The sequence below is a fragment of the Kitasatospora sp. NPDC093679 genome (assembly GCF_040683455.1).
Classification (GTDB): domain Bacteria; phylum Actinomycetota; class Actinomycetes; order Streptomycetales; family Streptomycetaceae; genus Kitasatospora; species Kitasatospora arboriphila.
Genome location: NZ_JBFBDW010000004.1, coordinates 113,585 through 228,927, shown reverse-complemented (window position 1 = coordinate 228,927; position 115,343 = coordinate 113,585). Strand labels below are relative to the sequence as shown.

General features: G+C 73.3%; 94 protein-coding genes (2 of these 94 running past the window's edge). 43 read left to right on the top strand and 51 right to left on the bottom strand.

Annotated elements, in window-relative coordinates:
- Positions 1 to 455, top strand: partial view of a helix-turn-helix domain-containing protein gene (locus AB0O09_RS05865; RefSeq protein WP_363540381.1) — the 3' portion only. 196 nt of this gene lie to the left of the window's left edge; only the last 455 of its 651 coding nucleotides appear in the window; its start codon lies off the left edge, out of view; its stop codon occupies positions 453 to 455.
- Between the two features lie 245 nt (positions 456 to 700).
- On the opposite strand, the gene AB0O09_RS05860 is transcribed toward AB0O09_RS05865, so the two are convergent.
- The 3 genes from AB0O09_RS05860 to AB0O09_RS05850 are packed head-to-tail and all read right to left on the bottom strand — an operon-like array spanning position 701 to position 4,297.
- On the bottom strand, positions 701 to 3,034 hold the full coding sequence (locus tag AB0O09_RS05860; protein ID WP_363540380.1) for an FtsX-like permease family protein: 2,334 nt from the start codon (positions 3,032 to 3,034) through the stop codon (positions 701 to 703).
- 4 nt (positions 3,035 to 3,038) lie between these two features.
- A complete protein-coding gene (locus AB0O09_RS05855) occupies positions 3,039 to 3,815 on the bottom strand; it encodes an ABC transporter ATP-binding protein (RefSeq protein WP_363540379.1) in 777 nt (258 codons plus the stop codon).
- Positions 3,794 to 4,297, bottom strand: coding sequence for a PadR family transcriptional regulator (locus AB0O09_RS05850; RefSeq protein ID WP_363540378.1), 504 nt, complete (start codon positions 4,295 to 4,297; stop codon positions 3,794 to 3,796). Before AB0O09_RS05850 ends, AB0O09_RS05855 begins: the two co-directional genes overlap by 22 nt.
- A gap of 199 nt (positions 4,298 to 4,496) precedes the next feature.
- On the opposite strand from AB0O09_RS05850, the gene AB0O09_RS05845 reads away from it, so the two are divergent.
- The 5 genes from AB0O09_RS05845 to AB0O09_RS05825 all read left to right on the top strand — a co-directional run bounded on the left by AB0O09_RS05845 (position 4,497) and on the right by AB0O09_RS05825 (position 11,544).
- Entirely contained in the window at positions 4,497 to 5,705 is a 1,209-nt protein-coding gene (locus AB0O09_RS05845; RefSeq protein WP_363540420.1) for an ABC transporter substrate-binding protein, read from the top strand.
- A gap of 229 nt (positions 5,706 to 5,934) precedes the next feature.
- Positions 5,935 to 7,629, top strand: coding sequence for a glycoside hydrolase family 13 protein (locus AB0O09_RS05840; RefSeq protein WP_363540377.1), 1,695 nt, complete (start codon positions 5,935 to 5,937; stop codon positions 7,627 to 7,629).
- Positions 7,630 to 7,995: 366 nt separating this feature from the next.
- Positions 7,996 to 9,333, top strand: a complete 1,338-nt coding sequence (locus AB0O09_RS05835) for an extracellular solute-binding protein (protein WP_363540376.1) — start codon at positions 7,996 to 7,998, stop codon at positions 9,331 to 9,333.
- A gap of 7 nt (positions 9,334 to 9,340) precedes the next feature.
- Positions 9,341 to 10,639 carry an ABC transporter permease subunit gene (locus tag AB0O09_RS05830; RefSeq protein WP_363540375.1) on the top strand — a complete coding sequence of 433 codons (1,299 nt, stop codon included), beginning with the start codon at positions 9,341 to 9,343 and terminating at the stop codon, positions 10,637 to 10,639.
- The gene (locus AB0O09_RS05825; protein ID WP_363540374.1) at positions 10,636 to 11,544 is read left to right on the top strand and encodes a carbohydrate ABC transporter permease; all 909 of its coding nucleotides are present in this window, start codon (positions 10,636 to 10,638) and stop codon (positions 11,542 to 11,544) included. Before AB0O09_RS05830 ends, AB0O09_RS05825 begins: the two co-directional genes overlap by 4 nt.
- Positions 11,545 to 11,619: 75 nt before the next feature.
- Here AB0O09_RS05825 and AB0O09_RS05820 read toward each other — a convergent pair whose 3' ends face one another.
- The gene (locus tag AB0O09_RS05820; protein WP_363540419.1) at positions 11,620 to 12,435 is read right to left on the bottom strand and encodes an SAM-dependent methyltransferase; all 816 of its coding nucleotides are present in this window, start codon (positions 12,433 to 12,435) and stop codon (positions 11,620 to 11,622) included.
- A gap of 162 nt (positions 12,436 to 12,597) precedes the next feature.
- Complete coding sequence (gene soxR / locus AB0O09_RS05815; protein ID WP_363540373.1) at positions 12,598 to 13,077, bottom strand: redox-sensitive transcriptional activator SoxR; 480 nt, start codon at positions 13,075 to 13,077, stop codon at positions 12,598 to 12,600.
- Positions 13,078 to 13,133: 56 nt separating this feature from the next.
- On the opposite strand from soxR, the gene AB0O09_RS05810 reads away from it, so the two are divergent.
- From AB0O09_RS05810 to AB0O09_RS05800, 3 genes are all read left to right on the top strand, one after another.
- Positions 13,134 to 13,838 carry a transketolase gene (locus tag AB0O09_RS05810; protein ID WP_363540372.1) on the top strand — a complete coding sequence of 235 codons (705 nt, stop codon included), beginning with the start codon at positions 13,134 to 13,136 and terminating at the stop codon, positions 13,836 to 13,838.
- A 69-nt stretch (positions 13,839 to 13,907) separates the two neighbouring features.
- A complete protein-coding gene (locus AB0O09_RS05805) occupies positions 13,908 to 14,801 on the top strand; it encodes a transketolase C-terminal domain-containing protein (RefSeq protein ID WP_363540371.1) in 894 nt (297 codons plus the stop codon).
- 42 nt (positions 14,802 to 14,843) lie between these two features.
- On the top strand, positions 14,844 to 15,662 hold the full coding sequence (locus AB0O09_RS05800; RefSeq protein WP_363540370.1) for an MBL fold metallo-hydrolase: 819 nt from the start codon (positions 14,844 to 14,846) through the stop codon (positions 15,660 to 15,662).
- Between the two features lie 21 nt (positions 15,663 to 15,683).
- On the opposite strand, the gene treZ is transcribed toward AB0O09_RS05800, so the two are convergent.
- The 3 genes from treZ to glgX all read right to left on the bottom strand — a co-directional run bounded on the left by treZ (position 15,684) and on the right by glgX (position 21,992).
- On the bottom strand, positions 15,684 to 17,423 hold the full coding sequence (gene treZ, locus AB0O09_RS05795) for a malto-oligosyltrehalose trehalohydrolase (protein WP_363540369.1): 1,740 nt from the start codon (positions 17,421 to 17,423) through the stop codon (positions 15,684 to 15,686).
- Positions 17,420 to 19,792: a malto-oligosyltrehalose synthase gene (gene treY, locus AB0O09_RS05790; RefSeq protein WP_363540368.1), complete on the bottom strand. Its 2,373-nt coding sequence runs from the start codon at positions 19,790 to 19,792 to the stop codon at positions 17,420 to 17,422. The genes treZ and treY overlap by 4 nt, the downstream gene beginning before the upstream one ends.
- A gap of 85 nt (positions 19,793 to 19,877) precedes the next feature.
- Entirely contained in the window at positions 19,878 to 21,992 is a 2,115-nt protein-coding gene (gene glgX / locus AB0O09_RS05785; RefSeq protein WP_363540367.1) for a glycogen debranching protein GlgX, read from the bottom strand.
- Positions 21,993 to 22,405: 413 nt separating this feature from the next.
- Between glgX and AB0O09_RS05780 the strand changes: the two genes are divergently transcribed.
- From AB0O09_RS05780 to AB0O09_RS05770, 3 genes are all read left to right on the top strand, one after another.
- A complete protein-coding gene (locus tag AB0O09_RS05780; protein ID WP_363540366.1) occupies positions 22,406 to 23,665 on the top strand; it encodes an SAV2148 family HEPN domain-containing protein in 1,260 nt (419 codons plus the stop codon).
- A 170-nt stretch (positions 23,666 to 23,835) separates the two neighbouring features.
- Positions 23,836 to 25,080, top strand: a complete 1,245-nt coding sequence (gene efeB / locus AB0O09_RS05775) for an iron uptake transporter deferrochelatase/peroxidase subunit (RefSeq protein ID WP_363540365.1) — start codon at positions 23,836 to 23,838, stop codon at positions 25,078 to 25,080.
- 215 nt (positions 25,081 to 25,295) lie between these two features.
- On the top strand, positions 25,296 to 26,024 hold the full coding sequence (locus AB0O09_RS05770) for an exonuclease domain-containing protein (RefSeq protein ID WP_363540364.1): 729 nt from the start codon (positions 25,296 to 25,298) through the stop codon (positions 26,022 to 26,024).
- Positions 26,025 to 26,070: 46 nt separating this feature from the next.
- On the opposite strand, the gene AB0O09_RS05765 is transcribed toward AB0O09_RS05770, so the two are convergent.
- The 3 genes from AB0O09_RS05765 to AB0O09_RS05755 form a co-directional block, all read right to left on the bottom strand.
- Positions 26,071 to 27,042 (bottom strand): polysaccharide deacetylase family protein, encoded by a 972-nt coding sequence (locus tag AB0O09_RS05765; RefSeq protein ID WP_363540363.1) that lies wholly within the window; start codon positions 27,040 to 27,042, stop codon positions 26,071 to 26,073.
- Positions 27,043 to 27,158: 116 nt separating this feature from the next.
- On the bottom strand, positions 27,159 to 28,046 hold the full coding sequence (locus AB0O09_RS05760) for an aminoglycoside phosphotransferase family protein (protein ID WP_363540362.1): 888 nt from the start codon (positions 28,044 to 28,046) through the stop codon (positions 27,159 to 27,161).
- Between the two features lie 96 nt (positions 28,047 to 28,142).
- Positions 28,143 to 30,374 (bottom strand): MMPL family transporter, encoded by a 2,232-nt coding sequence (locus AB0O09_RS05755; protein WP_363540418.1) that lies wholly within the window; start codon positions 30,372 to 30,374, stop codon positions 28,143 to 28,145.
- Between the two features lie 491 nt (positions 30,375 to 30,865).
- Between AB0O09_RS05755 and AB0O09_RS05750 the strand changes: the two genes are divergently transcribed.
- The 6 genes from AB0O09_RS05750 to AB0O09_RS05725 all read left to right on the top strand — a co-directional run bounded on the left by AB0O09_RS05750 (position 30,866) and on the right by AB0O09_RS05725 (position 37,538).
- Positions 30,866 to 33,109, top strand: coding sequence for an MMPL family transporter (locus AB0O09_RS05750; protein ID WP_363540361.1), 2,244 nt, complete (start codon positions 30,866 to 30,868; stop codon positions 33,107 to 33,109).
- A gap of 303 nt (positions 33,110 to 33,412) precedes the next feature.
- Complete coding sequence (locus tag AB0O09_RS05745; RefSeq protein WP_263105940.1) at positions 33,413 to 33,616, top strand: cold-shock protein; 204 nt, start codon at positions 33,413 to 33,415, stop codon at positions 33,614 to 33,616.
- Positions 33,617 to 33,801: 185 nt separating this feature from the next.
- Positions 33,802 to 35,466 (top strand): DEAD/DEAH box helicase, encoded by a 1,665-nt coding sequence (locus tag AB0O09_RS05740; protein WP_363540360.1) that lies wholly within the window; start codon positions 33,802 to 33,804, stop codon positions 35,464 to 35,466.
- A gap of 215 nt (positions 35,467 to 35,681) precedes the next feature.
- Positions 35,682 to 36,002: a hypothetical protein gene (locus AB0O09_RS05735; RefSeq protein ID WP_363540359.1), complete on the top strand. Its 321-nt coding sequence runs from the start codon at positions 35,682 to 35,684 to the stop codon at positions 36,000 to 36,002.
- Entirely contained in the window at positions 36,002 to 36,937 is a 936-nt protein-coding gene (locus tag AB0O09_RS05730) for a WXG100 family type VII secretion target (protein ID WP_363540358.1), read from the top strand. Before AB0O09_RS05735 ends, AB0O09_RS05730 begins: the two co-directional genes overlap by 1 nt.
- 13 nt (positions 36,938 to 36,950) lie before the next feature.
- Positions 36,951 to 37,538 carry a hypothetical protein gene (locus AB0O09_RS05725; RefSeq protein WP_363540357.1) on the top strand — a complete coding sequence of 196 codons (588 nt, stop codon included), beginning with the start codon at positions 36,951 to 36,953 and terminating at the stop codon, positions 37,536 to 37,538.
- Positions 37,539 to 37,551: 13 nt separating this feature from the next.
- On the opposite strand, the gene AB0O09_RS05720 is transcribed toward AB0O09_RS05725, so the two are convergent.
- Positions 37,552 to 38,415, bottom strand: a complete 864-nt coding sequence (locus AB0O09_RS05720) for a helix-turn-helix transcriptional regulator (RefSeq protein WP_363540356.1) — start codon at positions 38,413 to 38,415, stop codon at positions 37,552 to 37,554.
- Positions 38,416 to 38,532: 117 nt separating this feature from the next.
- On the opposite strand from AB0O09_RS05720, the gene AB0O09_RS05715 reads away from it, so the two are divergent.
- Entirely contained in the window at positions 38,533 to 39,537 is a 1,005-nt protein-coding gene (locus tag AB0O09_RS05715) for a hypothetical protein (RefSeq protein ID WP_363540355.1), read from the top strand.
- 19 nt (positions 39,538 to 39,556) lie between these two features.
- Here the strand turns inward: AB0O09_RS05715 and AB0O09_RS05710 are convergent, their stop codons facing one another.
- Positions 39,557 to 40,579, bottom strand: coding sequence for an ABC transporter permease (locus AB0O09_RS05710; protein WP_363540354.1), 1,023 nt, complete (start codon positions 40,577 to 40,579; stop codon positions 39,557 to 39,559).
- Between the two features lie 105 nt (positions 40,580 to 40,684).
- On the opposite strand from AB0O09_RS05710, the gene AB0O09_RS05705 reads away from it, so the two are divergent.
- The 4 genes from AB0O09_RS05705 to AB0O09_RS05690 all read left to right on the top strand — a co-directional run bounded on the left by AB0O09_RS05705 (position 40,685) and on the right by AB0O09_RS05690 (position 42,690).
- Complete coding sequence (locus AB0O09_RS05705; protein WP_363540353.1) at positions 40,685 to 41,314, top strand: TetR/AcrR family transcriptional regulator; 630 nt, start codon at positions 40,685 to 40,687, stop codon at positions 41,312 to 41,314.
- The gene (locus AB0O09_RS05700; protein WP_363540352.1) at positions 41,311 to 41,766 is read left to right on the top strand and encodes a hypothetical protein; all 456 of its coding nucleotides are present in this window, start codon (positions 41,311 to 41,313) and stop codon (positions 41,764 to 41,766) included. Before AB0O09_RS05705 ends, AB0O09_RS05700 begins: the two co-directional genes overlap by 4 nt.
- Before the next feature lie 49 nt (positions 41,767 to 41,815).
- Positions 41,816 to 42,409 carry a Uma2 family endonuclease gene (locus AB0O09_RS05695; protein ID WP_363540351.1) on the top strand — a complete coding sequence of 198 codons (594 nt, stop codon included), beginning with the start codon at positions 41,816 to 41,818 and terminating at the stop codon, positions 42,407 to 42,409.
- A gap of 107 nt (positions 42,410 to 42,516) precedes the next feature.
- Positions 42,517 to 42,690 (top strand): hypothetical protein, encoded by a 174-nt coding sequence (locus AB0O09_RS05690; RefSeq protein ID WP_263105949.1) that lies wholly within the window; start codon positions 42,517 to 42,519, stop codon positions 42,688 to 42,690.
- A gap of 13 nt (positions 42,691 to 42,703) precedes the next feature.
- On the opposite strand, the gene AB0O09_RS05685 is transcribed toward AB0O09_RS05690, so the two are convergent.
- The 11 genes from AB0O09_RS05685 to AB0O09_RS05635 form a co-directional block, all read right to left on the bottom strand.
- A complete protein-coding gene (locus tag AB0O09_RS05685) occupies positions 42,704 to 43,486 on the bottom strand; it encodes a CbiX/SirB N-terminal domain-containing protein (RefSeq protein WP_363540350.1) in 783 nt (260 codons plus the stop codon).
- A gap of 11 nt (positions 43,487 to 43,497) precedes the next feature.
- On the bottom strand, positions 43,498 to 44,397 hold the full coding sequence (locus AB0O09_RS05680; RefSeq protein ID WP_363540349.1) for an ABC transporter permease: 900 nt from the start codon (positions 44,395 to 44,397) through the stop codon (positions 43,498 to 43,500).
- Entirely contained in the window at positions 44,384 to 45,193 is an 810-nt protein-coding gene (locus AB0O09_RS05675; protein WP_363540348.1) for an ABC transporter ATP-binding protein, read from the bottom strand. Before AB0O09_RS05675 ends, AB0O09_RS05680 begins: the two co-directional genes overlap by 14 nt.
- Positions 45,194 to 45,326: 133 nt before the next feature.
- Positions 45,327 to 46,475: an aliphatic sulfonate ABC transporter substrate-binding protein gene (locus AB0O09_RS05670; protein WP_363540347.1), complete on the bottom strand. Its 1,149-nt coding sequence runs from the start codon at positions 46,473 to 46,475 to the stop codon at positions 45,327 to 45,329.
- Between the two features lie 251 nt (positions 46,476 to 46,726).
- Complete coding sequence (locus tag AB0O09_RS05665) at positions 46,727 to 48,046, bottom strand: GTP-binding protein (protein ID WP_363540346.1); 1,320 nt, start codon at positions 48,044 to 48,046, stop codon at positions 46,727 to 46,729.
- Between the two features lies 1 nt (position 48,047).
- Positions 48,048 to 48,986, bottom strand: a complete 939-nt coding sequence (gene cysD / locus AB0O09_RS05660) for a sulfate adenylyltransferase subunit CysD (protein ID WP_030262336.1) — start codon at positions 48,984 to 48,986, stop codon at positions 48,048 to 48,050.
- Positions 48,983 to 49,564, bottom strand: a complete 582-nt coding sequence (gene cysC, locus AB0O09_RS05655; RefSeq protein WP_363540417.1) for an adenylyl-sulfate kinase — start codon at positions 49,562 to 49,564, stop codon at positions 48,983 to 48,985. The genes cysD and cysC overlap by 4 nt, the downstream gene beginning before the upstream one ends.
- Before the next feature lie 56 nt (positions 49,565 to 49,620).
- Positions 49,621 to 50,319: a phosphoadenylyl-sulfate reductase gene (locus tag AB0O09_RS05650; RefSeq protein ID WP_363540345.1), complete on the bottom strand. Its 699-nt coding sequence runs from the start codon at positions 50,317 to 50,319 to the stop codon at positions 49,621 to 49,623.
- Complete coding sequence (locus AB0O09_RS05645) at positions 50,316 to 50,522, bottom strand: hypothetical protein (protein WP_363540344.1); 207 nt, start codon at positions 50,520 to 50,522, stop codon at positions 50,316 to 50,318. The genes AB0O09_RS05650 and AB0O09_RS05645 overlap by 4 nt, the downstream gene beginning before the upstream one ends.
- Entirely contained in the window at positions 50,519 to 52,243 is a 1,725-nt protein-coding gene (locus AB0O09_RS05640) for a nitrite/sulfite reductase (RefSeq protein WP_363540343.1), read from the bottom strand. Before AB0O09_RS05640 ends, AB0O09_RS05645 begins: the two co-directional genes overlap by 4 nt.
- Before the next feature lie 190 nt (positions 52,244 to 52,433).
- Positions 52,434 to 52,517 (bottom strand): putative leader peptide, encoded by an 84-nt coding sequence (locus AB0O09_RS05635; RefSeq protein ID WP_317634116.1) that lies wholly within the window; start codon positions 52,515 to 52,517, stop codon positions 52,434 to 52,436.
- Between the two features lie 223 nt (positions 52,518 to 52,740).
- Here AB0O09_RS05635 and AB0O09_RS05630 point away from each other — a divergent pair, with 223 nt between their 5' ends.
- From AB0O09_RS05630 to araA, 6 genes are all read left to right on the top strand, one after another.
- Entirely contained in the window at positions 52,741 to 54,111 is a 1,371-nt protein-coding gene (locus AB0O09_RS05630; protein ID WP_363540342.1) for a YihY/virulence factor BrkB family protein, read from the top strand.
- A gap of 319 nt (positions 54,112 to 54,430) precedes the next feature.
- Positions 54,431 to 54,700 carry a DUF5133 domain-containing protein gene (locus AB0O09_RS05625; protein ID WP_363540341.1) on the top strand — a complete coding sequence of 90 codons (270 nt, stop codon included), beginning with the start codon at positions 54,431 to 54,433 and terminating at the stop codon, positions 54,698 to 54,700.
- A gap of 621 nt (positions 54,701 to 55,321) precedes the next feature.
- Entirely contained in the window at positions 55,322 to 56,356 is a 1,035-nt protein-coding gene (locus AB0O09_RS05620; protein WP_363540340.1) for a LacI family DNA-binding transcriptional regulator, read from the top strand.
- 928 nt (positions 56,357 to 57,284) lie between these two features.
- Positions 57,285 to 59,060: a ribulokinase gene (locus AB0O09_RS05615; protein ID WP_363540339.1), complete on the top strand. Its 1,776-nt coding sequence runs from the start codon at positions 57,285 to 57,287 to the stop codon at positions 59,058 to 59,060.
- Positions 59,057 to 59,734: an L-ribulose-5-phosphate 4-epimerase gene (locus AB0O09_RS05610; protein ID WP_344624499.1), complete on the top strand. Its 678-nt coding sequence runs from the start codon at positions 59,057 to 59,059 to the stop codon at positions 59,732 to 59,734. Before AB0O09_RS05615 ends, AB0O09_RS05610 begins: the two co-directional genes overlap by 4 nt.
- Positions 59,735 to 59,748: 14 nt before the next feature.
- Positions 59,749 to 61,257, top strand: a complete 1,509-nt coding sequence (gene araA / locus AB0O09_RS05605; RefSeq protein WP_363540338.1) for an L-arabinose isomerase — start codon at positions 59,749 to 59,751, stop codon at positions 61,255 to 61,257.
- A 76-nt stretch (positions 61,258 to 61,333) separates the two neighbouring features.
- Here the strand turns inward: araA and AB0O09_RS05600 are convergent, their stop codons facing one another.
- The 5 genes from AB0O09_RS05600 to AB0O09_RS05580 form a co-directional block, all read right to left on the bottom strand.
- Positions 61,334 to 62,533, bottom strand: a complete 1,200-nt coding sequence (locus AB0O09_RS05600; RefSeq protein ID WP_363540337.1) for an MFS transporter — start codon at positions 62,531 to 62,533, stop codon at positions 61,334 to 61,336.
- A gap of 205 nt (positions 62,534 to 62,738) precedes the next feature.
- Positions 62,739 to 63,974: a multiple monosaccharide ABC transporter permease gene (gene mmsB / locus AB0O09_RS05595; protein ID WP_344624495.1), complete on the bottom strand. Its 1,236-nt coding sequence runs from the start codon at positions 63,972 to 63,974 to the stop codon at positions 62,739 to 62,741.
- Between the two features lie 3 nt (positions 63,975 to 63,977).
- Positions 63,978 to 65,585 (bottom strand): multiple monosaccharide ABC transporter ATP-binding protein, encoded by a 1,608-nt coding sequence (gene mmsA / locus AB0O09_RS05590; RefSeq protein WP_363540336.1) that lies wholly within the window; start codon positions 65,583 to 65,585, stop codon positions 63,978 to 63,980.
- 84 nt (positions 65,586 to 65,669) lie between these two features.
- Positions 65,670 to 66,773 (bottom strand): multiple monosaccharide ABC transporter substrate-binding protein, encoded by a 1,104-nt coding sequence (gene chvE / locus AB0O09_RS05585; protein ID WP_363540335.1) that lies wholly within the window; start codon positions 66,771 to 66,773, stop codon positions 65,670 to 65,672.
- A gap of 386 nt (positions 66,774 to 67,159) precedes the next feature.
- On the bottom strand, positions 67,160 to 68,836 hold the full coding sequence (locus AB0O09_RS05580) for a carbohydrate binding domain-containing protein (protein WP_363540334.1): 1,677 nt from the start codon (positions 68,834 to 68,836) through the stop codon (positions 67,160 to 67,162).
- A gap of 463 nt (positions 68,837 to 69,299) precedes the next feature.
- On the opposite strand from AB0O09_RS05580, the gene rsgA reads away from it, so the two are divergent.
- Entirely contained in the window at positions 69,300 to 70,409 is a 1,110-nt protein-coding gene (rsgA, locus tag AB0O09_RS05575; protein WP_363540333.1) for a ribosome small subunit-dependent GTPase A, read from the top strand.
- A gap of 132 nt (positions 70,410 to 70,541) precedes the next feature.
- On the opposite strand, the gene AB0O09_RS05570 is transcribed toward rsgA, so the two are convergent.
- From AB0O09_RS05570 to AB0O09_RS05555, 4 genes are all read right to left on the bottom strand, one after another.
- The gene (locus tag AB0O09_RS05570; protein WP_363540332.1) at positions 70,542 to 71,966 is read right to left on the bottom strand and encodes a GH1 family beta-glucosidase; all 1,425 of its coding nucleotides are present in this window, start codon (positions 71,964 to 71,966) and stop codon (positions 70,542 to 70,544) included.
- A gap of 53 nt (positions 71,967 to 72,019) precedes the next feature.
- On the bottom strand, positions 72,020 to 72,856 hold the full coding sequence (locus AB0O09_RS05565; protein WP_344624533.1) for a carbohydrate ABC transporter permease: 837 nt from the start codon (positions 72,854 to 72,856) through the stop codon (positions 72,020 to 72,022).
- Between the two features lie 5 nt (positions 72,857 to 72,861).
- Positions 72,862 to 73,833: a sugar ABC transporter permease gene (locus AB0O09_RS05560; protein WP_363540331.1), complete on the bottom strand. Its 972-nt coding sequence runs from the start codon at positions 73,831 to 73,833 to the stop codon at positions 72,862 to 72,864.
- Positions 73,834 to 73,907: 74 nt separating this feature from the next.
- Complete coding sequence (locus tag AB0O09_RS05555) at positions 73,908 to 75,149, bottom strand: extracellular solute-binding protein (RefSeq protein WP_363540416.1); 1,242 nt, start codon at positions 75,147 to 75,149, stop codon at positions 73,908 to 73,910.
- A 432-nt stretch (positions 75,150 to 75,581) separates the two neighbouring features.
- Between AB0O09_RS05555 and AB0O09_RS05550 the strand changes: the two genes are divergently transcribed.
- Positions 75,582 to 78,470, top strand: coding sequence for a glycosyl hydrolase (locus tag AB0O09_RS05550; RefSeq protein WP_363540330.1), 2,889 nt, complete (start codon positions 75,582 to 75,584; stop codon positions 78,468 to 78,470).
- Positions 78,471 to 78,592: 122 nt separating this feature from the next.
- Here the strand turns inward: AB0O09_RS05550 and AB0O09_RS05545 are convergent, their stop codons facing one another.
- Both AB0O09_RS05545 and AB0O09_RS05540 read right to left on the bottom strand, forming a co-directional pair.
- Positions 78,593 to 79,291, bottom strand: a complete 699-nt coding sequence (locus AB0O09_RS05545; RefSeq protein WP_363540329.1) for a VOC family protein — start codon at positions 79,289 to 79,291, stop codon at positions 78,593 to 78,595.
- Positions 79,292 to 79,354: 63 nt separating this feature from the next.
- Positions 79,355 to 79,786 (bottom strand): ASCH domain-containing protein, encoded by a 432-nt coding sequence (locus AB0O09_RS05540; RefSeq protein ID WP_363540328.1) that lies wholly within the window; start codon positions 79,784 to 79,786, stop codon positions 79,355 to 79,357.
- A 99-nt stretch (positions 79,787 to 79,885) separates the two neighbouring features.
- On the opposite strand from AB0O09_RS05540, the gene AB0O09_RS05535 reads away from it, so the two are divergent.
- Entirely contained in the window at positions 79,886 to 81,004 is a 1,119-nt protein-coding gene (locus tag AB0O09_RS05535; protein ID WP_363540415.1) for an IS630 family transposase, read from the top strand.
- A gap of 25 nt (positions 81,005 to 81,029) precedes the next feature.
- Here the strand turns inward: AB0O09_RS05535 and AB0O09_RS05530 are convergent, their stop codons facing one another.
- Positions 81,030 to 81,587, bottom strand: coding sequence for a DUF6368 family protein (locus tag AB0O09_RS05530; protein WP_363540327.1), 558 nt, complete (start codon positions 81,585 to 81,587; stop codon positions 81,030 to 81,032).
- A gap of 448 nt (positions 81,588 to 82,035) precedes the next feature.
- Here AB0O09_RS05530 and AB0O09_RS05525 point away from each other — a divergent pair, with 448 nt between their 5' ends.
- Positions 82,036 to 83,298 carry a family 16 glycosylhydrolase gene (locus AB0O09_RS05525; RefSeq protein WP_363540326.1) on the top strand — a complete coding sequence of 421 codons (1,263 nt, stop codon included), beginning with the start codon at positions 82,036 to 82,038 and terminating at the stop codon, positions 83,296 to 83,298.
- A 130-nt stretch (positions 83,299 to 83,428) separates the two neighbouring features.
- Entirely contained in the window at positions 83,429 to 83,983 is a 555-nt protein-coding gene (locus tag AB0O09_RS05520) for a Uma2 family endonuclease (protein WP_363540325.1), read from the top strand.
- A gap of 27 nt (positions 83,984 to 84,010) precedes the next feature.
- Here the strand turns inward: AB0O09_RS05520 and AB0O09_RS05515 are convergent, their stop codons facing one another.
- Positions 84,011 to 85,039, bottom strand: a complete 1,029-nt coding sequence (locus tag AB0O09_RS05515; RefSeq protein ID WP_363540324.1) for an aminoglycoside phosphotransferase family protein — start codon at positions 85,037 to 85,039, stop codon at positions 84,011 to 84,013.
- 410 nt (positions 85,040 to 85,449) lie between these two features.
- Here AB0O09_RS05515 and AB0O09_RS05510 point away from each other — a divergent pair, with 410 nt between their 5' ends.
- The 3 genes from AB0O09_RS05510 to AB0O09_RS05500 all read left to right on the top strand — a co-directional run bounded on the left by AB0O09_RS05510 (position 85,450) and on the right by AB0O09_RS05500 (position 97,659).
- A complete protein-coding gene (locus AB0O09_RS05510) occupies positions 85,450 to 89,895 on the top strand; it encodes a LamG-like jellyroll fold domain-containing protein (protein WP_363540323.1) in 4,446 nt (1,481 codons plus the stop codon).
- Positions 89,896 to 90,257: 362 nt separating this feature from the next.
- A complete protein-coding gene (locus AB0O09_RS05505) occupies positions 90,258 to 97,049 on the top strand; it encodes a polymorphic toxin-type HINT domain-containing protein (protein WP_363540322.1) in 6,792 nt (2,263 codons plus the stop codon).
- 19 nt (positions 97,050 to 97,068) lie between these two features.
- Positions 97,069 to 97,659, top strand: a complete 591-nt coding sequence (locus tag AB0O09_RS05500; protein WP_363540321.1) for a hypothetical protein — start codon at positions 97,069 to 97,071, stop codon at positions 97,657 to 97,659.
- 71 nt (positions 97,660 to 97,730) lie between these two features.
- Here AB0O09_RS05500 and AB0O09_RS05495 read toward each other — a convergent pair whose 3' ends face one another.
- Genes AB0O09_RS05495 through AB0O09_RS05485 form a run of 3 tightly spaced genes read right to left on the bottom strand, consistent with a single transcriptional unit; the run spans position 97,731 to position 100,285 of the window.
- Positions 97,731 to 98,705: a replication initiator gene (locus AB0O09_RS05495; RefSeq protein ID WP_363540414.1), complete on the bottom strand. Its 975-nt coding sequence runs from the start codon at positions 98,703 to 98,705 to the stop codon at positions 97,731 to 97,733.
- Between the two features lie 40 nt (positions 98,706 to 98,745).
- Positions 98,746 to 99,228: a replication initiator gene (locus AB0O09_RS05490; RefSeq protein ID WP_363540320.1), complete on the bottom strand. Its 483-nt coding sequence runs from the start codon at positions 99,226 to 99,228 to the stop codon at positions 98,746 to 98,748.
- A gap of 28 nt (positions 99,229 to 99,256) precedes the next feature.
- Positions 99,257 to 100,285: a LacI family DNA-binding transcriptional regulator gene (locus tag AB0O09_RS05485; protein WP_363540413.1), complete on the bottom strand. Its 1,029-nt coding sequence runs from the start codon at positions 100,283 to 100,285 to the stop codon at positions 99,257 to 99,259.
- A gap of 292 nt (positions 100,286 to 100,577) precedes the next feature.
- Between AB0O09_RS05485 and AB0O09_RS05480 the strand changes: the two genes are divergently transcribed.
- Complete coding sequence (locus AB0O09_RS05480; RefSeq protein ID WP_363540319.1) at positions 100,578 to 102,155, top strand: AlkA N-terminal domain-containing protein; 1,578 nt, start codon at positions 100,578 to 100,580, stop codon at positions 102,153 to 102,155.
- The gene (locus AB0O09_RS05475; RefSeq protein WP_363540318.1) at positions 102,152 to 102,658 is read left to right on the top strand and encodes a methylated-DNA--[protein]-cysteine S-methyltransferase; all 507 of its coding nucleotides are present in this window, start codon (positions 102,152 to 102,154) and stop codon (positions 102,656 to 102,658) included. Before AB0O09_RS05480 ends, AB0O09_RS05475 begins: the two co-directional genes overlap by 4 nt.
- Positions 102,659 to 102,719: 61 nt before the next feature.
- Here the strand turns inward: AB0O09_RS05475 and AB0O09_RS05470 are convergent, their stop codons facing one another.
- On the bottom strand, positions 102,720 to 103,271 hold the full coding sequence (locus tag AB0O09_RS05470; protein ID WP_363540317.1) for a MarR family transcriptional regulator: 552 nt from the start codon (positions 103,269 to 103,271) through the stop codon (positions 102,720 to 102,722).
- A gap of 129 nt (positions 103,272 to 103,400) precedes the next feature.
- Between AB0O09_RS05470 and AB0O09_RS05465 the strand changes: the two genes are divergently transcribed.
- Positions 103,401 to 104,897: an MFS transporter gene (locus AB0O09_RS05465; RefSeq protein ID WP_363540316.1), complete on the top strand. Its 1,497-nt coding sequence runs from the start codon at positions 103,401 to 103,403 to the stop codon at positions 104,895 to 104,897.
- A gap of 137 nt (positions 104,898 to 105,034) precedes the next feature.
- Here the strand turns inward: AB0O09_RS05465 and AB0O09_RS05460 are convergent, their stop codons facing one another.
- The 3 genes from AB0O09_RS05460 to AB0O09_RS05450 all read right to left on the bottom strand — a co-directional run bounded on the left by AB0O09_RS05460 (position 105,035) and on the right by AB0O09_RS05450 (position 107,050).
- Positions 105,035 to 105,733, bottom strand: coding sequence for a DUF305 domain-containing protein (locus AB0O09_RS05460; RefSeq protein WP_363540315.1), 699 nt, complete (start codon positions 105,731 to 105,733; stop codon positions 105,035 to 105,037).
- A complete protein-coding gene (locus tag AB0O09_RS05455) occupies positions 105,733 to 106,434 on the bottom strand; it encodes a DUF3105 domain-containing protein (protein ID WP_344624479.1) in 702 nt (233 codons plus the stop codon). The genes AB0O09_RS05460 and AB0O09_RS05455 overlap by 1 nt, the downstream gene beginning before the upstream one ends.
- 124 nt (positions 106,435 to 106,558) lie before the next feature.
- Complete coding sequence (locus tag AB0O09_RS05450; protein WP_359987651.1) at positions 106,559 to 107,050, bottom strand: hypothetical protein; 492 nt, start codon at positions 107,048 to 107,050, stop codon at positions 106,559 to 106,561.
- A gap of 306 nt (positions 107,051 to 107,356) precedes the next feature.
- On the opposite strand from AB0O09_RS05450, the gene AB0O09_RS05445 reads away from it, so the two are divergent.
- The gene (locus tag AB0O09_RS05445) at positions 107,357 to 109,375 is read left to right on the top strand and encodes a hypothetical protein (RefSeq protein ID WP_363540314.1); all 2,019 of its coding nucleotides are present in this window, start codon (positions 107,357 to 107,359) and stop codon (positions 109,373 to 109,375) included.
- Positions 109,376 to 109,405: 30 nt separating this feature from the next.
- Here the strand turns inward: AB0O09_RS05445 and AB0O09_RS05440 are convergent, their stop codons facing one another.
- The 5 genes from AB0O09_RS05440 to AB0O09_RS05420 all read right to left on the bottom strand — a co-directional run bounded on the left by AB0O09_RS05440 (position 109,406) and on the right by AB0O09_RS05420 (position 112,655).
- The gene (locus tag AB0O09_RS05440) at positions 109,406 to 110,032 is read right to left on the bottom strand and encodes a TetR/AcrR family transcriptional regulator (protein WP_363540313.1); all 627 of its coding nucleotides are present in this window, start codon (positions 110,030 to 110,032) and stop codon (positions 109,406 to 109,408) included.
- A gap of 66 nt (positions 110,033 to 110,098) precedes the next feature.
- Complete coding sequence (locus AB0O09_RS05435; protein ID WP_363540312.1) at positions 110,099 to 110,260, bottom strand: hypothetical protein; 162 nt, start codon at positions 110,258 to 110,260, stop codon at positions 110,099 to 110,101.
- Positions 110,261 to 110,362: 102 nt separating this feature from the next.
- Positions 110,363 to 111,190 carry a tyrosinase family protein gene (locus AB0O09_RS05430; protein WP_363540311.1) on the bottom strand — a complete coding sequence of 276 codons (828 nt, stop codon included), beginning with the start codon at positions 111,188 to 111,190 and terminating at the stop codon, positions 110,363 to 110,365.
- Between the two features lie 51 nt (positions 111,191 to 111,241).
- Positions 111,242 to 111,631 carry a tyrosinase cofactor gene (locus tag AB0O09_RS05425; RefSeq protein WP_363540310.1) on the bottom strand — a complete coding sequence of 130 codons (390 nt, stop codon included), beginning with the start codon at positions 111,629 to 111,631 and terminating at the stop codon, positions 111,242 to 111,244.
- A gap of 232 nt (positions 111,632 to 111,863) precedes the next feature.
- Entirely contained in the window at positions 111,864 to 112,655 is a 792-nt protein-coding gene (locus AB0O09_RS05420) for a GntR family transcriptional regulator (protein WP_363540309.1), read from the bottom strand.
- A 96-nt stretch (positions 112,656 to 112,751) separates the two neighbouring features.
- Here AB0O09_RS05420 and AB0O09_RS05415 point away from each other — a divergent pair, with 96 nt between their 5' ends.
- Both AB0O09_RS05415 and AB0O09_RS05410 read left to right on the top strand, forming a co-directional pair.
- Positions 112,752 to 112,994 (top strand): hypothetical protein, encoded by a 243-nt coding sequence (locus AB0O09_RS05415; protein WP_363540308.1) that lies wholly within the window; start codon positions 112,752 to 112,754, stop codon positions 112,992 to 112,994.
- A complete protein-coding gene (locus AB0O09_RS05410) occupies positions 112,988 to 113,194 on the top strand; it encodes a hypothetical protein (protein ID WP_363540307.1) in 207 nt (68 codons plus the stop codon). The genes AB0O09_RS05415 and AB0O09_RS05410 overlap by 7 nt, the downstream gene beginning before the upstream one ends.
- Before the next feature lie 125 nt (positions 113,195 to 113,319).
- Here the strand turns inward: AB0O09_RS05410 and AB0O09_RS05405 are convergent, their stop codons facing one another.
- Positions 113,320 to 114,357 (bottom strand): agmatine deiminase family protein, encoded by a 1,038-nt coding sequence (locus tag AB0O09_RS05405; protein WP_363540306.1) that lies wholly within the window; start codon positions 114,355 to 114,357, stop codon positions 113,320 to 113,322.
- Positions 114,358 to 114,386: 29 nt separating this feature from the next.
- Positions 114,387 to 115,343: the 3' portion of an urease subunit alpha gene (locus AB0O09_RS05400; protein WP_363540412.1), read on the bottom strand. The gene runs 759 nt beyond the window's last position; the window shows 957 of its 1,716 coding nt (coding positions 760-1,716); its start codon lies beyond the right edge, outside the window — the gene reads right to left on this strand; its stop codon occupies positions 114,387 to 114,389.

Sequence of the window (115,343 nt, the reverse complement as noted above, 5' to 3'; positions counted from 1 at the left end):
TCTTCCGCCCCGCGGCCGCCGTCCTCGCGGAGGCCGGCGAGGAAGCCCTCGCGGCCGAGGACGCCTGGACGGCCGTCGAAGGCTACTTCACCCGGATCTTCGAACTCGTCGCCACCAGCCGCGGCATCAACGACCTGGTGACGATGGCCATTCCGACCGTCCCGGTGCTCGCCGACATGAGCCACCGCAACGCCGCGACCGTCGGGATCCTGGTCGCCCGGGCGCAGGAACAGGGCACGATGCGGGGCGACGTCGTCGCGACGGACCTGCTGTTCCTGCTCGGGCCGCTGTGCCGGGCGGTGCCCACGGCGGACGGCCTGCGGCCGGGGCTGTGGCGGCGCCACCTCGCCCTGCTGCTGGACGGCTTCCGCGCCCCTGCCGCCCACCCGCTCCCCGAACCGCCGATCGGAGACGACCGGCTCGACCAGCTCTTCGCAGACCTCTGGGAAGCCTGACGGGGAGCTCTCACCCGGGGACGCGGGGAGGGCTCATCCCGGGGGCGGGGAACTGCGGAGGATCACCCAGGGGCGCGTGGGGGCACCTCCCGGCCGAAGGCTGGGGGAGAACTGCGCAATCCGAGGGTGGTCACAGCGACTATCAGGGCAGGCCCCTGGTTCGTACGACGGCCCGCATCCGAATTGCGCAGTTCTCCCCCAGCCTTCGGCCGGGAGGTGCCCCCACGCGCCCCTGGGTGCCCCTTTCAGATGCGGTGGAGGACTTCGCCGGCGGGTTCGCGGGCGGCTCGGAGGGCGGGGAGGGCGGCTGCGGCTGCCGCGGTGAGGACGGCTGCGGTGACCAGGGTGGTCAGGGCGGCCGCGGAGGGCGGATGGGCGAGTCCGGCGCCGACGCCGGTCGCGGCGCCCTGGGCGTCGATCAGGGCGAGGGCGAGCGGTACGCCGAGGGCGGCGCCGAGCAGGCCGCCGAGGAGGGCGACGGTGGCACAGCGGGTGACGACGAGGGCCATCGCCTGCCGCGGGGTGAGGCCGATGGTGCGCAGCAGGGCGAGGTCGCGGCGGTGGGCGCGCAGCGCGACCGCGGCGACGGTGAGGAGTTCGGCGAGGGTGATGAGGGCGAGCAGGGCGACCAGGCCGACGACGGCGGCGCGGACGGTGGCGAGTCCGGCGAAGGGTGCGGTGGTGGGCCGGACGTCGAGGCGGCCGGGGAAGGCGGCGGCGAGGGCGGCGGAGACCCGGTCGGCGTCGGCGCCGGGCCGGAGGGTGAGCGTCCAGTAGTCGGGCCGGGGGTCGGTGGTGGTGGCGTCGGCGAGGGTGTCGAGGCCGGTGGAGACGATGCGTCCGCCGCGGTCGGGTTCGACGACGCGGCCGACGACGTGCAGGATCCGCGGGGTGCCGTCGGTGGTGACGCGGGCCCACTGGCCGACCCGGATGCCGAGGAGGTCGAGGGCGCCCTGTCCGGCGACGGCTTCGCCGGTGGCACGGACGGGCCGGCCCTCGACGACGTCGAACGGGTAGGGGCGGTCGGTGGTGCCGAGGGCGCGCAGGGTGACGGTGGCGGACTGGCCGGGGGCGAGGGCCTCGCGGTCGGCGCCGGGGTGGACGCCGGAGACGGCGGGGTCGGCGGCGAGGGCGGCGGGCAGCGGGTCGTCCGGTCCGGCGGCGCGGACGGTGAGGGCGGTGGCCGAGCCGGCGGTGGCGGTGCGGCCGAGTCCGTCGAGGGTGGACCAGGCGGTGAGGGCGAGGGTGCAGGCGAGGACGGGGACGGCGATCCGCAGGGCGGCGGTGGCGGTGCGGCCGCGGCTGCGGACGGCGCCGCGCACCCCGAGGACGAGGGCGGGCGGCAGCCGGCGCAGCAGGACGAGCCGGGCGGGGCGGGGCGGCCGCTCCTGGGCGGGTTCGCCCTCGGCGGGCGGCACGGCGGGGATCCGGGCGGCCCGCAGGGCGGGCAGGGCGGAGGCGGCGGCGACGGTGACCAGGCAGGCGGGGGCGGCGAGCAGGGCGAGCGGTCCGCTGCCGAAGACGGCGCGGGCGAGTGCCCAGGGGGTGGCGGTGACGCCGGGGTCGGGGGCGAGGGCGGGCAGCAGGGCGGCTGCGGCGAGGGCGCCGGCGCCGCCGATCAGCAGTCCGGCGGCGGCGAGCAGCAGGTGCTGGGCGACGAACATCCGGGCGATGCCGGCGGGGGTGAAGCCGAGGGCCTTGAGGGTGGAGATGTCGCCGAGGCGGGAGCTGATCCGGCCGGTGGCGGCGCCGGCGACGGCGAGGGCCGCGGCGGCGAGGGCGGCGAGGCCGCACAGGCCGAGCAGCAGGCCGGCGGGTCGGCTCTCGCGTTCGTGGGAGTCGCGGGCGTCGGTCCAGGTGGCGACGCGGGTGACGTCGCCGCCGAGGGTGGTGACGGCGCGCTGGGCGGTGTAGTCGGCGTCGGCGGGGTGGGCGAGGCGCAGGCCGACGGCGTGGCCGCGCAGGGCGGCGGAGGGCTGCACGGTGTCGAGGGTGCCGGGCAGCACCCAGGCGAGTCCGGGCCGCAGGTCGGGGTAGCGGGCGCGGTCGGGGCTGTCGGCGATGCCGAGGACGGTGAGGGTGTGGCTGCGCCCGTCGGGCCCGCGCAGGGTGAGCCGGTCGCCGGGGCGGGCCCAGGCGGCGGAGGCGAGGGAGTGTTCCAGGACGATGCCGTCGGGGCGGGCGGCGTCGAGCCGGCCGCCGGCGACGGGCAGCGGGGCGGAGACGGGGGGCGGGCCGGGGTCGGTGGCGCGCAGCGAGAGCGGCAGTTCGGGTCCGGTGACGGGCCGCCCGTTGCGGCCGGTGAGGGTGGCGGCGGTGGTGTCGTACGGTCCGCCGACGGCGGTGATGCCGGGCAGCCTGGCGAGGGCGGTGTCGGCGTGGTCGGTGCGGGTTTCGATCCACACGTGGGCGCCGTCGGCGCGGGCGAACTGCCGCTGCCAGGGTCCGGTGACGTTGTTGAGCAGGGCGCCGGCGAGCAGCAGCGCGGCGGAGACGCCGGCGGTGGCGAGCACGACGAGCAGCGCGGGCAGCCGGTGGGAGGCGAGGTCCGCGCGGATCCAGCGGAGGGCGGCGCGCACGGGCTCAGCCGCCGAGGTCGAGGACGTCGCGGACGCCGCGGGCGGGCGGGGCGTCGTCGATCCGGGTGTCGTCGGTGATCAGGCCGTCGAAGAGGCTGACCACGCGGTCGGCGCTGCCGGCGACCCGGGCGTCGTGGGTGACGAGGACGATGGTGCGGCCCTTGGCGTGGTGGCGGGTGAGCAGGGCGAGGACCTCGCGGGCGCTGCGGCTGTCGAGGCTGCCGGTCGGCTCGTCGGCGAAGAGCAGGTCGGGGTCGTTGACGAGGGCGCGGGCGAGAGCGGCGCGCTGGCGTTCGCCGCCGGAGAGGTCGCCGGGGGCGGCGTCGGCGCGGTCGGCGAGGCCGAGGTCGGCGAGGAGTTCCTCGCGGCGTTCGCGGGCGGTGCGGGCGCTGTGGCCGGCGAGCAGGGCGGGCAGTTCGACGTTGTCGGCGACGGTGAGGTCGGAGACCAGGTTGCCGGTCTGGAAGACGATGCCGATCCGGCGGCGGCGCAGCACGGCCCAGTCGGCCTCGCGGAGGGTGTCGACGCGCCGGCCGTCGAGGTGGATCTCGCCGGCGTCGGGGCGGCGAAGTCCGGCGAGCAGGTGCAGCAGGGTGGACTTGCCGGCGCCGGAGGGGCCGGTGACGGCGACGAATTCGCCGCGTCCGACGGTGAGGTCGACGCCCCGGACGGCCTTGACCTCGGCGCCGCCGCGGGCGGCCCGGTGGGTCTTGACGAGTCCGGTGGCGCGCAACACCGGGACGGCGGTGTCCTGGCCTGTCACGTGAGCTCCTCCTGGCATCTCTCCAGCCAGTCGAGGTCGGCCTGCAGGTGCAGGACGGCGCCCTCGATGAGCAACTGGGAGACCTGGTTGCCGCGTTCCTCGGCGGCCATCCGGTTCAGGCCGCGCATGACGTTGAGATAGTGCCGGCGCTGGTTGTTGATCAGCGTCAGCCGGTCGGCCAGCTGCGTCTCGGGGGCCAGCACGAGTTTGAGGAAGAACTCGTCGCGGACCCGCGGTCCCTCGGAGGGCTGGCTGAGCCACGTGGCCACCTCCTGGCGGCCGGTGTCGGTGATGGCGTAGACGCGCTTGTCGGGTTTGCCGTCCTGCGCGACGTCCTGGCCTTCGATGAGGCCGGCCTTCTCCAGACGTCCGAGGGTGACGTAGACCTGGCCGATGTTCGCACGAGGGTACGCCGCGCCGAAGGTCTGCTCAAGGGCCTGCTTCAGCTCGTAGCCGTGCGCCGGCTCCTTGGCGAGCAGCGCGAGCAGCGGTAGCCGCACTCGGACCCTCCCCTCCCTTCGTTCGCCCGGGCATACTCTGTCGTCATTGGCTTGTCGTCCGCGACGCGGCCCGGCTGGTTCGGCCCGGTCACACGGTACGCGAGGCGGGCGGTCCCGCCCATCGGCGGGCGGAGTGGAGGTCGGTACGGTGCGCCGTCGGAGTCTGGGGAAGTTGGCGGGGGCGCTGGCCGGCGTGCTGCTGGCGGGCGGCTGCTCGCTGCCCGAGGACCCCGACGATCCGGACGCGTCCGGCACCGGGCCGGTCACCCTGGTCACCGGCCGGGACCGGGCCGGCTACCTGCAGGGACTGCTGGACAGCTGGAACACCGGGCACCCCGGCGAGCGGGCGACGCTGGTGGAGCTGCCGGACGCGGCGGACGAGGTCCGGGCGCAGCTGGCGGAGGGCCTGGCCCGCGGCAGCGACCGCTTCGACGTGGTCAACCTGGACGTGGTGTGGACGGCCGAGTTCGCCGAGAAGGGCTGGATCGCGCCGCTGGACGCCGGGATGGCACCGGCCGGTCTGCTGCCGTCGGCGGTCGGCACCGGGCGGTGGCGGAACCGGCTGCACGCGGTGCCGTTCACCACCAACGTCGGGCTGCTGTACTACCGCAGTGACGTGCTGGCCGCGGAGGGCGTGCAGCCGCCGCGCACCTGGGCGGAGCTGGAGCGGCTCGCCCGCGAGGTGGCGCCACGGCACGGCCTGGACGGCTACGCGGGTCAGCTGCTGCCGTACGAGGGGCTGACGGTGAACGTCGCGGAGGCGGTCGGCTCGGCGGGCGGGCGGCTGCTGGACGACCGCGGCGCGGTGGCGGTGGACACTCCGCAGGCCCGCGCGGGACTGGAGTTCCTGGCGCGCGGGCTGCGGGAGGGCTGGATCCCGCGGGCGGCGCTCGGCTACCGCGAGGAGGAGTCCCGGCAGGCGTTCCAGGACGGCCGGCTGCTGTTCCTGCGCTGCTGGCCGTACGTGTACCCGCAGGCCCAGGGGCCGGGTTCGGCGGTGGCCGGGAAGTTCGGCGTGGTGCCGCTGCCCGGCCCGGACGGTCCGGGCACCTCGGTGCTCGGCGGCTCCGACCTGGCGGTCAACTCCCGCTCCCGGCACGGGCGGACGGCCCGGGACCTGATCCGCTTCCTGACCGGCCGGGACGTGCAGCGCCGGGTGCTCACCGAGGGCGGTCTGCCGCCGGTGCGGGCGGACCTGTACACCGACCCGGAGCTGGTGCGGCGCCACCCCTACCTGCCGGTGGTGCGGCAGGCCCTGGAGGGCGCGGTGCGCCGGCCGGCCTCGCCGGAGTACCAGCAGGTGAGCCTCGCGGTGAGCGCGGCGGCGTACGAGGCGCTGCTCGGCCGCAGCAGCACGGACGAGGCGGTGGCGCGGATGGCCGCGGACCTGAAGTCGATCTCCGGCTGACCTCCGGGAGTAGCCCGCCAGGGGCTCGGATACTTACTTGTTAAGTATCCGAGCCCCTTCTTTTGTGCGCGTTTGATGAGCTCTGTCCGCATATAGTCAGTGAATCCGCTCTGGACGGCACCTGTCGAGCTACCTAACATGCATGTATCCCCGCGGCCCGGACGGCGCATGCGGGACCCTGTGCGACCTCTGCGGCGCTGCCCCGCCGTGTCCTTCCTGAAGGTGACGAATGCTCACGTCCCCCACCCCGGGCGATCCACCGGCCGTGCCCGCCCGCGCCCTGCTCACCGCCCCGCCGGCGGTCGGCCCCGACCGCCCCTGGTGGCGGGACGCGGTCGTCTACCAGGTCTACCTGCGCAGCTTCCAGGACTCCGACGGTGACGGCATCGGCGACCTGGCCGGCGTCCGCGCCCGACTCCCGTACCTCAAGCGCCTCGGCGTGGACGGCGTCTGGCTCAACCCGTTCTACGCCTCCCCGCAGCACGACCACGGCTACGACGTCGCCGACCACTGCGCCGTCGACCCGCTGTTCGGCACCCTCGACGACTTCGACCTGCTCGCCGAGGACTGCCGGCTGCTGGGCCTGCGGCTGATCCTCGACATCGTGCCCAACCACTGCTCCCGCGAGCACCCGTGGTTCGAGGCCGCGCTGCGCGCCGCACCCGGCAGCCCCGAGCGGGCGTTCTTCCACTTCGCCGACGGCCGCGGCGAGAGCGGCGAACTGCCGCCCAACAACTGGCGGGCGATGTTCGGCGGCCCCGCCTGGACACGGATCCGCGAGGCCGACGGCAGCTGGGGCCAGTGGTACCTGCACCTGTTCACCCCCGAGCAACCCGACCTCAACTGGCGCCGCCCCGAAGTCGCTTCGGAGTTCGAGCGGATCCTGCGCTTCTGGCTCGACCGCGGTGCCGACGGCTTCCGGATCGACGTCGCCGCCGGCCTGTTCAAGCACCCCGACCTGCCCGACTCGCCCGACCCGGAGGCCGACGAGCGCACCCGCGACTCGGTCAACCCGCTCGCCTGGAACCAGCCCGAGGTGCACGGCATCTGGCGCCGCTGGCGCGCCGTCTGCGAGGAGTACACCGCCCGCGACGGCCGGCAGCGCCTGCTCGTCGGCGAGGCCTCCGTACCCACCGCCGCCGAACAGGCCGCCTACCTGCGCCCCGACGAACTCCACCAGGCGTTCTTCTTCCACCTGCTGCACGCCCCCTGGGACGCCGCCCACTGGCACCGGGTCATCGACGCCGCCGTGCACGACATCGCCGCCACCGGATCCACCGTCACCTGGGTGCTCAACAACCACGACCAGGTCCGCACCACCAGCCGCTTCGGCGCCACCGACCCGCTGGCCGGCGCCGCCCGCGCCCGCGCCGCCGCCCTGCTGATGCTCGCCCTGCCCGGCGCCGCCTACCTCTACCAGGGCGAGGAACTCGGCCTCCCCGAGGTCGACGACCTGCCCGACGAGGTGCTCACCGACCCGATCTACCACCGCACCGGCAGCCGCACCGGCATCCGGGACGGCTGCCGCATCCCGATGCCCTGGTCCGGGCACGAGCCGCCGTTCGGCTTCGCCCCCGACGGCGGCAAGGAGCCCTGGCTGCCGCAGCCCGCCCACTTCGCCGCGCACACCGCCGAACGCGCACTCGCCGACACCGGCTCCGCCTGGCACCTCTACCGCGAGGCACTGCACCTGCGGCGCGTCCTGCCGCAGCTCGGCGAGGGCACCCTGCGCTGGATCGACACCCCGCCCGGCGTGCTCGCCTTCGTCCGCGGCGACGGCCTGCTGTGCGCCGTCAACTTCGGCGACGAGCCGGCCCTCGCCCCCGTCGACGGCGAACCGCTGCTCGCCAGCGGCCCCTGCCCGCCCTGCACCCTCCCCGCCGGCACCGCCGCCTGGTGGACGGCCGGCGCGGCCACGCTCTGACGCTCCGTCGAAACCGCTCGTCAACACCGTTCTGCGGTAACCCTGAACCGGCCGCGCGCCCACACCCGCGGCCCGGCCGCCCCGGACGACTCCGGCGCGGCGGCCACCGGCCCGCCCCGCGACACCCTCCCGCCCACGGGGCGGGCCACCCCGAGACGTCCGCGCGACCTGCCTCCCCGCGCGGCACAGGCCGCCCCTCCATCCGCGGCCGCGCCCGCTCCACCGACCACCGCGCCACGCATCCGCGGCCCGGCGGGGCGGGCACCCCACGGCACTCCTCCACCGGCAACCGGCCGCCCACGGCCGGCCCCACCCCCGAACGGCACCCGGCCCCGGCCGGGACCGCCGACCGAGAGGACACCACCCATGCGATCCCTGCGAGCGGCCGTCGCCCTGACGGCCACCCTCGGCCTGGCCGCCACGGCCACCGCCTGCGGCAGCGGCGGCACCGCCGCCGGCACCGCGGCCGACAAGGCCTCCGCCAAGCCCCTCGACGGACAGACCGTCAGCGTCGCCGCCGCCTGGACGGGCGTCGAGCAGAAGAACTTCCAGAAGGTGCTGGACGCCTTCACCGCGAAGACCGGCGCCAGGACCGTCTACATCTCCACCGGCGACAACGTCTCCACCCTGGTCGGCAGCAAGATCGAGGGCGGCGACCCGCCGGACGTCGTGATGATGCCGCAGCTCGGCGTCCTCCAGCAGTTCGCCCGCAAGGGCTGGCTGGAGCCGCTCGCCCCCGCCGTCGCCGACAGCCTGCACCGCGACTTCGCCAAGATCTGGGCCGACTACGGCACCGTCGACGGCAAGCTCTACGGCCTGTACTTCAAGGCCGCCCACAAGTCCACCGTCTGGTACAGCCCCGCCGCCCTGGACACCGCCGGCGTCAAGCCGCCCACCACCTTCGACCAGCTGCTCGCCGCCGGCCACGCCGTCTCCGACAGCGGACTGCCCGCCTTCTCCGTCGCCGGCGAGGCCGGCTGGCCGCTCACCGACTGGTTCGAGAACATCTACCTCTCCCAGGCCGGCCCGGAGAACTACGACAAGCTGGCCAAGCACCGGATCCCCTGGACCGACCCGACCGTGGTCGCCGCCCTCACCACCCTCGGCAAGGTCTTCGGTGACCCGCAGCTCGTCGCCGGCGGCGGCAAGGGCGCCCTGCAGACCGACTTCCCCGAGTCCGTCCAGGCCGTGTTCGGCGACAAGCCGACCGCCGCGATGGTCTACGAGGGCGACTTCGTCGGCGCCGTCGTCTCCGGCGAGCTCAAGAAGAAGGTCGGCGAGGACGCGAAGTTCTTCCCCTTCCCGGCCGTCGGCACCGGCAAGGCGCCGGTGGTCGGCGGCGGCGACGCGGCCGTCGTCCTCAAAGACGCCAAGCACAAGGACGCCGCCCAGCAGCTGCTGCAGTTCCTCGCGGGCCCCGAGGCCGGCGAGGTCTGGGCCGGCGCCGGCGGCTTCCTCTCGCCCAACAAGGCCGTCAAGCCCGCCGCCTACCCCGACGACACCACCCGGCAGACCGCCGAGTCGCTGATCGCCGCCGCCGACGGCTTCCGCTTCGACCTCTCCGACCAGGCCCCCGCCGCCTTCGGCGGCACCCAGGGCAGCGGCGAGTGGAAGCTCCTCCAGGACTTCCTGGCGAACCCGTCCGACGTCAACGGCACCGCCCAGCGGCTGGAAGCCGCCGCGGCCGCCGCGTACAAGGGCTGACGTCCCCATGAGGACGCCCACCCGACCCCGGAGCTCCGGCGCCGCCCTGCGGCGCCGGGGCCCGGCCCCCCTCTTCCTGCTGCCCGCCCTCGCCCTGCTCGGCGCACTGGTGCTGTACCCCATCGGCTGGTCCGTGGTCCGCAGCCTCTACGACGCGCCGGGCACCGGCTTCGTCGGGCTCGGCAACTACCGCACCGCGTTCACCGACGACGCCACCCTCACCGCGCTGCGCAACAGCGCGATCTGGGTCGCCGTCGCGCCCGCGCTGGTCACCGGCCTCGGCCTGGTCTTCGCCGTGCTCACCGAGAAGGTCCGCTGGGGCACCGCCTTCCGGCTGCTGGTGTTCATGCCGATGGCGATCTCCTTCCTCGCCGCCGGCATCACCTTCCGGCTGGTCTACGAGCAGGACCCGGCCCGCGGCGTGCTGAACGCCGCCGCGGTCGCCGTCCACGACACCTTCGACCCCGACCCCTCCTACCCCGGCGCCCGGCCCCGCCCCGGCGGGCCCGCCGCAGCCGCCGACGGCGCGGTGCGCGCCGCCCCGGCCGCACCCGGCAGCGCCGTCGCCGTGCCGCTCGTCGGACTCAAGCCCGCCACCCTGCCCGCCGCGGCGAAGCCCGCGGCCGCACCGGCGGCAGGCGACGGCGTGCACGGCACCGTCTGGCTCGACGTCACCCCCGGCGGCGGCACCCCCGGCACGGTCGACCCCGGCGAGCGCGGCCTGCCCGGCGTCACCGTCCGCCTGCTCGACGGGCAGCGGCAGGTCGCGACCGCGACCACCGCCGCCGACGGCTCCTTCGCCTTCCCCGGGCACCCGGGCGGCACCGTCGAACTGCCCGCGTCGAACTTCGCCGCCCCCTACCGCGGCCTCGCCTGGCTCGGCCCCGGCCTGGTCACCCCGGCGATCGTCGGCGCCTACCTGTGGATCTGGGCCGGTTTCGCGATGGTCGTCATCGCCGGCGGCCTCGCCAACCTGCCGCGGGAGACCCTGGAGGCCGCCCGGATGGACGGCGCGGGGGAGTGGCAGATCTTCCGCCGGATCACCGTGCCGCAGCTCGCCCCCGTGCTCGGTGTCGTCCTGGTGACCATGGTCATCAACGTGATGAAGATCTTCGACCTGGTCTTCGTCGTCGCCCCCGGCCCCGTCCAGCAGGACGCCGGCGTGCTCGCGCTGCGCCTGTGGCTGGTCTCCTTCGGCGGCGGCAACGACCAGGGCCTCGGCAGCGCCCTCGGCGTGCTCCTGCTGCTGCTCGTGGTGCCCGCCATGGTCCTCAACGTCCGCCGCTTCCGCAGGAGCACCCGATGACCCAGCTGCTCACCCGGCCCGCCCCCGGCAGCACCGCCGGGTCCACCCGGCCGCGGCCCCGCCTCGCCGCCCGGATCGCCGCCCGCACCCGCGGCGGCGCCGTCCAGGCGGTGCTGCTCGTCGCCGCCGCGCTCTGGCTGATGCCCACCGTCGGCCTGCTGCTCACCTCGCTGCGGCCCAAGGAGGACAGCGCCGCCTCCGGCTGGTGGACGGTGCTCGCCCACCCCGCCCGGCTCACCCTCGACAACTACACCGCCCTGCTCGGCGGCGGCGAGGTGCTCGGCGCGTTCTGGAACACCGTGCTGATCTCGGTGCCCGCCACCGCGCTCACCGTCGCGCTCGCGGCGCTCGCCGGCTACGCCTTCGCCTGGCTCGATTTCCCCGGCCGGGACTGGCTGTTCCTGGTCGTCGTCTGCCTGCTGGTGGTGCCCGTGCAGATCGGTCTCGTGCCGGTCGCCCGGCTGCTCGGCGCGGTCGGCCTGTTCGGCACCGTCCCCGGTGTGGTGCTGTTCCACGTCGCCTACGGCCTGCCGTTCGCCGTCTTCCTGCTGCGCAACCAGTTCCTGGAGATCCCGCAGGAGATCATGGAGGCCGCCCGGATCGACGGCTGCGGCGAGTGGCGGGTCTTCCGCCGGCTCGCGCTGCCGCTCGCGCTGCCCGCCCTCGCCTCACTGGCGATCTTCCAGTTCCTCTGGGTCTGGAACGACATGCTGGTGGCGCTGGTCTTCGCGGGCAGCGACTCGCAGCCGCTCACCGTCCTGCTGCAGTCCCAGATGCGGCAGTTCGGCAGCAACCTGGACGTGCTCGCCCCCGGCGCCTTCCTGTCGCTGCTGGTGCCGGTCGCCGTCTTCTTCTCCTGCCAGCGCTACTTCGTGCAGGGCGCGATGGCCGGATCCGTCAAGTAGCCGCCGAACGGCGCCCGTTCCCCCGGAACCTTCGGCGGGGGACGGGCGCCGGCGGGCGGCGACGGTGCGGGCGGCTCAGGGCTTGCGGCCCACGCCCGCCCAGATGCCCACCTCGGCGTCGGTCGCCGAGGGCGCGGCGTCCGGCCGCCACAGCGGGGCCGTCACCAGGCCGGGCTCCAGCAGCTCCAGCCCGTCGAAGAACCTCAGCACCTGCTCCTTGGTGCGCATGCTCAGCTGTGCGGTGGCGTTGCGGTAGATCGCCGGGCCCTTCTCGGCCTCGGACGCCGGCACGAAGTCCCCGGTGCCGTGCGAGAGCGCCAGGTGGCTGCCCGGCGGCAGCGCGTCGACCAGCGTCCGCACGATGCCGTACGGGTCGTCGGCGTCGTCCACGAAGTGCAGCACCGCGAACAGCAGCAGCGCCACCGGCCGCCCCAGGTCCAGCAGTTCGCGCACCTGCGGGTCGGCCAGGATCTTCTCCGGGTCGCGCAGGTCGGCCTGGGTGACGGTCACCGTGCCGCGGCTGGAGCCGGCCAGCAGCGCCCGGCTGTGCACCAGCACGATCGGGTCGTTGTCCACGTACGCCACCCGGGCGTCCGGGTGCACCAGCTGCGCGGTCTGGTGGGTGTTGCCCGCGGTCGGGATGCCGGTGCCGATGTCGAGGAACTGCCGCACCCCGGCCTCGGCCAGGTGGCGCACCGCCCGCTGCAGGAACGCCCGGTTGGCCAGCGCGCTGAGCCGCACCAGCGGACTCAGCGCGAGCACCTTCTCGGCCGCCTCCCGGTCCGCCGGGAAGTTGTCCTTGCCGCCCAGGTAGTAGTCGTACATGCGGGCCGGGTGCGGGACCTCCGGGCGCAGGTCCACCGGTGCGTGCGGTTCGCCGCTGTCGGACATCCAGTCCAGCGATATGTCCTGATGCTCGGTCATGACCCATCTCCCCGCAGCCGTTCGACTCTCACCGGGGCAGCATAGACGGGCGGCAGGTGCCTCCAGCGGCCGAACGCCCGATCCGGTCGGGCCGTCGCGGCGGTGGTGCGTACCGGGAGCGACGCGCCGTCAGGCCCCCTCGGCCGCGTCCCGCACCGGGGTGTCGCCCAGCAGGTACCGCGCGCCCGGGCCGGCCGCCGCCGCCCGGTCGTCCGCGTTGTACAGCGCACAGCGCGACAGCGACAGGCAGCCGCAGCCGATGCAGCCGGTCAACTTTCGCTTCAGCAGCTGGAGTTCCTCGATCTGCCGGTCGATCCGCTCGTGCCAGGTGGCAGCCACCTCGCCCCACTCGACGGTGCTCGGCGCCCGGTCCTCGGGCAGCCGGTCCAGGGCGGTGCGGGCCTCCTCCAGCGAGAGGCCGACCCGCTGCGCCGCCCGGACGAAGGCGACCCGCCGCAGGGTGGCCCGGGCGTAGCGGCGCTGGTTGCCGGCCGTCCGCTCGGCGTGGATCAGCCCCATCCGCTCGTAGTAGCGCAGCGCGGAGGTGGCGAGGCCGCTGCGGGCGGAGAGCTGGCCGATGGTCAGCAGGTCGTGGCGGGTCGGTCCCATGCGGCCGAGGATAGCCGCTTGACCTGAAGTCGACTTCAACTTGCACGCTGGTCGGCATGACCACCGCAACCACCGGCCGGCGGCCGTACGGCTTCGCCGACCTGCCCGCCCTGATGGCCCTGATGACCGGCGACGAGAAGCACGGCCCCGCCGCCACCTCCACCCTGGACGCCCTCTGGGTGCTCTACGACCGCGTGCTGCGGGTCGCGCCCGACACCGCCGACGACCCGGCCCGCGACCGCTTCCTGCTCTCCAAGGGCCACGGCCCGATGGCCTACTACGCCGTCCTCACCGCCAAGGGCTTCCTCGACGAGGCCGTCCTGCCGGGCTTCGGCGGCTACCACTCCCCGCTCGGCCACCACCCGGACCGGCTGCTGGTGCCCGGCGCCGAGATCGCCTCCGGCTCGCTCGGCCACGGCCTGCCGCTCGCCGCCGGCACCGCGCTCGGCCTGCGCGCCCAGGGCCTGACCGACCCGGCGGTCTGGGTGCTGGTGGGCGACGCCGAACTGGACGAGGGCAGCAACCACGAGGCGATCGCCTTCGCCGGCGCCGTCGGCCTGGACCGGCTGCACACCGTGGTGATCGACAACTCCTCCGCCACCCACGGCCGGCGCGGCGGCATCGAGGCCCGCTTCGCCGCCGAGGGCTGGTCCACCGCCACCGTGGACGGCCGCGACCACGAGGCCCTGCACGCCGCGTTCACCGCCCCGCACCCCGGCCGCCCGCACGCCGTCGTCGCCCGCGTCGAACCCAAGTACTGAACCCGGGAACCGAACCCGAGAACCCGACCCGAGCCCCGGACACCTCCGCCCCCGAGAAAGGCCCCTGCCATGGAGACCATGCGCGAGCGCTTCGCCGCCGTCACCACCGAACTCCTCGACCACGACCCGCGGCTCGCCCTGGTGCTCGCCGACATCGGCGCCGACTCCTTCCGCCCGGCCGCCGCCCGCCACCCCGACCGGGTGGTCAACGTCGGCATCCGCGAGCAACTGCAGATCGGCGTCACCGCCGGACTCGCCCTCACCGGACTGCGCCCGATCGCCCACACCTTCGCCAGCTTCCTGATCGAACGGCCCTGGGAGCAGGTCAAGCTCGACCTCGTCCACCAGGGCGTCGGCGCCGTGCTGGTCAGCGCCGCCGGCTCGTACGACTGGCCGGCCGGCGGCCGCACCCACATGGCGCCCGGGGACGTCGCCCTGCTGGACACCCTGCCCGGCTGGACGGTCCACGTGCCCGGCCACCCGGACGAGGCCGAGACCCTGCTGCGGCACGCCGCCGCCGACGGCGACGGCCTGGTCTACCTGCGGCTCTCCGCCCACCGCAACGACACCGCCCGCCCGGTCGAACCCGGCCGGCTGCTGCCCGTCCGCACCGGCCGCCGCGGCACGGTCGTCGCCGTCGGCCCGATGCTCGACGCCGTCCTGGCGGCCACCGAGGGCCTCGACCTCACCGTGCTGTACGCGGCCACCGTCCGCCCCTTCGACGCCGCCGGACTGCGGGCCGCCGCCGGCGACCGGCCCGACGTCGTCCTCGTCGAGCCCTACCTCGCCGGCACCTCCGCCGGCGTCGCCCACGAGGCCCTCGCCGACCTGCCGCACCGCGTCCTCGGCCTCGGCGTCCCGCGCGAGGAACACCGCCACTACGGCTCGATCCCCGAGCACCTCGCCGCCTACGGCCTCGACGCGGCCGGCCTGCGCACCCGGATCACCGCCTTCCTCCGCTGAACGGGCCGGGCCCTGATAACTTCGCGGGCGAAGGGGGATGCCATGAACACGCAGCACCGCACACCGCTGGACGTCCGCTGGATCCACGGATCGACGTCCTCGAAGCACAACACCGACCCCGACCTGCAGGTCCACCGGGTCGACGAAGCGACCTACATCCTGCGGCAGAACAAGGCCGTCCACTACGAGGCGCCGTTCCTGTACCTGCTGTTCGGCACCGAACGCGCCGTGCTGATCGACACCGGCGCCACGGCCGACCCGGCGCACCTGCCGCTGCGCCGCACCGTCGACGAGCTGATCGAGAGCCGCAGCCCGGGCCTGCCGCTGCTGGTGCTGCACAGCCACGGGCACGGCGACCACACGGCGGGCGACGGCCAGTTCGCGGACCGGCCGGACACCGAGCTGGTGCCGGCCGCCGAGGCGCTCGCCTGGTTCGGCTTCGAGGGCGAGGAGAGCCGGGAGCTGGACCTCGGCGGACGGGTGCTGGAGTGCCTCGCCACCCCCGGCCACCACGCGGCCTCGGTCACCTACCACGACCCGCGGACGGGCTTCCTGCTCACCGGCGACACCGTCTACCCGGGCCGGCTGTACGTCAACGACTGGCCGGCCTTCGTGCGCACCGTCGACCGCCTGGTGGAGTTCACCGCCACCCACGAGGTCACCCACGTGCTCGGCTGCCACATCGAGATGACCACCGAACCGGGCACCGACTACCCGCTCGGCTGGACCTTCCAGCCGGACGAGCCCCCGCTGGAGCTCTCCGTCGCCGACCTGCACGAGCTGCAGGCCGCCTGCCGCGAGATCGGCGACCGCCCGGGCCGCCACCCGTACAAGCGCTTCGTCGTCTGCAAGCCGGACTGACGCGACGCTCCGGCCGACGCCCTAGCCGACCCGGACCACCGCCGTGGACTCCGGGGCGAGGTGCACGGAGCCGTCGGACTCGGGCCAGCAGTCGCCGTACAGGGCCAGGGTCCGGGTGTAGGGGGCGTCCAGGGCGATCCGCTGCGGGGCGTCGGTGCCGAGGTGGACGACCACCCGGAACGGGCCGCGGTGCACGACCAGCCACCGTGCGGCGGCGTCGTGGTCGACCCGGACGGCGCCGAGGTCCGGATCGGTGAGTTCGGGGTGGGTACGGCGCAGCCGGATCAGGCGCCGGTACCAGTCGAGCAGGCCGGCGTGCGGCTCCTGGACGCGTTCGGCCCAGGTGAGGGTGGAGCCGAGCACGGTGGAGCGGGCCTGCGGGTCGGGCACGTCCTCGGGCTGCCAGCCGTGCGCGGCGAACTCCCGCCGCCTGCCCTGCCGGACGGCCTCGGCGAGGGCCGGGTCGGTGTGGTCGGTGAAGTACTGCCAGGGGGTGCTCGCCCCCCACTCCTCGCCCATGAACAGCATCGGGGTGAACGGCGAGGTGAGGACCAGCGCCGCACCGGCGGCCAGCCGCCCGGGGGAGAGGGTCGCCGAGAGCCGGTCGCCGGCCGCCCGGTTGCCGATCTGGTCGTGGGTCTGGGCGTAGCCGAGCAGCCGGTGCCCGTACGCGGTGGGGAACGGCCGGCCGTGCGAGCGGCCGCGGAAGGACGACCAGCTGCCGTCGTGGAAGAAGCCGCGGGTCAGTGCCTTGGCGCAGGCCGCGTACGGGTCGGCCGCGAAGTCGGCGTAGTAACCGCCGGACTCGCCGGTCAGCAGGGTGTGCAGGGCGTGGTGGAAGTCGTCGCTCCACTGGGCGGTGAGGCCGAGGCCGCCGGCCTGCCGGGGGGCGGTGGTGCGCGGGTCGTTGAGGTCGGACTCGGCGACCAGGAACAGCGGGCGCCCGGTGGCGTCCGCCAGTTTCTCGACCTCGACGGCGAGTTCCTCCAGGAAGTGCAGCGCCCGGTCGTCGGCGAGGGCGTGCACCGCGTCCAGCCGCAGCCCGTCGATCCGGTAGTCCCGCAGCCAGGCGAGCGCGCTGCCGATCAGGTAGCGCCGCACCTCGTCGGAGCCGGGCGCGTCCAGGTTGACGGCCGAGCCCCAGGGCGTGTGGTGCCGGTCGGTGAAGTAGGGCCCGTACACCGGGAGGTAGTTGCCGGACGGGCCGAGGTGGTTGTGCACCACGTCGAGGACCACGCCCAGGCCCTTGCGGTGCGCCGCGTCGACGAAGCGCTTCAGGCCGTCCGGGCCGCCGTACGGCTCGTGCACCGCCCAGAGGGACACCCCGTCGTAGCCCCAGCCGTACCGGCCGGGGAACGGGCAGACCGGCATCAGCTCGACGAAGTCCACGCCCAGGTCGACGAGGTGGTCGAGCCGTTCGGCCGCGGCCTCGAAGGTCCCGGCGGGGGTGAAGGTGCCCACGTGCAGCTCGTACAGCACGCTGCCGGGCAGCGGGCGGCCCCGCCACGGGGTGTCGGACCAGCGGAAGGCGGCGTGGTCGACGGCCCGGCTCAGCCCGTCCGGGCCGTCCGGCTGCCGGGGGGAGCGCGGGTCGGGCAGCGCCCGGCCGCCGTCCAGCCGGAAGCCGTAGTCGCCGCCCGGCGCCTCGCCCTGCCACCAGCCGCTCGTCCCGTCGCCCTCGCGGGCCATCGGGTGAGGCCGTCCGTCGACCTCGACCTCCACCATGTCCGCCTCGGGTGCCCATACGCGGTACGTGGTCAACGGCCCTCCGTGAGCAGTGCGACCGGGTGGCGCTCCAGCAGCCAGGAGACCGGCAGCGGGCCGGCCTCGTAGTGCCGCCCGGTCAGTTCGTCCGTCCAACGGCCCTCGGGCAGCTCCAGCACGGTGTCGCCCCAGCCGCCGGCCCGCTGCAGGCCGTACGGCAGCCGGGTCACCGCGGTGATCACCCGCGGGCCGCGGAAGAAGGCGAGCAGGTGCGCCGCCGTCCGGCCGGTGGCCTCCAGCGGCCGGTACGGGCCGAGCGGCACGTCGCGCCGCAGGTGCAGGGCGGTGGTGGTGAGGTGGAGCTTCTCGCGGGCGAGGTCCGCGCCGCGGTCGGCCGCCGAGTCGGTCAGCCGCACCGCCAGCGCCCCGAGGTCCACCGGCGCCCGGTTGTCCGGGTCGACCAGCGTGTGCAGCGGCTCCTCGCTGCCCTGGTACAGGTCCGGCACCCCGGGCACGGTCAGGTGCAGCAGCGCCGAGGCGAGGGTGTTGGACCGCGCGTACGGGGCGAGCAGCTGCACGAAGCCGGCGATCCGGGGGCAGAGCCCGGCGTTGGCGAGCGCTCCGCGCGCGTACGCCGTCAGCAGCCGTTCGAAGGTCTCGTCGGGGACCGTCCAGGAGGTGCGCAGCTTCGCCTCCCGGGCGGACTTCAGCACCACCTGGACGAGCCGCTCCTCGTCGATCGGCCAGGCCGCGATCAGGGTCTGCCACAGCAGCCAGGCGGTGTTGCGGTCCGGGCAGGGCCCGGCGGCGGCCGTCCAGGCCGCGCACTCGGCGGCCCAGGCGTCGGGCAGCTCGGCGAGCACGGCGAGCCGGGCCCGGGCGTCCGCGCTGCGCTTGGTGTCGTGGGTGGAGAGCACCGTCATCCCGGTGGGCCAATCCCGCTCCTGGTCGGCGCACCAGCGGTGGAAGGCGCCCGGGCCGAGGCCGGGCCGGCCGGGGTCGCCGCCGACCTCGTTCAGCGAGACCAGCGCGTTCCAGCGGTAGAAGGCGGTGTCCTCCACGCCCTTGGCGGCCACCGCGGAGGTGGTCTGGGCGAACCGGCGGCAGAACTCGTCCTTCTCCGGGCTGCGGCCGAGCCGGCCGAGTGCCAGGTCGCGCAGCAGCCGGTCCGCGGTGCCCTCGGCGCCGCCCGCCAGGTGCGCGACGGCCTCCGGCGGGGGCTCCTCGCCGGGCACCACGTACGGCCGGTACACCGGGTGCTCGGTGAGCAGGGCGCACAGGGCGTCCCGCAGCGCGGGCCGCGGGTGGTCGGCGAGGGCGCTGTCGGCGGCGCCGATCCGTTGCACCAGCCGCAGCAGCCGGTCCACCTCGGCCGCGAGCTCGCCGTCCGGGACGGTGAGCTCGGCGCGGCCGCGCAGCGCGGCCTCGGCCGCGGTCGTCCGGTCGGCGACGTCCCGCTGGTAGGCGGCGACCAGCCGCTCGGCACCGGCGTGGTCGGTGAGCACCCCGTCGATCCGGCGCAGCGCGTCGTAGCCGGTGGTGCCGGCGCACGGCCAGTCCGCGGGCAGCCGCTCGTCGCCGATGAGGATCTTCTCCACCACGGTGTACGCCCCGCCGGTGGCCTCGGCGAGCCGCCGCAGGTAGCCGCGCGGGTCGGCGAGGCCGTCGGGGTGGTCCACCCGGAAGCCGTCGAGCACGCCCTCGCCGTGCAGCCGCAGCAGCACCTCGTGGGTGGCCCGGAACACCTCCGGGACCTCGACCCGCACCGCGATCAGGTCGTTGATCGCGAAGAACCGCCGGTAGTTCAGCTCGCTGCTGGCCAGCCGCCACCAGGCCAGCCGGTACCACTGGCGGTCGAGGAGGTCGGGCAGCGGCAGGTGCGCGGTGCCGGGACGCAGCGGGAAGGCGTGGTCGTGGTAGCGCAGCACCTCGCCGTCCACCACCAGCTGGTCCCGTACCGCGCCGATCCGGTCGCCGAGCAGCGGCAGCAGCAGCCGGCCGCGGCCGGGCGCGTCGGAGGGGCCGGGCTGCGCCGTCCAGTCGATGTCGAACCAGGTGGCGTAGCGGGAGTCGGGGCCGTCCCGGAGCACCTGCCAGAGCGGCTGGTTGAGCTGCTCGGGGACGGGAAGAGCCATGTGGTTGGGCACCACGTCGGCGATCAGCCGCAGCTCGTGCCGGTGGGCCTCGTCCGCCAGGGCGCGCAGCGCCGCCTCACCGCCGAGCTGTTCGCTGATCCGGCTGTGGTCGACCGTGTCGTAGCCGTGCGTGGAGCCGGGGACGGCCTCCAGCAGCGGGGACAGGTGCAGGTGGGAGACGCCGAGTGCGGCCAGGTACGGCACGGCGCGGGCGGCGTCGCGCAGGGTGAAGCCCGGCTGGAGCTGGAGCCGGTAACTGGCCGTCGGTGGGTGTGCGGCGGCGGACGTCATGGGGTGATCCCTACCCTGGCCCGGGCGCGGCTATGGCCCGGGTGGCACGAATGGCCCACCCGGGCCGTCCCTCGCGCCCCGGCCGTCACGCGGGTCGCTGCAGCACCATCAGCGAGCGGTCGGTGAGCCAGAGCGAGTCGCCGGCCTTGACCCGGGTGCCCGTCCCGCGGGCGGGCAGCACGGGCTGCGCGGTGTCGACGACCAGCTGCCAGGCCTCGCCGTGCCCGGCCGGGACGGTGAACTCCAGCGGCTCGGAGTGCGCGTTGAACAGCAGCAGGAAGGAGTCGTCGACGATCTTGCCGCCGCGGCGGTCCGGTTCGGAGATGGCGTTGCCGTTGAGGAAGACCGTCAGCGACTTCGCGTAGCTGGTCTTCCAGTCCTGGTCGGTCATCTCCTCGCCGCCGGGGGTGAACCAGGCGATGTCGGTGAGGTCGTCGTGGGTGCCGGATACCGGCCGGCCGTGGAAGAAGCGGCGGCGGCGGAAGACCGGGTGGTCGCGGCGCAGCCAGATCATGCCCTGGGTGAACTCCAGCAGCTGCGCGGCGGCGCCGCCCTTCGGCCAGTCGACCCAGGTGAGCTCGTTGTCCTGGCAGTAGGCGTTGTTGTTGCCCTGCTGGGTGCGGCCGAACTCGTCGCCGTGCGCGAGCATCGGCACGCCCTGGGAGAGCATCAGGGTGGCGATGAAGTTGCGCTGCTGGCGGGCTCTGAGCTCCAGCACCGCCTCGTCCTCCGTCTCGCCCTCGGCGCCGCAGTTCCACGAGCGGTTGTGCGACTCGCCGTCCCGGTTGCCCTCGTGGTTGGCCTCGTTGTGCTTCTCGTTGTAGGAGACCAGGTCGCGCAGGGTGAAGCCGTCGTGGCAGGTGACGAAGTTGATCGAGGCGATCGGCCGGCGGCCGTCGTCCTGGTAGAGGTCGGAGGAGCCCGTCAGCCGGGAGCCGAACTCGGCCAGGGCGGCGTTCTCGCCGCGCCACAGGTCGCGGACGGTGTCCCGGTACATGCCGTTCCACTCCGTCCACAGCGGCGGGAAGTTGCCGACCTGGTAACCGCCCTCGCCCAGGTCCCACGGCTCGGCGATCAGCTTGGCCTGCGAGACCACCGGGTCCTGCTGGACGAGGTCGAAGAACGAGGACAGCCGGTCGACCTCGTGGAACTGCCGGGCCAGCGTCGCCGCGAGGTCGAACCGGAAGCCGTCCACGTGCATCTCGGTGACCCAGTACCGCAGCGAATCCATGATCATCTGGAGGACGTGCGGACTGCGCATCAGCAGGCTGTTGCCGGTGCCGGTGGTGTCCTCGTAGAACCGGCGGTCCTTCGCCAGCCGGTAGTACGAGGCGTTGTCCAGGCCGCGGAAGGAGAGCGTCGGGCCCAGGTGGTTGCCCTCCGCGGTGTGGTTGTAGACCACGTCGAGGATCACCTCGATCCCCGCCGCGTGCAGCGCCTTCACCATCGACTTGAACTCCTGCACCTGCTGCCCGCGGTCCCCCGTCGAGGAGTACGAGGCGTGCGGCGCGAAGAAGCCGATGGTGTTGTAGCCCCAGTAGTTCGACAGCCCCAGGTCCCGCAGCCGGTGGTCCCGGACGAACTGGTGCACCGGCATCAGCTCGATCGCGGTGACGCCCAGCTTCGCCAGGTGCTCGATCAGCGCCGGGTGCGCCAGCGCCGCGTAGGTGCCGCGGATCTCCTCCGGGATGTCCGGGTGCAGCCGGGTCAGCCCCTTCACGTGGGCCTCGTACAGCACCGTCCGGTGGTAGTCGGTGCGCGGCGGCCGGTCGGTGCCCCAGTCGAAGTAGGGGTTGATCACCACCGAGTGCATGGTGTGCGGCGCCGAGTCCAGGTCGTTGCGGCGCTCCGGCGCGCCGAAGTGGTAGCCGTAGACCGACTCGTCCCAGTCGATGTCCCCGCTCATCGCCTTGGCGTACGGGTCCAGCAGCAGCTTGGCGCTGTTGTGCCGCTGCCCCAGCCCCGGGTTGTACGGGCCGTGCACCCGGAAGCCGTACCGCCGGCCCGGCTGGACCCCCGGCAGGTAGGCGTGCCGCACGAAGGCGTCCGTCTCCCGCAGCTCGATCGCCGTCTCCGAGCCGTCCTCCTCCAGCAGGCACAGCTCGATCCGGTCGGCGCTCTCCGAGAACACCGCGAAGTTGGTTCCGGCCCCGTCGTACGTGGCGCCGAGCGGGTAGGGCTGCCCTGGCCAGACCTGCATGAGGGACCTCAACTTCCTTGCTCCGTGGGGGAACTGGCGCTCCCTCGGATCTGCCCGGGGACGGGCCCCGGCATGTGCGGACCGCCCTCGGCGTGACGCACGGCACACGTGCGGCACATGTCGCATACTCCCCAACCCCCGCCCGCCGACCGAACCCATTCACCTGTTGTTCGCCCGAACGGGTGTCCGTGGCGCGAAAACCCGGCGCTCGGGCCACCGCCCGCCCTCCCCTCGAATTGTTGTGCCGTCAACAGGCTGCGTCCCGCCCTGAGGGCGCAGTACCCTTGATCGTCCGGCGGCGCGCACCGCCGGCCCATGCGGAGACAGGCTCTGTCAAGGCCGCCATGGTGGAGACGCTGTCAGTGGACGGTCCGGCGCTCGCGACGAGCGGCGGCCGAGAGGTGAGGTAGCGCATGGGGTTCCCCGCCGACGGCCGGGGCGACGGCCTCGACGGGCCGGAGCCGGGCCGCAGCGAGGCGCCGACCGTCGTCATCCGCTCCAGCCCTCCCGGCCGGCCCGCCGGACCGGCCCCCGGCGACGGCACCCCGCTCGGCTGGACCGCCCTCGAATGGGAGCACGCCTACCGCCGCGTCCGCCTCACCGGCCGCGCCTACGTCTGGCTCAACCTGGTCGAACAGCGCCTGCGCGCCCTCGTCGACGAGGCGCTGCGCCCCGTCTACGCCCCCGCCCACGGCGAGGACTGGGTCACCGCCGCCGCCGGACCGGTCGGCGAGGAGTGGGTGCTGCGGGCCGGCGCCGTCCGCGAGGTCAGCCGCCGCAAGGGCTACCTGCTCGACCCGGCCGACGACGACCCGCTGGTCTTCCTCACCCTGCCGCAGCTGCGCGAACTCATGGTCCAGCACTGGCCCTGCTTCGAGCCGTACGTCCTCGACCGCCGCGAGGTCGAACTCGCCCTCGACGAACTCGAGGTGGCCCGGCACGTCGTCTCCCGCAACCGCAGCCTCTCGCAGACCGTCCTCGACCAGACCGAGCGGGCCGCCGCCCGGCTGCTCAGCCTGCTCGACGGCGGCGCGGGCGGCGTCCCCGCCGACGTCGTCGAGGAACTCGTCGCCGGCCGCTACGCCGACGTCGTCGCCGTGCACGCCGACCGGGTCCGCCTGCAGCGCGAACTCCCCGTCGAGGACCTGCTCGACGGCGCCCGCCGGCTCGACGCCGTCGGCATCGGCCTCGGCATGCTCTGCCAGAACTACACCGGCAAGCGCCTGGTCCGGCTGGCCGGCGAGGGCTGCCGGGTCCGCCTGCTCTTCCTCAACCCGGCCAGCAGCGCGGTACGGCGGCGCGAGCGCGAACTCGGCCTCGGCCGGGGCGAACTCGGGCGCTCCGTCGAGATGAACATCATGCACGTGCGGCGGGTCCGGGCCAGGCTGCGGGACCCGGGCGGCTTCGAGATCCGGGTCTTCGACGAGATGCCCCGCTTCACCGCCTACCTGGTCGAGGGCCCCCGGGTGAGCGGCCAGACCGGCGGCCGCCGCCGCTCCGGCGACGTCGGCGTCGTCCAGCCCTACCTGCGGCGCGCCCGCGGCATCGAGTCGCCCGCCATCGTGCTGCGCGGCGGCGCGGGCCAGGAGCCCGGCGGCACCGAGCCCGGGCTGCTGGAGGTCTACCGCGAGGAGTTCGAGGGCAGCTGGGCCGACTCCCGCGCGGTGTCCTGACGGCCCGCCGCCGGCGGCGGGCCGACCCGTCGGTGCGGCCGGTCGGCGGATCGGGGGGGTCGTCCGGGGTGCGGGCCGGGGTGGTGCACCGCAGCGTTGGAGCGTGTGCGAAGCGGCCGTGACGGCCGGCTGCCGCGCTCCCCCCACCGCAGTTCGACACCGGAGCCCCGATGACCGAGCCCACCGCTGCCGCCCCCGCCCGCCGCAGCTTCGTCAAGGCGACCCTCGCCGCCGGCGCCGCCGTCGCCGTCGGACCGGTCCTCACCGGCGGGCCCGCCGCCGCCGCGGCAGCCCCGGCAGCCGTGGAACGGGACGCCGTCCCCTTCCACGGCCCGCACCAGGCCGGCGTCACCACGCCCGCCCAGCGCTTCGCCGCCTTCCTCGCCGCCGAGGTCACCGCCCCCGACCGGCCGGCCCTGGAGCAGCTGATGCGCTCGCTGACCGACCGCATCCGCTTCCTGACCGCCGGCGGCACCCCCGCGCCGGCCGCCGCCGGTGAGCCGCCGTCCGACACCTGCCTGCTCGGCACGGACGTCCCCGCCGACGGACTGACCGTCACCGTCGGCGTCGGCGCCTCGCTCTTCGACGACCGGTTCGGCCTCGCGGCCGCCCGCCCGCTGCGCCTGACCCCGATGCCGGCCTTCCCCGGCGACGACCTCGGCCCGGAGCTGCACGGCGACCTGTCGCTGCAGATCTGCGCCGACAACCGGGACACCGTGCTGCACGCCCTGCGCGACCTGACCCGGCACACCCGCGGCGCGCTGCGCCCGCTCTGGCGGATCGACGGGTTCCAGAACCCGGCCCGGCCGGACGGCGCGCAGCGCAACCTGCAGGGTTTCAAGGACGGCATCGCCAACCCCGACACCGGCTCGGACCGGGTGATGGACAGCCTGGTCTGGGTCGCCGCGGACGGCGGCGAACCGGCCTGGGCGGCGGGCGGCACCTACCAGGTGCTGCGGATCATCCGGATGCGGGTCGAGCCCTGGGACGCCCTGCCGGTGGCCGACCAGGAACGGATCGTCGGCCGGCACCGGGACAGCGGCGCGCCGCTCGGCGGCACCGCAGAGCAGGACGGCCCGGCGTACGGCAAGGACCCGTCCGGTGCGGTGATCGCCCTCGACGCGCACATCCGGCTCGCCAACCCGCGCACCGCCGCCACCGCCGACTCGCGGATCCTGCGCCGCGGCTACAACTACGACCGCGGCGTCGACGGGGCCGGCGACCTCGACATGGGGCTGGTGTTCTGCTGCTACCAGCAGGACGTCGCCCGGCAGTTCGAGGCCGTGCAGCAGCGGCTGAACGGCGAGCCGCTGGCCGCCTTCCTCGCGCCCACCGGCGGCGGCTACTTCTTCGTGCTGCCCGGCGTGCCGGACGAGAGCGGCTGGCTCGGCAGCGGCCTGCTCGGCACCGCCTGACGCACCGCCCGACCCGTCCGCCGGAGCGCCGCCGGGCCGCCCCGCCGCACCCCCGACGGCCCCGCCGGGCGACCCGACCGGCGGGGCTGTCACTGGTGCGGGCGATGATGGTCCCCGTCACGGCAGGAGCGACGGAAGGAGCGCCGGATGACGACCCGGAGGGGGACGCCGACCGCACCCGCCCACCACGGCCACCGCACGGCCGGGGGCCCGCGATGAGCTGGCTGGCCGCCGGCCTGCTGGCCTTCGACCTGGAGACCACCGGCACCGACATCGAGAACGACCGGATCGTCACCGCGGCCCTCGTCCGGCTGGAGCCGGACGGCACCGTCTCGCGGGAGCAGCACTGGCTGGTCGACCCGGGCATACCGATCCCGGCCCAGGCCACCGCGATCCACGGCATCGGCACCGCGCAGGCGCGGGAGCGCGGGGTGGCCGCGGCCGGCGCCGTCGAGGAGATCACCCGGGCCATAGCGGAGGCCCTCGGCTCCGGCACCCCGCTGGTCATCATGAACGCGCGCTACGACCTGTCGCTGCTCGACCGCGAGTGCCGCCGACACGGCGTCAGCCCGCTCTCCGCGCGGCTCGGCGGCACGCCCGCGCCGGTCATCGACCCGCTGGTGCTCGACAAGCACGCCGACCGCTACCGCCGCGGCAAGCGCAACCTGCAGGCGCTCTGCGAGCACTACGGGGTGGTGCTGGACGGCGCGCACCAGGCCGGGGCCGACGCGGTGGCCGCGGCCCGGGTGGCCCGCCGGCTCGGCGAGGCCTTCCCCGCGGTCGGCGGCGTCACGCCGGCCGATCTGCACGCGCTCCAGGTGCGGGCCGCCGCGGAGCAGGCCGCCTCGTTCCAGCAGTACCTGCGCCGCACCTCGGACCCGCAGGCCACGATCGAGCCGGCCTGGCCCGTGGTGCCCTGGCCCGCCGCGGCCGCGGCGGGCTGACGGCGGCGGGCTCGCCGCGGCCCGGTCCGTCCGTCCCGGCCCCGGATCAGCCGCCGGCCGGGAAGTCGAAGGTGTAGCCCTGCGCGACCAGCCAGGGCAGGAGCTGGCGCAGCGCCTCGATCGTCTGGCTGCGGTCGCCGCCGCCGTCGTGCATCAGCACCACCCCGCCGGGGCGCAGGTGCTGCTGGACGTTGGCGACGATCGCGGGGACACCGGGCCTGGCCCAGTCCCGCGGGTCGACCGACCAGCCGAGCGAGCGCATGCCGTGGTCGGCCGCGATCTGCTCGTTCTCGGCGGTGAAGTCGCCGCCGGGGGCCCGGAACCACGGCACCTCGGCGCCCGGACCGGCGGCCCGCAGGATGGTCTGCTTGGCGTCGGCGATCTCGTGCACCTGCCGGTCGTGGCTGAGGCCGTGCAGCGGCTGCGGGTGGTCGACGGTGTGGTCGCACAGCCGGTGACCCCCGGCGAGGACCAGGCGCACGGCCGCCGGGTCGCGGTCGACCTCGTTGCCGACCATGCAGAAGGTCGCCTTGGCGTGGTACTGCGCCAGCAGGTCGAGGATCGGACGGGTGGCCGGGCCCGGGCCGTCGTCGAAGGTGAGCGCCACGGTGCGGCCGCCGCTCGCGGTGGACCGCAGCACCTGGTGGCTGCGGGTCGGGCTGCCGCTCGGCGTGTGGCCGGACGGGCTCGCGGAGGCGCTGGGCGCGGAGGGGGCCGCGCTGCCGCTGCCGGGCGCGGCGGTGGTCGGTGCCGCGGTGGTGGCGGAGGCGCTCGCCGAGGGCGGCGCGGAGCGCTGCGCCGGGACGGTCGGGGTGGCGGGGCTCGCGGTGGCGGACGGCGAGCCGCCGGTGGCGGCGGTGTCGCGCGGGGTGACGGCGGCGGCGGTGGTGCGCGCTCCGTCGGCGCTCGCGGTGCGTGCATGGGTGGCCGAACCGCAGGCGGCGATCACGGTGGGGGCGAGCAGCGCGGCGAGGCCGAGGCCGAGGGTGCGACGGGATCGGGGGCTGGGCATCCGCATGGTGACGACTCCTGACGTCGTACCGGCCACCCCGGGTGGGGGCGTGTGCCGGGGACGACGTCAGGCGCGGACCGCCGGTTCCGTCGTCGTGTACGAACGGACCCGGTTGTCGGGTCTCAGAACGGATACCAGCGTACGGAGGCCGACCCGTTGCGCAAGGAGTCCACCCGGCGGCGGAACTCGGCCGCCGCGGCGGGGTTGCCGGGGACGTGCTGGGCGACCCAGGAGGCGCTCGCCGTCTCCCGCGCACCGCGCAGCACCGCGAATCCGTCCCAGTCCCGGACGTCCCAGCCGTAGGCCGCGGTGAAGGCCCGGTACTCCTCCTCCGGCACCCCGTACCGGTCCTGACTGAGCGCCAGGACGACGAGGTCGTGCTCGCGCAGGTCGTGGCCGGCGTTCTCCAGGTCGAGCAGGACGGGCCCCCCGGGGCCGACGTGGACGTTGCGGGGGAGGGCGTCGCCGTGCACCGGGCCGGGGGTGAGGTGGGGGGTGAGCGCGGCCGCGGCCGTGACGAAGCTCTCCTTCCGGGCGCGCAGGAAGGCGGTGTCGGCCGGGTCGACGTGACCGGCCGCGGCGGCGAGCCATCCGTCGACCGGGGCGAGCAGGTCGCGCGGGCCGAGCGGCAGGCCCTCGGGGGCGGGCAGTGCGTGCAGGGCGCGCAGCAGCGGCGCGAGGTCGGCCGTCCGCGCCGGGCGGACGGGGGCGGGCAGCCGGTGCCAGAAGGTCACCGGGTGTCCGCAGGCGGTCACGGGCTCGGGGTGCCGGGGCCGGACGACCGGGATGCCGGCGGCGTCCAGCCAGGCGGCGACGGCCAGTTCGCGGGCGGCCCGGGGGAGCAGCGCGGGGTTGCGGCCGACCTTGGCGACGAGTGCGGGGGAGCCGAGGTCGAACACGGCGTTCTCACCGAGGGCGAGCAGCCGGGCGCCGTCCGGTGCGGGCAGTCCGGCGGTGCGGCAGGCGCCGGCCAGCAGGGTGCGGGCGCGGGCTTCGTCGAAGGCGGTCACGGCGGGCTCCTCGGTGCGGTCCGGACCATCCTGGCGCACGGCGGCCGGGCCCCGCGTGCTGCGGGGCCCGGCCGTGGGGCGGTGGTGCTCCGATGGTCAGACCCGGGCGCCGCCGGCGGACTGGCCGTCCGGCAGGTGCAGGCCGGCCGGGGCGGGGGCGGCCGGGGTGACCGGCGGGAAGGACTCGCCGTGCGAGAGGTTCGGCAGCCAGTTCAGCCAGCGCGGCAGGTACCAGTTGCGCTCGCCGAGCAGGCTCATCACGGCGGGCAGCAGCACCGCGCGGATCACGGTGGCGTCGATCAGCACCGCGACGGCGAGGCCGGCGCCCATCTGCTTCATCGACTGCATGGACAGCGTGCCGAAGACCGCGAACACCCCGACCATGATCACTGCGGCGCTGGTGACCACGCCGGCGGTGGAGCGGATGCCGTAGGAGACGGCGGCCCGGGTGGCCAGGCCCCGGTCGTGCGCCTCCTTGATCCGGGAGACCACGAACACGTGGTAGTCCATGCTCAGGCCGAAGAGGATCACGAACAGGAACAGCGGCACCCAGGACTCCACCGCGCCGACCCCGGCGGTGCCGAACAGCGAGGCGCCGACGCCGTGCTGGAAGACCAGGGCGAGCACGCCGTACGCGGCGCCGACCGAGAGCAGGTTGAGCACCACCGCGGTGAGCGCGATGCCGAGCGAGCGGAACGAGCAGAGCATCAGCAGGAAGGCGAAGGCGACGACGAAGCCGAAGACCGGGAGCATCGAGCGGGACATCTGCTCGTTGAAGTCGTGCGAGCCCGCGGTGCTGCCCGTGACCGGGGCCTCGGTTCCGGGCACTTTGAGCACCGTGTTCGCCACCACGTCGCCCCGCAGCGCCTCCAGGGCCTCGGTGCTGGCGGTGTCGTTGCCGGTGCCGACGAGCGGGATGTCGACCAGGGCGACGTTCTGCGCGCCGTGCACCGTCACCCGGATCGGCTCGTGCATCTTGCCGGTGGCCAGCGCCCGGGTCCGGAGGTCGGCGAGGGCCTGCTTCATCTCGGGGGAGTCGACGGCGCGGGCCTTGACGACGACCGTGGCGGGGGCGGGGCTGCCGGGGAAGGCCTTCTCGATCCGCTGCGAGGTGGCGACCAGGGCGTTGCCCTCGGGCAGCTGCTGCTGGAAGGTCAGGTTGGCGGTGTGCATGGTGAGCAGCGGCGCGGCGAGGCCGAGCAGCAGGCCGCCGGCGAGGACGGTGGCGGCGAGCGGCCGGTTCAGCACCGGGGTGAGCAGGGCGTTCCAGACCCGGCCGCCGGCGGCGGCGTCGCTGCGGCGGAGCTTGTGCAGCAGCGGGAGGCGGCCCTTGTCGACCCGGTCGCCGAGCATCGACAGCAGCGCGGGCAGCACGGTGAGCGAGCCGAGCACGGCGGTGATCACCACGACGATGGTGGCGAAGGACATCGCCTGGAAGTCGGCGATGCCGGTGAGGAAGAGGCCGGCCATGGCGACGACCACGGTCACGCCGGAGACCAGCACGGCCCGGCCGGAGGTGGCGGCGGCGACCTGGAGCGCGGTGGCGGCGTCGCGTCCGGCGGCCCGCTCCTCGCGCTCGCGGCGCAGGTAGAACAGGCAGTAGTCGACGCCGACGGCCAGGCCGACGAGCAGCATCACCGAGCTGGCGTCGTCACTGGTGTGCAGCAGGCCGCTGGAGAGGGCGACCAGGCCGCCGGCGGCGATGAAGGCGGTGAGCGCGAGGACGACCGGCAGCACGGCGGCGACCAGGGCGCCGAAGGCGATCAGCAGGATGCCCAGCGCCAGCGGGACGGCCGTCCACTCGGCGCGCTGGAAGTCGTTCTTGAACTGGTCCTGGAACCACTTGCCGGAGCTGGCCTCGCCGAACTCCTCGACGGTGAGGTCCTTGTGCTTCGCCTGCACCCCGGCGACCGCGTCCAGCACGGCCGGCACGTTCTCGACGGCCTTCTCGCGGTCCTCCCCGGCCACGGTGAACTGCAGCAGCGCGGAGTGCCGGTCGGCCGAGACGGCGCCGGTCTCGTACGGGCTGCGCAGGTCGGCGGCCTTGCCGGTGGCCCGCACCGCGGCGGCGGCCTCGTCGACGACGGCGCGGAAGGCCGGGTCGTCGGCGGTCAGCGCGGCGCTCTGGACGAGCACGGTCTCGCCGGCCGGGGTCTTGATGCCGGCCTCGTCGAGGATCTTCGCGGCGCGGGCGACCTCGCCCGGCATCATCTCGGAGTCGGTGACCTTGGTGCTGCCGTGGAGGCCGCCGAGGAAGGCGGCCAGGACGACGAACAGGAGCCAGCCGAACACCGCCGTCTTGCGGTGTCCGGCGCTCCACGCGCCCATGGCGGCGGCGAGGCCGAGCTTGGGTGTCACGGATCCCCCAGGGAGAGCGGCGGGTGCGGTCCGCCGGAGCTTGGTGCCGGTGTTCCCGGCTGCTGGAACGACCCTAGGAAGCGGGGAGTTGACGGAGTATCCGGCTGGCGGGTGAGTCGACCCTGGGTCTGCCCGGAGGGCCGGGGTGGGGTTTTCCCCACCCCGCGCTCCTCCTCGGGGTCGGTCTTCGGCTCCACCCTGAGGGGGAGGCGGATCCGCCCGGAGCAGGAGGTGCACGGCGCGGGCGCAGGTCAGGATGGTCCGGGGAGGCAGCCGGTACCCCCTAGGGGTGCCCGCCGCGGGCGGGGTTACCTGCCGACCGGCTAGTGGCATCGCATAGGATGCCTCCACACGTACTTGCCTGCCGACCGGCTAGGGATTCCTCCCGGGCCGGTCCTGCCGTTGCCCGGTTTCCGTCCCCCGAGGGCTGCGGTGAACCATGCCCAGGAGGCATCACGAGCATGTTCCACCGAATCGGAGACTTCGTCGTCAGGCGGGCCTGGTGGGTGATCGGAGCGTGGCTGATCGCGGCCGTCGCGATCATCTCCACCGCTCCGACGATCACCGCGCAGACCGACGAGAGCGCCTTCCTCCCGAAGCACTACGAGTCGATCCAGGCCGCCGAGCTGCAGGCGAAGGCCTTCCCGGCGAACTTCTCGCCGGGCGCCTACGCGCTGTTCGAGCGCACCGACGGCGGCAAGCTGACCGAGGCCGACAAGGCCACCGCCGAGAAGGTCGTCAAGGGCCTCGCCGACAAGCACATCGAGTCCGTCGAGACCGTCCTGCCGGTCGGCAAGACCTACGCCCCGGACGGCACCTTCGGCATGTCGATGATCGCCATCGACAAGAAGGTCATGCAGAAGCCCGAGGCCGCGGACGCCGCCAAGGCGCTGCGCGAGGCGGGCACCGAGCTGACCGCCGGCACCCCGGTCAAGATGCTGCTCGGCGGCCCGGCCGCGAGCATCCTCGACCAGCAGGACTCCTCCAAGCTGGCCGAGGCGCTGATCGGCGTCGGCACCGTGGTGATCATCCTGCTCACGCTCTGGCTGATCTTCCGCAGCATGACCGTCGCGCTGCTGCCGATCCTGTCGATCTTCGTCTACTCGATGGTCGCCAACGGCCTGATCGCCGACGCGAGCAAGGTCTTCGGACTGAAGGCGGACAACTCGATGTCCGCCATCCTCATCGTGGTGCTCTTCGGCGTCGGCACCGACTACTTCCTGTTCCTGATGTTCCGCTACCGCGAGCGGCTGCGGGCCGGGGACGACCGCAAGGAGGCCGTGACCAACGCGGTCGGCCGGGTCGGCGAGGCGATCGCCTCCGCCGCGGGCGCCGTCGTGGCCGCCTTCGCCGTCCTGGTCCTCTCCAGCCTCGGCATGTTCACCGCGCTCGGCCCCTCGCTGGCCATCGCCGTGGCGGTCACCGCCCTCGCCTCGGTCACCCTCGTTCCGGCCGTGCTCTCGGTGCTCCCGGAGCGCGTGCTCTTCCGCCGGGTCGTCGAGTGGCTCCGCTGGGACGGCCGTCACCTGGCCTGGCTGGCCCGCGGCGCCCGCGGCCCGCGCCCGGCCGGCGACTTCCCCGAGCACTGGATGCGCCAGTCCAAGGGCACCCGCTTCGCCGCGCTCGGCGGCGGTGTGCAGCGCCGTCCCGCCCTCGCCGCCCTGGCCTCCGGCCTGGTGCTGGTCGCCCTGAGCGTCGCCGCCCTCGGCTACAAGGGCACCTTCGACCTGGCCAGCGGCTCGATGCCGAAGACCAAGGAGTCGATGGTCGTCCAGGACCGGATGATGAAGGCCTTCTCGGCCGGCGCCGCCGACCCGAGCCACGTCTACCTGACCGCCACCGGCGGGGCCAAGCTGGACGTGCCCGGCCTCGACGGCTACCGCGCCGCGCTCGCCAGGACCCCGGGCGTCGCCGCGGTGCCCGCCGAGCGCACCCAGCTCAGCAAGGACGGGCTCACCGCCGACATCACGGTGATCCTCAAGGACGCGCCGGCCACCAACAAGGCCATCGACACCATGGACGGCCTGCGCGACACCGCGCACGGCTCCGCCCCGAGCGGCACCAAGGCCCTGGTCGGCGGTCAGACGTCGATCTTCAAGGACATCAACACCGCGATGGTCCACGACTACACGCTGGTGTTCCCGCTGGCGGCGCTGCTCATCCTGGTCATCCTGGCCCTGCAGCTGCGCAGCGTGGTCGCGCCCTGGTACCTGATGGCCTCGGTCGGCCTCGGCTTCGGCGCCACCCTCGGCGCCACCTCGCTGATCTTCCAGAGGATCGGCGGCGAGCCGGGCCTGATGTTCATGCTGCCGATCTTCATCTACCTGTTCGTGGTCGCGATCGGCACCGACTACAACATCCTGATGATCGCCCGCCTCCGCGAGGAGGTGAAGGAGGGCCGCAGCCCCCGCGAGGCCGCCGGCCAGGCGGTCAAGCACGCCGGCCCGACCGTCGCCGCCGCGGGCTTCATCCTGGCGGCGACCTTCGGCACCATGCTGCTGGCCGGGAACTCGCTCTTCAGCCAGATGGGCTTCTCGATCGCCTTCGGCATCATCATCTCGGCCTTCGTGATGGCGATGTTCTTCACCCCGGCGATCACCGCGCTGCTGGGCCGCGCGGCCTGGTGGCCCGGCCACCAGGACGCCGCCGACCGGGACGGCCCCACCGTCCCCGAGGCGGAGCCGCAGCCGGCCGGCCGGATCTGATCGCACGGTCCGCACGGACCCGCGGGCGGGGCGCACGATCGGCTGTGTGTGCCCCGCCCGCGGGCCGTTCAATCCCGGGGCGCCCGCGGTGTGACGAGGAGAACTCTCCCGATCATTGAAGGCGCCACCGTGCTACAGTCGAAGCAGTTGCAGTTTTGGTCCCATGAACGTGCGTGTGCGCCTGCTGGTTCCAACCGCCAGGCGCATTTGTTTTTATCCGGTGTTTTGTCTCCGGATGGGGATCGCGGCTACTCGGGGTCTGCGAGGTGCAGGCCCTTGATGCCCCAGAATGAGGAGACGGTTATGGCTACCGGCACCGTGAAGTGGTTCAACAGCGAAAAGGGCTACGGCTTCATCGAGCAGGACGGCGGCGGCGCCGACGTCTTCGCCCACTACTCGAACATCAACGCCCAGGGCTTCCGTGAGCTCATCGAGGGCCAGAAGGTCGAGTTCGACGTCACCCAGGGCCAGAAGGGCCCCCAGGCGGAGAACATTCGCCCCCTCTGAGTCCGGCCCAGCCGACTCACGCTTGACGAGTGAGGGTCCGCACCTGCGGGTGCGGGCCCTCGCCCATTGCCGCCGAACGGCCGGGGCGGCCCCGCATGCACTCCTGATGCACTCCTGACGGCCGACCCGCAAAGGTCCGGGCGCACGGCACCGCCGTGCCCGCCGGCCGATCAGGACGGAGCAGCATGACCGATCACGCACGCCCGCAGCGCGCCACCTCCCGCCGGGCCCCGGGCGCCGGACGCCCCCAGCGCGGTGGCGCCCCCCGTGGCGGCGCCGAGCGCCGCGTCCAGCGCGCGCCGCGCGCCGCGCGCCCCGCGGAGAGCCAGGACTTCACCGTCGTCGAGGGCACCCCGGCCCGCCCGCCGGCGGCCACCTTCGCCGAACTCGAGATGCCGAAGGCGCTCCTCACCGCGCTGGAGCGGCAGGGCGTCACCGAGCCCTTCCCGATCCAGTCCGCGACCCTGCCGGATTCGCTGGCCGGCCGCGACGTGCTCGGCCGCGGCCGCACCGGCTCCGGCAAGACCCTCGCCTTCGGCCTGCCGCTGCTCGCCCGCACGGCCGGCAAGCGGGCCGCCGCCCGGCGCCCGCTCGCCCTCGTCCTGGTGCCCACCCGTGAGCTGGCCCAGCAGGTCACCGAGGCGCTCAGCCCCTACGCGCAGGCGCTGCAGCTGAGGATCGCCACCGTCGTCGGCGGCATGCCGATCGGCCGGCAGGCCAACCAGGTGCGCCGCGGCGTCGAGGTGCTGGTCGCCACCCCCGGCCGGCTCGACGACCTGATCAACCGGCAGGACGTGGCCCTCGGCGACGTCGCCGTGACCGTCCTCGACGAGGCCGACCAGATGGCCGACATGGGCTTCCTGCCCCAGGTCAGCAAGCTGCTGGAGCAGGTCGCCGAGGGCGGCCAGCGGATGCTGTTCTCCGCCACCCTCGACCGCAACATCGACCGGCTCGTCCGCCGCTTCCTCGACGACCCGGTCACCCACTCCGTCGACCCGTCGGCCGGTGCGGTCAGCACCATGGACCACCACGTCCTCCAGCTCGACCCCGCCGACAAGGCCTCCACCACCGCGCACATCGCCTCCCGCGAGGGCCGGCTGATCATGTTCGTGCACACCAAGCACGGCGCCGACCGGCTCGCCAAGCAGCTGCTGGCCAGCGGCGTGCGGGCCGCGGCCCTGCACGGCGGCAAGTCCCAGCCGCAGCGCAACCGGGTGCTCGACCAGTTCCGCGACGGCCGGGTCACCGCGCTGATCGCCACCAACGTCGCCGCCCGCGGCATCCACATCGACGGCCTCGACCTGGTCGTCAACGTCGACCCGCCGATCGACCACAAGGACTACCTGCACCGCGGCGGCCGCACCGCCCGCGCCGGCGAGTCCGGCACCGTCGTCACCCTCGTCCTGCCCGAGCAGCGCCGCGAGGTCAACCGGCTGATGGGCACCGCCGGGATCCGTCCCACCGTCACCAAGGTCCGCCCGGACGACGCCGAGCTGCGCCGCATCACCGGCGCCCGCACCCCCAGCGGCGTGCCGGTCAGCATCGTGGTGGCCGAGCCGGCCGCCCCCGCCGCGTCCGCCGAGCAGACCGGCGACAAGCCCGCCGGCGCCCGCTCCGGTGCACCTCGCCGCCGCCCCGGCAAGCGCTCCGCGCTGCCCAAGGACGTCGACGCCAACGGCAACGCCCGCCAGCCCCGCCCCAAGCAGCGCATCGGCGGCGGCAACGGCGGCGCCGGCAGCCGCACCGCGGCCGGGTTCATCGGCCGGTCCTCCGGCCGCGCCAAGCCCGGCTCGGGCTCGCGCAGCGGTTCCAACTACGGCACCGGCCGCCAGCGCCGCGACGTCGGCTGATCCACCGACCACGAAGGGGCGCCACCCGCCACGGGTGGCGCCCCTTCGGCCTTTCCGGATCCGCCGGATCGCCGACGAACCCTCACATCACCTCCGGACCTCCTGCGAACAGGTGTGTTAGCTTCTTTGTCCGTTCATGGGCTTTCCATGACCTGGATTAGAGGTTCCGTCAATTCGGCGCCGTACCGGGCGCACCGCACGGGGGAGGACACGTCGTGTCAGGGGAGTACCGCGTCGATCCGGAGGCGCTGCGGCGATTCGCCCGCACCTCCGCCGACCGTTCGGAGAGACTGCGCGCCATCCGCGCCGAACTCGGCGCCCACCGGCTGGCGCCCGACGCCTTCGGCAAGCTGCCCGAGGCCGAGCAGACCGGCCGCGACTACGCCGAGCGTGCCGACGCCGCCGTCGAGAACCTCACCTCGGCCGCCGACACCATGGCCCGGATCGACGAGCACGCCCGGGGCGTCGCCCGCTCCTACGAGCAGGCCGAGGCCGAGACCGCGGAGTCCCTCAACGCCGTCGCCAGGGGGCTGTGATGACCGGTCCCGTGTCCGGCGCCGTCGACGCCTACACCAAGATCAACCAGTGGATGAGCCCGCTGGGCAGCGTGATCGACGAGATCATGCGTCCCATCGTCGAACCGCTCGCCGAACCGCTGGAGTTCGTCACCGGTGACCCCGAGGGCCTGGAGGCCGCCGCCCGGCTGTGGCGCAGCCAGGCCGTCGAACTGCGCGAGGTCGTCGCCGACCAGCGCCGCGACCGCGCCGCCCTCGCCCACGACTGGCAGGGCGAGGCCGCCGAGGCGTTCCTGCGGGAACTCGCCGAGTACGAGACGGCCCTGGAGGCCGAGGCGGACGACATGGACGCCACCGCCGAACTCCTCGACGAGGCCGCCGCCGAGAGCCGGATGGCCCAGGACCTCGTCGAGACGGTCATCCGCGAACTCATCGAGTGGGCGATCATCACCCTCGCCGCCTCGCTCGCCTTCAGCGTGGTGACGGCCGGCATCTCGCTCGCGGCGGAGGCCGCCGCGGCCGCCGCCGAGGGCACCATCGCCAGCGCCCGGATCGCCAACCTGGTCGCCAAGCTGGCCCGCGCCCTCAAGAAGATCGAGGAGGCGATGAAGGCCCTCAAGGCGGTCTCCAAGCGCCCCCACCTCAACCCCAAGAAGCCCTGGACCTGGAACCGGCCGATCGACGTCCCGGCCTACCTCGCCAAGAAGGGCACCAAGATGATCGGCAAGGCCGCGCTGCACGGCATCGGCCTCACCGGCGACCCGGTCGGCCAGACCGTCCAGCAGGCCGTCCAGTCCGGCGCCGGCATCGTCGCCGACGAGATCGACGACCGGATCGCCGGCAACCCCCACCCCTCCACCGCCGCCCGCGAACACGCCGGCATCGCCCAGCCCCGCCAGGAGCCGGAGCTCAGCCCGGAGGAACGCAAGGCCCGCTTCGACGCAGCCTTCGGCTGACCGGGAGGACACCGTGCTCAACCGCGACCGCGACATCGTCACGCCCTTCCTGCAGCCCGGCGAACAGCTCCTCGGCGCAGCCTCCGTCGACCTCGCCCCCGGCATCCCGCACCCGCCGGCCGGACTCCTCCCGCCCAGGCGGCCCAGTGAACTGGAGCAGAAGCTCGGCAAGCCGTTCAACGTGCTGCGCCGCGCCTACGCCGTCGTCAACCCGGTCTCCGCCGCCGTCGGCGCGGTCGAGGACAGGGCCGTGGACGCCGTACCGGACTCGGTCTGGCACGGCGAGGGCATGGGCGGCGGCTGGCACGGCGAGGCGGGCCGGTTCGTGCTGCGCATGCGCGAGGAGAACAACGGCGGCGGCACCTTCGCCGTCACCGACCGGCGCCACCTCGTGGTCGTCGACAACTCCAAGCTGTGGCAGCTCAAGGAGCAGTACGCCCTGCACTGGGAGGCGCCCCGGCAGGCCGTCGCGCTGCGCCGCAACCCCACCGGCGTCCTGCAGCGCGGCCGGATCGACCTGCACTTCGCCGACCGGTCCTGGGCGGGCATCACCACCCCGATGCCCTCCACCGCCGACGAACTCGCCGCCGCTGCCGGCTAGGGCTGGCGGACGGTCAGACGGCTGCCGCCGACGAGGGGACCGGGACGAGCCGCCGCAGGCGCTCGCGGGTCTCCTCGTCGCGCGGCGCGGCCACCACCAGCTGAAGGCCGCCCGGTGCGCGCAGCACCACCTGGTCCAGCCGCAGTAGGCCCACCGCCTCGTGCCGGACCTCCTTCTCGCAGCCGGTCTTCTCGCTCACCCGGTGCTCGTCCAGCCAGCGGTCCGCCTCCGGGAACGACGCCCGCAGCCGCCCGATCACCTCCGTGAGGCGCCGCGACGTCGGCGAACCCGACCCGCCCCGCTCCCCGTACGCCGCCCGCAGCTCCGCCAGCGTGCGGCGGGCGTGCCGCTCCCAGTCCACCGTGCGGCGGCGGATCCGGTCGTCCGCGAACACCGTCCAGGCCAGGTTGCGGTCCCCGGGCGGCATCCCGGAGAAGCCGAACATCGCCTCGGCCGCGGCGTTCCACACCCGGATGTCCCAGTCCGCGTCCATCAGGAACGCCGGCGCCGGATCCTGCGCGTCCACCAGCCGCAGCAGCGCCTCCGGGACCTCCGCACCGCCCGACCCGCGTGCGTCCGCGGGGTGCGGCCCCGCGCCCGCCAGCCGGAACAGGTACGCCGTCTCCGCCGCGTCCAGCCGCAGCGTCCGGGCCAGGCTCGCCAGCACCTCCGGCGAGGGATTGATGTCCCGGCCCTGCTCCAGCCACGTGTACCAGGTCACCCCCACCCCGGCGAGCAGTGCCAGCTCCTCCCGCCGCAGCCCCGGCGTCCGGCGGCGCACCCCCGGTGCGATGCCCACGTCCGCCGGCGTCAGCGACGCCCTGCGGGTCCGCAGGAAGTTCGACAGCGCCTGCCGGCGCACGTCCCCCTCGGCCATGGATCCTCCCCCTGACTCCTGGTAGCCCGACTACCAGTATCGCCACGCACTGCTGCGCCGCCGCACCGGGCGGAAGGCTGGACACCGTCCGAACAAGCACTCCTGACGGGACGACAGATGAACCAGCGTGCCCGCGGCGCCCTCCTGATCGCCGCCCTCGCCGCCACGATCGCCGCCGCACCGGCCCTGCCCGCCGCCGCGGCACCCGCCCACCACCGGCCCGCCGCGATCACCGCGAGCGCCGACACCCTGCACCCCGAGGGCGCCGCCTGGGACGCCGCCCACGGCCGCTTCCTGGTGAGCTCCCTGCGTCACGGCACCGTCTCCGCCGTCCGCCCCGACGGCTCCGTCACCACCCTGGTCGACGACCCCGCGGTGCTCGTCTCCACCGTCGGCCTCCACGTCGACGCCGCCCGCAACCGCGTCCTCGTCGCCAACGGGGACCCGGGCGTCTCCCTGCGCACCGCCCCCGGCGGCTCGGGGCACGTCGCCGGCATCGGCGCCTACGACCTCACCACCGGCCGGCGCCTCTTCTACACCGACCTCGCCGCCACCGCCGCCGACGGCGGATCCCACCTCGCCAACGACCTCGTCGTCGGCCCCGACGGCACCGCCTACGTCACCGACTCCTTCGCCCCGGTCGTCTACCGGGTCGCCCCCGACGGCACCGCCGGGATCCTCGTCCGGGACAGCCGGCTCGCCGCCCCGCAGGGCGGCTTCGGCCTCAACGGCATCGTCCGGCAGGGCCGCACCCTGGTGGTCGGCAAGTACGACGACGGCACCCTGTGGCGGCTGCCGATCGACCACCCGGAGCAGCTCGCCCGCGTCGCCGTCGGCGGCCCGGCCGATGCCCTCACCGGCCTCGACGGACTGCTGCTCCGCCCCGACGGCACCCTGCAGGGCATCACCAACCACCTCGGCGGCAACGGCGCCACCGCCCGCGTCGAACTCCGCTCCGCGGACGGCTGGCGCACCGCCCGCGCCACCGTCCACCCGCTGGCCGACCCGGCGCCGACCGTGCTCACCCCCGGCCCGGCGGGCAGCGTGTACGTCCTCGACGGACGCATCGACCTGCTCTTCGCCGGCACGCCCGTCGACACCTTCACGCTGTACCGCATCTGACGGTCGGACCGGGGTTCCGTCACACCGGCACGGCAGCCGCGCCGACGCGCCCTTCGTCCGGCTGCCCGCTCGGGCGGCTGCGGCGGGCGGCGGTGAGGCCGACGGCGGCGAGGCCGAGGCCGGCCCAGAGGGAGAGGGTGAGCAGCGGGCCGGCCGCCCCGGCGCCGTCGAAGTAGGAGACGGACCGCAGCAGCGTCCCGGCCGCGCCCGGGGGCAGCTGCTGTCCGAGGACGCCGGCCGGGGCGGGGAGCAGTTCGGGCGCGGAGGCGACGCCGGAGAAGGCGTTGCCGATCAGCACCATCAGCAGCCCGGCCACCCCGAGGCCGGCCGTCCCCAGCAGGGCCGCCGTCCCGGCCGAGGTGGCGCCGACCGCGAGCACCGTCAGGCCGATCACCCCGGCCTCGGTCCACCAGTCCCCGGTCAGTGCGCCCAGCCAGCCGTGGGCGACCCCGGCGCCGACCAGGCCGGTGAGCAGTGCGGCCCCGGCGAGCGCCGCGATCGCCCGGCCGCCGCGCAGCCGCAGCACCGTCACCGCCGCGCCGGTCGCCACCCCGGCCAGCACCAGCGGCAGCAGGCCGGCGCCGAAGACCGCCCCGCGCGGGTCGGTGGCCGGGGCGGGCACCACGTCCGTGACGTGCACGGTGGTGCCGGGCGGGGCGGCGGACTCGGCGGCGGTGCGCAGCAGCTGGGCCACGGTCGGGCCGGCGGCCGAGGCGGTGAGCAGCTCGGGGCCGCCGGGGGTGGCGACCAGGGCGCCGTAGACCTCGCGGTCCTCGACGGCGTGCCGGGCGGCGGCCGCGTCGGTGTAGTGGTGGATCTCGAAGGCGCCGGGGTGCGCCGCCAGCCGCTGGTCGACGGTGGCCGTGGCGGCGGCCGGTCCGGCGACGCCGATCGGCAGGTCGCGCGGGGCGAGGCGGGAGGCGGGCCAGGCGAAGGCCCACAGGGCGAGCGCGGCCAGCAGCGGCACCAGCAGCCAGACGGCGACGAGGCGGCGGGAGGCGGGCGCGGCCCCCGGGGAGGCGGACTCGACGGAGGCGGACATGGCAGCCCCTCGATTCAAAGAGAAGGATCGTTCGTTTTACATGGCCCACTCTCCGGCCGCCCGTCGCGCTTGTCAAGAATGAACGTTCGTTTTACGGTGGACCCCATGGCCCGCGTATCCCAGGCACACCTCGACGCCCGCCGCCGGCAGATCCTCGACGGCGCCGCCCGCTGCTTCGCCCGCAACGGCTTCCACGCCACCTCCATGCAGGACGTGCTGCGCGAGTCCGAGCTGTCCGCCGGCGCCGTCTACCGCTACTTCGCGGGCAAGGAGGAGATCGTCGCCGCCATCGCGACGGAGGCCTTCGGCGTGATCCGGGCCGCGTTCGCCGAGGCCGCCGCGACCGTGCCGCCACCCACCCCGGACGTGCTGCTCGGCCGCGTCCTGCGGGCCGTCTTCGACCAGGCCCCGCCCGAGGGCGACCGCCAGGCCTTCGCCCGCCTGATCGTCCAGGTCTGGACGGAGACCCTGCGCAACCCCGCCCTCGCCGCCGCCCTCGACGAGGGCTACACCGCGATGCGGGCCGCCTGGGCCGAGCTGGTCGGCAGCTACCGTGCGGCCGGCCTGATGCCGCCCGGCCCCGAGGCCGACCACGTCGCCCGCACCCTCATCGCCACCGCCCAGGGCTTCATCGCCCAGCAGGCGCTGTTCGGCGACGCCGACCCGGCGGTCGTCGAGGACGGCCTGCGCGCCCTCGCCTCCATGCGCACCGCCCCCGCCCCGGAGACCCCGTGACCGCCGCACCCGGCCCCGCCGAGCGGCTCGACCTCCAGGAGCGGGCCCTGGACGCCCTGCTCGCCGAACTCGGCCTGCCCTTCGAGGAGCCCGACGACCCCCGGATCGCCCGCCTCGCCGAGCACCACCCGCACTACCCGCAGTACCACCGCATCGGCCACAAGCGGCAGACCGCCCACCGCGCCCTCACCGCCGACCGCGGGCTCGCACGCGCCCACGCCGACGCCGTCTACGAGGCCCTCGTCCACGACGACGACCCGAGCTCCCCGCGCTGGCTCGCCGCCGTCCTCGTCACCGCGATCGGCGCCCGCGCCCTCCAGGAACGCCTGCTCGCCACCCTCGCCACCGGCACCCCCCACCGGCGCACCTGCGCCGCCCACGCCTGGCGCTGGTCCGACGCCGACCCCGCCGACCCCCGCTACCTGGCCCTCCTCCCGCGATCGGGTGAGTGATCGTCCGAACCCGCTGGGTACGCTGGACGCGAAGGCGAGAATCCGGCCCATGGGAGCAGTGATGACCGTCGAAGTGCAGCCGACCTGGCCCGTCCCGCCCGAGGGCGGGTGGACGGCCGACGACCTCGACCGGCTTCCGAATCTTCCTCCGCATACGGAGCTGATCGACGGGAGCCTCGTCTTCGTGAGTCCGCAGGCCCTTTTCCACCTGTACGCCATCCGCCTGCTGGAGTTCGGCCTGTACTCGGCCAAACCGTCTCACCTGGCCGTGCTCCGGGAGATGACCGTGACGCTCGGCCGTCGGGACAGGCCCGAGCCGGACCTGCTCGTGGTGGCACGTGAATCGGCCCAGAGCGAGCAGCAGACCACCCAGCGTCCCGAGGACGTCCTGCTCGCCGTGGAGGTCGTCTCGCCCGACTCCGAGGCGCGGGACCGCGAGGTCAAGCCGCGCAAGTACGCCGCCGCCGGCTTCCGGCACTTCTGGCGTGTCGAGAACGAGGAGGGCGAACTCGCCGTCCACGTCTACGAGCTGGACGGCGCCACCGGCCTCTACGCGCCCATGGGCATCCACCGCAAGCGGCTCGCGCTCGACCTGCCGTTCCCGATCGACATCGACCTGACGGACCCGAAGCGCTGGCTCTGAGATTACCTGCGTGTCCGTGTCGGCGGATGGGTAGTGTGCCCGGCATGCGATGCGGGATGTGCGGGTCTCAGCGGCTGAGTCCGGTGGGGGAACTGACGACGGATTCGATGGCGACGGAGCGGATGCGGCTGCGCTTCCCCCGGCCGGGGAGATTCAAGTCGCGGCCCACCTTCACGATCACCTTCGCCCGCGCGTGCCGGGACTGCGGCACCCTCTACCCGTGCCTCGGCGAGTACGAGCGGATGCAGTTGGACGCCACGGCCGACGGCCTCGCCGAGTGAGCCGAGGCGGGGCTCAGGCCGACAGGGCCGCGGGCGCGGCGGCGGCGAGCCGGGCGTCGTCGTAGCGCCGCAGCAGGAGCTCGGCGACCTCGGGGGCGGCGCCCAGGACCCCGGCCAGCAGGTCGGCGCCGTCCGCGGCGGCGGCGATCCGGTCGGGCAGCAGCCCGGGGGCGAGCAGGTAGGGGGCGACGGCCACGGTGCCGGCACCGGCCTCCCGCAGGGCGGCGACAGCCTCCGGCACCCGCGGGCCGGCCGCGGAGGCGTACGCGACCTCGACGCCGGCCCAGCCGCGGCCGCGCCGCCAGGTCTCGGCGACCGCCCGGGTGGCGGCGTCGGCGGCCGGATCGGAGGAGCCGGCGGCGGCGAGCACCACGCCGGTGCGGGCACGGACGGCCGCGCAGGCGGTGTCGAGGCCGGTCTCCGCGAGGCGGCGGTCGAGCGCGTCGAGCAGCAGCGGGGAGGGGCCGAGCACGTCGGCGAGCGGCAGGTCGGCGCCGGCGGCGCGCAGCGCGGCGGGGATGTCGCTCTTGGCGTGGAAGGCCCGGTTGAGCAGCAGCGGGACGGCGACGGCGGCGCCGAACCGGCCGGCGACCTGGGGGATGCGCGGTGCGCAGTGGTCCAGGTAGGCGGTGGCGACGGTGAGGCCGGGCCGCAGGGCGCGGACGCGGTGGACGAGGGCGTCCACGGTGGCGGCGTGCCGCGGGTCGCGGCTGCCGTGGGCGATCAGCAGCAGGGCGGGGCCGCCCGCCCCGCCGTGGCGGGCGGGGGCGGGGACGGGCGGGGTACCGGTGCGCACGGTCGGCGTCCTCAGCGGCTGGTGACCAGCAGGCCGCGGTTGCGCAGCACGCGGCGCTCCAGCGGGGAGAAGACCAGCAGGTCGATCGCCACGCCGACGACGAGGATCAGGACGATGCCGAGCAGCACGCCCGACATGTCGTTGAACTCGCGCTGGTTCTCCAGGTAGCGGCCGAGGCCGAGGCCCAGGTCGGGGGAGGAGGCGATGAGTTCGGCGGCCATCAGCGAACGCCAGGAGAACGCCCAGCCCTGCTTGAGGCCGGCCAGGTAGCCGGGCAGGGCGGCGGGCAGCAGCACGTGGCGGGCGCCGGCGAGGCCGGTGGCGCCGAGGGTGCGGCCGGCCCGCAGGTAGATCGGCGGCACCTGGTCGACGCCGGAGACCAGGCCGTTGGCGATCGACGGGACGGCGCCGAGCAGGATGACCGCGTACATCGCCGAGTTGTTGATGCCGAGCCAGATGACGGCGGCGGGCACCCAGGCGACCGAGGGCAGCGACTGCAGGCCGGAGAGCACCGGGCCGAGCGCGGCGCGGACGGGCTTGACCCGGGCGACCAGCAGGCCGATCGGGGTGCCGATGACCACGGCGGCGACGAAGCCGGAGATGCCGCGCCACACGCTGGTCCAGATGATCGAGAACAGCGTGCCCTCGTACCAGAGGTCGGTGAGCGAGGACCAGACGTCGGCCGGGCTGGGCAGCTTGTCCGGGGTGGTCAGCTCCAGGCTGAAGGCGAGCTGCCAGACGCCGATGACGAGCAGCACGCCGAGCACGGGCGGCAGGACCTTCTGGCGGAGCACCTCGCCGAGCGGGGTGCGCTGGACCTGGACGGAGTCCAGGGCGTCCAGGCCGGCCTCGACGCTGGCGGTGTCGGTGCCCGGGTCCTTGACCAGGGTGGTGGTGTCAGTGCTGGACATGGCGGCGGATCTCCCCACGCAGCTCTTCGGTGATCTCGACGGACAGGTCCGCGACGCCGGAGTCCTCGATGCGGCGCGGCTGGGGCAGGTCGATCCGCCACTCCTTGGCGACCCGGCCGGGCCGGGAGGAGAGCAGGACGACGCGCTGTGCGAGCCGGACGGCCTCGCGCACGTTGTGCGTGACGAACAGGACGGACAGCTTGCGCTCCGCCCAGATGCGGGTGATCTCGTCGTGCAGGACGTCGCGGGTGATGGCGTCGAGCGCGGCGAACGGCTCGTCCATCAGCAGCACGTTGGCGCCCTGGGCGAGCGAACGGGCCATCGCCACGCGCTGGCGCATGCCGCCGGACAGCTCGTGGACGCGCTTCTTGCACGCGCCGCCGAGCCGCACCAGCTCCAGCAGCCGCTCGGCCTCGGCCCGGCGCTCGGCCTTGGGCACGCCGGCCAGGCGCAGCGCCAGCTCGATGTTCTTGCCGGCGGTCAGCCACGGGAAGAGCGCGTGGTCCTGGAACATCAGGGCCGGACGGCCGCCGGGCACCTCGATGTCGCCGGCGGTCGGCTTGTCGAGGCCGGCCACCAGGTTGAGCAGGGTGGACTTGCCGCAGCCGGAGGCGCCGAGCAGGGTGACGAACTCGCCGGGGGCGACGTCCAGGCTGATGTCGTCCAGGACGGGGGTGGCGGCACCGGGCCGGCCGAAGGACTTGTGCACGTGCGAGAGGCGGACGGCGGGCCGGTCGGGCGTGGCCGCGGCAGCGCTGGTGGTGGCGGGCTCCGTGGTGGTCAGTGCCGGGGTCATCCGGGGACCTCCTCCGTGAGTGGACGGGCAGCTGGCTGGTGGCTCTCGGGGCCGGGGTCCGGCCCCGCCCCGCCCGGTGACTGGGCATCGACTGGGCGGGGGCGGGGCGGACCGCGGGGTTAGCGGGTGCGGATCACTTGGCGCCGAGTCCGGCGTCCGCCACGGCGGTCCCGCCCTGGGCCTGGAGCACCTTGTTGAGCGGGGCCAGGTCGTAGATCCCGGCCAGGTTCGGCTTCTTCAGCAGGCCGGCGGTGACCGCGTGGTCGGCCTCGGCCTGCAGGGTGTTCGCCAGCGGGTCGTCCAGGAACTCGATGTCCTTCCACGCCGGGTCGAGGATCGCGGCGTCCAGCGCGTTGCCGGCCGCGTCCTTGATCGCGGCGTTGGCGGCGGCCTTGGCCTGGTCCGGGTTGGCCTTGATCCAGGCGTTGGTCTTCACCGAGCCGCGCAGCACGGCCTCCACCACGTCCGGGTGTTCCTTGAGGAACTTCTGCGAGACGATGACGTTGGTGATGACGAACTTGCCGTCCGGCCAGACCTGCTTCTCGTTCAGCAGCTCCTTGGCGCCGAGGCTGATCAGCTTGGACGCGGTCGGCTCGGGCACCCAGGCGCCGTCGATCGAGCCGGACTTGTAGGCGTCCGGGGTGACCTTGTTGTCGGTGCGCACCACGCTGACGTCGCCGGCGCCGGACGCGGCGTCGACCTTGTAGCCCTTGGTGGCCAGGTAGTTGAGCAGCGCCACGTCCTGGGTGTTGCCGAGCTGCGGGGTGGCGATCTTCTTGCCCTTGAGCTCGTCCAGGCTCTTGATCTTGTCGGGGTTGACCACCAGGCGCACACCGCCGGAGGCCGAACCGCCGATGATCCGCAGCGACTTGCCGTCGGACTTGGTGTAGCCGTTGATCGCGGGGGAGGGGCCGATCCAGCCGATGTCGATCGAGCCGGCGTTGAGCGCCTCGATCTCGGTCGGGCCGGCGTTGAAGATCTGGGTCTTGATCTTCGTGCCGCCCAGCTCCTTCTGGAACAGGCCCTCCTTGAGGCCGACCAGTGCGGTGCCGTGGGTCAGGTTGGCGAAGTAGCCGATCTTCACGGTGTCCGCGGAGAGCTTGGCACCGGAGGCGGCCGCGGCCGGGGCCGCCGAGCTCTTGTCCTCGCTCTTGGAGCCGTAGCTGCAGGCGGACAGCAGGCCCGCGGCGGTGAGCGCGGCGACGGCGACCGCGGCCGGCCGTCTGAAGCGGCCGCTGCCGAACCGGGTGGAGGTATGCGCGGTGGCGGAGTCGTGTGCCATGGGAGTCGTCCCGTTCACGGTGGGCGCCGTGGGAAGCGCCGGTGGAAGTCGGTCGGTGTGGTGCTGCCGGCATGTCGACATGCCGGGCAAGCCGGGCCGGTGCCCGCTGTGGGAAGGAGCCGGCCCGGTGACAGGGGCTCAGCGCCCCTGTCCGCCCCCACATCGCGTCAGGCCGCCCTGGCCGCTGCCGAGGACGCCGCTGCCGATGCGGCCGCCTTCCTTGTCCATGCCCGAGAACGCCTCGCTGGGCATCAGACCCAGTCCTCCTCGATCGGTTCGGTGGTGGCGCGTACGGTGTCGAAGGCCTCGCCCGCCATGCCGGCGGTGAGGGTGGTGCCGTCGGCCGGGTCGATCAGCAGGAACGAGCCCGTCCGGCGGTTGTCGGTGTAGCTGTCGAGCGCCAGCGGCTCGGCGGTGCGCAGCACCACGTGGCCGATGTCGTTGACGTCCAGGCCGTCGGCACCGGAACGCTGCTCCAGCGTGTCGATGTCGATCCGGTAGGAGATCTCCTTGACCAGCGCGCGGACGGTGCGGGTGGTGTGCTTGAGCAGCACCTTCGCGCCGGGGCGCAGGGCCCGCTCGTTGAGGTGGCAGACGGTCGCCTCGATGTCCTTGGTGGGCACCGGGGCGGGGCCGGCCGCGATCAGGTCGCCGCGGGAGACGTCGATGTCCTCGGCGAGGCGGACGGTGACCGACTGGGGGGCCCAGGCGATGTCCGTCTCCCGGCCGAGCGCGTCGATGCCCGCGACGGTGGTGGTGTGCCCGGACGGCAGGACGGTGACCGGGTCGCCGACCCGCAGCACGCCGGAGGCGAGCTGGCCGGCGTAGCCGCGGTAGTCCGGGTGGGCCTCGGTCTGCGGCCGGATCACGTACTGGACGGGGAACCGGGCCGGCTCGTTGCCGGGGTCGCTGCCGACCGGGACGGTCTCCAGGTGCTCCAGCAGGGTCGGGCCGCCGTACCAGTCCATGTGCGCCGAGGGCTCGACGACGTTGTCGCCGGCCAGCGCGGAGATCGGCACCGCGACGACGTCCTTGACGCCCAGCGAGGCCGCGTAGGAGGTGAACTCCTCGGCGATCGCGGCGAAGACGGGCTCCGCGTACTCGACCAGGTCCATCTTGTTGACCGCGAGGACGACGTGCGGCACCCGCAGCAGCGCGGCGACGGCGGCGTGCCGGCGGGTCTGCTCGACGACGCCGTTGCGGGCGTCGACCAGGACGACGGCGAGCTCGGCGGTGGACGCGCCGGTCACCATGTTCCGGGTGTACTGCACGTGCCCCGGGGTGTCGGCGAGGATGAACCGGCGCCGGGCGGTGGCGAAGTAGCGGTACGCGACGTCGATGGTGATGCCCTGCTCGCGCTCGGCCCGCAGGCCGTCGGTGAGCAGCGCCAGGTCGGGCGCCTCCTGGCCGCGGCTGCGGGAGGCGTGCTCGACGGCCTCCAGCTGGTCGGCGAGGACCGACTTCGAGTCGTGCAGCAGACGGCCGACCAGGGTCGACTTGCCGTCGTCCACGGAGCCGGCGGTGGCGAACCGCAGCAGCGAGGTGGCGGTGGTCTCCGGAGTGGTGGTCATCTTAGAAGTACCCCTCGCGCTTGCGGTCTTCCATCGCGGCCTCGGACAGCTTGTCGTCGGCGCGCGTGGCGCCGCGCTCGGTGAGGCGGCTGGCGGCGATCTCGGCGATCACGTCGGCGATCGTGGCGGCGTCGGAGTCGACGGCGCCGGTGCAGGACATGTCCCCGACGGTGCGGTAGCGGATGAGCCGGGACTCGACCGGCTCGCTCTCCTTCGGGCCGCCCCACTCGCCGGCGGTCAGCCACATGCCGTCGCGCTTGAACACGTCGCGGTGGTGGGCGTAGTAGATCTCGGGGAGCTCGATGCCCTCGCGCTCGATGTACTGCCAGACGTCCAGCTCGGTCCAGTTGGAGAGCGGGAAGACCCGGACGTGCTCGCCGACGGCGTGCCGGCCGTTGTACAGCGACCACAGCTCGGGGCGCTGGCGGCGCGGGTCCCAGGCCCCGAACTCGTCGCGGAGCGAGAAGACGCGCTCCTTGGCGCGGGCCTTCTCCTCGTCGCGGCGGCCGCCGCCGAAGACGGCGTCGAACTTGTTGCGCTCGATGGCGTCCAGCAGCGGCACGGTCTGCAGCGGGTTGCGGGTGCCGTCGGGGCGCTCGCGCAGCCGGCCGTCGTCGATGAAGTCCTGCACGCTGGCGACGTGCAGCCGCAGGTTGTGCTGCGCCACGGTGCGGTCGCGGTACTCGATGACCTCGGGGAAGTTGTGCCCGGTGTCGACGTGCAGCAGCGAGAAGGGGACGGCCGCCGGCCAGAACGCCTTCAGCGCCAGGTGCAGCATGACGATGGAGTCCTTGCCGCCGGAGAACAGGATCACCGGCCGCTCGAACTCGCCCGCCACCTCGCGGAAGATGTGCACCGACTCCGCCTCCAGGGCGTCGAGGTGCGACAGCGCGTACGGGTTCTCCTGGGTGTCCAGGAGGCTGTGCGTGGCGGTCGTCATGCGAGGCCCCTTGTCGTCAGGAAGGCGTGCAGCTCGGCGGCGGATTCGGCGACCGCGCGGCCCCGGGTCTGCAGGCGCAGCTCCGGGTCCTGCGGTGCCTCGTACGGGTCGTCGACGCCGGTGAGACCGGAGATCTCGCCGGCGGCCTGCTTGGCGTACAGGCCCTTGACGTCGCGTTCGGCGCAGAGCTCCACCGGGGTGGCGACGTGGATCTCCAGGAAGTCGGTGCCGTTGGCGGCGTGCCGCTCGCGGACGGCGGTGCGGGAGTCCGCGTACGGGGCGATCACCGGGGCGAGCACCTTGACCCCGTTGGAGGCCAGCTTCTCGGCGACGAAGCCGATCCGCGTCACGTTGGTGTGCCGGTCCTCCTTGGTGAAGCCGAGGCCCTTGGAGAGGAACTCGCGGATCTCGTCACCGTCCAGGACCTCCACCTTGTGGCCCTCGGCGCGCAGGCGCTCGGCGAGGGCGAAGGCGAGGGTGGTCTTGCCCGCGCTGGGCAGCCCGGTCAGCCACACGGTGGCGCCGCGCTCGCAGGGGGCGGCCGCGCGGGCCGCCTCTGCGGCTTCCCCGGCGTCCAGTGTGTCGGCTGTGGTCACGGTGGTCTCTCCTGAGGTCTCGTCGGTCTGGTGGTCGGTCAGAGGTGGATGCCGCACTCGGTCTTGCCCGAGCCCGCCCAGCGGCCGGCCCGGCCCTCCTCGCCCTCGCCGGGCTTGGCGGTGCAGGACAGCGGCGAGCAGCCGATCGAGGTGTAGCCCTCCCACAGCAGCGGGTTGAGCAGCACCCCGTTGGCCTGGACGTACGCGTCGACGTCGTCCTGCGTCCAGCGGGCGATCGGGGCGAGCTTGACCTTGCGGCGCTTGGCGTCCCAGGCCACCACCGGGGTGTTGGCGCGGGTCGGCGACTCGTCGCGGCGCAGCCCGGTCGCCCAGGCGTCGTACGCGCCGAGGCCGCGGTTGAGCGGCTCGACCTTGCGCAGCGAGCAGCACAGGTCCGGGTCGCGGTCGTGCAGGTTCGGCCCGTACCGGGCGTCCTGCTCGGCGACGGTCAGCTTCGGGGTGAGCGTGATGACGTTGACCGGCATGGTCGCGGCCACCGCGTCCCGGGTGCCGATGGTCTCGGCGAAGTGGTAGCCGGTGTCCAGGAAGACCACGTCGACGCCGGGCAGCACGGTGGAGGCGAGGTGCGCGACGACCGCGTCCTCCATCGAGGAGGTGACGCAGAACCGCTTGCCGAAGGTGTCGGCGGCCCACTGCAGGATCTCCTGCGCGGTCGCCTCCTCCAGGTCGCGGGCGGCCGCGGTGGCCAGCGCCTCGTAGTCGGTCGTGGTGCTCATTCGCCACCTCCTTCGGTATGTTCGGTGCCGGTCGCCGTGCCGGTGGTGCCGGTGGTGCCGTCGGGCCGGAGCAGGCCCAGGAACTTCAGCTGGAAGGCCCTCCGGCAGGAGGCGCACTCCCAGCAGCCGTGCCCGGCCTCCGAGGGCCGCAGGTCCTCGTCGCCGCAGTACGGGCAGTGGAACGGTGCCGCACGCTCACTCACGACAGCTGGTCCTCGGTGGCCCGGGCCGTCCACTGGGCGAAGCGCTCGCCCTCGTGGCGCTCGGCCTGGTAGCGGGTCAGCACGCGCTCGACGTAGTCGGCCAGGCCGTCCTTGGTGACCTTCAGACCGCGGACCTTGCGGCCGAAGCCGGCCTCCAGGCCGAGCGCGCCGCCGAGGTGCACCTGGTAGCCCTCGACCTGCTCGCCGTTGTCGTCGGTGACCAGCTGGCCCTTGAGACCGATGTCCGCCACCTGGATGCGGGCGCAGGCGTTGGGGCAGCCGTTGATGTTGATGGTGAGCGGCTCGTCGAACTCGGGCAGCCGCTGCTCCAGCTCGTCGATCAGACGGCGGCCGCGCTCCTTGGTCTCGACGATGGCGAGCTTGCAGTACTCGATGCCGGTGCAGGCCATCGTGCCGCGGCGGAAGGTGGACGGCTTGACCTGCAGGTCGAGCGCCTCCAGGCCGGCGACCAGCGACTCGACCCTGTCCTCGGCGACGTCGAGGACGATCATCTTCTGCTCGGCGGTGGTGCGCAGGCGGTCGGAGCCGTGCTGCTCGGCGAGGTCCGCGATCTGGCCGAGGATCTTGCCGTTGACCCGGCCGACGCGCGGCGCGAAGCCGACGTAGTAGCGGCCGTCCTTCTGCCGGTGCACGCCGACGTGGTCGCGCCAGCGGGCGACCGGCTCGGCCGGCGCGGGGCCGTCGATCAGCTTGGTCCCCAGGTACTCGTCCTCCAGCACCTGGCGGAACTTCTCCGTGCCCCAGTCGGCGACCAGGAACTTCAACCGGGCGCGGTTGCGCAGCCGGCGGTAGCCGTAGTCGCGGAAGATGCCGATCACACCGCCGTAGACGTCCGGGACCTGCTCCAGCGGAACCCAGGCGCCGAGGCGGACGCCCAGCTTGGGGTTGGTGGACAGGCCGCCGCCGACCCAGAGGTCGAAGCCGGGGCCGTGCTCGGGGTGGACGACGCCGACGAAGGCGACGTCGTTGATCTCGTGCGCCACGTCCAGCAGCGGCGAGCCGGAGATCGCCGACTTGAACTTGCGCGGCAGGTTGGAGAAGTCCTTGTTGCCGATGAAGCGGCGCTGGATCTCGGCGATGGCGGGGGAGCCGTCGATGATCTCGTCCTCGGCGATGCCTGCCACCGGCGAACCGAGGATGACGCGCGGGGTGTCGCCGCAGGCCTCGGTGGTGGACAGGCCGACGGCCTCCAGCTTCTGCCAGATCGACGGGACGTCCTCGATCCGGATCCAGTGGTACTGGACGTTCTGCCGGTCGGTCAGGTCGGCGGTGCCGCGGCCGTACAGCTCGGAGACCTCGGCGACGGCCCGCAGCTGGGCGACCGTCAGCTGGCCTCCGTCGATGCGCACCCGGAGCATGAAGTACTCGGCGTCCAGCTCGTGGGGGTCGAGGACGGCCGTCTTGCCGCCGTCGATGCCCTCCTTGCGCTGGGTGTAGAGGCCCCACCAGCGCATCCGGCCGCGCAGGTCGGCGGGGTCGATCGAGTCGAAGCCGCGCTGGGAGTAGATCGTCTCAATGCGTGTCCGCACGTTGAGACCGTCGTCGTCCTTCTTGAACTGCTCGTTGGCGTTCAGCGGCGTGAAGTGGCCCATGCCCCACTGACCCTCACCGCGGTGGCGGGTCACCTTGCGGGCGGCGGCGGGACGGCGCACGGGGGCGCCGGCGACCGTGGGCTCGACCGGTTCGGGGGTAGGGGCCATGGTGTCTCGTCCTTTGGCAGCTGGCTCTGACGGGGGGTTCGGCATCCCCGGGCACGCAACTGCTCTGACCTGCGCTGTTGCTGCAGGCGTCAGGGTGCAGTGACGCTGGCCGGAGGGCGCCCGCGCATCCGCGTCGGCGGGGATTCGCGAGGTGCCGGCGCCGGTGCCGTGGTGGCGGCGGGGGTAGGGCTCAGGTCACCGGACAGATGGCGCTGGACACGCGGAGGAGATCGACGTGCAGTCGACCTACTAGGGTGGCTCCGGCGCTTGGCATGGCAAGAGATTCGCACGGCGAACGACCCCCGGTCCACTAACGTCCGCATTTTGGACGCGGTTGTTTCGCATCGTGGGATGGTGTGGGAATACCCCGTCGTCACAGCCGTGCGGATCGTACCGGAGCGCCGCTTCCCGGGCCCCTGACGGGCCGTCCGCAGCCCTTCCTGCCCCCCTACGCGCGCGTGCGCGGAGCAGTGGACACCGCCCAGTACGGTAGGGGCGTGCAAGCAGCAGGCAGTAACCCGCGGGAGACCCCCGGCCAGGCCCCCGACCGGCCCTCGCGCCGCCGGGGCGGCCGTCGCCGCGCCCGCCGCAACGGCTGGCGCCAGACCCTGTGGGCCCTGCTCAAGGACACCACCGACACCTGCGTCGAGTACCGCGTCACCGGCCTCGCCGCCGAGGCCGCCTTCTTCACCCTGCTGTCGATCCCGCCGCTGCTGCTCTGCCTCGCCGGAACGCTCGGCTACCTCGACGACATCCTCGGCGCCGGCACCATCGACAAGCTGAAGAACGACGTCGTCTCGGCATCCGAAACGGTGCTCTCACCGGATTCGGTCGACCAGATCGTCCAACCCCTGCTGACCAGCGTCTTCGACAACGGCCGACCGGACCTCATCTCCATCGGCTTCCTGCTCTCGCTCTGGTCCGGCTCGCGGGCGCTCTACATCTTCATCGACACCATCACCGTGATGTACGGCCTCGACGGCAAGCGCGGCATCGTCAAGACCCGCCTGATGTCGCTCGGCCTCTACCTCGGCGCCCTGGTCATCGGCTCGCTCGTCCTGCCGCTGCTCGTCGCCGGCCCCGGCCTGGTGATCGGCGCCCTGCCCAACTCCGCCGGACTGGTCAACGCGCTCTACTGGCCCGCCGCGATCCTGCTCCTGGTGATCTTCCTCACCACGCTCTACCACGTCGCCGTGCCCGCCAACACGCCCTGGCGCGAGGACATCCCCGGCGCCCTGGTCGCCCTGGTCGTCCTCGTGGTGTGCAGCGTGCTGCTCCGCGTCTACCTCGTCAGCTCGGTCGAGGGCCCCTCGGTGTACGGCTCGCTCGCCGCGCCCGTCGCCGTGCTGCTGTGGATCTTCGTGGTGGCGCTCGCCGTCCTCATCGGCGCCGCCATGAACGCCGCGATCGACCGCCGCTGGCCGAGCGTCGAGACCGCCGACGCCCGCGCCGAGAACGAGCGCGTCAGCGAGGCCGCGGCCGCCACCGTCGTCCGCGAGGCCGCCGCCCGCCGCGCCCTCCAGCGCGCCCAGCTCGTCCGCGAACTCGGACTCGCCGACGGCGGCGAGGAGGACGACGAGGAGGACGACGACGACGGCGTCCCCGCCGAGTACCCGGAGCGCTGGGCCGAGGTCCTCCCGCCGAACAGCCTGCTGCGCCGCATCCTCGGCGGCGGCGCCCGCCGCAGGCAGGCCCCGCCCCCGCCGGACACCGACCGCCCCGCCGTTCCGCCGCGGTCCTCCCCGCACCACCACCCGCACCCGGCGCAGCCCGTGCAGCAGCCCGAGCCGCTGTACCCCCCGCCTCCGCCGCCGATGCCGCCCGTCCCGCCGCTGCAGTCCCCCCGCACTCCCTGGGACGGCCGGTAGGGCCCTGGGGCCCGCCTGCGCGTGTCGCGCCGGCCGTCTCGCGCCGGACCGCCTTGTGCCGGACCGACCTGTGCCGGACCGACCTGTGCCGGACCGCCCCGTGTGGGGCCGCCCCGGCGGGGAAGACGCGCCGGTGGTTCGGGTGGGTCCCCGCGTCCGATCGGCCGCACATTGGTCGAGGACATGTCGACCAAGCGGGGGAAATGTGAAGACCGTGCGTCCGTTCGAAGGAGCCTGGCTTGGCGTGCGAACGGGCGGGTAGCCGCGCGAGCAGGATGCGGAACCGGTCCGTCCGTCCTTGAACCGAGGGAGTTGGCCCATGCCGCTGATCAACTACGTCGTGCTGAGTGCGCTGGTCGCGGAGCTGGACGCGCTCGCCGATGTGGGCGCGCCGGACGCGGCAGTCCGGCGCCGCCGGGAGGACGCCCTCTACACCGTCTGCGTGTACACCGGTGTCCGCGACCCCCAGCAGGCCCTCGCCCGGGCCCGCCGGCTGCTCGCCCGGCACAGCGCGTCGCACACCGCCGCAGCGCCGGCGGTACGGGTCGAGCCCGCCGTGGTGACGCCCGAGCCCGTGGTCGCCGCATAGCGGTGCGGGGCCGGCAGCGAGACCCGGCCCCCGTCCAGGAGCCCCGCGCCGGAGGGAGCCCTGGACGGGGGCCGACCAGTTCCCCGGCGACCCTCCGGGCCGTCCCGGCCGCACGGCCCCCCGCTTCCTGGCCGTACCGTCCCGGCCCCGCGGTTCCGCCGCGCCGGACGGACCGGCCGTGTCGGCCGTGCGACCGCCGATTCCCGGCCGCACCGTCCTGATCCTCGGACTGCACCGCGTCGGCCGTCCTGGCCGTGCGGGCCCCCGCCGCTTGCGTGTCCCGGCCGCGGTGTCCCGTTCTGCGGCGTCGCGGTGCTTGGCCGTTCAGGCCGTGGCGCCCCGGTCTCCTGGCCGCGGTGTCCCGTTCTGCCGGGGCCCGTATGGGCCGTGCGGGCCGTGTCGCTCCTCGCGTGTCGGCCTGGCTGTCCCCTTTCGCCGCGGTCGCGGTGCCGGCCGTACCGGCCCTACCGGCCATGTCGGCTCCGGTCTCCGGCCGCGCTGTCCGCACTCTCGACCGGTGTGTCCCCCGCTTGCGATGTGAACGCAAACAATTACACTCCCTTCCGCACTCGTGAGACAGTTGCAGCCGCATCTGGCTCTGCACCGACAAGGGGGCTGTGAGTGGGAAGTGAGACTGCCGGGACGGATCCCCGACAGCCGGTGATGGCCGACGTCGCCAAGCTCGCCGGCGTGTCGCACCAGACCGTCTCCCGCGTCCTGAACGGAGCCCCGCACGTTCGGCCCGGGACCCGGGACAAGGTGCTGGCCGCCATCCGGGAGCTGGACTACCGACCCAACTCGGCCGCGCGGGCGCTGGTCACCCGCCGCTCCCAGACGCTCGGCGTGGTGAGCTTCGCCAGCACCCTCTACGGCCCGGCCTCCATGCTCGACGGCATCGAGCAGGCCGCCCGCAGCGCCGGCTACTTCGTCAGCGTCGCCAGTCTCCGCTCACTGGACGCCCGTTCCGTCCAGGAGGCGGTGGACCGCCTCCGCGACCAGGGCGTCGAGGGGGTCGCGGTCATCGCCCCGCAGATCTCCGCGGTCGGTGCGGTGTCCCGGCTGTCCAGTTCCGTCCCGGTCGTCGCGGTGGGCTCCGGCAGCCGCTCGCGCGTCCCGATGGTCGCGGTCGACAACCTCACCGGCGCGGCCGCGGCCACCCGCCACCTGCTCGACCTCGGCCACGGCACGGTGCACCACGTCGCCGGTCCGGCCGGCTGGCTGGAGACCCAGGACCGCCTGGACGGTTGGCGCCGCACCCTGGAGGAGTCGGGCGCCCCGGTGCCGCAGGTCTACAGCGGCGACTGGAGCGCCCGGTCCGGGTACGAGGCGGGCCGGCAGATCGCGGCGGACCCGGAGGTGACCGCGGTCTTCTGCGCCAACGACCACATGGCCCTGGGCCTGCTGCGGGCGCTGCACGAGGCCGGCCGCCCGGTGCCCGGCGAGATCAGCGTCATCGGCTTCGACGACATCCCGGAGTCCGCCTACTTCACCCCGCCGCTCACCACCGTCCGCCAGGACTTCGGCGAACTGGGCCGCCGCGCACTCGAGTTGCTCGTCGAGGAGCTCGCCGGGGTGGCGCACGCCCGCAGCCACGTCCTGGTCGCCCCGGAGATGGTCCTGCGCCGCTCCACCGGCCCGGCCCGCCGCCCTGCCTGACCGACCGGCCCGGTCGGTCGCAGCCTGCCGCTCCACCTGCCGCGAGGCCGGGTGCCTCTCAGGGGCGCGTGGGGGCACCGAAAGCCGGGGGAGAACCGCGCAGTCCGGGGGTGGGCGGCTGAACGGCAGGGGACGGCCCTTGCCCGGTACGGCAGCCGCATCCCACTCACGCGGTTCTCCGCGCCCCTGACCGGCCCGGCCGCGGCCGGGGTGGGCCTCGGGTACGTGCCCGACTCCCCGCTGCGGGCCTGCAGTTCCCGGTGTGATCGGCGGCGGTCCGCCCTGCCGTCCGAGGTCCGGGTGGCCGGGAGGCGGTGGTCCTGCTGCCGGTCGACGGTGCCCGGGGCGGTGCCCGGGGCGGTGCGGAGCCCGTCGGCGGGCGCCTGAGCGCCCCGCGGCCGTCCGGCCGTGTGCGGGTGTGCGCCCCGCGGCCGTCCTCGTGCATGCCCGGCGTGCGAACCGGTTCCGGGCCCGTCCGGTGCTTCGGGCGCGACCGGCTCGACCTGCGTGATCGGTCCGCCGGGTGCCGCGCGCCGCCCTGGGTGCCTTGTGCCGCCCCGGGATCGGGTGTCCGGGCCGGGCCGCGCGTTCGACCTGCGCCGGAGGCGCCGCGGCCGCACGGTGGGGGAGGGCGTGCGGGCGGTCGTCCGGCCGGCCGGTCGTCCGGCCGGTGCGTTCCCGCACCCTTGACAGCCAAAATGTGAACGTTAACAATCGCAGCATCCGGAGTCGCCCGGCCTCGCCGGCCGACTCGGCCACCCGCTCCGCCGGCCGGCGGTCTCCCCGCTTCGACCTCCCGGCCCGGCGGCCGCCGTTCCGCTCCTTATGAGGGTGAGGCAGCGGAACACCGGCCGGCCGCCGGCCCGCGACGGTGCGGACCAGCCGGCGGCCGGCCCGAACTCCCCACCCCCGTACGAAGGATGAGACAGTGACCGAGACGCCCCCCACCCGGGCCGAGCAGACCGGCACCGAGCAGGCCGGCAGCGCGCCCGGCACCGGGCCGACCGGTGCGGCCGAGCCCGCCGGCGGCGACCGCTACGTCGTCGGCGTCGACTTCGGCACGCTCTCCGGCCGCGCCGTCGTCGTCCGCGTCCGGGACGGCGAGGAGATCGCCACCGCCGTCCACGGCTACCCGCACGCCGTCATCGAGGAACGCCTGCCCGGCACCGGCCGCCCGCTGCCCCCCGACTGGGCCCTGCAGCACCCCGAGGACTGGCGCGAGGTGCTGCGCACCGCCGTCCCCGAGGCGCTCGCCGCCTCCGGCGTGGACGCGGCCGACGTCATCGGCATCGCCACCGACTTCACCGCCTGCACCGTGCTGCCCGTCCGCACCGACGGCACCCCGCTCGCCGAGCTGCCCGAGTGGGCCGCCCGCCCGCACGCCTGGCCCAAGCTGTGGAAGCACCACGCCGCCCAGCCGCAGGCCGACCGGATCAACGCCCTCGCCCACGCCCGCGGCGAGAAGTGGATCCACCGCTACGGCGGGCGGATCTCCGCCGAGTGGCAGTACGCCAAGGCCCTACAGGTGCTGGAGGAGGACCCGCAGGTCTACGCCGCCTGCGAGCGCTGGATCGAGGCCGCCGACTGGATCGTCTGGCAGCTCACCGGCACCGAGACCCGCAACACCTGCACCGCCGGCTACAAGGGCATCCACCAGGACGGCGCCTACCCGGACGAGGACTACCTCGCCGCGCTGAACCCCGGCTTCGCCGACTTCGCCCGCACCCGCCTGGAGCACCCGCTGCTCCCGCTCGGCAGCCGGGCCGGCTCGCTGACCGCCGAGGCCGCCGCCTGGACCGGCCTGCCCGAGGGCATCGCGGTGGCCGCCGGCAACGTCGACGCCCACGTCGCCGCCCCCGCCGCCCGCGCCGTCGACAACGGCCGACTGCTCGCCATCATGGGCACCTCCACCTGCCACGTCGTCAACGGCCCGGCGCTGGCCGACGTCCCCGGCATCTGCGGCGTCGTCGACGGCGGCATCGTCGCCGGCTCCTACGGCTACGAGGCCGGCCAGAGCGCGGTCGGCGACGTCTTCGCCTGGTGGCTGCGCCAGGGCGTCCCCGCCGAGTACCTCGCCGAGGCCGAGGCCACCGGCGAGGACCTCCACCAGCTCCTCAGCCGCAGGATCGCCGACCAACCGGTCGGCGGCCACGGCCTGATCGCCCTCGACTGGATGGGCGGCAACCGCTCCGTCCTGGTCGACCACCACCTGTCCGGCGTGATCGTCGGCCTCACCCTCGCCACCCGCCCCGAAGAGGTCTACCGGGCGCTGCTGGAGGCCACCGCCTACGGCACCCGCACCATCGTCGAGGCACTGGAGGAGGGCGGCGTCCCCGTCACCGAGTTCGTCGTCGCCGGCGGCCTCAAGAAGAACGCCCTGCTCATGCAGATCTACGCCGACGTGCTGCGCCGCCCCGTCTCGCTCGCCGCCTCCGAGCAGGGCCCCGCGCTCGGCTCGGCGATCCACGCCGCGGTCGCCGCCGGCGCCCACCCCGACGTGCGCACCGCCTCCGAGGCCATGGGCCGGGTCCACCGCCACGCCCACCTCCCGGACGAGGCCCGCGCCGACGCCTACGACGCCCTCTACGCCGAGTACCGCGCCCTGCACGACCACTTCGGCACCGGCCCCGACAAGCAGCTGCACCGCCTGCGCGCCATCCGCAACGCCGCCCTGACCGCCCACCGCACCAGCGAGGACCGATGAGCTCCCCGATCGACCTGATCCGCCGCCAGGTCAGCGACCTCCACCAAGAACTGGTCCGCTACGACCTCGTCGTCTGGACCGCCGGAAACGTCTCCGCCCGCATCCCCGGCGAGGACCTGATGGTCATCAAGCCCAGCGGCGTCGCCTACGACGAGCTGACCCCCGAGGCCATGATCGTCTGCGACCTCGACGGCACCGTCGTCGCCGGCGAGCACAACCCGTCCTCCGACACCGCAGCCCACGCCTACGTCTACCGCCACATGCCCGAGGTCGGCGGCGTGGTCCACACCCACTCCACCTACGCCAGCGCCTGGGCCGCCCGCGGCGAGGCCGTGCCCTGCGTCCTGACCGCCATGGCCGACGAGTTCGGCGCCGAGATCCCGATCGGCCCGTTCGCGCTCATCGGCGACGACTCCATCGGCCGCGGCATCGTCGACACCCTGCGCGGCCACCGCTCGCCCGCCGTCCTGATGAAGAACCACGGCGTCTTCACCATCGGCAAGGACGCCAAGGCCGCCGTGAAGGCCGCCGTCATGTGCGAGGACGTCGCCCGCACCGTCCACATCTCCCGGCAGCTCGGCGAACCCCAGCCCATCGCCCAGGCCGACATCGACCACCTCAACCACCGCTACCAGAACGTATACGGCCAGCAGACCGCGCCCGCGGCCCGGTGAAGGAGAACCACCCCATGACGCACCCCGCCGACACCCGCGAGATCTGGTTCCTCACCGGCAGCCAGGGGCTCTACGGCGACGACACCCTGCGCCAGGTCGCCGAGCAGTCCCGCGAGGTCGCCGCCGCGCTCTCCGCCGACGGCGGCATCCCCGTCCGCATCGTCTGGAAGCCCGTCCTCACCGACGCCGCCGCGATCCGCCGCACCTGCCTCGACGCCAACGCCGAGGACACCTGCATCGGCCTGATCGCCTGGATGCACACCTTCTCCCCGGCCAAGATGTGGATCGCCGGCCTCGACGCCCTGCGCAAGCCCCTGCTCCACCTGCACACCCAGGCCAACCGCCGGCTGCCCTGGTCCACCATCGACATGGACTTCATGAACCTGAACCAGGCCGCCCACGGCGACCGCGAGTTCGGCTACATCCAGTCCCGCCTCGGCGTCGCCCGCAAGACCGTCGCCGGCCACGCCAGCGACCCGTCCGTCGTGCGCCGCGTCGCCTCCTGGGCCCGCGCCGCCGCCGGCCGCGCCGAACTCGCCACCCTCAAGCTCGCCCGCTTCGGCGACAACATGCGCGACGTCGCCGTCACCGAGGGCGACAAGGTCGAGGCCCAGCTGCGCCTCGGCGTCTCCGTCAACACCTACGGCGTCAACGACCTCGTCACCGCCGTCGACGCCGCCACCGACGAGGACGTCAACGACCTCGTCAAGGAGTACGACGAGCTCTACCGGCTCGCCCCCGAACTCCGCGCCGGCGGCGACCGGCACGACTCGCTCCGCTACGCCGCCCGCATCGAACTCGGCCTGCGCACCTTCCTCACCGACGGCGGCTTCGGCGCCTTCACCACCAACTTCGAGGACCTCGGCGGCCTGCGCCAGCTGCCCGGCCTCGCCGTCCAGCGGCTGATGGCCGACGGCTACGGCTTCGGCGGCGAGGGCGACTGGAAGACCGCCGTCCTGCTGCGCACCCTCAAGACCGCCGCCGCGGGCCTGCCCGGCGGCACCTCCTTCATGGAGGACTACACCTACCACCTGGAGCCCGGCCAGGAACTCATCCTCGGCGCCCACATGCTGGAGGTCTGCCCGACCATCGCCGCCGCCACCCCCTCCTGCGAGATCCACCCGCTGTCGATCGGCGGCCGCGAGGACCCCGTCCGCCTCGTCTTCGACGCCGAACCCGGCCCCGCCGTCGTCGTCGGCATGGCCGACCTCGGCGACCGCTTCCGCCTCGTCGCCAACGAGGTCGACGTCGTCGCCCCCACCGAGCCGCTGCCCCACCTGCCGGTCGCCCGCGCCGTCTGGAAGCCCCGCCCCGACCTGCGCACCTCCACCGAAGCGTGGCTCACCGCCGGCGGACCCCACCACACCGTCCTCACCCGGGCCCTCGGCGCCGAGGAGCTCGACGACCTCGCCGAGATGCTCTCCGTCGAACTCGTCCTCGTCGACGCCGACACCACCATGCGCCGCTTCACCCGCGAACTGCGCTGGAACCAGGCCTACCACCGCCTCGCCAAGGCCCTCTGAGCCCCGCTCACCGGCCGTGGCCGACGGGCCCGTGCCTCCGCGTCCCGCGGGGGTCCGGGCCCGTCCGCGTGCGCCCTCAGCGGCCCGGCACCGGGCGGCGCAGCAGGTACAGGCCGGCGAAGACCGTCAGCAGCGCCATACAGACGATGAACACCACCCCCGCGTCCTCCAGCCCCACCGGCTCGGACAGCACACCCACGCCGATCACCGGGATCGAGATCCCGGTGTACGCCACCACGAACAGCGAGGAGATCGACCCGGCCCGGTGCTCCGCGGGCGCCGCGGCAGCCACCGCACCCACCGAACCGCGCAGCGCCAGCCCCTGGCCCGAACCACCGACCAGCGCACTCAGCACCAGCAGCGCCAGCAGCTCCGCCAACAGCGCCCCGCCGAGCAGCGCCAACCCCACCAGCAGCACCGCGCAGCCCAGCGGCAGCGCCCGCCGCGCGCCCAGCGGCCCGGCCGCCAGCTGGCCGCCCGTCGACGCCAGGAACGTCGCGAAGACGATCAGGCCGATCAGTGCCCGGTCGTGCACGTCCAGGGTCTGCGCCAGGAACGCCGGCGACACCGCCGTGAACACCCCGAGCAGCGCGAACCCGGCGAACGACGCCACCCCCGCCGGCACGAACACCCCGCGCACCTCCGGCGGCAGGCTCGGCGCCTTCACCCGCGCCGCCGACAGCCCCTTCGCCCCCGCCACCGACTCCGGCAGGGCCAGCAGCACGCCCACCGCGACCGCCACCATCGCCAGGTGCACCACGAACGGGAGCACCAGCGGATCCGGCGCGTACTCGGCCAGGACGCCCGACAGCAGCGGGCCCAGCCCCAGGCCGCCCATGTTCGCCGCCGTCGCCGCGAACGCCGCCCGGCCCTCCCGGCCGGCCGGCGCCAGCTCCAGCACGTACGCGGTCGCCGTCCCCGTGAACAGGCCCGCCGAGAGACCCGACATCAGCCGGCCCAGGCACAGCAGCGGCACCCCGCCCTCGAACAGGAAGCAGAAGGCGCTCAGCGCCGCGAAGCCGAGCCCGGCCAGCAGCACCGGCCTGCGGCCGACGGTGTCCGAGACGTTGCCGACCGCCAGCAGCACCCCGATCACCGCGAAGGCGTACACCGCGAAGACCACCGTGACGACCAGCTCGGAGAAGCCCAGCTCCTCCTGGTACAGCGAGTACAGCGGGGTGGGGAGGGTGGTGCCGGCCATGCAGACCGCGAAGACGCCGGAGGCGGCCAGGTACGCCTTGGCACCGGTCGGACGGCCGCTCTGACGTTCGCTCATGCGCCCACGGTACGGGCAGCGACACCCGGCGCGCGGCAGGCCGCGACCGGGGGCGCCCGGCGGGCACGCACCCGGAGGCGCCCGGCAGGCATGCAACCGGGTGCCCCCACGCGCCCCCGGGCGAGCCCGTCCACGCGAGCCCGGGAAAGGGCTCCGCCCGGTGTGCGCACACACACCGGGCGGAGCCGTTCGCGCGGGGTCGGGGTCAGGAGCCGACCTTGCGCTTGTTCCAGACGTCGAAGCCGACCGCGGCGAGCAGCACCAGGCCCTTGATGACCTGCTGGTAGTCGGTGCCGACGCCCACCAGGGACATGCCGTTGTTCAGGACGCCGAGGACCAGGCCGCCGATGATCGCGCCGAGCACCGTGCCGACGCCGCCGGAGGCGGAGGCGCCGCCGATGAAGGCCGCCGCGATCGCCTCCAGTTCGAAGTTGATGCCGGCCTGCGGGGTGCCGGCGTTGAGCCGGGCGGCGAAGACCAGGCCGGCCAGGGCCGCGAGCACGCCCATGTTGACGAAGGCGAGGAAGACGACCCGCTTGCTCTTCACGCCGGAGAGCTTCGCGGCGGGTTCGTTGCCGCCGATCGCGTAGGTGTGCCGGCCGATGATCGAGTTCCGCATCAGGTAGCCGAAGCCGACCAGCAGCGCGCCGAGGATCAGCAGCACGATGGGGGCGCCGTGGTAGCTGGCGAGCAGCAGGGTGAAGACGAGGACGGCGGCGGTGATCGCGGCGAGCTTGGCGAGGAAGAAGCCGACCGGCAGCAGCTCCAGGCCGTAGGAGGCGGCCTGGCGGCGTCCGCGGACCTCCTGCAGCACGGCGATCGCGAGCACGCCGAGGCCGAGCAGCAGGGTCAGGTTGTGGTAGTTGGTGTGCGGGCCGACCTCGGGGAGGAAGCCGCTGGAGATCTTCTGGAAGCCCTTGGGGAACGGCGCGATGGACTGGCCCTGGAGCAGGATCTGGGTGCCGCCGCGGAAGAGCAGCATGCCGGCCAGGGTGACGATGAACGAGGGGATGCCGATGTAGGCGATCCAGAAGCCCTGCCAGGCGCCGGCGACCGCGCCGATCAGCAGGGCCAGCACCAGGGCGAGCGGCCACGGCAGGTCGTGCTTGACCATCATCACCGCCGCCGCCGCTCCGACGAAGGCGGCCAGTGATCCCACCGACAGGTCGATGTGGCCGGCGATGATGACGATCATCATGCCGATCGCCAGGATCAGGATGTAGCCGTTCTGCTGGATCAGGTTGGTGATGTTGAGCGGCTTCAGCAGGGTGCCGTCGGTCCAGATCTGGAACAGCACCACGATCAGCGCGAGGGCGACCAGCATGCCGTACTGGCGGACGTTGCCGCGCAGCGCGTCGGCCAGCACGGCGCCGGTGGAGCGGGTCCGCGCGGGGGCCGCCGGGCCCGGCGGGGTCGTCGGGGTGGTCTGGGTCTGGGCCATGCCTTACACCTGCTCGGGTCGGGGTGCTGCGGTCTGCGGGGCCGCGGCCTGCGGGGATGCTGCCTGCGGGAGGGCGGTCTGCGGGGCGGCGCTCACGGTCATGAGGCGCATCAGGGACTCCTGGTCGGCGTCGGCACGGGCCACCTCGCCGGTGATCCGGCCCTCGGCCATGGTGTAGATCCGGTCGCACAGGCCCAGGAGTTCGGGGAGTTCGGAGGAGATCACCAGCACGGCCTTGCCCTGTGCGGCGAGGTCGGCGATCACCTGGTAGATCTCGGCCTTGGCGCCGATGTCGATGCCGCGGGTCGGCTCGTCGAGGATCAGCACCTCCGGCCCGGCGAAGATCCACTTGCTGAGGACGACCTTCTGCTGGTTGCCGCCGCTGAGCTTGCCGGTCTCGGCGAACACCGAGGGCGCCTTGATGTTCATCGACGCCCGGTAGGCCTCGGCGACCTTGGTCTCCTCGTGCCGGTTCACCCAACCCCGCCGGGCGACCTTGCCGAGCGCGCTCAGCGTGATGTTCCGGCTGATGTCGTCGATGAGGTTGAGGCCGAGGTGCTTGCGGTCCTCGGTGACGTACGCGATGCCGTGGCCGATCGCCTGCGGCACCGTCCGGGTGGAGACCTCCCGGCCGTGCACCAGCACCCTTCCGCCGGTGTACCGGCCGTAGGAGCGGCCGAAGACGCTCATCGCGAGTTCGGTGCGGCCGGCGCCCATCAGGCCGGCGATGCCGACGATCTCGCCGGCGCGGACGGTCAGCGAGGCGCCGTCGACGACGTTGCGGTGGTGGTCGATCGGGTGCTGGACGGTCCAGTCCTCGACGGCGAAGGCGACCTCGCCGATCGCGGGGGTGCGCTCGGGGTAGCGGTGCTCCAGGTCGCGGCCGACCATGCCGCGGATGATGCGGTCCTCGGCGATGCCGTCGGCGCCGACCGGGATGGTCTCGATGGTGCGGCCGTCGCGCAGCACGGTGACGGAGTCGGCGACCCGGGCGATCTCGTTGAGCTTGTGCGAGATGATGATGCAGGAGATGCCCTGGGCCTTGAGCTCCAGCATCAGGTCGAGCAGCTTGCGGCTGTCCTCGTCGTTCAGCGCCGCGGTGGGCTCGTCGAGGATGAGCAGCTTCACCTCCTTCGCGAGCGCCTTGGCGATCTCGACGAGCTGCTGCTTGCCGACGCCGATGTCGGCGATCCGGGTCTGCGGGTTCTCGTGCAGGCCGACCCGCTTGAGCAGGGCGGCGGCGTGGGTGAGCGTCCGGTGCCAGCTGATGATGCCGCGCGTGGCGTGCTCGTTGCCGAGGAAGATGTTCTCGGCGATCGACAGGTACGGCACCAGGGCGAGCTCCTGGTGGATGATCACGATGCCGCGCTGTTCGCTGGCCCGGATGTCCTTGAACCGGCAGGGCTCGCCCTCGAAGAGGATCTCGCCCTCGTAGCTGCCGTGCGGGTACACCCCGCTCAGCACCTTCATCAGGGTGGACTTGCCGGCGCCGTTCTCGCCGCAGATCGCGTGGATCTCCCCGGCGGCGACGCTGAGCTCGACGTCGGAGAGGGCTTTGACGCCGGGGAAGGTCTTGGTGATCGAACGCATCTCGAGGACAGGTCCGGCCATGGGGGTGCTTCCGTATCTCTGGGGGCGGCGGGGCGGGGGAGGTCCCGCCCCGCCGCCGGGTCGGCGGCCCGTGCGGGCCCGGGGCTACTTCAGCTGGTCGGCCGTGTACTGGCCGCCGTCGACGAGGACCTTGGCGTAGTTCTCCTTGTCGACGCTGACCGGCTGCAGCAGGTAGGCCGGGACGACCTTGGCGCCGTTGTCGTACTGGGTGGTGTCGTTGGTCTCCGGCTTGCCGCCGGTGAGCACCGCGTCGCCCATCTGGACGGCGACCTTGGCGAGTTCGCGGGTGTCCTTGTAGACGGTCTGGGTCTGCTCGCCCGCGATGATCGACTTCACCGAGGCCAGCTCGGCGTCCTGGCCGGTGACGATCGGCAGCGCCTTGCCGGCGCTGCCGTAGCCGACGCCCTTGAGCGAGGAGAGGATGCCGATCGAGATGCCGTCGTAGGGCGAGAGCACCGCGTCCACGTGGGCGCTCGTGTAGGACTTGCTCAGCAGGTTGTCCATCCGGGACTGCGCGACGCCGCCGTCCCAGCGCAGCGTGGCGACCTGGTTGAAGGCGGTCTGGCCGCTCTGCACGACGAGCTTCTTGCTGTCGACGTACGGCTTGAGGACGCTCATCGCGCCGTTGAAGAAGAACTGCGCGTTGTTGTCGTCGGGCGAGCCGGCGAACAGCTCGACGTTGAACGGGCCCTTGCCGTCCTTGAGGCCGAGCTTGTCGGCGATGTACGTGCCCTGCAGCACGCCGACCTTGAAGTTGTCGAAGGTGGCGTAGTAGTCGACGTTCTTGGTGCCGCGGATCAGCCGGTCGTAGGAGATCACCGGGATGTGGGCGTCGGCGGCCTTCTGCAGCACGTCGGTGAGCGAGGAGCCGTCGATCGCGGCGACGACCAGGAGCTTGGCGCCCTTGGTGATCATGTTCTCGATCTGGGACACCTGGTTCTCGACGACGTTGTCGCCGTACTGCAGGTCGGTCTTGTAGCCCTTGCCCTGGAACTCCTTGACCATGTTGTTGCCGTCGTTGATCCAGCGTTCGGAGGACTTGGTCGGCATGGCGATGCCGACCAGCCCGCCCTTGGCGCCGTCCTTCGACGCGCCGTTGCCGTCGCCGACGCCGTTGGCGCTCTGGCCGCAGGCCGCCAGCGACAGCGCGAGACCGGCCGCGGCGAGGGCCGTAGAGAGCTTCCGCACAGTTCCTCCAGGGGTGTGCCGCGACCGGGGCGGGCGGGGAGCGCCGGGTCGGTCGAGCGGTGGTTCGTGGGCAGGTGTCGAGCAGGGGGGTGGGCGCCAGGGGGCCGACCGGTCCGGTCAGGTTCCTGTCCGGGGCCCTGGCCTGGCGTTACCTGAGTGTTAACGCTCACAAGAAGCCCGTCAAGAGGGGCTGGAGTCACCATCGGGTCACGTGCGGGCATAGATATGGAAGCGCTGTGCAGGCTGCTTGACGGGCAGACTGTTAGCGCTAACAATTTGCCCGGGAGAGGCTGCCCGGACGCACGGGAGCCGCCCCCGCCGGTGGGCGGGGGCGGCTCTGCGGACCTGCGGTTCCGCTGCCTCGCGGTTCTGCGGACCTGCGGTCGTCAGCCGGTGAAGCCGGCCGTGATCGAGGTGAACTGCCAGTTGTTCTGGTTGATGCCGGAGCAGTTCTCGGCCACGCCGCCGCCGGCGCACGGCCGGTCGCGGTTGACCGACCAGAAGGCGAGGCGGGCGATGTGGTTGGTGTTGGCCCAGTCGCGGATGCTCGTCCAGGTCGCCGGCGTGGTGGTCTCCTGGTTGTCTGAGAGGCCGTTCATGCCGGAGATGCCGACGTGGGCGTAGGCGGTGGCGTCGTCCCAGCCGAAGGTCGACTTCAGCTTGGACTTCAGGCCGTTCGCCGCGCTGACGGTGCTGCCGTACATGTCGGCGCCGCCGCCGAAGTCGAACGGCATGATGGTGAAGACGTCGATGTCCGCGCCGAGCGCCTTCGCCTGCTCGATCAGCCGGTTGCCGTAGTAGGTCGGGCCGGTGGTCGCGGTGCCGAAGGTGAGGATCGTCCGCAGGCCCGGGTTGTTCTGCTTGACGATCTTCAGGGCGCCGAGGATGCGGTCCTGGACGACGGTGTTCTCGAACTCGTCGGTGTTCTCGATGTCGACGTCGATCGCCTTCAGCCCGTACGCGCTGATCACTTGCTGGTAGGCGGCGGCCAGGGCCTCGGGGGTGGCGCAGTTCGGGCCGAGCTTGTTGCCCTGCCAGCCGCCGATCGACGGGACGACGTCGCCGCCGGCCGCCCGGATCGCGTTGATCGTCTGCTGGTCGACACCGCCGGCGAGCGGACGCTGGCCGTCCCAGGACGGGTTGCAGCCGCCCGAGGAGAGGATGAACGCCATGGTGAACCACTTGATGCCGGTGGCGCTCATCACCGTGGTCGCGGACGGCGGCTCGCCCCAGCCCATGTAGAGGTAGGGCGCGGCCTGCTTGAAGCCGGTGCCGCCGCCCCCGCCGCCGGAGCCGGTCGTGGCCGAGACGGCGTTGGAGGCGGCCGAGGTGTTGCCCGCCGCGTCGCGCGCCTTGACGGTGAAGGTGTAGGAGGTGCTCGCGGCCAGGCCGCTCACGGTCGCCGAGGTGCCGGTGCTGCTGGCCACCACGTTCGAGCCGCTGTAGACGTCGTAGCCGGTCACGCCGACGTTGTCGGTGGAGGCGTTCCAGGACAGCGAGACGGTCGAGGAGGTCGTGCCGGTCGCGACGAGGCCGCCCGGCGCGGTCGGCGCCTGGGCGTCGCCGCCGCCCCCGCCGCCACCCGGGCCGTCCAGGCTGATGTCGTCGGCGTAGTAGGTGCCCTGGCCGTACCAGCCGTGGGTGAAGATCTGCGCGCTGGTCTGGCTCGCGCCGGTGGTGAAGGTCACCGACAGCTGCTGGTACGAGGCGGCGGACGGCGTCCAGGTGGAGGCGCCGCCGGTCACGCCCAGGTAGACGTAGTTGCCGCGGACCCAGCCGGACAGCGTGTACGTGGTGTTGGGCTGCACCGAGACGGTCTGGGTGCACTGCGCGGTGTCGCTCGCGCTCGCCGCGGCGGCGAGCGCCTTGCTGCCGGAGTGGACGGGGGAGCCCACCACCGAGCCGAGCCCGCCGGTGCAGGACCAGCCGCTGAGCGTGCCGCTCTCGAAGCCGGGATTGGTGAGCAGGTTGGCCGCCTGGGCCGTAGCGGGCAGGGCGACGGCCGCGGCCGAGCCCAGCGCGACGGCGCCGAGCGCCGCCACGAGGCGGTTGCGGGAACGCACAGGACCTCCAGTGGGGGATGGGGGTTGCGGCCGCAGGGGTGCGGGGGAGCCGTGCAGGCCGCGTGCATCGCCAAGATGGACTAGACCAATATCGGGTGTCAAGGGTCCGTCAACGTCCATCGGCGGAACCGCACTTGGCCCGGCCCGGCACCCTCCCAGGTGGGACCGCCCGGGACCGGTGGCCGAGCCCCCGCGCAGCCGCGGGAATATTCGCTGGCGCGGCCCCGCCGGCCGTGGCTACCGTGGTGCCGTTCGGGAGGGCCCGTCGAGGGCCGTCCCCCGTCGAGCCAGCCCTGCACACCCGGAGGTGAGGACCGTGATGACCGTCGCTGCGCTGGACGCTGCCCGCGTCCGTACGTCGTTCACTCCCACCCCCGTGGCCACCGGCTGACTTCCACGACTCCTTGACGCGCCGTCGGGCGCGCACCGCCGGGGCCACCCTCGCCGAAGGGCCCACCCCACCGTGACCAGCTCCACCTCCGCCGCCCTCCCGCTCTCCGCCCACGGCTGGAACGAGGACAGGGCGGCCGAGTTCGCCTTCCACGCCGAGGCGGGGCTCACCCCCGCCCTGATCTCCCGCGTCGACCGCGGCCGGTGCGACGTCCTGCTCGCCGACCCCGAGTCCGGCGAGCTGCGCACCGTCCGCGCCGATACCCGGCCGGTCGGCGACCCCGACCCGGTCAAGTGCCCCTGCACCGGGGACTGGGCCGCCGTCGACCTCGCCGCGCAGCCCCTGCCCACCGTTTCCGCCCTGCTGGGCCGGAGCACCGCGATCGTCCGCAAGACCGCGGGCGGCCGCTCCGACGGCCAGGTGCTCGCCGCCAACGTCGACACCGTCATGATCGCGGTCTCGCTCGCCGCCGACCCGGACCTCGGGCGGATCGAGCGCTTCCTCGCCCTGGCCTGGGAGAGCGGCGCCGTCCCGCTGGTCGTCCTCACCAAGGCCGACCTGGTCGACGACGCCGACTTCATCCGCGAGGACGTGGAGAAGATTGCCCCGGGCGCCGCCGTGCTCACCGTCAGTGCCGAGACGGGCGAGGGCATGGACGATCTGCGCGCCCACCTGTCCGGCGCGACCGCCCTGGTCGGCCAGTCCGGCGCGGGCAAGTCCACGCTCACCAACGCCCTCGCCGGCCGGCACGCGATGGCCGTCCAGGAGACCCGCTCGGTCGACGAGAAGGGCCGCCACACCACCACCACCCGGGAGCTGATCCCGCTGCCGGACGGCGGCGTGGTCATCGACACCCCCGGGCTGCGCGAGGTCGGCCTGTACGGCGGCGAGGGCGTCGACCTCGCCTTCGCCGACATCGCCGCGATCGCCGAGCGGTGCCGCTTCGACGACTGCAGCCACCGCTCCGAGCCGGGCTGCGCGGTCGCCGCCGCGCTGGAGGACGGCACGCTGCCGCAGCGCCGGATGGACAGCTACCTCAAGCTCCAGCGCGAGAACGAGTGGATCGCCTCGCGCAGCGACGCCCGGGTCGCCGCCGAGCGGGCCAGGAAGTGGAAGGCCGTCACCAAGTCGATGCGGGGCTCGTCGAGCCCCACCCGGCACGACCCGCGCCGCACCCGCTGAGCCGGAGGGCCGCCGGGCCCCGCCGGGCCCGGCGGCCGGACGCCCGCCCCGACCGGGGCGGGCGGACGTGCCCGTGCGGCTGCCGGAGCCCCCACAGCCCCCGGCAGCCGCACGGCGTTCTCGGCCGGCCCGTCAGGCCGGCAGGTCCCCCGTCCGGATCACCTCCGCGTACCAGCGCGCACTCTCCTTGGGGGTGCGCCGCTGGCTCGCGAAGTCCACGTGGACGATGCCGAACCGCTTGCTGTAGCCGAAAGCCCACTCGAAGTTGTCCAGCAGCGACCAGAGGAAGTAGCCCCGGACGGGCGCCCCGTCGGCGATCGCCCGGCGGACGGCGGCCAGGTGGCCGTGCAGGTAGGCGATCCGCTCCGGGTCGCGCACCGCACCCGTCGGGTCGCAGTAGTCCTCGTACGCGGCGCCGTTCTCCGTGACCAGCAGCGGCAGGCCCGGCAGGTCGTCGCGCAGCCGGGTGAGCAGCTCGTACAGGCCGTCGGCGTCCACCGGCCAGCCCATCGCGGTGCGGCTGCCCTCGGCGGGCAGGAAGCGCACGCCGCGGTCGGCCGGCCACGGCGAGAGGTCGCCGGCGTGGCCGTCCTGGCGGGCGGCCGGGTTCTGCGGGTCGTCCGCGGCGACCACGGTCGGGGTGTAGTAGTTGATCCCCAGCGAGTCGATCGGGCGGGAGATCTCCGCCAGGTCGCCGTCGTGGACGAAGGACCAGTCGGTGACCCCCGCGGTGTCCGCCAGCACGTCCGCCGGGTAGCGGCCGTGGAACACCGGGTCCAGGAAGATCCGGTTCGCCAGGCCGTCGATCCGCCGCGCCGCGTCCAGGTCGCCCGCGTCCTGCGTCAGCGGGCGGACGGCCGCCAGGTTCAGCGTCAGCGACACCTGGGCCGCCGCCGGCAGCGCCGAGCGCAGCGCCGCGGTGCCCAGGCCGTGCGCCAGCAGCAGGTGGTGGTGGGCCGTCAGGGCGGCCGCCGGGTCGGTGCGGCCCGGCGCGTGGATGCCGTTGCCGTACCCGAGGAACGCGCTGCACCACGGCTCGTTGAGCGTCGTCCAGGTGCCGATCCGGTCGCCGAGGCGCTCGGCCGCGACCTGCGCGTACTCGGCGAAGCGGTACGCGGTGTCGCGGTTCGTCCAGCCGCCCGAGTCCTCCAGCTCCTGCGGGAGGTCCCAGTGGTAGAGCGTCGCCACCGGGGCAACCCCGGCCTCGAGCAGCTCGTCGACCAGCCGGTCGTAGAAGGCCAGGCCGGCCTCGTTCGCCGGGCCGCGGCCGCCGGGCACGATCCGCGGCCAGGCCAGCGAGAAGCGGTACGCGCCGAGCCCGAGCGAGGCCATCAGGGCCACGTCCTCGCGGTACCGGTGGTAGTGGTCGGCGGCGATGTCGCCGGTGTCGCCGTTGCGGACCTTGCCCGGCGTGCGGCTGAAGGTGTCCCAGATGGACGGCGTGCGGCCGTCCTCGGCGGCGGCGCCCTCGATCTGGTACGCGGCGGTCGCCGCGCCCCAGACGAAGCCGGCCGGGAAACCGGTGCGGACGGGGGAGGGGAGGGCTTCGACGGACATGTCGCCTTCCGGGGAGAGTGGTTGGGGATGCACGGGGGCGGTGCGGGGGCGGCTCAGCCCTTGACGGCGCCCTGCATGATGCCGCCGACGATCTGCCGGCCCAGCAGCGCGAACACCAGCAGCACCGGGAGCGTGCCGAGCAGGGTGCCGGCCATCACGACCGACTGGTCCGGCACGTACCCCTGACCGAGCGACTTCAGTGCCACCTGCACCGTCGGGTTCTGCGAACTCAGCGCGACGATCGGCCAGAAGAAGTCGTTCCAGGTGGCCATGAAGGTCAGCATGCCGAGCACGGCCATGCCCGGACGGGCCACCGGCAGCACGATCGAGCGGAAGATCCGCAGCGCCGAGGCGCCGTCGACCCGGCCGGCCTCGATCAGCTCGTCCGGCAGCGCCTGGATCAGGAACTGCCGCATGAAGAACACGCCGAACGCCGAGACCAGCGAGGGCAGGATCACCGCCGGCAGCTTGTTCTGCAGGTCCATCTTCACGATCACCATGAACAGCGGGATCACGCCCAGCTGCGGCGGGATCATCATGGTGCCGACCGTGACGGCCAGCAGCAGCCCGCGGCCGCGGAAGCGCAGCTTGGCGAAGGCGAAGCCGGCCAGCGTCGAGGAGAGCACCACGCCGGCGGTCACCGCGGCGGACACCAGCAGCGAGTTCCACAGCGCGGTGCCGATCGCGGCCTGCTGCAGCGCCTCACCGAAGTTGTGGAACAGGTTCGGCCCCGGGGTGAGCGACGGAGTCGCCGCGCTCAGCTCGGAGTTGGTCCGGCTGGCCGCCACCACCGTCCAGTAGAACGGGAAGACGAACAGCAGCGTGGCCGTGCCCAGCACCGCGTACGCGAGCGGGCCGCCCTGCAGGGGGGAGCGCTTGGCGAGCATCATCTCGATCACCGGTCCGTACGGTTGCGCCGGGCGGCGATCGCCGCGTTGAGCAGGGCGAGTACCACGATCAGCAGGAACATCACCCACGCCACGGCCGCCGCGCGGCCCAGGTGGAAGAAGGTCCAGCCCTGCTCGTACATGTAGAGGCCGAGGGTCTGGTACTGGTGCGAGATGCCGCCGCCCGAGTTGCCCTCGTACAGCAGCGGTTCGCCGAACAGCTGGGTGGCGCCGATGGTGGACACCACCACGGTGAAGACGATCGTCGGACGCAGACCGGGGATCGTCACGTGGCGGAACTGCTGCCAGCGCGAGGCGCCGTCCATCGCCGCCGACTCGTACAGCTCGCCCGGGATCGCCTGCATGCCGGCCAGGTAGATCAGCGCGTTGTAGCCCGTCCACCGCCAGGTGACGATCGCGGACACGCCGAGCTGCGAGGCCCAGGTGCTCGCCTGCCAGTCCACCGGGGAGAGGCCGACCGAGGTGAGCAGCCAGTTGATCAGACCGTAGTCGCGGCCGAACAGCTGGGCGAAGACCAGGGTCGCCGCCGCCACCGAGGTCGCGTACGGCATCAGCATCGCGACCCGGAAGAACGTCCGCCCGCGCAGCTTGTAGTTGAGCAGGTGCGCCAGGCCGAGCGCCATCAGCAGCTGCGGCACGGTCGACAGCACGCCGATGGTGAAGGTGTTGCCCAGCGCGTTCCAGAAGAAGTGGTCCTCGAACAGCCGGGTGTAGTTCTGCAGGCCCAGCCAGTCCATCTGCTCCGAGGTCTGCAGCTCCACCCGGTGCAGCGACACGTACGCGGTGTACACCAGCGGGAACAGCCCGAAGGCGGCGAACAGGACGAAGAACGGCGCGACGAACCCGTACGGGGCGAGCCGCCCCGCCGCACGCGGGCCGGACCGGCGCGCCGCGGCGGCCGGTGCCGGCTGCCCGGGGCGCCGCCCGGCGGCCGGGGCCGGGGGAGAGGAGATGGCCATGGGGAGTCCTCGGACGGGGCCCCCGGCCGGACGGGCCGGGGGCCGGTGATCAGGCGGCTGTCACTGCCGGAGCATCAGTTGCCGTTGGCCTTCTTGACGTTGTCCAGCGCGTGCTGCCAGGCGGTGGCCGGAGCGGTGTTGGTGCGCTCCACCTCGCCCAGCGCGTCGGTGAACGCCTTGCCGATCACGCCGTCGTCCGTCCCCAGCACCTGGGCCGGCATCGCGGCCGCGGACTCGCTGAAGATCTGGCCGATCGGCGCGTTGTTGAAGTACGGGTCCTGGACCGACTTGATCTCGGCCTGCGCCGCCGTGCTCGACGGGAAGGAGCCCTGCTTGGTGAAGAGCTTCACCTGCTGCTCCTTGGCGGTCAGCCACTTGATCAGCTCGGCGGCCTCCTTCGGGTGCTTGGCCGTCCGCGGGATCGCCAGGTACGAGCCGCCCCAGTTGCCGGTCTTGCCCGGGCCCGCGGCGATGTCCCACTTGCCGGCGGACGCGTCGCCGGCCTGGCCCTTGATGTAGCCGATCATCCAGGCCGGGCAGCTCAGCGTGGCGAACTTGCCGGTGGAGAAGGCCTTGTTCCATTCCGGGGTCCACTGCGGCAGCTTGGCCGACAGACCGTCCGCGACCAGCTTGGTGGAGTCCTCCCACGCGGTCTTGACCGCCGGGCTGGTCTCGTACACCGGCTTGCCGCCCTCGTCGGAGTAGCGCACCTTCTGCTGGCCGACCTCGGCGGTGAACATGCCCGCCGCGCTGTCCGTCCAGGCGTTGCCGGGCTGCGCCTTGGCGGCGTACTGCTTGCCCAGCTCCAGGTAGCCCTGCCAGGTCGACCACTTGGCGGCCAGCTCGGTGCGGTCGGTGGGCAGGCCGGCCGCCTTGAACAGGTCGGTGCGGTAGCAGATCGCCTCCGGGCCGACGTCGGTGCCCGCGCCGAGCACCTTGCCGTCGGCGGTCTTGATCGCCGCGCCCTTCCACCCCACCAGGCCGTCGTTGACGTCGCCGATGCCGACGGTCTTGAGGTCGGTGAACTTGTCGGCCTGCTTCTGCACGACGCTCGCCACCCGGCCGACCTCCAGGCCCTGGACGTCGGCCACGCCGCCGCCGCCGGCCAGCTTGGTCTGCAGGGCCTGCCAGTACTGGGCCTCGTCCTGGGTGTCGGACTGCTTGATGGTGATGTTCGGGTGGGCCTTCATGTACTCGTCGTAGAGGCCGGTCTCCTTGAACCCGAAGGTGCCGAAGAGGTCGATCGTCAGCGTGACCTTGCCGTCGGCGGCGTCCTTCGATGCGGTGCCGCCGGAGGAACAGGCGGTGAGCAGCATGGTCGCCGCGAGGGCGGCGGTGCCGAGGGCGGCCGTACGGCGGGCTCTGAACGGGCGCATGGGGATGTCTCCTGACCGGACAGGGTGGGTGGCTGGAGTCTGCGAAGGGGAGCACTGACGAGCGAGCGCTCTCCGCGGGCCGCCGGCATGTCGATGCCCGGTGCCTCATTTCTGAGAGCGCTCTCAGCGATGCAAGGAGAGTGCCGGGATCGGCGGGTGGTCGTCAAGGGGTCGAAACCTGACCGTAACCTCGGAGCCCGGCCCTCCGCCCCGGCCCTACGGGCCTTTCCCGCCTTCGGTGCGGCCGTTCGGCGGATTCGGTTCAGCGCATTGACACTCCGTCGGATCCGGCCCTACCGTCCGATCGCTGAGAGCGCTTTCAGAACTCACCCTCACACTCACCCGTCCCCACCCCCACCCGAGGTGGACCCGATGAAGCTCAGATCCCTGCGCAGCCCGGCCGCGGCGGTCACCGCCCTCGCCCTGGCGGCCGCCGCCGCCCTCACCGCGACCGTCGCCGCCGGCAGTGCCGCCGCCGCGACCGTCCCGGTCGGCCTCGGCGGATACGCCGACACCCGCCCCGCCGGCACGGTCGGGCCGAGCAACTCCGACGGCGCCCCCGTCACCCCCAAGGTCACCGCCCGGGCGGCCGGCAAGGCCGCCCCCACCAACGACTGGTGGTCCTCGCTGATCTACCAGCGCTACGCGGGCAACCCGTACTCCGAGAACATGTACGCCCACCCGCTCACCTTCAAGGCGAACGCGAGCGGCCTGGAGGTGGGCTACCCCACCACGCCGACCATCACCTCCGACGGGCGCCAGTACGACTTCACCCACACCCGCGACCTCACCCTCGGCGTGGCCGGCCTCAACTCCCCGGACACCAAGGTCGACGGCTGGTCCGACTGGACGGTCACCCCCTACTGGGCAGACGGCGGCCACACCTTCAGCGCCACCGTCGGCCACGGCCTGCCGTACGTCTACGCGCACGCCACCGGCGGCGCCGCCCAGATCACCACCGCGGGCACCCCGACCGTCTTCTCCGACCAGGGCAACGTCCTCGGCATCACCGTCGGCGGCCACCACTACGGCCTCTTCGCCCCCACCGGCACCGACTGGACGGTCAGCGGCAGCACCCTCACCGCCGCCCTCGGCGGCAAGGACTACTACTCCGTCGCCGTGCTGCCCTCGCCGGCCGACCTCGCCCGGTACCGCACCTACGCGTACAACTTCGTCACCGACACCAAGGCCACCTGGACCTACCAGGAGGCCGCCGGCACGCTGAGCACCACCTACACCGCCACCACCACCGCGCAGGAGGGCACCGGGACGGGCACCCTGCTCGCCCTCTACCCGCACCAGTGGCAGGCCACCGCCGACCCGCTGACCTCCCACTCCTACACCTCGCCGCGCGGCACCATGAAGGTCCGCGAGGGCGCCTCGTTCACCACCGCGCAGGCCGTCACCGGCGTGCTGCCCTCACTGCCCGACCTCGGCGCCTACGACCGCACCGCGCTCGACACCATGGTCAAGGCCGAGGCGAACGCCGCCGACCCGTGGCAGGGCGCCACCGACACCTACTGGACGGGCAAGGCCCTCGGCCGGCTCGCCCAGCTCGTGCCCGTCGCCGACCAGCTCGGCGACACCGCCACCCGCGACAAGCTGATCGGACTGCTCAAGGGCAAGCTCGAAACCTGGTTCAAGGGCACCGGCTCGTCCGTCTTCGCCTACGACCCCACCTGGAAGACGCTGATCGGCTACCCCGCCTCCTACGGCACCGACGCCGAACTCAACGACCACCACTTCCACTACGGCTACTTCGTCCAGGCCGCCGCCACCGTCGCCCGCTACGACGCGGCCTGGGCCGCCGACTCCGCCTGGGGCGGCATGGTCAAGCTGCTCGCCAAGGACGCCGCCAACGCAGACCGCACCGACGGCCGCTTCCCGCTCCTGCGCAACTTCGACGTCTACGCGGGCCACGGCTGGGCCTCCGGCCACGCCGGCTTCGCCGCCGGCAACAACCAGGAGTCCTCCTCCGAGGGCCTCAACTTCAGCTCCGCGCTGATCCTCTACGGCTCCGCCACCGGCGACACCACCCTGCGCGACCTCGGCGTCTACCTGTACACCACCGAGGCCAACGCCGTTCAGCAGTACTGGTTCGACGCCGACCACAGCGTCTTCCCGAGCACCTTCGGCCACGCCACCGTCGGCATGGTCTGGGGCAGCGGCGCCGCCTACTCCACCTGGTGGACGGCCTCGCCCGGCATGATCCACGGCATCAACTTCCTGCCCCTCAACGGCGGATCGCTCTACCTCGGCCGCCGCCAGGACGACCTGCGCGCCAACCTCGCCGAACTCAAGGCCAACAACGGCGGCGCCTTCACCGACTGGCGGGACCTCCTCTGGGAGACGGAGGCCCTCGAAGACCCGGCCGCCGCCAAGGCCGACTGGGACGCCGGGAACGCCGGCTACACCCCGGAGGAGGGCGAGTCCAAGGCCCACACCTACCACTGGATCCACACCCTGGCCTCGCTCGGCACCCTCGACCCGGCGACCACCGCCGACACCCCGACCGCGGCGGTCTTCACCAGCGGCGGCACCCGCACCCACGTGGCGCACAACTACACCACCACCGCCCGCACCGTGCACTTCTCGGACGGCTACGCGCTGACCGTGCCCGCCCGTTCCACCGCCAGCGAGCGCGGCAGCCGGCAGGACGGCGGAACCGGCGGCGTCACCCCGTCGCCCACCCCGACCGGCTCGCCGACCGCGTCGCCCACGCCCACCCCGACCCCGACGCCCACCCCGACCGCGACGGCCACCACCGGCAACACCTTCTACCTGCAGCCCGGCGGCGCCCTGACCACCGCCTACGGCAGCGCGGCCGCCACCGACACGCTGCCCTCCGCGGGCGGCACCAACCACGACGGCACCCCGTACCAGGCCAAGGTCTACGAGATCCGCAACCTCAGCGGCACCGTGAAGCCCGGCGCGGCCACCGACTTCGACCTCTGGGTCGACGCCGGCAGCGCCGTCGGCCTCGGCCAGCAGGCCAGGATCTCCTACGACCTGACCGGCGACGGGACCTTCGAACGCGTCGAGACCTACCGGTACTTCGCCACCGACCCGGTCGCCGGCTGGGAGCGCTACTCCGGCACCGCGGCCGGACTCGCCTCCGCCACCGGCACCCTCGGCACCCTCGACCACGGAACCGTCCGCATCGAGGTCTGGTCCGCCATCGGCAGCGCCCCCGCCCAGCTGAGGGTCGGCGCCACCCAGACCCAGGGCAGCGCCTCCGTCCTGCGCATCCCGTTCAACTAGTCCCGGGCTCCAGGGGGCGTGGGAGTGGTTCCACGCGTCCCCGAGCCGACCGCCCGAACGCCCGCTCCCCGTCCGTCCCGCGCGCATCGCCGGGGCGGACGGGGAGCTCTTGCGCGTCCGGCCTACCGCCCGGCGGGCACCGGGTCGGGCGGGCCGGCTGCGCCGACGCAGGCCTCGTTGCCCTCGGGGTCGGCCAGCACCCAGAGGGCGGGGGCGGCTTCGTCGTTGACCAGGCGGCCGCCGGCCGCGAGCGCGGCGGCGACCCGGGCCTCGGCCAGGTCGTGGGGGACCCAGACGTCGACGTGCACCCGGTTGCGCTGCGGGCGGGGCTCCTCCATCTGCTGGAAGTAGAAGGGCGCTCCGCGGCGCCGCGGGTCGACCAGGTCCTCGGGGCTGCCCGCGCGCTCGCGGTAGCCGAGCAGGGCGCGCCAGAACGCCACCACCGAGGGGCCGGCCAGGGCGTCGACGGTCACCTGGACGGTCTGCACGGCCGACGGGTCCGCCGGCAGGTCCAGCTTGCGGGCCACCGCCGAGATCTGCCGGGCCAGTTCGACGTGCCGCGCGGTCAGTCCGTAGTAGTCCTCGGTGAGCGTGATCAGCCGTACCGTGACACCCTCGGGCCGCAGGTCGACGTCCGGGGCGTCACCGCCGAGGCCCGCCAACTCGCCGATCTCCTGGGCGAACCGGGCGCCGGCCGCGAACGACCCGGTGCGGAAGTAGGCGCAGGCGCCCTCGCCGAGCACCCGCCAGTCCTGCACGCCCTCGCTCTCGTGGAAGTGCCGGGGCCTGATCCGTTCGGTTCCGCTCGCGTCATCGGTCATGCGCGCCAACGTAGCAGGTCGTCGACCAACTACCTCCGGCCGCGGACTACTTCTGCTTGCGGACTACTTGACGCGGTCGACCAGCCGGAACCGCTGCAGGACGAGCGGGGTGGTGTCGTCGACGGTGTAGTGCGGGTCCTCCAGGACGGCCCGCAACTCCGGGCTGTGCCAGAAGTTCTCGTGGCCGGCCCGCCACTCGGCGACCGAGGTATAGCCCTCGCCCTCGGCCACGGCGTGCGCCAGCCCGACCTCGGCGAGCGGGGCGATCCGCACCTCGGTCAGCTCGATCACCGCGACCACCTGCCCGCCCGAGTCGACCACGGCCTCCCGGTACCCGGGGCCGGGGATGCTCTCGCCGAGCTTCTCGTACTCCGCGACCAAGCCGGTGGTGCTGGTCTTGGAGCCGTCCAGGATCGCCGCGACGAGTGCGTCGCGCAGCGGGCCGGGGAAGGCGAACTCGGCCCTGGGCAGGCCCTCGTGGCTGGCGTGGTCCATCCGGTCAGGCTAGTGCTCTGACCGGGATGGTTCGCCGGGTTGGTGTTGGGGGCGGTTGGATGTGCGGTGATGTCCGTGGGTCCGACCGTTGGGGGTGTGGTGGCGGAACCTGTCCGTGTACGCAGGTTGACCAACCAGGAGGGGCAGAAGCTGCAGCAGATCGTGCGGCGGGGCAGCACCAGTTCGGTGCGGTTCCGGCGTGCAATGATGCTGTTGGCCTCGGTCGGCGGGAATCGGGTTCCGGTGATCGCGCAGTTGGTGCAGGCCGACGAGGACACCGTTCGCGACGTGATTCACCGGTTCAACGAGATCGGCCTGGCCGCTCTGGACCCTCGGTGGACGGGAGGCCGTCCCCGCCTGCTCAGTACTGACGACGAGGACTTCGTCGTCCAGACGGCCACCACCCGCCCGACCAAGCTCGGCCAGCCCTTCACCCGCTGGTCGATCCGCAAACTCGCTGCCTACCTGCGGAAAGTCCACGGCCGCGTCATCCGGATCGGCCGCGAGGCGTTACGGTGCCTGCTCGCCCGCCGCGGCGTCACCTTCCAGCGGACCAAGACCTGGAAGGAATCACCCGACCCCGACCGTGACACCAAGCTCGACCGCATCGAGCACGTCCTGGACCGCTTCCCCGATCGGGTCTTCGCGTTCGACGAGTTCGGTCCGCTCGGCATCCGGCCCACGATGGGCTCGGGCTGGGCTCCCGCCGGCCATCCCGAGCGGCACCCCGCGACCTACCACCGCACCCACGGAGTCCGTTACTTCCACGGCTGCTACTCGGTCGGCGACGACAAGCTCTGGGGCGTGAACCGCCGCAAGAAAGGCGCCGCGAACACCCTGGCCGCGCTCAGGTCGATCCGCGCGGCCCGCCCGGATGGTGCCCCGATCTACGTCATCTTGGACAACCTGTCCGCCCACAAGGGCCAGACCATCCGGCGCTGGGCGAAGAAGAACCGCGTCGAGCTGTGCTTCACCCCGACCTACGCGTCCTGGGCGAATCCGATCGAAGCCCACTTCGGGCCGCTGCGGCAGTTCACCGTCGCCAACTCTCACCACCGCAACCACACCGTCCAGACCCGGGCCCTGCACGCCTACCTGCGATGGCGCAACACCAACGCCCGGCACCCCGACGTCCTTGCCGCCCAGCGACGCGAACGGGCCCGTATCCGCAGCGAGAAGGGCATCCGCTGGGGCGGCAGACCCGCTGCTGCCACGTGACAATGGCGCCGGCTCCGTCGCTGGGCTACTTGACCAGCCGGAAGCCGGGTTGGTCGACCCAGGCCCGCAGGAATTCCGCAGTGCCGAGCACCATCGGATACTCCTCGTCGGTGAGGCCCAGCACCCCTGGAAGCCCGGCGACCACCGCCTGCTGGCCTTCCAGAAGTTCGGCCTTGACCACCCCTCCGAGGACGTCGATGACTGCCGCGGTGAGCAGAGCAGTGGCCGTGTGGTCGATCCCACGGTTGCAGCTGGCGCTGACATTCACGGCATGAGTCGGCTTGAAGCCGAGGACTGCTTCCACCTCGGGCTCGTCCGCGTGCTCGGCCTCGAAGATGCTCTCGTCACCGACCCCAGGCCCCATCAGGTAGACCAGAAAGGGCCGACGACCGTCCACCTCCTGCGCATCGAGCACCGTCGCCGCATCAATGCCCAGCCGTTCCACGGGCACGTTGACGTCGAAGTATCCGAGGCGCCGCTGCTCGAAGTGGGTGGAGAGCTCTCGTATCAGCACACTGAACTCAGCCAGCGCAGCCGAGGAGACAGGCTCCGCCAATTCGATCACCAGGGTTGGACCAGCCATGCCGGGAGCCTAGCCCGCTACCTGGCTCGACACCGCTGAAATTCTCACTACCTCGAATCCGGTCGGCCGAGCATCGAGCCGCCAACCCGGCGAACCATCCCGGTCACGGCACTAGCCCGGCGGTCGGTCGTGGGCATCCGGATTCCGGCCGGGCCGCGCCCCGGGGCAGCCGCCGGGCAAGCGATTTCCGGTGCGGCGGGCCCCGCGGATGATGTCCACAGGTCAAGTGGGCCCTAAGAGACGCTTAAGGGACTGCGGAGATTTGTATCGTCGCAGGTCAGGGGATTGGCGTCGATGAGGGGTGGCATTGTCGGCGGGGGTGACCCGTCGGTAGCGTGTGGGCCCACCGGAGCCGCCCCGGTCGCGAAGAGAGCGCTCTCGCTCCTTCGGGTACGCGCGGTCTTTTCCCTGCCCCACCCCCACGTCCCCAGGAAGGGGTGTGCCTGTCATGGCCTCCCACCGCAAACGCCGCTGGTCGCTCGGCGGACTCGTGCTCACGCTCACCACGGCCCTCGTGGGCGCGGCACTGGTCTCCGCCAACGACGCCGTGGCCCCGCGGGCCGGCGCCGCGACCGCCGCACAGACCTGGTCCGACGAGTTCGACGGCCCGGCGGGCCGCGGCCCCGACGCCGCCAAGTGGACCCTGGAGACCGGTGGCGGCGGCTTCGGCAACCACGAGCTGGAGTACTACACCAACAGCACCTCCAACGCCTCGCTGGACGGCCAGGGCCACCTGGTCATCACCGCGAAGAAGAACACCGACCCCGGCCTCGGCTGCTGGTACGGGCAGTGCCAGTACACCTCGGCCCGGCTGAACACCGCCCGGACCTTCACCCAGGCGTACGGCAGGTTCGAGGCCCGGATCAAGATCCCGCGCGGCCAGGGCGTCTGGCCGGCCTTCTGGATGCTCGGCAACGACCTCGGTTCGGCGGGCTGGCCGAACAGCGGCGAGATCGACGTCATGGAGAACATCGGCCGCGAGCCGAACAGCGTGCACGGCACCATCCACGGCCCCGGCTACTCGGGTGCGGGCGGCCTCGGCGCCGCGTACAGCCTGCCCGGCGGCAAGGCCTTCGCCGACGACTTCCACGTCTTCTCCGTCGACTGGAGCCCCAACTCCATCGTCTGGTCGGTCGACGGGACCCCGTACGAGACCCGCACCCCGGCCGACACGCACGGCAACAAGTGGGTCTTCGACCACCCGTTCTTCGTCATCCTCAACCTGGCGGTCGGCGGCGACTGGCCGGGCAGCCCGGACGGCTCGACGGCCTTCCCGCAGACCATGGTCGTCGACTACGTGCGGGCCTCCACCTCCGGCGGCGGCCCGGCAGCGTCGGGCCCGATCCGCGGCATCGGCGGCATGTGCGCCGACGTGGCCGGCGGCTCCAGCGCCGACCGCACCCCGATCCAGCTGCACAACTGCACCGGCACCGCGGCCCAGCAGTGGACGGTCGGCAACGACGGCACCGTCCGCGCCCTCGGCAAGTGCCTCGACGTCGCGGGCGGTTCCACCGCGGCCGGCGCCGTCGTCCAGCTGTACACCTGCAACGGCACCAACGCCCAGAAGTGGACGTACACCGCCGCGCACGACCTGACCAACGTCGGTGCGGACAAGTGCCTGGACGCCAAGGACGGCTCCTCGGCCGACGGCACCCGGCTGCAGACCTGGACCTGCAACGGCACCACGGCCCAGAAGTGGACCGTCGGCTGACCCCCCGGCCCCGGCGGTTCCACCGCGGCGCCCCGCCCCCGGCTCCCTGCCGGGGCGCGGGGCGCCCGCCCGTGCGGGGGCGCCGACGGACCTCCCGGCGCCGCCTCCCCGGGTTCAGTAGCGTGGGGGTATGAGCATCGATCCCGCCACGTTCGCCCGCCTCCGCGAGATCGCGGACGAGCTGTCCGCGCTGCCGGCCAAGCCCCGGGTGGAGATCGGTCCGCAGGGCCTGGTCATGATGATGTCGCCCACGACACCGCACGGGTTCACCGCCATGAACCTCGCGCGGCAGATCATGGCGCAGACGCCCGACATGTACGCCCTGATGGACACGGACATGCAGGACGCCGTGCTCGGTCGCCTCCGTGTGCCGGACGTGATGGTCCTGCCCGAGGACCTGATCGAGGAGCAGCCCGAGGAGGCCGTCGACCCGAGGGCCGTGGCCCTGGTCATCGAGGTGGTTTCGCGCAGCAACCCGGAGAACGACTACCGGGACAAGATCGCGGACTACTCGGCCATGGGCATCCCGTTGTACCTGATCGTCGACCCCGGCCGCGGTACCGCCCAGGTGCTCGAGGAGCCCGACGGCACGACCTACCGCAAGATCCGGACGTTCGACTACGGCCAGGAGGTTCCCGTCGGGCGGTGGCTGATCGACACCGGCCGGTTCCCCCGCTACCGCTGAGGCCGGGCCGCCGCCGCGGTCGACGGCCTACGGCCGCCGTTCGGGGAGGGGGCGCAGGGCGGGCCAGCGGGCGAGCATGCCCTCGTGCATGGCGGTGGCGAGGCGCGCCAGGTCGCGGGAGGCGGGGGTGTCGGCGGTGAGGCGGCCGACCGTCCGCAGGCGGTGGGCGAGGCGCTGGCGGGCGGTGGCGGTGCCCCAGGCCCAGTCGCGGTGCGGGATCCGGGCCAGGTGGTCGGTGGTGCCGCGGTGGGCGCGCTGGACGAGTGCGTCGCCGCGCAGCAGCCACCCGGCGCAGGCGTCGGCGAGGTCGCCGTCCACCTCGGTGCCGGTGTCGGCGCGCCACTGGGCGCGGTAGGCGGCCTCGGCGGCGGCCAGCCGCTCCCGGGCGGGGGCGGTGGCGCACCAGCAGGTCGGGAACCCGATCCGCAGGTAGGCGAGTTCGACGACGCCGGGCCCGCGGGAGGCCTGCTCGAAGTCGACGAAGCGCAGGCCGTCCCCGGTGTGCAGGTCGTTGCCCGGGCACGGGTCCCCGTGCAGCAGGGCGCGGCCGGGCAGCCGGGCCAACCGGTCGACGATGCCGTCGAGTTCGGCGCGTGCCCCGGCCGGTACGACGACGCCGAGCGTCCTGGCCAGCCGGAGGAAGGCCGCCACGTCCTCGCCGGTGGGCCCGGACCAGGCGGGCAGGCCGTCGGCGCCGCCGGGGCCGGCCGCGGCGTGCAGCCGGGCCAGGGCGGCCGCGTAGTCGATCACCCAGTCGGCGCGGGGCGTGCCGTCGGCGAGGTGTTCCAGGACGATCACCCGGGCCGCCGGGTCCGCTCCGAGGAGCTTCGGGGCGACCGGCGGGTCGGTGCGGGCGGCGAGGCGGAGGGCGGTCGTCTCGCGGGCGTACCGGTCGTCGGCGCCGGGCCCGTCGCGGAGCTGTTTGACGACCACGGGGGTGCCGGCGAGTTCGGCCCGCCACACCCGGGAGCGGGGGCTGCTGCCCAGCCGGCGGGCTCCACGGGGCGTGCCGAGTTCGGCCCTCAGCCGCTCCCCGAAGGGCAGTCGTGACCACATGGCGCCATCATCGCACGGGTACGAACCTTCTCGGCGGATAATTTGACGTGCGATCAGATCATGGGCATGGTGGGGGATTCGCAGGGAAGGCTGCTGACGACGAGTCTGATATGGCTTTCCCGTGGCGCGATGCGCACGGCCGCCGTTCGGTTCCGCATCCGCAGCGATCATCCCTGTGACGTTCGACACGGCCTTATGTGCGTCTGCGCCCGATTGGCCCGCGAATGACCGTGCCTGTGGCGCCCACCGTGTCGTTCGATCCCGAGGCCTGCCGCTCTTCGCCTTTGACGGTCCGTTCGCCGGTGTCCGAAGCTACCCAGTCGAATCGTAGATCTTGGGGGGCAACACGGATGAGCCTGGTTGTGGGCGACCACAGCCGGTGGGGGCGGACCGCGGCACGAAGAGTGCTCGTGGTGTGTCTTGCCGCCGGTCTGATCGCGAGCACGGGGGCGGTGACGGCCGGTCGGGCCGTCGCGGCGGACTCCGGAAACAGTGCGAAGGACACGGGAGCCACGGCTCCGGCCGAGACCCCGGAGACCCTGGCGGTCGCCGAGGCGAAGCGGACCGGCAAACCGGTGGACGTCCCCGCGCTGCGCACCGAGCTGAGCGACGTGGTCGCACAGCCCGACGGTCGGCTGAAGGCCACGGTCTTCACCCAGCCGCAGCGCGTACGGCAGGGCGGCCGCTGGGCGGACATCGACGCCACCCTGCAGGTGGCCGCGGACGGAAGCGTCGCCCCCCGGGCGGTCACCGCGGACGTGAGGTTCTCCGGCGGCGGCAGCCAGCCGCTGGTGCGGATCGCCCGCGCGGGCAAGGAACTGAGGCTGACCTGGCCCGAGCGGCTGCCGAGGCCGGTGGTGTCCGACGACACCGCCGAGTACCGGTCGATCCTCCCCGACGTGGACCTGCGGCTCACCGCCACCAGGACGGGCTTCACGCAGGTCATCGTGGTGCACACGGCACAGGCCGCGAAGAACCCGAAGCTGGACGTGCTGCGCCTCGGCATGAAGGGCGACGGCCTGGTCGTCAAGGAGGCTGCCGACGGGTCGCTCACGGCCGTCGACAAGGCCGGCGGCGGCACCGTCTTCGAGGCGCCCGCGCCGGTGATGTGGGACTCCGGCCGGACCGCCCCCGCCGCCCAGGCGTCACCGACGACCGCCCCCACCGCGGGGAAGTCGGCGAAGAGCGCGCCCGCTGCGGAGAGCTCGGCGAAGAGCACACCTGCCGCGGACGTCCCGGAGGGCGCGGCTGCCGGTACGCCGGCGAAGAGCGAAGCGGCCGCACCGTCGGGCGCCGTCCAGGCGCCGCTGCCCGGAGCCAAGCTCGCCAAGCTCGCCGTCGACTTCCCGGCGGCCCAGGACGCGCTGGTCCTCACCCCCGACCGGCGGATGCTGGACGCCCCGGACACGGTCTTCCCCGTCATGATCGACCCGGCCTGGAACACCCCGCAGGCCGCCGACTGGGCCGGCGTCTCCCGCACCTTCCCCGACCAGGCCTACTGGCACTACACCTACACCTCGACCCCGGTCAACGACTTCGGCGTGGGCTACTGCGGCGACACCAGCCGCTGCGCGCCGCTGGACGTCAAGCGGATCTTCTTCCAGGTGCCCACGGCCCAGTTCGTCGGCAAGCAGATCCTCACCGCGACCTTCGGAGCCTGGGAGAACCATTCCTACTCGTGCACGAAGAAGCCGGTCGAGCTGTGGGGCACCGGCTACATCTCCAAGAGCACCACGTGGAACTCGCAGAACGCGGCCAACTTCTGGAGCCGCAAGCTGCAGGCCGTGGACGCCGCGAACGGCTACAACGGCTGCGGCGACGGAGCGTGGGTCGAATTCGGATCCGGTGCGGCGAACCCCTCCGACGCGGTGAAGAACCTGGTGCAGGACGGTGCGAACTGGAACTGGCCGACCACCACGTTCGGGCTCAGGGCGACCAACGAGAGCGACACCTACGCCTGGAAGCGTTTCACCTCCGCCTACCTCCAGGTCTACTACAACGTCCCGCCGCGCCAGTCGGCCATGTCGGACCTGACCATGTCGCCCGGCGGCAGCTGCCTCTCGACGATCACCAGCGTCAACAAGTGGCCGCAGATCGCCGCGAAGGCCACTGACCCGGACGGCGACGCCATCGGCGTCCAGTTCGCCGTGGACTGGAGCGACGGCACCACCTACAAGCGACGCTGGTGGTCGACCGGGGACGAGGCCACACCGCCTGCCTCCAACACCTTCAAGGCCTCCGGATCGGTCTTCTCGCTCCAGCTCCCGAGCTTCACCACCTCCGCCAGCGGAAACTACGGCTGGGAGATGCGCGCCTGGGACGGCGCCCAGTGGGGACCGTGGTCGTCGAACGGCGACCCGACCTCGTGCCTCTTCAACGTCGACACCGCGATCCCGAGCGGCCCGACCGTGACCTCGGCCTCCTACCCGGTCTCCACCGACGTCACGGCACCGCTCCCGTGGACCGACGGTGTCGGCCGCTACGGGGCGTTCACGCTGAAGGCCGCCACCACGAACATCGTCGCCTACCAGTGGGGCCTGGACGCCCCGGCCTCCGCCGACCATCAGATCGCCACGACCAGCGGCGCCGCCCAGACCGTCAACGTGCTGCCCGAGACACCCGGTCCACACACGCTGACGGTGAAGTCGATCAACGCGGCCGGCACGGCGTCCCAGCCCGAGACGTACTACTTCAACGTCCGCAACGGGCAGGGCCGGCGCACCGGCTGGGCCATGGACGAGACCGGCGGCGCCGCCTCCCTCGCCGCGACCGGGTTCCGGTCCGACGCGACGCTGGGGAGCAGCGCGGTGGCCGGATCGCCCGGCCACCTGGGCCAGGCCGTCACCCTGAACGACAACGCCGCGACCGGCTACGCGGAGACGACCGCCGCGGTGCTGGACACCTCCAAGAGCTTCACGGTGTCCGCGTGGGTCCGCTACGACGGAGGCCAGGGGCACTACTCGGCCAGTGCCGTGAGCCAGAACGGGCCCAACTACTACGCCTACACGCTCGGCGTGGAGAACGTCGGCGGCGCGAGCCACTGGAGCTTCAAGATCCAGACCAAGCCCGGCGACCAGGACGCCACGACGGTGGTCGCCGCCTCACCCGGTGTCGCCGCCGTCGGGCAGTGGACCCACCTGACGGGCACGTACAACCAGACCGGCGGGTTCATCCAGCTGTCCGTCAACGGGCAGTGGGCGGCGTCGTCCGGCGTCGCCTCCGGATGGGACGGCCACGGCCCCATGGAGATCGGCCGCACCCGTTGGAACGGCCAGTGGGTCGATCCGTGGGCCGGCGCGGTCGACGAGATCAGGCTGTGGGACCGGTCGCTCGACGCCGGTGAGATCACCAAGATCGCCGCCGATCAGGGCCTGGCCACCGGAAGGCCCGCCAAGGCGGTGTTCCACCTCGACGAGGCCTCCGGCGCCACCCAGGTGAGCGGCGCCGCCGAGGTCGACGCGCTCGCCCTGTCCGGCGACGCCGGAACGGGTGCTGCGGGCATCGCGGGCAACGCCGTCCACTTCAACGGGGCGACCGGCTACGGCAAGACCGATCGGCCGCAGATCGACGGCACCCGCAGCTTCACGGTCTCCGCGTGGGTCAAGTCCCCGAAGATGGCGGACACCGACACGAACGTGCGGATGGCCCTCTCCCAGAGCGGTGTCCACAGCGACGAGTTCATCCTCTACTACTCCGGCTACTGGAAGCGGTGGATCTTCGGCCGCTACAAGGAGGACTCCGACACCGACACGCTCGTCCGGACGATGCAGGCGGACTGCACCCCGGGAAGCACGGTCAACGGCGTGCCGTGCTTCAGCGGCCTGGACAACCAGTGGACCCACCTGGTGGGCGTGTCCGACGCCACGGCCAAGAAGCTGCGGCTGTACATCAACGGCTACCTGGTCGGCGAGTCCGACTACACCCAGACCACGCCCTGGCCGACTCCCGGCGCCCTGAGGGTCGGCGCGGTCCAGCACAACGGTGTGTACAGCCAGTTCTTCAACGGCGACATCGACGACGTCCACGTCTTCGACCGGGTCGTCACCAAACCGGAGATCGCCGACCTGGTGATCGCCAAGCCGCAGCTCGCGGGTCGCTGGAAGCTCAACACCACCACGGGGAACCCGCTCGCCACACCGGACGAGTCGCCGGCGGCGGCACACGCGCTGATCGCTGCCAGCGGGGCCACCACCGCCCCCGACACCGGCCTCCTCATGGACGGCGTCCTCAACCTCGACGGCGTCGCGGGGTACGCGGAGAGCACCACGACCCCGCTGCACACCGACCGCAGCTTCACGCTCGCCGCGTGGGCCAACACGGCAGGCCTGCCCACCCGTGACATGGCGGTCCTCTCGGCGCCCGGCACCACGGGTGCGGCGGTCACGCTGAGCTGGCACTACGTCAAGACCGACCCGGACACCCAGCAGGTGGTCGGCGAGTGGCGCGCGGCGGTCGCGGACAAGGACGCAGCCACCGCCACCGTCACCGTCGTCTCGAACAGCCCGAGCCCGATCTACGAGAACTGGACCCACCTGGCGGTCGTCTACGACGGCCTCTCCGGCCGGCTCTCGCTGTTCGTCAACGGGGAGTCGGACCGGACCGGTTGCACCGGCAGTGACCTGAACTGCCTCGGCCGCAGCACCGCCCTGCTGCCGGGACGTCCGTTCGACTCCGCCGCTCCGGCCGCCGGAACGTCCCGCGTCGACTTCGGCCGTACGAAGGCGGCCGGGGCCTGGCGCGACCAGTTCTCCGGACAGCTGGACGACGTCTGGGCCTACCAGGGCGTCCTGACCCAGGACCAGATCACGCGGCTGGCCGACTACGGCACCGTGATCGACACCACGACCGGTCCTTGATCCGGCGCCGCTGACAGGCCGGGCAGCGCAATGCTGCCCGGCCTGTCCCTTTCGACTTCCGCCGCCTGCGTGCGCGCGGACCCGCGGCGCCGGTGCGGCGCCGCCCACCACCGCTCTCGGCGACGAGGGCGGTCGACACGAGGAAGACGACTCCGATGGGTTCAGGAAGGGCTGCCGTGCGGCGGTCCCGTTCGAGAGTGGCCGCCTCGGTGGCTGCCGCTCTGATCGGGTCACTGCTGCCGACACTGCCGTTGGCGGCGAGGGCTGTCGCCGCCGGGTACACCCCGCCGGCCTCGCCGTCGCCGGGGAAGACGGCCAAGGGCGCAAACGCGGAGGTCAAGCCGCGTAAGCCCGCTACGACGGTGAGTTCACCGGCCGTGAAGCACGCGGCGTGGCCGAAGGCGGGTGCGGCGCGGGTCGCCGTGCCGGGGGAGACGGGGAAGACCGCGAAGGCCGGTGACCTGCCGGTGACGCTGTCCGCGGTCGCCGGTGGTGCGCCGCAGACCGCCGATGTGCAGGTGCTGGGGCAGGACGCGGCGCGCAGGGCCGGGATTTCGGGTGTGCTGCTGAGCGTGGCCGGGAGCGGCCCGGCGGGCGTGCACGCCAGGGTGAGCGTGGACTACAGCGCCTTCGCGCAGGCGGCGGGTGCCGGGTTCGGTGCGCGGTTGCGGCTGGTGCAGTTGCCGGCGTGCGTGCTGACGACGCCGGAGAAGCCGGAGTGCCGGGTGCAGACGCCCCTGAAGGGCGGCAACGACGTCGAGCACCAGACGGTGACGGCGGACGGTGTGGCGGTCACGGCGCCGCAGGCGCCGACGGGGCAGCTGCGGGTGCAGTCCGCGACGGGCGGCACGGTGCTGGCGGCGACCACCGGGTCGTCCGGGCCGACGGGTGACTACGCGGCGACGCCGCTCTCCTCGGCCTCGACCTGGTCGACCTCGCTGAACAGCGGATCGTTCACCTGGTCCTACGACATGCCGCTGACCGGGATGCCGGGCGATCTCAGCCCGAAGATCGGACTGTCGTACAGCTCCGGCGCGGTCGACGGCCGGACGTCGAACTCGAACAACCAGGCGTCCTGGGCCGGCGACGGCTTCAACCTGGACCCGGGCTTCGTGGAGCGTACCTACAAGCCGTGCGCCGACGACGGCGCGCCGAAGACGAACGGGGTTTCCCCCGGGGACCTGTGCTGGGCGACCGACAACGCCGTCATCGCGTTCGCCGGTCACAGCGGTGAGTTGATCCCGGTGTCGGCGGACGAGTGGCGGATCAAGGGCGACGACAACACCAAGGTCGTCCGGGTCCGCGACGCCGGTCGCGGCAACGGCGACAACGACGGCGAGTACTTCAAGGCAACGACGTCGGACGGCACCAGCTACTGGTTCGGTTTCAACCGGCTGACGAACTGGTCGTCCGGCAAGCCGGAGACGAAGTCGGTCTACACGGTGCCGGTGTTCGGCAACAACGCCGGTGAGCCCTGCTACAACTCGGTCGGGTTCGGCTCGTCGTGGTGCCAGCAGGGCTGGCGGTGGAACCTGGACATGGTCGTCGACGCGCACGGCAACGACATCACGTACTGGTACACGCCGGAGACGAACAACTACGGGCGGAACCTGAAGGCGAGCGACCGCACCCCGTACGTGCGCGGCGGCCGCCTCGACCACATCGAGTACGGCCAGCAGCAGGGCGACATCTACTCGGCCACGGTCAAGCCGATGGCCCGGGTGGACTTCAAGACCGCCGAGCGCTGCCTGGAGACCAACACCGCGCTGTGCGACCCGGCGAACATCGACACCAACCGGCAGTACTGGTACGACACCCCGTGGGACCAGAACTGCAAGGACGGCACCGACTGCACCGGCGTGTACGCCCCCGCGTTCTTCACCCGGACCCGGCTCACCCAGGTCGTCGCCAGCACTTTGCGTGCGGACGGCACCCAGCAGCCCGTCGACACCTGGGACCTGGGTTACGGCTGGGGCACGGCGGACTACGACTACCAGCTGCTGCTGACCTCGATCCAGCACACCGGCAACGCCGCCACCCCGTCCATCGCCCTGCCGAAGACCACCCTCGAGTACAAGCAGTTGGTCAACCGGCTCGACAGGACCGGTGACGGCCGGCTGCCGTTCATCAAGCAGCGCCTGGGCACCGTCCACGACGAGATGGGCGGGCAGATCGACGTCAACTACTCGGCGGCGGCCTGCAACGAGAACAGCCTGCCCACCCCGCAGACCAACACGACGCGCTGCTTCCCGCAGCAGTACCAGCCGAACAACGACATGCCGGTCACCACGGAGTGGTTCAACAAGTACGTCGTGGAGTCGGTGATCGGCACCGACCGTACCGGCGGCGCGCCGGACGCGGTGACGCACTACACCTACCTGGGTGATGCGGCCTGGCACTTCGACGACCTGGACGGGATCACCAAGGAGAAGCTGAAGACCTGGTCGCAGTGGCGCGGCTACGGTCAGGTGCGGGTCGAGACCGGCGGCACGTCCGGGATGTCCACCCAGGCCGACCACTTCTTCCTGCGCGGCATGAACGACGACCGCACCGACCCGGTGGACAAGACCAAGAAGCGCTCGGTCACCGTCCCCGACGGCGAGGGCACCGACCTCACCGACGACCAGGCCTGGGCCGGGTACGAGTACCGCACCGAGCAGTTCGACAAGCCCGGCGGCAAGGTCCTCACCAAGACCGTGAACACGCCGTGGAAGAAGACCACCGCGACCCGGGTCCGCGACTGGGGCACCACCACCGCCGACCTCACCGGCACCGAGAAGGTCCGCACCTTCACCTCCCTCGACAAGGGGGCCGGTGTCACCTGGCGCGAGACACGCACCAATTCCACGTTCGACGACTACGGCCGAGTGAAGCAGATCGAGAATCTCTTCGACGCGGCCGTGCCCGAGGACGACCAGTGTGAACGTGTCACCTACGCGGACAACACGACCGCATGGATCCTGACCGGCGTCATCCGCTCCGAGACCGTCGCGGCCAACTGCGCTGCCACCGTCGACCGGGTGACCAAGCCCGACGGGACGTCGGCCGTCCTTTCGGACGTCCGGCTGCGCTATGACGGTCTTGCCTACGGTGAGGCCCCGGTCAAGGGCAATGTCACCACCACGCACATGCTCAAGACGCGCTCGGCCACCACGGCAACGTACCTGGACAACACGGCCACGTACGACACCTACGGTCGAACGCTGGACTCGACCGAACTCGCCTACTCCACGACGCTCGACGCGGTCACGGACGCTCCGATCGGTCGGTTGGCGCTGACCAACGACACGCGTACCACGAGCACGGTCTACAGCCCCGCCACTGGCCGGGCCACGAAGTCCGTGATCACCTCACCCCCGTCCAAGGCCGGCGACTCGACAACGACTCGTACCGTCACGACCGATTTCGACCTGGTCCGTGGTCGGGCCGTCGATGTCGTCGACGCCAACACCAAGTCCACCTACTTCCTCTACGACGCGCTCGGCCGGACGCTGAAGGTCTGGCTGCCGAACCGCTCGAAGGCCGGCAACGACACTCCCAACTACGAGTACGCCTACCTGGCGGCGGACGACACGCACATCGCCGCGGTCGCGTCGAAGTCGCTGAACAACGACGGTTCGCAGGACACGTCCTACACGCTGTTCGACGGGTTCGGCCGGGTGAGGCAGACCCAGGCACCGGGCGACAACGGCGGCCGCATGCTCGCGGACACGTTCTACGACGGGCGCGGCCAAGCTGTCCGTACGTACGCTCCGCACAACGCTTCGGGTGTGCCGTCCAGGGACCTCCTGAAGAACGCCGATACGAGCGTGGAGACCCAGACCGCGGCCGAGTACGACGGTCTCGGACGGATCGTCAAGTCGACGGTGCTGTCCGGCAACGGTGTCGGCACTCCGCTGTCGACCACGCTCACCGAGTACGGCGGCGACCGGGTCACCGTCACCCCGCCCCAGGGCGCAACACCCACCACCACCGTCACCGACGCCGCCGGACGCACCACCGAGCTGCGCCAGTACAAGGCGGCGACGCCGACCGGCGCCTACGACGCCACCCGCTACGCGTACGACCCGGCCGGCCACCTCACCAAGTTGACCGATCCGGCCGGCACCGAGTGGACCTGGCTGTACGACCAGCTCGGCCGACAGACCAAGGCCGTCGACCCCGACTCCGGCACCAGCACCAAGACGTACAACAATCGGGGCGAGGCCACCACGGCCACGGACGGACGCGGCAAGACCGTCGCCACCGTCTACGACAACCTCGGCCGGGTGCTGGAGACCCGCGACGGATCGGCCACCGGCCCGCTGCTGACCTCCCAGCTGTGGGACCCGACCGGCTTCAAGGGCCAGCTCGCCTCCACCAGCCGCTGGAGCACCGTCGGCGGCACCGCCTACGAGTACAAGACCGCGTTCACGCTGTACGACGCCCTGTACCGGCCGGGCCGCACCACCACGACCGTGCCCTCGGTTCCCGGCCAGGAGGCCCTCGCCGGCAGCTACCTGTCCGGCACCACCTACGGCCTGGACGGGCTGCCCAAGTCCGTCTCCTACCCGGCCGCGGGCAACCTCGCCGGCGAGAGCGTCTCCTTCACCTACGACACCCTGCACCGGCAGACCGCGGCCACCGGCAGCGGCAGCATCGCCTACCTGTCCGGCCAGACCTACGACTTCGTGGGCAAGCCGCTGCAGTCCACGCTGTCCAACGGCACCGCGGGCAAGCAGGTCTACGTCACCAACGGCTACGAGTTCGGCACCCAGCGGCTGAAGTCCAGCCGCACCGACCGGTACGGCATCGCCACCCCGGTCCGGGCCGCCGAATACACCTACGACCAGGCCGGCAACGTCACCTCACTGACCGACACGTCCTCCAGCGGGACCGACCGGCAGTGCTACCAGTACGACTACCTCGCCCGCCTCACCGAGGCGTTCACGCCGACCGCCGGCAGCTGCCCGGCCGGCCCGACCGGCGCCGCCCTGGGCGGCCCGGCCCCGTACTGGACCAGCTGGACCTACAACACCAACGGCACCCGCGCGAGCGAGACCCAGCACGACGCGGCCGGCAACACCGGCCAGGACGCCACCACCACCTACGGGTACAACAACGCGGCCCAGCCGCACACGCTGACCGGCACCAGCACCGTCACCGGCGCCCTGGGCACCCCCGTCCCGCAGTCCTACGGCTACGACCCGGCCGGCAACACCACCGACCGCCACCTCAAGCCCACCGCCAACCAGAGCAGCGACCAGAAGCTCACCTGGGACACCGAGGGCCACCTCGCCCAGGTCGCCGACACGGTGAAAACCACGAGCGGCTCCACCACCACCACTACCAACAAGACCACCGACTACCTCTACGACGCCACCGGCAACCGCCTGCTGGCCCACAACCTCGACACCGCCCAGCCCGCGGCCGAGAACTGGACCCTGTACCTCGGCGGCACCGAACTCACCCTGACCAAGGGCGCCACCAAGGCCAAGGGCACCCGCTACTACCCGCTCGGCGCCGCCACCGGCGTGCGCACCGACGACAACACCCTCACCTTCCAGATCAACGACCACCACGGCACCGCCGAGATCGGCATCAACGCCACCACCGGCGCCGTCGACCAGCGCCGCACCACCCCCTTCGGCGCCACCCGCGGCACCGCCCCCACCAACTGGGCCGGCACCCGAGGCTTCCTCGGTGGCACCAACGAACCCACCGGCCTCACCCACCTCTCAGCCCGCGACTACGACCCCACCACCGCACGCTTCACCAGCATCGACCCCCTCCTCGCCCCCACGGACCCGCAGTCCCTCAACGGCTACGCCTACAGCGACAACAACCCGCTCACCTTCAGCGACCCCAGCGGCCTCATGCTGAACTGCGGTGGCGACCGCGCGAACTGCCCGACCGGCGGCCACTCCGGTGGCGACGCACCCGGCGGCAGCGGCGACAACACGGAAGGCGGGGGCAGCCCGGGGCCGACGCCCGACGTCACCGTCGACGACGACGGCGACGTCTGGATCTTCAACAAGACCATCCGGCTGCCCAACCAGAAGGAACTCAACGCCCAGTTCCCCACCATGTGGAACAACTACGGGGCGCAGTTCAAGCAGTGGGCCGAACGCCGCTGCAGTCCGGACAACAAGACGCCCTTCTGCGAATCGGCCCGTTACTCGCGTCTCATCGACGACGGCCGGGACGCCCGCGACCCGTTCGGCATCATGAACGGATACGACTGCTTCGTCAATCAGACCCACTGCAAGGACTTCGCGATTGACGTCGCCCTGAACGTCCTGGGCTCGGCTGTGGGTGCAGCTGTGAAGGGGGCCAAGGGCATCCTCGCGGGTGCGGCAGCTGGAACCGGGGAAGCAGCCCCTGCCTCAGCGGGTATCCGCGGGGTTCTCGGAAAGATCCTCTGCAAGAACAGCTTTCCGGCCGAAACGCGTGTCCTCAGGGCCGACGGATCAGCCGTGCCGATCGAGGATCTGAAGGTCGGTGACGAGGTTCTCGCCACCGACCCCGAAACCGGCGAGACAGGCCCTCGCAGGATCGACGCGGCCATCCTCACCCCGGATGACCGCGACTTCACCACCCTCACAGTCCAGCAGCCGAACGGTTCCACCGAAAAGATCACTGCGACCGACCATCACCCCTTCTGGTCCGAAAGCCGTCGGGTCTGGGTGGATGCTGCGGACCTGGAGCCCGGGGACACACTCCGGACAAGCCAGGGTGCGACCGTGCGAATCTCGGCCACCAGCCACTGGCAAGCTCTTCTCGCCGCGCACAACCTGACGGTCGAAGACTTGCACACGTATTATGTACTGGTCGGAAACGTTCCGGTCCTTGTGCATAATGCCGGCGCGGACATCCCACCCCCTATCGTTGCCAATGGAATTCTGGCATACCAGAACGGGGAGCTAAGTCAGCGGGTCGTCAGGGACCGCGTCACCGGCCGCCAAGTTCTTGATTTTTACGAGGGTCGGAACGTTGCGGCGCGAGTTAGGAATTTTTGGGGTGGCGCCAAGATCTACGATATCCCTGGAGGAGGGAACGATTACCGGCTCCTCGTCAAAAGTGACGGAACAATTGGCTGGGTCGAACCGTACGGCGGCGTGCGAGGTCGCGGTCACAACTACGATAGCATCAAGACCTTCCGGCCGCCGTGCTGACGTTGATCGGAGTCAACTAGTGAATGAGAAGCTGAACCGCCGCCTCTCCTTGGCAGGTTTGGAGCTCATAGAAATCCAGGCTATTTCTGTCACGCTCCCCCCGGATCCGATCTGGATGGTCAGCGCCTGCGGCGAGCAAGATGGGGCTGTGGATTCCTTCTTCGACTTCTCCCAAGCCGATCTCATCAATGCTGCAAATCGAGCTTGGTTCAAGATGGCCCAAGAAATAGGGCTCATCGGAGTCGATCGAGAATTCTTGCTCTCGATAGATCTGGCCGACGAGGGTGAATCTTCCGTCCTGCGATGGGCGCGGGTCCGGCTTGGCGAAGATTGGGACGTCATGGGGGCGGGAACTGAGAGCGGAACCTTCGGGGGGCCGCGCGGGCGTCCTGGATTCGTGATGCTCTCAGTAGACGGAAGCTCTGCAATTGCGGGAATGACTTGGGAGGGGGAGGGGGTGATTGCAATTCGTGGAATCCCCGATCTGTACCGTGCGAGGCCCGTAGTTCGAAGCGTGACCCGGATGCTGGCGCGCGACTCGCTGTCGCCCGAGGAGCGTGAATCCCTTTCGCGGTGGATTAGCACTGGCCAGGCGGGGATTCCTGATTGAACTTGCGCTAGCTGCACGGTCGCCCGATAGCTCGGCTGTTCGCCGCCACGAATGATCCGAACGTGGGGAGTTCAATCCGGGCTCGCAGAGCTGCTGTCATGAAATATCCAAGAAGCCCCACCGGATCCAGCATCCGGTGGGGCTTCTTGGTTTATGAAAGCGTTGCCTGGGCGGAACGGGTCCTCAGCCGCCGGTGAGGGCCCATCGTTAGATGACGGCCATGCAGTGCCCTGAGTTGAGATCTTCCTGCCACAATTCGAGAGTTCGCTTCTGGAGGGCCGACGCAGAGTGCATACACGAGTAAGACTTGCACCGCAGCAGTGGGCCGCGAAGCGGTCAACCACGTTCGACCTCACCTGTTCGGCGGCGGCTCGGCGGCAACGACCTCGGCGGGGCGTAGTAACCAGTCGCCGACGCGGTAGCCGCTGCGGACGACCTCGATACAGATCGGACCGGTGACGATGGCGGAGCGGGTGTAGCCCGATGGCGAGGTGCAGGGCGTCGAAAGGCTCGCCGGGTTCGCCGAAGGACTGCAGGCCGAGGGAGCCGAGCTCGGTCTCCAGGAGGTCGGCGACGGCGCCGAAGCCGTCGATCACCTCACTGGCGCGCCGGGCTTGGTCGAGGGCGTCGAGCACGGGCAGCAGCCAGCTGAGCACGTTGGAGTCGGCGATCTCACGGACGGCGTGCTCCAAGGCGGACTGGAACGCAGAGTGGACGTAGGCCAGGGTCAGCGGGGAGCCGCTTGAAGCAGCACTTGCCGGCCGCGCAGCAACGAGGCTGGTCGAGAATGCCAGCGGCCCCTCGGCTCTCTTGGTGGCGTACTTGGTGATGTACTCGGCGACTGCGCGTTCGGTGATCCGGGTACCGCCGTCGAAGTCGGTGCCCCGAATCGGGCGTACGTCGAGCTGGCTGCCGAACTCGAAGGTGGTTGTCCCATTGCCCAGTTCAGGCCCGATCGCGGCAGCGCGTGCAGGGGCGGCGCGTATCGCGTTGGTCAGCATGTCTACGGTGGCCGGGTCGGGGGGAGGGACGTGTTGCCTTCCGATCAGTCGAGCGGATGACGGCGTGGAAGTGGACGAAGCAGCGTCACTGATGCTTGGTGACCTTGGCGTACGAGACTTTGACGGCCGAGGACGGCTTCCGCTGCGGGAGACCGGTGAGGCGGGCGACCTCTCGGCGGAGGTTGAGCATGAAACGGGCCCACAGGGTGGGTGCGTGGGCGTTCCAGAGCACCGTGCCCTGGTAGTCGTAGCGGTCAGGGGCGAGGGGCGAGCCGAGGGCAGGGTCGTCCTCGGCGTGGATCTGGCCGTATCGGCAACGGTGGAAGATGTTCGGGCTGCCGGTGGGGCGGTTGTGAACCGGACCGAGGGTGGCGAGGTGAAGGTCGCGAATACGCGGGGGTGGTGGCCGGCGGTGATGAGCTGGTGGGTTTCCCGCCGGTAGATCTCGGCGCAGGACGGGCAGCGAGTGGATGTCGGGTTGGCTGGCATCAGTCGACGGGAAGCCCTGCCAGGAGTGGCGGGGCTTCTGCATGGGGCGGCGGCCGTCGCCGCTGCCCTTGACCGACACTGCGCGCTGATCATGCGCCCGGATGCTGTCAGGCCGAGCCGCGGACGACCAGCCGGGTCGGCGTGATGACCGAGGTGGGGCCGCGGCGGCCGGTGGTGTCGACCTGGCCGGTGAGCCGGCGCAGCAGCAGACGGGCCATCAGACGGCCCATGTCCTCGATGTCCTGGCGGACGGTGGTCAGCGGCGGGTCCGTCCAGGCGGCGATCTGCTCGACGTCGTCGAAGCCGACCACGGCCACGTCCTCCGGCACCCGGCGGCCGGCCTCGCGGAGCACCCGCAGCGCGCCCGAGGCCATCGAGTCGGAGGCGGCGAAGACGGCGTCGAGGTCGGGTCGGCGGGCGAGCAGTTCGGCCATGGCGCGGCCGCCGCCGTCCGGGGTGAAGTCGCCCTCGGCGATCAGGTCGGGGTCGCCGTCTGGCAGCAGGTCGCGGTAGCCGTCGAGGCGGTCGACGGAGGAGGTCTGGTCGAGCGGGCCGGTGATGGTGGCGATCCGCGTCCGGCCGAGGGACTGCAGGTGCTGGACGGCGATCCGGCCGCCGCCGCGGTTGTCGCTGTCCACGTAGGTCAGCTCGCGGTCGGACTCGGCGCCGGGCCAGCCGGGGCGTCCGCCTATCACGAACGGCAGGCCGACCCGGCGGGCGATGTCCGGCAGCGGGTCGCTGTGGTGGAGCGAGAAGAGCAGGGCGCCGTCCACGTGCCCGCCGCCGAGGTAGCGGCCGACCCGTTCGAAGTCGGCCTGGTCCTCGATGAGCAGCAGCACCATCTGGTTGTCCGCGGCGGACAGCTCGCGGGAGATGCCGCGCAGGTGCTTGGCGAAGAACGGGTCGGAGAAGAGCCTGCTCTCCGGCTCGGAGACGACCACGGCGACGGCCTGGTTGCGCCGGGTGACGAGGGTGCGGGCCGCCAGGTTGGGGACGTAGCCGAGCTCGTCGACGGCGCGCTGCACCTTCTCGCGCAGCGAGGCGCGGACGCCGGCGCCGCCGTTCACCACCCGCGAGGCGGTGGCCCGGGAGACGCCGGCCCGTTCGGCGACGGACTCCAGGGTCGGTCTGGGCAGGGCGCCCGCGGTGTCGCCCCGCCCGGCGGGGCCGGGGCCGGGGTGGGATCCGCCGCGGGCCGGTGCGCCGCCGGAGGGCGCGGCGGGTGGTCCGTCGCCGGTGGGCTGGTGCTGCGACACCCTGGGCTCCTCTCACGGATCTGTTCGCATCAGAGCCTATCGGGTGCGTCGAGTCTATTGAGAGCGCTCCCAAGAATCGGGTCGTGTCGGACACCGGGCCTCCTTCCGGGCCCGGACGGCGATGTCCGATTTCCGCCGGTCGGGGCCGTCCGGGTGGCGCAGACTGGAGGGCGTGATCGACGACGAGACCAGGTACCGGGCCGTGGACAGCCGCGACTCCCGCTTCGACGGCGTCTTCTTCACCGCTGTCCGCACGACCGGGATCTACTGCCGGCCGAGCTGCCCGGCGGTGACCCCCAAGCGCGTCAACTGCACCTTCTACCCGACCGCGGCCGCCGCCCAGGGCGCCGGCTACCGCGCCTGCCGCCGCTGCCGCCCGGACTCCGTCCCGGGCTCGCCGGAGTGGAACCACCGCGCCGACCTGGTCGGCCGCGCGGTGCGGCTGATCGGCGACGGCGTCGTCGACCGCGAGGGCGTCGCCGGCCTCGCCGAACGCCTCGGCTACAGCGCCCGCCAGCTGCAGCGCCAGCTCACCGCCGAACTCGGCGCCGGCCCGCTCGCCCTGGCCCGCGCCCAGCGCGCGCAGACCGCCCGGCTGCTGCTGCAGACCACCGAGCTGCCGGTCACCGAGATCGCCTTCGCGGCCGGCTTCGCCTCCGTGCGGCAGTTCAACGACACCGTGCGCGAGGTGTACGACCGCACCCCGACCGCGCTGCGGGCGGAGACCGCCGGCCGGCGGACCAGGCCCGCAACGGCCGGCACCCTCGCTCTGCGGCTCGCCTACCGCGGCGCGCTGGACAGCGACCACCTGCTCGACTTCCTCGCGCTGCGCGCCGTGCCCGGCGTCGAGGAGGTCGTCCCCGGCGGCCGCCCCGGGGTGCGCACCTACCGCCGCACGCTCGCCCTCCCGTACGGCCACGCCGTCGCCGAGGTGGACGGGCTCGCCGCCGCCGATCCGCCGACCCGCGGCTGGCTGGACTGCCGCCTCGCCCTCACCGACCTGCGCGACCTCACCACCGCCGTGCACCGGCTGCGGGCGCTGTTCGACCTGGACGCCGACCCGGACGCGGTGGACGAGCAGCTCGGCGCCGACGCCCTGCTCGGCGCGGCCGTCCGCGCCCGCCCCGGGGTCCGCTCGCCCGGCCACGTCGACCCGCACGAGCTCGCCGTCCGCGCCGTGCTCGGCCAGCAGGTCACGGTCGCCGCCGCCCGCACGCTCGCCGGCCGGCTCGCCGAGCGGTACGGCGCCGCGCTGCCCGCACCCGGCGGCGGCCTGCGGCTGCTCTTCCCGACCGCGGCCGCGCTCGCCGGGGCCGAGGACGGCGACCTCGCCATGCCGGCGGCCCGGCGCCGCGCGCTGCGCGGCCTGTGCGCCGCGCTCGCCGACGGCACCGTCCGCCTCGACGGCGGGGTGGACCGCGAGGAGGCCTCCGCCGCGCTGCTCGCCCTGCCCGGCATCGGCCCCTGGACGGTCGGCTACCTGCGGATGCGGGCGCTCGGCGACCCGGACGTCCTGCTGCCGGGCGACGCCGGCGTCCGGCACGGACTCCAGCGGCTCGGCCTGACCGGGGACGCGGCCGCCGCCACGGCCGCCGCCCGCCCCTGGTCGCCCTGGCGCTCCTACGCGGTCCACCGGCTCTGGCTCGCCTCGGCCGCCCCGGGCCCGGCCGCCCCGGTCGCGGCCGGACCCGCACCGGTCGGAGCGGTCCCCGCGGCGGCCGGACCGCTCGCCCCGGAGGTGGCGCGATGACCACGGTGTTCACGACCATGCCCAGCCCGCTCGGCGACCTGCTGCTCGCCGGCCGGGCGGACGGCGACGGACCGGTCGCCCTGATCGCCGTCACCGCCCCCGGGCAGCGCGGCGCCCGGGCCGAACCGGAGCCCGACTGGCTGCCCGACCCGGAGGCGCTGACTCCCGCCGTGGACCAGCTCACGGCCTACTTCGCGGGCACCCGGACCACGTTCGACCTGCGGCTCGACCCCGAGGGCAGCGAGTTCCGCCGCCAGGTGTGGCAGGCGCTGGAGGACATCCCGTACGGCAGCACCGTCAGCTACGGCGAACTCGCCGCCGCGGCCGGACTGCCCCCGACGGCCGTCCGGGCGGTCGGCGGCGCCGTCGGTGCCAATCCGCTGCTGGTGGTCCGCCCTTGCCACCGGGTCGTCGGTGCGAGCGGTGCCCTCACCGGCTTCGCCGCCGGCGTCGACCGCAAGCGCTGGCTGCTGGACCACGAACGCGGCGCCACGCTCTTCTGAGGCCCGCCCCGCTGCCGAGGAGCCGTCCCGTACCTGCCGGACCTGCCGGGGGCGGCGGGCCTCAGTTGCGGTCGTCCGGGGCGCCGGTGTCGCCGGCCAGCGTGCGGGCGAGGTGTTCGAGGCCGGGCAGGGCGTTCATCACCGCGTCGCGGTCGGTGGGCGAGAGGCTCTCCAGGGCGTCGGCGAGGCGGCGCTCGTGGGCCCGGCGCCAGTCCAGCAGCTGGGTGCGGCCGGCCTCGGTCAGCGCGATCCGGGCGGTGCGGCGGTCGCCGGGGTCGGCCTGGCGGTCGACGAAGCCCGCCTCCAGCAGCTTGCCGACCAGGCCGCTCACGGTGTTCGGGGCCAGCCGCTGCCGGGCCGCCAGCTCGCCGACCCGCATCGGGGCCGCGGCGAGCGTCTGCAGCAGTTCCACCTGTGCCATCGGCAGCGACTCCCACGGGTAGTCGGTGCGGATGCTGCTGCGCAGGGCCCGGCGCAGCCGGGTGATCACGTCGGTCAGCCGCTGGGCCCGCTCGATCGCCACGGCCTCCTCCAGGGGGGAGGCGGCGGCCGCGTCCCCGGGCGGGGGAGGCACGGGCGCGGTGGGCGGTACGGGGTGGGACGGCTCCGACATGGCGGACAGCGTATCGGCTCGCCGGTGGCCTCCCGCCCCACCGTTCACGGGCGTACCACGGTGCGGACCCTTCTGTCCGCAGACATGATCTGTTTACGAGTATGTCTGTTGCAGAGATAGTATGGGGCCGTGCCTGCACCCGCCCACCGAACCCGGCTGGTCGACAGCGTCCTGCTGCTGACCGAGCGGCCGCGGCCGCGCACCGTCGCCGCCTGGCCGCACGCCCACTGGCTCGCGGTCGGCACCGTCTGCCTCGGCGCGTTCCTCGGCCAGCTGACCGCGAGCGTCACCGCCCTGGTCTTCCCGGCCCTGGAGCAGCACTTCGACGCCGGGTTCGCCTCCGTCGAGTGGGTGGCGCTCGCCTACCTGCTGGTGCTCGTCGCCCTGCTGGCCCCCGTCGGCCGGCTCTCCGACACGGTCGGCCGCAAGACGATGTACCTCGGCGGGTTCGCGGTCTTCGCCCTGGCCTCCCTCGCCGCCGGCTTCGCCGGAGGGCTCTGGGTGCTGGTCGCCTGCCGGGCCGTCCAGGCCGTCGGCGGGGCGATGATGCAGGCGAACAGTGTCGCACTGGTCGCCCGCGGGGTCCCGGCCGGGGCCATGCGCACCGCGCTGGGCATCCAGGCCGCCGCACAGGCGCTAGGACTGGCGCTCGGACCGACCGTCGGCGGGCTGCTGGTCGCGCACGCGTCCTGGCGGTGGGCCTTCTGGGTCAACGTCCCGATCGCGGTGCTCGGCCTGCTGGCCGGCTGGTTCCTGCTGCCGCGCAGCCGCCGCGAGCCCGCCCCGACCCGCCCCGCCGCCCCGGCCCGCCCCGTCGAGGCGGCCGGGCCCGGTGGCGGCCCCCGCCGCGAGTCGCGCTTCGACCTGCTCGGCCTCGTCCTGCTGGCGGCCGCCTCCTCCTCGCTGCTGCTCGCCCTCTCGACCGCCGCCGGCCTGCCGCTGCCGGGCTGGGCCGTGCTGGTGCTGCTCGCCGCCGCGGGCGCCTTCACGGTCGCGCTCGCCCGCCAGGAGCAGCGGGCGGACACCCCGATCATCGCCCCCGGCCTGGTCAACACCCCCGGCGTCCGGGCCGGCCTGGTGGTCGCACTGATCGGCTACCTGCTGCTGTTCTGCCCCCTGGTGCTCGGGCCGGTGATGCTGGACTCGGCCGGGGTGTCCGCCGGTGCCGCAGGCCTGGTGATCACCGCGCTGCCGGCCGCCTTCGCGATCGCCGCCACCGCCGGCGGCGCCCTGCTGCCCCGGCACTGGTCGGACGCCCGGCGCGGCCGTGCCGGCGCCCTGGTCACCACCGCTGGCCTGCTGGTCCTCGCGGTGCTGCCGGTGTCCCCGCTGCTCGCCCCCGTCCCGCTGGCCGTGGCCGGCTTCGGGCTCGGCCTGCTGCTGCCCGCCAACAACACCCTGGTGATGCGGTCGATCCCGGCGGAGAGCTCCGCGGTCGGCGGCGGCATGGTGAACATGGTGCGCAGCCTCGGCACCGCGCTCGGCACCGCCCTGCCGGTGCTCGGCGTCCACATGGCCGGGGCGGGCGCGGGCGGTCGGGCCGTCCTGCTGCTGCTGGTCGCCGCCGCGCTGGCCGCCGTCCGGCTCTGCCGGACCGGCCGCCCCCGGCCCGCCGTCCGCGGCTGACGTCCGGCGTCCCCGGCTGACGCCGGCCGTCCACGGCAGACGTCCGGCGCCGGTGGCCGGCCCGGCGCGCCCCGCACGTACGGCGGCGGGCGGGCCGGACGCTGCCGTCCGACCCGCCCGCCGCCGTGCCGAGACTCTCAGGAGAGCGGCTGTGCGCCGCGCTTCGCGAGCATCGAGGTCATCAGGTCGATCTCCGACTTCTGCCCGTTGACCATGGTCTGGGCGAGCCGCTTCTCGACGTCGTTGCGGGCCACGTCCACGTAGGCCTGCGCCATCGCCACGCCGCCCTTGTGGTGCTCGATCATCAGCTGCAGGTACAGCACCTCGGCGTCCCGGCCGCCCAGCGAGCGGAGCTTGGCCAGGTCCGTGTTGGTGGCCATGCCCGGCATCAGGGAGCCGTCGTGCGCGGCGTAGCTGTGGCCCATCCACGCCATCGGCTTGGCCGAGGTGCTCTGGGTCAGCCCCCACTGGTCGAGCCAGCCCGACATCATGCCTCGCTGGTTCGCCTGGGTGTTGATGATGTCGAAGGCCAGGTTGCGCACCTCCTCGTCCTGCGTGCGGTCGCGGACGATGAAGGACATGTCGATGGCCTGCTGGTGGTGGGTCGCCATGTCGCGGGCGAACCCGGCCTCCGGCGAGTCGGTGGCGGGCGCCGCCGCCGCCGACGAACCGCCGGAGTCCGAACCGCCCGCCACCAGGGCGGACACGCCGAGGCAGAGCGCGATCACCGCGGCGATCGTGGCCGGCCACCACAGCAGCTTCCGCGACCGGCGCGGCGCACCGCCCTCGCCGGACTCCCCGGTCCGGGTGGCCGAGGTCTCCTCGGCGCCCGTCATCACGGCATCACGCCGGAGCTGCAGGACGCGCCGGGCTCCTGGGTCTGCGGACCCTGGACGTACTTGGTGAAGAACTGCTCCACCCGCGGGTCACTGGCGCTGTCCACGTTCAGCTGGGTGCCCCAGGCGGAGAGCGTGATCGGGCTCTTCTCGTCCGGGTACGGGCTCATGAGGGTGTACGGGGTCGCCTTGACCTTCTCCGACAGCTTCTTGATGTCGTCGGCGGACGCCTTCGAGTTGTACGTCACCCAGACCGCGCCGTGCTCCAGCGAGTGCACCGCGTTCTCGTTGGCGAGCGGCTTGTCGTAGACGTCGCCCATGCAGTTCGCCCAGCGCGGGTTGTGGTCGCCGCCGACCGGCGGGGTCTGGGCATAGGTGACCTTGGTCTCGACGTGGTTGCGCGACAGGTTGTCCCAGGTCTGCACGCCCTGGATCGGAGCCTTGGCGGCGGCTTCCTTCGCGTCCTTGTCGTGCTTGGCGTCGAGGGCTATCCAGGTACCGGCACCGATCATGCCGGCCAGCAGCACGCCGGCCACGCTGAACGCGATGATCTTGTTGCGGCGGTCGCGCTTCTGCTCGGCGGCACGCAGCTCCGCGATGCGGGTCCGACGGTCGGCCTGCCGCTCGGACTGGCTCTGCCGGTTGCCCGGGTTGCCGGAGGTCTGCTTGGACGGCTTGGACTGCCTGGAGGCGGAACCCATGAGTGTTGTCCTTGTCTCCGCGGTGCGCGCGGGCACGGCGGTGGGGCGAGAGGGGGAGGGGGCGGCGGAGCCGCCGGCCCGTCCGGTGCGCGGGGCACGGGTCACGGCCGACGGTGGGTTCCGCTCAGGACCTATGGACCTGCAGTACGTGGAGGTCGGGCGCAGGGGGCGGCCCGGCCAGCGTGTCGAGCGGGACGGCGGCGGGCAGCGACGGCGCCGGAACCAGCTGCGGCAGGGTGACCGCGACGGGCTGCGGGGGAGCGTTCGGCAGCTGCGCCTCCAGCCCGCGGAACGGATGGCTGGTGCAGCCCTTCCCCGGGGCCGGGTGGTCGCCGTCGGCGGAGCACCAGACGTGCGCACCGCCCTCGTCCGACCAGCGCGCCACGGCGTGCCCGGCGCCATGGGCGGCCGGGACGGCGTCGGCGGCCTGCGGACCGGTGGCGGCCGAGGCCCGGGGGGCGGCCGGAACGTGCCCGGACACCGCCTTCGCGGTCCCCGCGCACGGCAGCAGCGTCAGCAGACCCGCGACGAGCAGCGCCCACAGCACCACGGCCGGGCGGCTGCCCGCCCGGACGGACCGCACCGGCTCACCGGTCGCGGATGCTGGCACGCTCATGCGCACATATTAATCAGCCGAAGGGGTGAAACGGTCCCCCTCTTGGCCCTCCCGACCCGGGCCGGAGGGCCCTTCCTGCCCATTTCAGGGCCCCAAAAAGGACGCTCCGGACATCCACCCCCCGCACGTCCGCACCCCCTCCGGACGGATGGCCGAATCCGGGCGGATCACACCGCCGCTGCGCCCGACGGGTGGCCGGGTGTCCCCGAAAGCCGGACACCGTCGTTCTCCTTCGGAAGAATGACCAGCCGAGTCCGGCACACGGCCCGCTCGGCAGACGGCAGACACGGCACGAGGAGCCGCCACGTGAGCAACCAGGGCGCATCCCCGCACGACCGGCCCGAGGACGGCTGGTGGCAGGCGGTCTACGCGGGCCCGGCGGGCACCCTGCCCGACGCCCCCGGAGCCGCCGCCGGCGAGGGCAGCGTCGACGACTGGTTCGACTCCGCGTCCGGCATGATCGGCCCCCAGCGCGCCGCCTCCCCGAAGGACGGATCCCCGACCGGCGGCTCGGCCGGCGGCCCGGACGCCGCCCCGGATGCGCCCCCGCAGGCCGCACCGCCCGCGCCGAAGGCCTCGCCCATCCCGCCCCGGCCGCACTGGGCGCCGCCGGTGAAGGCGGAGCAGGAGCCCGCCGCCGAGCCCGGTCCGGGGCCGGCGCCGGGACGGGCCCCGTCCCGGCCGCACTGGGCCTCGGCCGCGAACGCGGAGAAGGAGAAGGGGAACGCCGGGCAGCGGAACCCCGCCGCGGTGGAACCCCTCGTCGACGAGCCCCTCCTCGACGAGTTCGGTGTCGCCGGCCCCGCCGCCGAGGGAACCGGCATCGACGAGCCGAGCGTCGACGACTGGTTCGACATGGCCGCAGGTGTGATCGGCGGCCCGCGGCCCGCACCGGCCACCGCCGGGGAAGCCGTCCCCTCCCCGGCCCCGGCTGCCGAGGACGCGGAGCCCGAACCCGAGCCGACCATGAGGCTCGGGACGGTCCGCCGTCCCGCACGCGATCCCGGCCCGGCACCGGATCCCGCCCCCGTGGCGGCCGCGCCCGTCGACGACGCCGAGCCCGACCCGACGATGACCCTGGGGACGGTCCGCCGGCCCGCCGCCCCCGCACCTTCGTCCGCCCCCGAGCCGGCGTCACCGTCCGGTGCGCAGCCCGAGCCGCAGTCGACCCCCGCACCCCCGTCCGCCCCCGAGCCCGCGTCACGGTTCGAGCCGCAGCCCGAGTCCGCCGCCGACCTGCGGCCCGCCGGGCAGCCGTCCACCCCGGAGCCCGGCCCTGCGGTGGTCCTGCGCAAGCCGGCGGCACCGACCGGCGCCGACCGCGCGGAGCCGTTCACCCCCGCAGTTCCGGCCGACCGTGCCCCGGCCGGGGCCGCTGCCGCGGAGCCCGCCGAGGACCGGTCCCGTCAGGCCCCGCGGCGGGTCCCGCTGGCGCCGCCCGTCCCGCACGTGGGGGAGCGGCCCCCGACGTACAGCCCGGAGCCCACCGCGCTGCCCGCCGCCGATCCGGCGGACCTGGACGTGATCGTGCCGGACACCGTCCTGGAGGGCGCCCAGTACGGCCCGGCGATACTGCGGGCGGCCTCCGTCCGGGGCGATTCCGCCCGGTTCCGCGGCGAGCCGCGCCGCGACGCCCTGCTGGTGACCCGGTTCGGCGAGGGCGAGGACGGTCTGCTGCTCGCGGTGATCGCCTCGCCCGCCCGTTCGGCGGACGCGGCGGCGGGCTCGGCGGCCGCCGCGGAGGCCGCCCGCCAGTTGGCCGCGGCGATCGGCCGCAGCCGGGCCGAGCTCGCCGCCGACCTGCGCGCCGGGGCCCGCGACCGGCTCCGCTACGGCCTGCAGCGGCTCACGGTCGGTGCGGCGGCCCGTCTCCGGCCGTCCGGCGAGCCGGCGGTGGAGCCCGGCGACGGGGAGGCCGGCGCACTGCACTGCCTGCTCGTCCCGTTGGACGGCGAGGCGGGGCACCGGGCCGCGTTCGGCACCGGCCCCGGCGGGCTCTACCTGCTGCGTTCCGGACACTGGATCGACGCCTACGCGGCCCGGCTGCTGCACCACCCGGACGGGGAGCCGCAGCCGGCGGCCCCGGCCGCGGCGCCCAAGCCGTTCCGGTTCCGGATGGTGCCCGCCACCACCGGCGACATCCTGCTGCTCTGCACGGCCGGCCTGGCCGGCCCGATCGCCGACGAGCCCGCGGTGGCGCGCTTCCTCTCCAACCACTGGGCCCACCCGCACCCGCCGGGCAGCGTCGACTTCCTGCGCCAGGTCCAGGTGCGGGCCAAGGGCTACGCCGACGACCGCACCGCCGCCGCGCTCTGGACGGAGTAGCGGCGGCCGACCGCCGGTCCGGGCCGTCGCTCAGTCCAGCAGGGCGGCGGTCACCGAGGCCACCTGGGCGAGCGCGTCGGCACGGTCGGCGCCCGGCAGGCCGACGGCCAGCGGGACGGCGAAGCCGTCGAGGACGGCGCGGATCTGGCGCGCCCGGTCCTGCGGCTCCCGCCCGGCGGGACCGCCGTCCTCGGCGGGCGGGCGGCGGAAGGCGCCGGAGGCGACGCCCTCCTCGATCAGCGCGACCAGGTCGGCCTGCCACGGGGCCTCGATCTCCAGCTGGCCCTGCCGGATCTCCGCGCTGGCGGGCGAGCGGCCCCAGACCTCGACCCAGAGGATCCAGCGGGGATCGCCGGGGCCCTCGGGCAGGTAGAGCTCGGCGTAGGCGGCGAGCCGCTCCCGGACGGTGAGGTCCTGCCGGGCGAGGGCGGCGCGCCGCCGCTCGCCGAGCTGCTCCTCGCTCCAGCGGAGGGTCTCCAGCAGCAGCTGGTCCTTGCTGCCGAAGTAGTAGAGGAGGTGGCCGGCGCTCATCTGCAGTTCACGGCCGAGTCCCGCCATGGTGAGCTTGTCGAGGCCGTGCTCGGCGATCGCGGCCCGGGCGGTCGCGAAGACCTCCTCGCGGGGCCGTGCGGCCCGGCGTGCCCGCGGCTCGGCCATGTCCTGTTCCTCCTGCTGGTCGGGCCCCCACCTTAGGGCTTCGCCGTCCGGCGCCGGTGGGCGGTCTCACCAGCCGCTGTGCTCCTGGCCCTCGGCCTCCTCCTGCCGGCCGGCGGCGCGACCGGCCTCGTACACCTTGCGGACGAAGTCGGCGGCCTGTTCCTGGTCGAGGTCGTCGGTGAGGCGCATCAGCTCGTCGGTGAAGGTGATCAGCCAGTGTGTGGTCATGCCCTCATGACACCGTGCGGGACGGCGCGGAGCCCGCCGGACACCGTTCGGCGGGCTCCGCGTCCTGCACAATCACTCGTCCGGCCGGGGCCGGACCGGCGGTCAGAACGCCGAGTCGTAGGTGTAGTACCGGGTGTGGTCGAGCATGTCGGCCGGGGTGGTGTCGTTCCACGGCTTCATCGCGGTGTTCAGCGAGACCACGTTGGCGGTGGCGGCGGTCGGCAGGTAGCCCTGCTGGGGGTGGCGGCGCTGCCACTCGGCCCACAGCTTGTCGATGAAGCAGTGGTGCAGCCAGAACACCGGGTCGTTGGGGGACATGCCGGTGCCCATCAGGCCGCCGACCCAGACGTGCACCCGGTTGTGCAGGTTGACGCCGCGCCAGCCCTCCAGCTGGTTGCGGAAGCCGGCCGAGGAGCTGTTCCACGGGGCGGCGTCGTAGGTCTGGACGGCGAGGACGGACTCCACCTCGGCCCGGGTGGGCAGTTGGGCGACGCCGGTGCCGAGCGAACGGCGCAGGTAGTCGCGGCTGTCGGGGCGGACGGTGATCGTCCACTGGCCGCCGCCGGCGGCGAACGGGCCGGTGGTGACGCGGTTGTCGCCGGAGCGGCCGTTGCCGCCGAGCAGGTCGTCGGCCCACAGACCGGCGGTCGCGGTGCGGTCGGCCGTCCAGTCCCAGTAGGGCAGGGTGACCGAGGGGTTGACGGACTGCAGGTCCTGCTCGAACTGGAGCAGGAACTTGCGGTGCCAGGGCAGGAACGAGGGCGAGCGGTGGCCCGTCCGCTCGCCGTTGTCGGTGTCGCCGACGATGAAGCGGTTGTGGGTGCTGACGTAGGCGTCGTAGCGGCCGAGCCGCTTGAGCTGGAGCAGGGCGTCGACGAAGTCGCGCTTCTCCTTGGCCGTGAGGGTCGCCTGGTTCTTGCGGACCGCCATGGTGTCCTCCTGGAGGTGCTGGTGGGTGAGTGCGGGGAGGGGCGGGCCCGGTCAGACGATCGGGACGAGCGTGGCGCCCTGCAGCTCGACCACGGCGGCGCGGGCGAGCGCGAGCGGGGTCTGGTGCGGCTGGTAGTGGTTGACGACGCTGATCCACGTGCCGTCGGCGTTGCGCATGACGTGCAGTTCCTCGCCGTCGATCTGCACGGTGTAGTCGGTGCCGTGGTGGTGGCCGGATGCGGCGGGTCGGCCCTGGATGCGGCGGCCGCGGTAGACCTCGTCGAAGGTGTCGTGGCCGCCGGGTCCGGCCGCGGCGGCCGGGGTGCCGGTCGGCCCGGCGAGGCCGAGGACGGCGGTGCCGACGGCGGCGGTGAGGGCGACGCCGGCGCCCTGGAGCATCCGGCGGCGGGTCAGCTCGGCGTGGTGGCCGGCTTCGGACATGGGTGATTCCCCCCTGGTGGAGCGGATCTGACGACGCGTCGGCGGCGGCACGTGCTTGTGGCATATGCGCCGCCGCGCGGTCCCCATGCTGGCAAGGCGCGGCGAGGCCGCGGAACCGCCCATCGACGGGGGCCGGTCGGCAGACCGAAATCCGGACACCGGTGAACGCTCAACGAACGGCACCGGCCGTGCCCGACTAGGGTGCTGACGCCGCGTCGGCCGCCCCGGCCGATCAGCCCTGCGTGTCGGCGGACCCGTCCGCGGGGGTGGGTCGGGTGCCGTACTCGGCGGCCCAGCGGCTGCCGAGCAGCACGATGTCGGCCGTCTCCACGGCGCGGCCGGCGGCCCGGTCGTAGTAGGTGCGCTCGACGGCCAGGACGGGGGCCGCGGGCGTGGTGCCGAGCAGGGCGGCCTCGGCGCGCGAGGCGCCGCGGGCGGTGACCCGCTCCACCGGGGTGCCGACCTCGACCCCGATCAGCGCCATCCGGTCGGCGACGCCGATGCCGGCGTAGGGGCCGGCCTCCGGCAGCACCACCAGGGTGCCGCCGGTGACGGCCATCGGCTCCCAGGAGTCGGCCAGTTGCACCGGTTCGCCGTCGGCGCGGTAGACGTAGGCGGTGTGCATCACCGGGTCGCCCGTGGCGATGCCGAGGCGCTCGGCGATCCGTGCGTCGGCCCGGGCGGTGGTCGACTCGCTGTCCCAACTCGCCCGGACGCCCTGGGCGGTGAGCAGGGCCTCGGTCGGCGATCCGGCGCCGGCGGCGACCCGCGGGCGGCGCACCAGCAGGGGCCGCTCCTCCTGTGAGCGGACGAAGTGGCCGCGGCCGGGCCGCGCGACGACCAGGCCCTCGTCGACGAGCACGGCGTAGGCGCGCTGGCCGACGGTGCCCGAGTACCCGGTCTCCTCGCGGATCTCGGAGAGCGAGGGCAGGAGGTCGCCGGGCGCCAGGTCGCCGGACTGGATGCGCTGGCGGAGCTGCTCGGCCACCCGGAGGTACGGGGGCGGCGAGCTGTCCTGACTCATCCTGTGTCCTCTCACTGTGTGACCGCGAGGTGACAGAGTATCCGTCCGCCCACTAGTCTATTAGTACAGTTCCAGTCTGTTGCTAGGGAAGGGGCGGTGCAGGTCAGCGTGCGTGCGAACGTCCTGCGCGAAGCCCTCGAACGGGCCACCGGAGAGGTCGCGACGACCACCGGCAAAGCCCCTGGCGCTGTCCGCATCACCGTGACGATCCCGGAGCGGTGCACCGACGAGCAGTGGGCCGCCGTGCTGCGGGTCCTGAGGTCCGTGGCGCGCTGGGGCGCCAGTGACGGCTCCGGTCGCACCGTGGTCTGGGCCGAGGTCCAGGAGGACCCGTGCTGAAGCCGAACCCCGATCCCGACCCCGCATCCCGCGAGTCCCGCGAACCCCTGCCCGAGCCCGACGAGGTGCCGCGCTACCGGCGCTGCGGGCGGTGCGCCCGCTGCCACGGCGGCGGCCCCGGCGCGCCGCCGACCGGCGACTGCTGGTCCGACTACCTGGACGCCGTCACCGCCGTCCTCACCCGCGCCGCCGGCGGCTGAATCCGTTCGGGTGAATCCGTTCGGGTGAATCCGTCCGGTCGAAGCGCCCGGATGCGCAAACGCCGGGGCCGGCGCGGCGCCTCGCGGTACCGCGCCGGCCCCGGCGCACGAAAACCGAGCCTGTGTCAGCCCTGCGGCTGCTGCTGGGTGATGCAGTGGATGCCGCCGCCGTTGGCGAAGATCTCGCGGGCGTCGACCAGCTCCACCGTCCGGCCCGGGTAGGCCTCGGCGAGGATCGCGGCCGCCTCCTGGTCGCGCGGGTCGTCGAAGGCGCAGAGCACCACGGCGCCGTTCGCCACGTAGTGGTTGATGTACGAGTAGTCGACCGGCTCGCCCTCCTCGTCCAGCAGCACGGTGGGCGCGGGCAGTTCGATCACCTGGAGCGGCCGGCCCTGCGCGTCGGTGGAGGCCCGCAGGATCGCCACCAGCTCCCGGCAGACCTCGTGGTCCGGGTGGGCCGGGTCGGGCTGCACGTGGGCGACGACCACGCCGGGGCGGACGAAGGAGGCGACGATGTCGATGTGCCCGCGGGTGCCGAACTCGTCGTAGTCGCGGGTGAGTCCGCGCGGCAGCCAGATCGCCTTGGTGGTGCCGAGGAAGGCGTGCAGCTCGGCCTCGACCTCCTCGCGGGTCCAGTCGGAGTTGCGGCCCTCGCCGAGCTGCACGGTGTCGGTGACCAGGACGGTGCCCTCGCCGTCGACGTGGATGCCGCCGCCCTCGTTGATCAGCCGGGAGGCGAAGCGCTGCACGCCGGTGAGGCCGGTGATGTGCTCGGCGACGTCCTGGTCGTTGCCCCAGCGGGCCCAGGACTGCGCGCCCCAGCCGTTGAAGATCCAGTCCGTCGCGGCCACCGCGCCCTTGCCGTCGACCAGGAAGGTCGGGCCGATGTCGCGCATCCAGGCGTCGTCGAGCGGCCGCTCCACGATCTCCACCTCGGGGGCGACGTACTTGCGCGCCTCGTCGGTCTCGCCGGTGTTGACCACCAGGGTCACCGGCTCGTACCGGACGATCGTGTTGGCGACGGCGGCCCAGGCCTCGCGGCCGGCGTGCAGGTGCTCGGGGCTGTCGAAGGTGGGGTTGGCGGTCGGGAAGGCCATCCAGGTGCGCTCGTGCGGGTGCCATTCGGCGGGCATCCGGAAGCCGAGCTCGGCGGGAGTGGTCATGAGGGTGCGTTCCTATGCAGTGGTGGGGGTCAGAGGAAGTAGAGGCGGCTGAGCGAGACGCTGTCCGCGGGGTCGGAGCGCAGCGGTTCGCCGTCCAGCGAGACCAGGCCGGTGGTGGCCTCCACCTGGACGCGGCCGATGCGGGCGTTGCGGACCATGTCCTTGGGGCCGATGCCGCGGGTGCCCCGGACACCCACCCGGCGCCTGCGGGTGGGCAGTTGGTCGCCGGCGACGTCCAGGTAGGAGGCCCCGGCGGCGGCCTGCGAGACGAAGGCGACCGAGATGTCCGCGGCGGTGGCGCCGTGCGCGCCGAACTGCGGCCCCAGCACGAGCGGTTCGCAGCGGTCGGTGGACGCGTTGGGGTCGCCGACCACGCCGTACGCGGGGAAGCCGGCCTTGAGGACCAGCTGCGGCTTGGCGCCGAAGTGGTCGGCGCGCCAGAGCACGATGTCGGCGAGCTTGCCGACCTCCAGCGAGCCCACCTCGTGCGAGAGCCCGTGCGCGATGGCCGGGTTGACGGTGAGCTTGGCGATGTAGCGCAGCACCCGCTCGTTGTCGTCGCCCCCGGCTGTGGTGCCGTACGAGCCCTCGCCGTCCATGGGGCCGAGTTCGGCCTTCATCTTGCCGGCCATCGCGAAGGTGCGGCGCACCGTCTCGCCGGCCCGGCCCATGCCCTGGGCGTCGGAGGAGGTGATGCCGATGACCCCGAGGTCGTGCAGCACGTCCTCGGCGCCCATCGTGCCGGCCCGGATCCGGTCGCGGGCCATCGCGGCGTCGCCCGGCAGGTCGACCTTGAGGTCGTGCGCCGAGACGATCATGCCGAAGTGCTCGCCGAGGGCGTCCCGGCCGAAGGGCAGGGTGGGGTTGGTGGAGGAGCCGATGACGTTCTCCACGCCGGCCATCTTCAGCACGTTGGGGACGTGTCCGCCGCCGCAGCCCTCGATGTGGAAGGCGTGGATGGTGCGCCCCTCCAGCACCTTGATGGT

Coding starts and splice junctions, on each gene's coding strand:
- AB0O09_RS05855 (WP_363540379.1), bottom strand. CDS start 3,815: ATGCCAGGAGGAGCTCACGTGACAGGCCAGGACACCGCCGTCCCGGTG.
- AB0O09_RS05840 (WP_363540377.1), top strand. CDS start 5,935: ATGCTCACGTCCCCCACCCCGGGCGATCCACCGGCCGTGCCCGCCCGC.
- AB0O09_RS05835 (WP_363540376.1), top strand. CDS start 7,996: ATGCGATCCCTGCGAGCGGCCGTCGCCCTGACGGCCACCCTCGGCCTG.
- AB0O09_RS05830 (WP_363540375.1), top strand. CDS start 9,341: ATGAGGACGCCCACCCGACCCCGGAGCTCCGGCGCCGCCCTGCGGCGC.
- AB0O09_RS05825 (WP_363540374.1), top strand. CDS start 10,636: ATGACCCAGCTGCTCACCCGGCCCGCCCCCGGCAGCACCGCCGGGTCC.
- AB0O09_RS05820 (WP_363540419.1), bottom strand. CDS start 12,435: ATGTCCGACAGCGGCGAACCGCACGCACCGGTGGACCTGCGCCCGGAG.
- soxR (WP_363540373.1), bottom strand. CDS start 13,077: ATGGGACCGACCCGCCACGACCTGCTGACCATCGGCCAGCTCTCCGCC.
- AB0O09_RS05810 (WP_363540372.1), top strand. CDS start 13,134: ATGACCACCGCAACCACCGGCCGGCGGCCGTACGGCTTCGCCGACCTG.
- AB0O09_RS05805 (WP_363540371.1), top strand. CDS start 13,908: ATGGAGACCATGCGCGAGCGCTTCGCCGCCGTCACCACCGAACTCCTC.
- AB0O09_RS05800 (WP_363540370.1), top strand. CDS start 14,844: ATGAACACGCAGCACCGCACACCGCTGGACGTCCGCTGGATCCACGGA.
- treY (WP_363540368.1), bottom strand. CDS start 19,792: ATGACGTCCGCCGCCGCACACCCACCGACGGCCAGTTACCGGCTCCAG.
- glgX (WP_363540367.1), bottom strand. CDS start 21,992: ATGCAGGTCTGGCCAGGGCAGCCCTACCCGCTCGGCGCCACGTACGAC.
- AB0O09_RS05780 (WP_363540366.1), top strand. CDS start 22,406: ATGGGGTTCCCCGCCGACGGCCGGGGCGACGGCCTCGACGGGCCGGAG.
- efeB (WP_363540365.1), top strand. CDS start 23,836: ATGACCGAGCCCACCGCTGCCGCCCCCGCCCGCCGCAGCTTCGTCAAG.
- AB0O09_RS05770 (WP_363540364.1), top strand. CDS start 25,296: ATGAGCTGGCTGGCCGCCGGCCTGCTGGCCTTCGACCTGGAGACCACC.
- AB0O09_RS05765 (WP_363540363.1), bottom strand. CDS start 27,042: ATGCGGATGCCCAGCCCCCGATCCCGTCGCACCCTCGGCCTCGGCCTC.
- AB0O09_RS05755 (WP_363540418.1), bottom strand. CDS start 30,374: ATGGGCGCGTGGAGCGCCGGACACCGCAAGACGGCGGTGTTCGGCTGG.
- AB0O09_RS05750 (WP_363540361.1), top strand. CDS start 30,866: ATGTTCCACCGAATCGGAGACTTCGTCGTCAGGCGGGCCTGGTGGGTG.
- AB0O09_RS05745 (WP_263105940.1), top strand. CDS start 33,413: ATGGCTACCGGCACCGTGAAGTGGTTCAACAGCGAAAAGGGCTACGGC.
- AB0O09_RS05740 (WP_363540360.1), top strand. CDS start 33,802: ATGACCGATCACGCACGCCCGCAGCGCGCCACCTCCCGCCGGGCCCCG.
- AB0O09_RS05730 (WP_363540358.1), top strand. CDS start 36,002: ATGACCGGTCCCGTGTCCGGCGCCGTCGACGCCTACACCAAGATCAAC.
- AB0O09_RS05720 (WP_363540356.1), bottom strand. CDS start 38,415: ATGGCCGAGGGGGACGTGCGCCGGCAGGCGCTGTCGAACTTCCTGCGG.
- AB0O09_RS05715 (WP_363540355.1), top strand. CDS start 38,533: ATGAACCAGCGTGCCCGCGGCGCCCTCCTGATCGCCGCCCTCGCCGCC.
- AB0O09_RS05710 (WP_363540354.1), bottom strand. CDS start 40,579: ATGTCCGCCTCCGTCGAGTCCGCCTCCCCGGGGGCCGCGCCCGCCTCC.
- AB0O09_RS05705 (WP_363540353.1), top strand. CDS start 40,685: ATGGCCCGCGTATCCCAGGCACACCTCGACGCCCGCCGCCGGCAGATC.
- AB0O09_RS05695 (WP_363540351.1), top strand. CDS start 41,816: ATGGGAGCAGTGATGACCGTCGAAGTGCAGCCGACCTGGCCCGTCCCG.
- AB0O09_RS05690 (WP_263105949.1), top strand. CDS start 42,517: ATGGCGACGGAGCGGATGCGGCTGCGCTTCCCCCGGCCGGGGAGATTC.
- AB0O09_RS05680 (WP_363540349.1), bottom strand. CDS start 44,397: ATGTCCAGCACTGACACCACCACCCTGGTCAAGGACCCGGGCACCGAC.
- AB0O09_RS05675 (WP_363540348.1), bottom strand. CDS start 45,193: ATGACCCCGGCACTGACCACCACGGAGCCCGCCACCACCAGCGCTGCC.
- AB0O09_RS05670 (WP_363540347.1), bottom strand. CDS start 46,475: ATGGCACACGACTCCGCCACCGCGCATACCTCCACCCGGTTCGGCAGC.
- AB0O09_RS05665 (WP_363540346.1), bottom strand. CDS start 48,046: ATGACCACCACTCCGGAGACCACCGCCACCTCGCTGCTGCGGTTCGCC.
- cysD (WP_030262336.1), bottom strand. CDS start 48,986: ATGACGACCGCCACGCACAGCCTCCTGGACACCCAGGAGAACCCGTAC.
- AB0O09_RS05650 (WP_363540345.1), bottom strand. CDS start 50,319: ATGAGCACCACGACCGACTACGAGGCGCTGGCCACCGCGGCCGCCCGC.
- AB0O09_RS05640 (WP_363540343.1), bottom strand. CDS start 52,243: ATGGCCCCTACCCCCGAACCGGTCGAGCCCACGGTCGCCGGCGCCCCC.
- AB0O09_RS05635 (WP_317634116.1), bottom strand. CDS start 52,517: ATGCCAAGCGCCGGAGCCACCCTAGTAGGTCGACTGCACGTCGATCTC.
- AB0O09_RS05625 (WP_363540341.1), top strand. CDS start 54,431: ATGCCGCTGATCAACTACGTCGTGCTGAGTGCGCTGGTCGCGGAGCTG.
- AB0O09_RS05610 (WP_344624499.1), top strand. CDS start 59,057: ATGAGCTCCCCGATCGACCTGATCCGCCGCCAGGTCAGCGACCTCCAC.
- araA (WP_363540338.1), top strand. CDS start 59,749: ATGACGCACCCCGCCGACACCCGCGAGATCTGGTTCCTCACCGGCAGC.
- AB0O09_RS05600 (WP_363540337.1), bottom strand. CDS start 62,533: ATGAGCGAACGTCAGAGCGGCCGTCCGACCGGTGCCAAGGCGTACCTG.
- mmsB (WP_344624495.1), bottom strand. CDS start 63,974: ATGGCCCAGACCCAGACCACCCCGACGACCCCGCCGGGCCCGGCGGCC.
- mmsA (WP_363540336.1), bottom strand. CDS start 65,585: ATGGCCGGACCTGTCCTCGAGATGCGTTCGATCACCAAGACCTTCCCC.
- AB0O09_RS05570 (WP_363540332.1), bottom strand. CDS start 71,966: ATGTCCGTCGAAGCCCTCCCCTCCCCCGTCCGCACCGGTTTCCCGGCC.
- AB0O09_RS05565 (WP_344624533.1), bottom strand. CDS start 72,856: ATGATGCTCGCCAAGCGCTCCCCCCTGCAGGGCGGCCCGCTCGCGTAC.
- AB0O09_RS05560 (WP_363540331.1), bottom strand. CDS start 73,833: ATGGCCATCTCCTCTCCCCCGGCCCCGGCCGCCGGGCGGCGCCCCGGG.
- AB0O09_RS05555 (WP_363540416.1), bottom strand. CDS start 75,149: ATGCTGCTCACCGCCTGTTCCTCCGGCGGCACCGCATCGAAGGACGCC.
- AB0O09_RS05550 (WP_363540330.1), top strand. CDS start 75,582: ATGAAGCTCAGATCCCTGCGCAGCCCGGCCGCGGCGGTCACCGCCCTC.
- AB0O09_RS05545 (WP_363540329.1), bottom strand. CDS start 79,291: ATGACCGATGACGCGAGCGGAACCGAACGGATCAGGCCCCGGCACTTC.
- AB0O09_RS05540 (WP_363540328.1), bottom strand. CDS start 79,786: ATGGACCACGCCAGCCACGAGGGCCTGCCCAGGGCCGAGTTCGCCTTC.
- AB0O09_RS05530 (WP_363540327.1), bottom strand. CDS start 81,587: ATGGCTGGTCCAACCCTGGTGATCGAATTGGCGGAGCCTGTCTCCTCG.
- AB0O09_RS05525 (WP_363540326.1), top strand. CDS start 82,036: ATGGCCTCCCACCGCAAACGCCGCTGGTCGCTCGGCGGACTCGTGCTC.
- AB0O09_RS05520 (WP_363540325.1), top strand. CDS start 83,429: ATGAGCATCGATCCCGCCACGTTCGCCCGCCTCCGCGAGATCGCGGAC.
- AB0O09_RS05515 (WP_363540324.1), bottom strand. CDS start 85,039: ATGTGGTCACGACTGCCCTTCGGGGAGCGGCTGAGGGCCGAACTCGGC.
- AB0O09_RS05475 (WP_363540318.1), top strand. CDS start 102,152: ATGACCACGGTGTTCACGACCATGCCCAGCCCGCTCGGCGACCTGCTG.
- AB0O09_RS05470 (WP_363540317.1), bottom strand. CDS start 103,271: ATGTCGGAGCCGTCCCACCCCGTACCGCCCACCGCGCCCGTGCCTCCC.
- AB0O09_RS05460 (WP_363540315.1), bottom strand. CDS start 105,733: ATGACGGGCGCCGAGGAGACCTCGGCCACCCGGACCGGGGAGTCCGGC.
- AB0O09_RS05455 (WP_344624479.1), bottom strand. CDS start 106,434: ATGGGTTCCGCCTCCAGGCAGTCCAAGCCGTCCAAGCAGACCTCCGGC.
- AB0O09_RS05450 (WP_359987651.1), bottom strand. CDS start 107,050: ATGAGCGTGCCAGCATCCGCGACCGGTGAGCCGGTGCGGTCCGTCCGG.
- AB0O09_RS05440 (WP_363540313.1), bottom strand. CDS start 110,032: ATGGCCGAGCCGCGGGCACGCCGGGCCGCACGGCCCCGCGAGGAGGTC.
- AB0O09_RS05435 (WP_363540312.1), bottom strand. CDS start 110,260: ATGACCACACACTGGCTGATCACCTTCACCGACGAGCTGATGCGCCTC.
- AB0O09_RS05430 (WP_363540311.1), bottom strand. CDS start 111,190: ATGGCGGTCCGCAAGAACCAGGCGACCCTCACGGCCAAGGAGAAGCGC.
- AB0O09_RS05425 (WP_363540310.1), bottom strand. CDS start 111,631: ATGTCCGAAGCCGGCCACCACGCCGAGCTGACCCGCCGCCGGATGCTC.
- AB0O09_RS05420 (WP_363540309.1), bottom strand. CDS start 112,655: ATGAGTCAGGACAGCTCGCCGCCCCCGTACCTCCGGGTGGCCGAGCAG.
- AB0O09_RS05405 (WP_363540306.1), bottom strand. CDS start 114,357: ATGACCACTCCCGCCGAGCTCGGCTTCCGGATGCCCGCCGAATGGCAC.